The following is a 115,343-nucleotide window of genomic DNA, read 5'->3' on the forward strand; positions in this document are numbered from 1 at the left end:
AGGAACAGGATAAGCCTGTATTTTCGCCTATATGGCAGGCAACCCGCAAGGAATGCTGATGGATGTGCAGGTAAAGGATAATGGAGAAAGCGAATGCCATTTTGTAACGAAATGGATAGAATTTGTAACATTAATTCGCGTGAAAACGAGCAGACTTCCATTTGGTCCCTCATGACAAGAAACTTTGTTAACCACTTAAGGTAGGAAAGCAGATGATTACAAGTACAACTGTAAGTGCACCTACCAATAACTCCGAAGCATGGAACCAGTTACCCTGGAAGAAATGCCAAAAAGTTGTTATGAGGCTACAGAGGCGTATTGTTAAGGCTGTCCAACAAGGCAGATGGGGTAAGGTGAAAACTTTACAACACCTTCTCACACGCTCTTTTAGCGGCAAAGCTTTGGCGGTTAAGAGAGTAACTGAAAACCAAGGAAAAAACACAGCAGGTGTAGATCGTCAAATATGGTCAACTTGCAACACAAAATTTCAAGGAATAAAGCTATTAAAACAAAGAGGATACAAACCTTCTCCGCTAAAACGGATATACATCAGTAAGTCTAATGGCAAAAGAAGACCTCTTGGAATCCCTACGATAAAAGATAGAGCCATGCAAGCATTATACTTGTTTGCTTTGGAACCGATAGCTGAAACGATCAGTGATCGTCACTCTTATGGTTTGAGACCAAAAAGATCCTGCGCAGACGCTACTGTGGCTTGTCACTTGTTACTGGCAAGCCGTAACCAACTACAATGGATACTCAAAGGTGATATTAAAGGGTGTTTTGATAACATTAACCATGAATGGCTCATGAAGCATATTCCTATGGAGAAGAAAATTCTTCATAGCTGGTTAAAAGCTGGCTTCCTAGAATCAAAAACTCTGTATTCCACAACTGCAGGTACCCCACAAGGTAGTATCATCTCTCCAATACTAGCAAATCTAGCCCTAAATGGACTTGAAAAATCATTGGAAAGTCAATTTGGTAAACTTGGCAGTAAAAGAAGAAGCAAAATCAGAAGTGGAGTAAATGTAATCAGGTACGCAGATGACTTTATCATTTCAGGAATCACACGTGAAGTACTGGAAAATGAAGTAAAACCTCTAGTATCGTCCTTTCTTCAGGAGAGAGGTCTTATCCTTTCCGAAGAGAAAACAAAAATTACATCTATTACAACAGGGTTTGACTTTCTTGGTTGTAATGTACGCAGGTATAATAAGAAGTTAATTATAAAACCTTCAAAAGAAAGTATTAAGAAACTTCTTAATAAAGCACGTACATTGATAAAGGCAAACATAGCGAACACTCAGGCCGTACTAATCAAGTTGCTCAATTCCCTATTAAGGGGATGGGGAAATTACTACAGCCATGTGTGTGCGAAAAGAGCTTTTAACAAAATAGACCATGAAATTATGTGTGCTCTATGGAAATGGGCAAAGAAAAGACATCCTCGTAAAGGATTACGTTGGATAAAGAATCGTTACTTCAAGGTAATGAAACAACGCCAATGGGTCTTTGCTGCACCCATATGCAAGAACAAACCGAAAGAGATAAGGTAATTAAGACTGCTTAGGTTGATTGATATACCTATCAGACGACATGTTAAAATCAGGGCGGATGCAAATCCACTTGACTTAAAATGGAAAAAGTATTTTGATGAAAGAGTGAAACAAACAAAAATGTTAGCAAGCTCTTTCTCAAGAGAAGGTTCTCTACTGTTGGTGTCACCATTAAGAATGATGTTTTCTGAGGAATCATGAAGGACAAGCCGGTTCGAGAAAAGAAGGACTTAGATAAGGGGCTCAAGCGTAGTGTGGGGAAACCTGCATGCTGCGTTTCTAAGGGAGGGAGTAGTAGCAATACTACTTCCTTACCTAACCAGCTCGCTCGTGATAAAGGCTTTGAAAAACGCGCACAACTTTATGCTGCTAAGGCTTACTCAAGACAAGCTGATAAATCTGGTAAATACGTTGATTTAAAGAAGATTTTCTTTATCGCGATTTCAAATTGTACCTTATTCCCTGATAAGCTTGACTATATATCTAGCCATACCATAAGAGATGAAAAAACCAATGAGCATGACTTAAAAGATTTTCAATTTATCTTCATAGAGCTGCCAAAATTTCCTAAGAGTAGAGAAGAACAACTAGAAAGTGTAGTAGACCGTTGGCTATTTTTTTTCAAATATGCAGATGAAACAACGGACGAAGATCTCAGAAAAATTGCGGAAAAATCACCAATAATAAAGCTAGCATATGATGAATTAGATAAGTTTCACTGGAATGAAAAAGATCTAATAACTTATGAAGAAAGAATAATGGATCTGCGCAAAGAAGAAGCCATTCTTGAATACAGACTTGACCTTGCTACTGAAAAAGGCATCCAAATTGGCGAAGAAAGAGGCATCAAAATCGGTAAAGAGGAAGGAAAAATCGAAGGAAAAATCGAAGTCGCAAAAGCAATGCTGGCTAACAATGTTGATGTCAACACTATTGTCAAATTTACTGGCCTTTCTATTAGTGAGATTGAAGAATTAAGTGTGAGCGGTTACTAATTAAGAACTTTAATTATCAATCATAAATCACTGAATTTCGCTAGTAAATTTGTTGCCATTGTCCATATTGCACAATTGTATATAAGATATAGTATAACAATAGTGTCCGTTCAGCTAATACCAATTCCCACTGCACAATAAACGGATAGATAACAATGGAAAAAAAGCCATACTATTGCCTTTCTTTCTCACTCCACAATTAAATAACTCTACAATATCGCTTATTTGATTCACTAATAATGAGAATTGGTATAACTTTGCTATTTTTCTCTCTAGATTCTTGCAAAGTTCTACAAGATTAACCACATTACCTCACGGTTTCTCTATGATTATTTTTTTAGATTACTTGTTTACCTTATTTGCCGTTCTCCTGAACGAATATACATAAGCTATAAAAACTATCTAATAGCTACCCAAAACCCTTATTTCCCACTCAAGTTCAACATTAAATTTATCCTTTACTGCATCTTTTACTTTGTTGCCAAGGTTTTCCAAGTCAGATGCAGTTGCATTATCGTAATTGAGCAAGAAGTTACAATGTTTCTTAGAGATTCTAGCTCCACCAATATTTAACCTTAGGCAGCCAGATTTATCAATTAACTCCCATGCTCGGTAGTTTTTTGGATTTTTGAATATGCACCCAGCAGTTTTTCCTCTTATTGGCTGGCTTTTATTTTTCCTCTCAATAACTTCCTTTAACCTTTGCAGTATAAGCTCATACTCTAAGTTTACTCCTTTAAACTCAGCTTCAACAAAAATCCAATTTCCTTTTAGGCTATGTCCACGGTAAAAATACCCCATTTCTTCGCTGGAGAACTTATATAGGTTTCCATCCTCTAGATTCACTGCTTTTATGGATTGTACAACACTTGCGATATCACTACCATATGCACCTGCATTCATTTCTATTCCGCCACCAACTGTTCCTGGAATTCCAACTAGAAACTCCAACCCACTAATCTGCTGATTTCCCGCAAAGTGAGCAAGGTTGCTGAGCAGCACAGCTCCCCCAGCTACAATAGAGTTGTTACCCTTACTTTTAATATATGCAAACTCCTTACCTAATTTTACTGTTATTCCTCGAATGCCACTATCTCGCACTATTATGTTGGATGTTGCACCAATAACGCTAACTGGCAGTTCAGTATTTTTAATCAAGTATGTTAAATCTTCAATATCACATGGTTTAAATAATACATCAGCTCGTCCACCAACATTTAACCACGTCGCTTTAGACATTAAGACATCATAACGATAGATTCCACGTACTTTAGGTAAGCTTATAAGCATTTTGATTTCAACTCTAATCCTGCATCCATACCCATTTTCTCCGCATCTTCTATAAATGAAGTGCGCTCAGTGAAGTATATATTTTTTCCACTTGCTAACATACAACGAAGGTGTAGCATATTTTCGCTCACATATTCAGCCAAAGCTGCAAGTGGTGTAAAACATGAACCATTCACTGTCTTCATAAAACTGCGCTCTGATTTCACTCCTATAAAAGACATATTATTATTCATTTTCTCTAAAAGATCGATAATTTTTACATCATTCCTTCTACATTGAATACAAACCGCCCCCTGCCCCACTGCACTTAACATAACTTTTGGTGGCAATACCTCTGTAATCAAGTGATGTTTTTCTAATCTTATGAGTCCTGCTTCAGCTAGAATTATTCCATCAAAACTTTGATTTTGCAATCTGGTTGTTGCATTTCCACGTAGCGGTACTATATTTAAATCTGGTCTAACATTTAACAACTGAACTTTTCTTCTTATTGAAGAAGTGGCAATAGTAGCCTGCTGTGGCAAAGACTCAAGGCTATTGTGTTTATGAGAAATAAACGCATCGCATGAACTTAGCCTTTCTAAAACACAAGGAATTGTTAAACCCCCTGAGAAAAACGCAGGCATATCTTTTAGCGAATGAACTGCCATGTCTATATTATTTTCGAGCAATTCAGTCTCAATTTCTTTAATGAATAATCCTTTGCCTCCTATTTCAGCAAGATTTGCGTTTGCATACTTATCTCCAGAAGTTTTTATTTTAACAATTTCAATAGATAAGTTAGGAAAAGAATCCAGCAACTTTTGTTTTGCTTCCAAAGCCTGGGCAACTGCAAGCTTGCTTCCTCTGGTACCTATTTTGACTAGCATGTGTACGATTGTTTGTCTGATGTCATTCGAGTAGCTGACTACTTGGATCCAGTTTATATAAACCTTTGCATTTATTGTACTTTAACTTAAAACCAAAAGCAACTTTGACTTTACAAAATAATAACCTTTTATATGCATAAATAAGCTTACTGGATTCTAGTACTTGCATGACAAGGTATAAACCTTATCGTCATACCACCGCGAACCGTCATACCGTCACGGTATCTCTAGATCCCGCTAACACGTAGCGGGATGACGAATTATTTAACCGTCATACCGCGATTCATTCGCGGTATCTCTAGATCCCGCTAACAAGCAGCGGGATGACGGTTGTCGTTTAGCTATAAATATTAAAAAATTTACCAAGCGAAAAAAAAGGCAAAAGAAGCCCCGTGGTGGTTGGCTATTTACTATGTACTAAAATATCGGCGTTTTTTTTATTCTAAAACGCTTGATTAAGAGCGATTTAGCTGCTTTTAACTTGCAACTAACCTACACCGCAAGTGTTTAAGAAATTTACTAAGCAGGAAAAAAGGCAAAGAAACCCCGTAGTAGCTAGCATTCAAATTCTCCCTTGTCAATTTGACGTTTTTTGCTGTCTTAAACGCTTTGTAAGCGCGTTTCGGCTTATATAGGTAAAAACCTAAAAATTTTTAAAGACATGCGATGCACGTAGTGCGAAAAATTAAACATGAGACGCCAAATACCCTAAGTTTTTTGTCATTAACCTGCACAGATTGCGAAGATAAATAAATAGCTTCAGTTTCATGATAGGGGGGATGGCAAAGCTTGTCAAGGAATTTTTATGGCCTAGCGTCACGTGCTGGAATGACATTTGGGAATATGTTATCCGTTTGTCACTTCTAAATGATAAGAGCCTCAATGAATTTATTAGTTTATTACATGTCTCTTTTCATGTATAAATCTATAGAAAGTTTTATACGGAAGTTGTTTTATGAGCAAAATTATAGAAATCAGAGCACCAAAAACTCTTGGTGGTGAATCAGTTACAGAAGGTATAGTAAAAATAAAGAAGGGTATTGGAGAAGCAGTAAAAGTAGATGACTTGATCTTTGAAATTGAAACTGACAAAACAGCACTCGAATTAACTGCAGAAGCTTCAGGGCAAATAACTGAATTTCTTATAAAAGAAGATGATGTAATAAGTCCTGATCAATTGTTAGCGAAGCTTTCCATGGGAGAAGTAAAAGAGGAAGCGAGAAAAGAAGATAAAAGCGAAAGTGCTGCTAAAAAAGATGCTCCATCAGCTCGTAAAATTATGGAAGAAAATGCAATCAGTGCAGAAAGCGTCAAAGGAACTGGCATGGGAGGCAGAATAACAAAAGCAGATGTGATAGGCCATATGAACAAAGCTGAACAACCTGCAATAAAACAATATGAATTGCCAAAAAGTGTAGTAAATGGAGAGCAAAGAGAGGAACGAGTAAAAATGAGCAAAATAAGGCAAGTAATTGCCGCTCGTTTGAAAGCATCGCAAAATACTGCTGCAATACTGACCACGTTCAATGAAATTGACATGAAGAATGTCATGGATCTAAGAGCAAAATATAAGGACGCCTTTGAAAAAAAATATGGAATAAAACTTGGTTTTATGTCGTTTTTTATAAAGGCAGCGGTGCAAGCATTGAAAGAAATTGCTGAAATTAACGCTGAAATCTCAGGCGATGAAATCATATATAAACATTACTATGACGTAGGTGTTGCTGTTGGCACCGATAAAGGTCTTGTTGTACCAGTTATTCGGGGTGCCGATCAGATGTCATTTGCAGAAATTGAGTTGACTTTAGTTGCTCTTGGCAAAAAAGCTCGTGAGGGTAAATTACAAGTATCAGAAATGGAAGGTGCAACATTTACCATCTCAAACGGTGGAGTATACGGTTCACTTCTTTCCACTCCGATAATAAACCCTCCGCAATCTGGAATACTTGGAATGCATTCAATACAAAACAGGCCAGTTGCTGTTGGTAATGCAGTAGAAATCAGACCTATGATGTACATTGCTCTCTCTTACGATCACAGAATAGTTGACGGCAAAGGAGCAGTAACTTTCCTCGTTAAAATAAAAAATTATATAGAAGATCCAAATAGATTAGTTTTGGAAGTGTAGCTCAAATGAATTGTTGTTAATCCAGTATTGCTAAAAACCTAAATGTCATCTAGTTCTGCCAGCAGTTTAGCAACTTCCGGATGATCAGGGCCATAATGTTTCTCAAAAATAGGCAAGGCCTGTTCAAGCAATTCCTCTTGTTTCTTGTGATCGCCCAAAGCGCCATAGGCAATACCAAGATTTGCCAGTAGTTTGGCAACTTGAACATGACCAGAGCCATAATGTTTCTCAAAAATAGGTAAAGCTCGTTCAAACAACTCTTTTGCTTTCTGATGATCGCCAAAAGTGCCATAAACGATACCGAGGGTTGCCAGTAATTTAACAACTTCAAAATGGTCAGGCCTGTAATGTTTCTTTTTGATTGCTAAAGCCCGTTCAAGTAACTCCTTTTGTTTTTTATAGTCACCTAAATCCACATGAGAGATACCAAGGTTTGTCAGAGTAATAGCGACTTCAAAATGATCAGAGTTGTAATATTTTTCTTTAATTGTTAAGGCCTGTTCAAGCAGCTCCTTTTCTTTCTGAGGATCACCCAAAGCACCATAAGCGATACCAAGGTTTGCTAGTAGTTTAGCAACTTCAAAATGATCATAGCCATAATATTCCTTAAAGATAGGTAAAGCCCGTTCAAGCAACTCTTTTTCTTCCTGAGGATCACCTAAAGCCCTATAAGCGGTGCCTAAACTTATTAGTGTTCTAGCAACCTCAAGATGACCAGTGCCATAATGTTTCTCAAAAGTAAGTAAAGCTCGCACAAGTAAAGCCTTTTGTTTCTGAGGATCACCTAAAGCACCATAAACGTTACCTAAGTTTGCCAGTGTTCTAGCAACTTCAGAGTGATCGGAACCACAATGTTTCTCTTGAATTGCTAAAGCTCGTTCAAGCAATTCCTTTTGTTTCTTATAATTGCCTAAATACCCGTAAGCGTTACCTAGGTTTGCCAGCAGTTTAGCAACTTCGAAATGATCAGGGCTATAATGTGTCTTCAAGATAGGTAAAGCCCGTTCAAGCAACTCTTTTTCTTTCTGAGGATCACCTAAAGCACCATAAGCAATGCCAAGGTTTGCTAATGTAATAGCAGCTTGAAAATGATCAGAGCCATAATGTTTCTTGATGATAGGTAAAACCCGTTCAAGCGACTTCTTTTGTCTTCTAGGATCTAAATCAAAATATCCATCGCCTATCCATATTAACAAATTTACAAGATAATCCTTTTCTATTGTTTGTTTTTCTGAAGGATTTTTTGTTAGCCAATTATCTACATGTGATAAGAACGCTTCTAAATGCGGCAATAATTGTCGTTTCTTAGCATAATCTTCTAATTTATCACTGCCGTAAGGAAAGCTTTCTTCCAGTAACTCAAAAGTCTTTTTCACAACTTTGTCTTTGCCTTGTTTTTCTAACTCTATTCTTGTTACTTGCTGTACTAACCTGTGGATATTGACTGAGCTTTGCTCTTCTCCTGAGTTGATCATTGAATATTGTTTAAGTAGTTGGATAGCATCACCTAACTTTTCTTCATTGCGTTCTACCCCTAAAAACATTTTTGCAGGAATGTTGTCAGGAGCAATATAGGCAATGATATCCAAGATTTCTTTAGCTTGCTGACCATACTCTGGGTTATCTTTGATTTTATCAATAGTAATTCTCCAGGTTATAAAAGTTGTCTTGGTGTAGCTATTGTCGCTGTCTTTAGGAAACTTAAAATCAAGTAATTTTTCTGCTTCCTCTTTGTATCTCTTTAAATAATCACTAATTTCAAACTTCAAGCCTACATTCTTTAATGCTATATCCCTTTCTTTTATGTATGCAACTGCCTGCTGCAAAGCTAAAGGAAAATGCTGTAATGTTTCTGCCAAATTCTTTATTTCATTTTCTTGTGACCCATCTTTTATACCTAATGCTTTTCTAATAAAGTCTATTGATTCTGGTTCAGTAAATGCACCCAATGTTAATGATTTTATATCTCCCCATTTCTGATTACGAGAGGTAATCAAAACACTAGGTTTATTATCATCAGATGATAAAAAGTGGGACGGTAAGAATTGACTAATACCAGCATCTTGACCTTCACTTCTATATTCTTCTGCATTATCGCAAACAAAGAGACTTTTTCTCTTGGCGAAAAAAGCGTATATGTCTCTTACAATAGATTCAATATCCCTATCTTCTGTAGGAATGCCTAAAGGATCTCTAGCTAACCTGAGAAAAGACTGCACCATGGTTTCATGGGTTTCAGCTTTTATCCATATAATATTGTTGTCATAATCTTTACTGTGTTCTTCAATATATTTTTTGGCCAGCTCAGTCTTACCTATTCCTCCCAACCCACTAATAGAAACCAGTTGCGATATTACTGTGGCTACACCTTGACTTTTTTGTATTAATTTGTGTAGTTCTCGTAATTCTTCTGTCCTTCCAGTGAACGATCCTACTGGATTTCTCACCTCAAATCGAAAGCCTCCTAAGAGGTTGTCCGGAAACAAGTAAAAGGCTATAATATCTGAAATTTTAGTACGGGGTAAAGATGAGAAAAAAGTATCCAACAGATCTAAGCGAAAGGGAATGGGCAAGAATAGAAAAACACTTCAGAGTATCATACAAGAAAGGAGGAAGGCCGCCAAAGTATAGCAAAAGAGAAATATTAGAAGCAATTTTCTATGTATTGCGTACAGGGTGTCAATGGTGGTATTTACCAAATGATTTTCCGCTATGGAAGACTGTGTATGAGCAGTTCAGGCAATGGAAGAAGCAGGGAATTTTTGAGAAAATGAATTATGAAATTACAAAATATAGTAGAAGAAAAATAGGAAGGAATGAGCAGCCGAGTGCCTGTATAGTAGATAGTCAATCTGTAAAGACTACAGAAAAGGGGGGATCAAAGGCTATGATGGAAGTAAAAAAGTAAAGGGTAGAAAAAGGCATATAATTACAGACACTCAGGGTTTTATACTAGGTTGTTACGTAGGCGCTGCTAACGAAAATGATAGAGATGGTATGAAAATAGCATTAAACAATATGAGAACAAAATATACTAAAGTTAAAAAAAATGTGGGCTGACATGGGATACCAAGGAAGAAATTTAAAGAATCACATAAAGGAAGAATATGACATAGATATTGAAATTGTTAAAAGGCCTCCATGTAGATTTTGGGTGCACAAAGATACGCCACCTGAGCTACTACCAACAAGAGAACAAGGGTTTAAAGTACAGCCAAGAAGATGGGTTGTAGAAAGGACTTTTGCTTGGGTTAATAGGAATAGAAGGCTATCGAAGGAGTATGATTTACTCACAACATCCACTGAGAATTTCATATACCTAGCTATGAGTAGGGTTATGTTAAAGAGGGAATATGCTTGAATTTACTAGTTTCCGGACAACCTCTAAGATTTCTTCTTTCATCTTGCGAAAGAATTCTCTTCCGTCTTCATGTGTAAGAAAACGTCTCCCTTTTTCTTTCAACCAATCTAGCATTTTTTCTTGGAAGCGAGCGTAAACATTCTGTCTATCAATATCATTAAATTGCTCGCCTAGCTCACTTTTGATAATATCCGCTAGTTTTATTTCATTGGGCTGATTTACTGCAAATACTAACTTATCAAAAAATTCTTTTATATTGTCTTCCAACCTACCTTCATTCATCATTCGTCCAAATTCACGTTGCCACGTCTGATTTCTTTCCAATTTCCTTTTTGAGTTCTGATCTGGCTTGTTTTGGAGTTTTTTTATCTCCTCTTCTAATTCTTCCATCGCTTCTTCTACAGCACTTTCAAATGCTGGTTGCACTACTGAAATCATGTTATTGTGAATATAAGAGAACTTATATCTAGTGCCACCATCTTTAAAAAAGACATCACTAGTGTCGATTACTTCAACTAAAATTTCTATTTCCTCGTTTGGTCCTAAAGTTTTTACCCTCAACTTCTTCACTGTGTTTCGTGCTGTGCTTTGATCCAGATCAAAATCGATATTAGTACAGATAATAAAATCTTTCAGGTTACCATCTGCAAAATCTTGATTATTTTTGATCTTTAGGTAAGAAACAAAATACTTTGCTAATCCAAACTCACCACTTTTATCTTTTGTAAGTAAGTTCCCTACTCCAATTTTCTTGTTATCTTCATCTTGTGTGTGTTTAGCCTGCAAAAAACGGTATACTTTCTTACTACCTTGGGTACATTCAAATACTAAATCATCGAATTTTCTGGCCTCTTCTATTTCTGTACCTAAGCGAAAAGAGTGCTGATAGAGCACTCCTCGATGCAAAAATAGCATCAATACCTTTAGCTGGTAGATATTACCGTGCATAACTAGTTACCTCATACAGGCTGCTATAAATTTGTTTGATCTAGAATTAAAGATTACCAAACACCTAAAATAATGCAATAGAGTCTTTATGTGTTGATAGAAAGGCCTTCGAGGGTAGGAATTGCCTGGCAAACTCTTAATTCTTGATTTAAAAAAGACTTTCCAAAGACTCCCCAAATCTAATATGTAATTGCTGTAGGCTGCATTTAGTAATATAATCTCATATTAAATAAGACTTTACTTAAGTTTATGCTAGATTCTCCGCTAATTTTGACAGCCATTCTTATATTTTTCATTTTTACGTTGTCATTCTTTTTTATAAGAAAGATATTTGGGTCAACAAATAAGAAGATAATAAAATCCTTTAGGAAAATTGTTCAGCAAATAAATGCATTAGAAACAGAAATGCAGAGTTTATCTGATGAGGAGCTTGCTGGTAAAACTGAAGAATTCAAACAAGAATTGAAAAATGGGAAAACGTTAAATGATCTTCTCGTACCTGCATTTGCAGTTGTGCGTGAAGCCTCTCGAAGGTTTCTTAACATGAGGCACTTTGATGTTCAACTGATTGGTGGAATGGTGCTCCACAATGGTATGATATCAGAAATGAAAACAGGAGAGGGAAAGACACTCGTTGCAACTTTAGCAGCATATCTAAATTCCTTAGAAGGGAAAGGCGTACACGTCGTAACTGTTAATGACTACCTTGCAAAACGAGACACAGAGTGGATGAGCAAATTATATAATTCTCTTGGGGTTTCTGTTGCGTTTATTACGAATAACTTGACAGACGAAGAGAGGAAAGAGGCTTACAGTGCAGATATCGTGTATTCCACAAATAACGAGCTTGCCTTTGATTACCTGCGAGACAATATGAAATTTTCTCAAGAAGACATGGTTCAGAGAGGCTTTCACTACGGAATAGTTGATGAAGTGGACTCAATACTCATTGATGAAGCTCGCACTCCGCTTATTATTTCTGGCCCGGTTGAGGAAAACAATCAGATATATAAGCATATCAATAAAATAGTAACCAAATTAGTTGACTCCGATTATGAAGTAGATGAAAAAGGTAGAACGGTATTCTTGACTGAAGATGGTATTTCACGAGTGGAGGAACTACTAAGGTCATACAATCTCATTCCTGAAAATTCCTCGCTCTATGATACTGACAGCATGATAATGACTCATTATATAGACCAAGCATTACGTGCATATAAGCTGTTTACTGCTGATAAAGATTATATAGTAAAGGATGGCAAGGTAGTGATTATTGATGAATTTACTGGGCGTATGATGGAGGGCAGGAGATATTCCGATGGTCTTCATCAGGCACTTGAAGCGAAGGAGAATCTTGAAATTCAGCATGAAAACCAAACTTTAGCATCGGTCACATTTCAGAATTACTTTCGTATGTACAATAAACTTTCCGGAATGACGGGAACAGCAGCAACAGAGGCAGAAGAGTTTCGTGATATATACAGATTAAATGTAGTAAAAATTCCAACCAATGTACCTGTAAAAAGAGTTGATATTGATGATGAAATTTACGGTACAGAAAAGGAAAAATTTAATGCTGTGTTGAAGTTTATAGAAGAATGCTACAAACGCCTTCAACCGGTCCTTGTTGGCACGGTGAGCATCGAAAACTCTGAGAAGCTTTCTGCGCTTTTGCAAAGCCATTCTCTTAAGCATTCAGTATTGAATGCTCGTTATCATGAACAAGAGGCGTACATAATAGCGCAAGCTGGGGTGCCAGGTAGTATCACTATAGCAACTAACATGGCAGGGCGTGGAACTGATATTCAACTCGGTGGAAATGCTGAAATGATCGCAAAGGTAGAGCTAAAGAAGATAAAAAATGCTGATGAAAGAGAAAAAAAATACCAAGAAATAGTTGAAAGAGTAAAAAAAGATAAGGAAATTGCTATAAAAGCTGGTGGTTTATGTGTGGTTGGAACCGAAAGACATGAAAGCAGGAGAATAGATGATCAATTACGCGGCCGTTCTGGTCGTCAGGGGGATCCTGGACTTTCTAAGTTCTTTTTATCGCTCGAAGATGACCTAATGAGAATATTTGGCTCTGATAGAATGAGAAGCTTTTTACAAAAAGTAGGGTTAAAGAATAACGAAGCTATTCATCATCCATGGATCAATAAGGCACTCGAGAAAGCGCAAAAGAAAGTTGAAGCTAGAAACTATGACGTGCGGAAATCTCTACTTAAGTTTGATGACGTAATCAATAACCAACGTAAAGTTATTTTTAAACAGAGAAACAATATCTTAGGCAACGAAATTAATGATTTACTTGAAGTATATAGCGAAGTAAATGAGAGCGTAGTAGAAGGTATAATCCAAAGTGGCTATTATGAGGATTATATTGAAAATATAGTCAAAGAATTCCATACAAGGTATGGAATAACGCTTGATAAAGAAGACTTGGCAAAGTTTTTGAATAAACAAGAAGCTTTGAATTATATAAATGATAAGATACAAGAATTTTTTACTGAGAAAGAAAAATATTTCAACAGTCAGCACACTACAGATTTGTGGAATACGATCGTGAAGCAAATGATGATAATGACACTTGATCATTTATGGAGGGAACACCTTTCAGTTCTAGAGAGCCTAAGACAAAGCATAAGCTTACGTGCTATGGGGCAGAAAGATCCACTGAATGAATTTAAACGCGAAGCTTTCTTGATGTTTGAGTCAATGCTTGAAAAATGGAAGGAACTCACCATTCACCGCTTAGCACACTTTAAGTTGGCAGACAACCAAGAGATAGGCAATAGGTTACATTCTGCTAGAAATAGCAGACTTCCCAAAGTCTCAAGAAACGACAAATGTCCTTGCAACTCCGGAAAGAAATACAAACACTGCCATGGTGCGGTTACTGTGGTGAGCTAATAATTATGGTTATACAGTTTGTTTATTTCCATCAACATTACTGCATCTAACCTCACTTAGCTTACTGTTTAATGAGTGCTCTGATGACTTATACGCAGCCCCATAGGAAATTCCACCAACTATCAGTGCAGATGCTACAGTAATTCCAATTATTGCTAGTGCAGGTAATGCAGTAGCGTAAACGAGTGCTAATGGAGTAACAATGGCAGCTAATATACCCACAGCAACTCCTGCTGTTATAGCTTTAGATCTATGAATAAATGATAGATCTGCACCATCATTTAGTAGAAGTTTTGCTAGCTTTGGGTATCCACGCTGAACAGCGTAGTGTAAAGGAGTTCTTCCTCCTCGATCTTGTATATTAACATCTGCTCCTTTTTTTAGTAAAACTTCTACTACTTGTGTGTGTCCATGCTTAGCAGCATTATGTCAAGGAGTTCTTCCAACTTTACTTTGCACATTAACATCTGCCCCTTTTTTTATAAGATGTTTTACTACCTCTATATGACCATTATTAGCAGCATCATGTAAAGGAGTTCTTCCAACTTCACTTTGCACATTAACATTAGTGCTTCTTCCCAATAGATTTTCTAATACCTGTGTATGTCCATACTTAGCTGCATAATGTAGAGGAGTTTCCCCATACCTATTTTTCAGATCGATATCTGCTTCTTTTTTTGACAAAATTTCTACTATTCGTATGTGTCCATGTTTAGCAGCAACATGTAAAGGAGCTTCTTTGCAATATCCATTTTTTATACCGGTTTTCGCTCCATTGTCTAATAGATTTTCTACTATTTGTATGTGCCCATGTTCAGCAGCAACATATAAAAGAGTCCTTTCATATTCTATAAAGAACCCTGTTAATTTTGTATCTTTAGCTATCATACGCAACATGATACCTGGTAAAAACAGGTGATCTATATCAAACTTGTTATCTTTCCACCCGTTGTATACGCGTGGGTCCTCTTCCTGCAGCTTATCCTTAATTTTATCAATTATATTATCTTTATTGAAGCCTTGATCATTAATTTCTTGTAATATTTCCTTTAGCATTTCTTCAAATTCTGATCCCACTATTTCCTACCAAGCTATAAAACTTTATTAAGGCATATGAAGTGGATTATGTCAATGAAGAACTAAGAAACTGGTTCTTCTTTTTTTCTATAGCTTTAGGTTTACCTACAATTTGAAAAACAACAAATTCGTCATTCCGCTACTCGTTAGCACCGCGGCGGTATGATGTAGGAAAACCTTTCTTGGGTTAGCTATAAAGTTAAAATTCGACCAGGGCAGCCGCAATAAGGTAGCAAACGCCATCATGTCTTTAGGAGAGTTTGCTAATGAAGGCTCTTAAGTTGACGCCATTGCCTGAACGGATACGCCAATTTTTATGTTCATTTGTAACCGTCTATTATTTTACACCCCAGTCTTTTTCAAATATTGCTAGCCCTTGGTCAGTAAGTGGGTGATTAATTAATTGTCTAAGTACTTTTGCTGGCACAGTAATTGAATCAGCACCAAGCCTTGCAGCTTCTATTACATGCGCTGGGCTTCTCACTGATGCAACAAGAACTTTAGTATCAAAACCGTAATTAGAATATATAGTACATATATCTTCTATTAGCGATAAGCCATCATAGCTTATATCATCAAGGCGACCAACAAAGGGGGAAATAAAACAAGCACCGACCTTAGCGGCAAGCAGTGCTTGTCCAGGAGAAAAACATAATGTGATGTTAACAGGTATTTTATGCTCTGTCCATAACTTCTTACAAGAAATTAATCCTTCATGTGTAAGAGGTAATTTGATCACAACATTATCAGCAATTTTTGCTAAATTCAGACCTTCTGTGATCATCTCTTCATGGCTATCTGCAACAACTTCAACACTAACAGGCCCTTTTATAATAGAGCATATTTCACGCACTAAATCCTCGTATTTATCTTTACGCCCGGACTTTGCTATTAAAGAAGGATTAGTTGTTATGCCGTCAATGAACTCCTTTAGTCCTTTAATTTCATTTAAATCAACGCTATCAAGAAAAATTTCCATATTAATCTCCTATAAAAAAAATACCCTTGCAAAATCTTGTCATCCTACCGCTTGACTTACAACCTTATGAACTTTCTGCGTTGTAAACATCAAACAGCCGATAACACAACTGTACAAATATTGAGACATAAGAGTAATTTGTACCAAGAAAAAAGATGTCATCCCAGTGCCCAGACCCCTTAGACAATGTACCATCTTTTGATTTTGTCCATTCTGGGCGGGGTTTTCAAGTTCTTTGATCTTAAATACTACATCTACTTTATCAAGATCAATGTTGACTTCTTTTACTAATGTTCTAATAAGACTACGTTTGGCTTGCCAATCTAGGTCCGATTTAACACTAGAATAAAAGCCCTTTATGCTATTTGTAATAAGATTCATTTTCTGCCGTATTCCCTTTTACCTTTTTCTTCTCTCCTTCAATCTCTTTTAAACGTTACTTCATTTTTTTTATTGCCTGCTTAAAGTCTTCCTTACTTATAGTTAGTGCATACTTTGTTGCCGTAAAAACTTCTGGTACCCAAACAATTGTAATAAGTATACACAATCTTTGTCAACTATTTTCGGCACTGGTATATTGACCTTACCCAGAAAAAGTGGAGAGAAAGAAAGGAGTTTTTTCGGGTAAAATAAAATTTTGGAGGATTAGAAATGGTAAGAGAATATACGGCAGAATTCAAATTGGAAGCTGTTAAGCTGGCAAATGAACAAAGAAAGGTAGGTCAACCAGTTGCAAAAGTAGCAAGAGATCTAGTAATAAGGGATAGTATATTAGGAAAATGGATGAAGAAATATAACGAAAAAAAGTCAGCGGCAAATGCATTTCCAGGTAGAGGTAACATGGCTCCTTACGACAAAGAGAGGTTTGATTTACAAAGAGAGTTAGCAAGAGTAACAAGGGAAAGAGACATTTAAAAAAAAGCCCTGGCCAGTCAAAAAGAGTAAAATATTTTTTTATATAGTAACTGCTATAAAGTACAGGAATTATGTAGGATTTTCTGCTAGTGGCTACTATAAGTGGACCACAAGAAAAATAAGCAGTAGAGAATCAGCAAATAAAGAGCTACTCGCAGCTATTCAAAAAATATATCAAGTTTCTAAATGTAGATATGGAGCTCCTAAAATTCATGCTGAATTGAAGGCTTTGGGTAAAAGTTGCAACTTAAAAACAGTGCAAAGTATTATGCAGAAAAATGGTATTCAGGCTATATTGAGAAGAAAATTTAAAATTAAGAAACAACAAACGGACAGTAGCTCCCAATATATTAGACCAAAACTTTATTGTCGATCAACCAAATAAAGTATGGGATTACTTATATAAAAACCAAAGAAGGATGGCTATATTTGGCAACAATAATCGATCTATATTCACGCATGGTAGTTAATGAGCAGTTCAATAAATAAACAATTGGTTATGGACTCTTTATTAATGGCCGTTAACAAGCGTAAACCTGCCAAAAATCTACTATTACATAGTGATCAAGGTTCACAATATACTTCGCAAGGTTATCAATATCTCTTATCCATAAAAAACATAGATGAGTTATAAAGGTTGTTGTTACGACAATTCTGTTGTGGAAAGCTTCTTCAGTTCTCTAAAAAGGGAGTTACCAATAGACACCTCTCGGCACTCTAAACAGCATATCAAAACTGCTATATTTGAATATATAGAAATTTTTTATAACAAACAACGTCACTATTAACTATTGCATTCCTGAGCATTTTGATTCATCATTCTCTTTGTGAAAAACATTCCAAACTTTCTCTCCACTTTTTCTGGGTAAGGTCAGATACTATAAACTATAAAAAAATTTCTCCGATAGTTCATATAGCAAGTAAATTCACAAAATGAAGACTATTATTTTTATTACAGGTGTATCTACGGTTGGAAAATCAAGTTTGGCTCATATATTAGGTTCAAAGCTTTTTATGCCTAGAAACTTTGCAATTCCACTAACTATAGCTAACCCAAGAAAGGTTTCCCTACGTCATACCGCCGCGGTATCTCAGCATAGATTCCGCTAACGAGTAGCGGAATGACGAATTTGTTGTTTTTCAAATTGTAGGTAAACCTAAGCCACTTTAGCTATACTTGTAGAGAAAAAAGAATAGATGATGATCCTAAATATTTAATAAATTTGACTACTGAGGAATTTCAAAAATCTCAATTTTTTATTAATTGTGATATGGTACATTCTATCTTCATATAGCTTTCCTCTTCATACCTCAACTAATGAAATCAGAAGCATCAACTCCCTTTTGCAAGCAAGCAGCAATAACAGTGTTCATCATTAGAAATGCAATGGTCATTGGGCCAACGCCCCCGGGTACTGGGGTCATAGCTTTGGCTTTCCCTTTTATTCCTTCAAAGTCAACATCACCTACAAGCTTTCCTCCGTTAACGCTATTTATGCCAACATCGATCACTATTGCACCTTTCTTTATCCAGTCTGCTTGAACAAAATTTGGCTTTCCGACTGCTGCAACTACTATATCCGCTTTAGAGCAATATTCAGCTAAATCCTTGCTTTGTGAATGCAAGATGGTGACAGTGCAGTTTTCTTGCAATAGCAGGTAAAACATTGGCTTGCCCACGATATTTGACCTACCAATTACCACTGCGTTTTTACCGGAAAGGTTCTCTTCAATTGACTTAATTAAATGCAAAGAACCTTTAGGAGTGCAAGGTATAAGGCAGTTTTTTTCACCTTTAACTAATTTGCCAACGTTTTCATCATGAAAGCCATCTACATCTTTTTCAACACTTACTGTGTTAATTACTCTGCTTGCACTAATATGATTTGGTAAAGGCAATTGCACTAAAATGCCATGCACAGATGGATCTTCATTTAATTCATTGATTTTTTCAATTAATTCATCTTCTAAAATATTATTAGGCAAAACAATGGTCTCAGAACTTATGCCTATTGATTCTGCTTTTTTCTGTTTGTTGCGAACATAAACCTGACTTGCTGGATTGCTACCTATGAGAATTACTTTCAGGCAAGGAAAAATGTTATACTCTCTCTTTAAAATATCAATTTTTTGTGATAGCCTCTCACATAGGTCGTTTGCTATTTTTTTACCATCAATAATAATTGTCACTTCCTTGCCACTCCTTAAAGTCGGGTAATTTGATATCAAATAAATCCAATACTTTGCCAACAGAATGATTAATAATATCATCCAACGATTTCGGTTTAATATAAAAAGCAGGCACTGGTGGAGCAATAATTGCTCCCATCTCCGTTAATTTTAACATATTTTGTAAATGCCCAAGATGCAGTGGTGACTCTCGCACCATAAGAACTAACTTTCTTCTTTCTTTTAGCGTTACATCTGCAGCCCTTGTCAATAGATTGGAAGTAACACCTGATGCGATTTCAGACATTGTCTTCATAGAGCATGGTGCTACAATCATCCCTGAGGTTTTAAATGAGCCGCTTGCTATTTTTTCTCCAATCTTTTCTTCAGAATAGTAAAAATCTGCAAGTGATGTAATATCTTCAAGTTTTTCTTTAATCTCGTGAGCTAAAGTTACTTTCCCAGCACGACTTATCACTAAATGAGTTTCATAATCGACGTCTTTCAACGCTTCTAAAATACGCACACCGTAAATAGAACCAGATGCTCCACTTATTCCAATTACAATTCTGCTATTCACTTAACTCTTCTTCGTAGCTCATTCCCAATGCACGTTTATAGGTATCAAGCAATATTTCTTGTTCCTCTCTGTCATCATCATCCATCTTCCTCAGCCTAATAATTTGTTTCATCACTTTTATATCCCAACCTTCATCTGCGGCTTTTGCATATACATCACGAATGTGATCTTGCACATCCCTCTTTTCTTGTTCAAGTTTTTCGATTCTCTCTATGTAACCCTTCAACTCTTCAGCCGTTATTTTTACTGTATCTTCCATGAAACTCCACTAATTAATTGCTGCCACTAATATTACCAATTTTTACTTGCACTTCAACAACAGTAATAATATTTTTATCTTTTTTTAAAATCTTAAAGCGAAAACCATACATGGAAAACTCCTCGCCTTCGTCAGGAATGCGCTCTATTTCATTCACAATCATACCTGCTAGAGTTGTAGCTTCTTCATCAGGGAGATTCCAGTATAACTGCCTGTTAATGTCCCTAATAGTAGATTTTCCTTCTATGTGATACATATTATCAGATATTTTCTTTATAAAATTCTCCGTAATCAAATCATGTTCATCCGAAATTTCTCCAACTATTTCTTCCAGTATATCCTCAAGAGTTACAATTCCCTGCAGTGCTCCATACTCATCAATAACAAATGCAAGGTGTTTCCTGTTCTTACGGAAGTTGTGAAGTTGCACGCTGAGCGGTGTACTTTCTGGTATGAACCAAGGCCTTGACATAACTTGGGTAATGTCAACTTCTTCCGCTTTATTATTCTTTTCACGCAAAGCATTTATTAGAGCTTTCACGTGAATTACACCTACAATGTTATCTGGTTCCTTCTGCCATAAAGGTACTCTACTGTGACTGCTGGTTAAAATCTCTCTTATTAACTCTTCTTTATTCCGATCTATATCAAGAGAAAATAGGTTTCTTCTATGGGTCATAATTTGTGATATCTCTGTCTCAGCCAAATCAAGTATGCTGCTTAGCATATCTAAATCCTGTTGCAACATAGTTCCTTCACTGCGGTGAAGAGTAATCATATTACGCATTGCATCCGCTGCAGATATCACTTCCTTATCTTTATGCAGCCCACATAATTTTAGGATGAGGTTAACAATAAATTGAATACCTAGTGTCAATGGAGAAAAAATCTTTACAAAAAACAATACAAAATAAGCAGAAAATGATGCAAATTTTTCAGGATTTTGAATAGCATAAGTTTTTGGTAGAACTTCGCAGAACAATAAAATACAAAATGTCATTATAATTGTTGATAGGAGAATGCCCTCATTTCCAAAAAGATTGATAAATATTGCTGTAAATAAAGCAGAGCAAGTAATATTAATAATTGTATTGCCGAGCAATACCGTTCCTATTGTCAATTCTTTCCTATTTAATAAGCAATCTATTACCCTGGCTTTTTTGTTACCGTCTAGCTTTAGCTTATTAACTCGAGAACGGCTAATTAAGGTTAAGCCTATTTCTGCTCCTGAGAACAAAAACGATAAAACTAACAAAACAAAAATTGCTGATGATACTAAGACCAATAACCAATCCATTAAAGTACGATGTTATTGTGATAAAAAATAAAATTAATTTTACATGTTATAAGAGGCATTTGCAAGCCTGAATTTATATTGCCGAATTTTATATACCTTTAATCTTAAAAAACAAATCATAAAGCATATTACACGCTGCGTTCACATGCTCATCCTCAATGATAAGTGGTGGGGTTACCCTTACTACTTTGTTGTTTAAAACCCTAGTTATTATTAAACCTTTATCAAGAGATCGACTAATAATTTTATCAGCTACAAGAGTTGCTAGTTCTATTCCCATTAGTAACCCTTCTCCACGAACTTCTAAAATCATCTCAGGAAATTCTTTAGCTAAAAGCAACAGCTTTTCTTTTAAATATTTACTAATTCTTTTAACATGATCAAAAAAGCCTTCTTTTAGCATTATATCGAGCACTGCATTACCAACAGTCATGGCAAGTGGATTGCCACCATAGGTTGATCCATGAGTTCCTGGAGTAATTGCTTCTGCTATATAATCTTTCACTAAACATGCAGCTACAGGAAAACCGTTACCCATAGCCTTCGCACAGGTTAGCATATCAGGTTCAATGCCGACATTTTGATAATGAAATAAAGAACCGATGCGTCCATATCCGCACTGCACTTCATCAAAGCACAAAATTATTCCTTGAGCTTTTGTTATTTCCCTTACTTTTTGAAGATATTCTACGTCTAGTGGATATACTCCACCTTCGCTTTGTATGGGCTCTAAAAATACAGCAGCTATTTCATTGTTGATTTTTTCTTCTAATGCTTTAATGTCATTTCTTGGCACTTTATCAAAACCAGAAAGGAGCGGAGCAAAACCTTCGCGTGATTTTTCATTGCCTCCAGCAGAAATTGCAGCAATACTGCGGCCATGAAAGCCTCCTTCAATTGTAATAATACGATTACGTTTTGCTTGCCCTTTTGAATAAAAGTAACGACGAATAAACTTAATTGCAGCTTCTGTTGCTTCAAGCCCACTTGAGCAGAAAAAAACTTTATCTGCAAAAGTAAGGGTTGTTAAACGCTCGGCAAGCCTTTCTTGCTCGGGAATAGTGAAAATGTTAGAGCAGTGCCATAATGAGCTCGATTGCTCTTTCAGCTTATCTGTAATGTATGGATGACAATGCCCTAAAGAAGTTGTAGAAATACCTGCAGCAAAATCTAAATATTTTTTACCATCTTTATCAAAAAGATATGCCCCTTCTCCCCTGACTATAGGAGTGTCAAGTCTATTATACGCATTAACAACATGATCCATTTTATAAGTATTGTGGTATTATCTATACTATACCTGAAATGAATCCATTAACACAAAGCTTTTCCTTTAACCTCTTATGCTACTTCAACTAAAAATTTGGCTAATGCAAACCTTTTTTGTCATTCTATAGCTAAAGTGACTTGGTTTTACCAACACTTATTAGCCATTGTAAAAGTTTTTGTTTCTATTGAATGATAGTTGTAGCCTATGCAAGAAGTTTATTGACTTTGAGCGCACTTTAGCCTATACAATTTTAATATCTTAAACTACTGGACATGCCCGATCTAAAGACAATGATGTTAAATTTTGGACCTCAGCACCCAGCTGCACATGGAGTGTTGCGTCTTGTTTTAGAGATGGATGGTGAAGTGATCGAGAGGGCAGATCCCCATATTGGGCTTTTGCACCGCGGTACTGAAAAATTAATAGAACATAAAACGTATCTTCAAGCTTTGCCTTATTTTGATCGCCTTGATTACGTATCACCAATGTCACAAGAGCATGCATATTCACTTTGTGTGGAGAAATTGTTGCAATGTGAAGTGCCAATTAGGGCAAAGTATTTACGTGTCTTGTTTTGTGAACTGACGAGAATACTAAATCATTTACTGAACGTTTCTTCTCAAGCACTTGATGTTGGAGCAATGACCCCTCTTTTATGGCTCTTTGAAGAAAGAGAAAAAATACTGGAATTTTACGAAAGAGCTTCAGGTGCAAGGTTTCACGCAGCTTACATCAGGCCAGGTGGAATTGCAGCAGATGTTCCAGAAGATTTGATTGAGGATATTGCAAAGTTTATAGAGCAATTTCCAAAATATATAGACGATGTTGATGAACTTTTAACAGAAAATAGGATATGGAAGCAACGCACTGTAGGAATTAGTGAAATATCAATTAAACAGGCACTTGATTGGGGCTTTAGTGGCCCAATGTTGCGCGCTGCTGGGCTTGCTTGGGATTTGCGAAAAAGCCAGCCATATGAGATATATGATCAACTAGATTTTGATATACCGATCGGCCAAAATGGCGACTGTTATGACCGTTATCTAGTTAGAATGGCAGAGATTAGGCAATCTATCAGTTTGGTGAAGCAGTGCATAGAGAAAATGCCTGAAGGGCAAATAAAAACTGAAGATAGAAAAGTTTCTCCACCGTCAAGAGCAGAGATGAAAAAATCTATGGAAGCTCTGATTCACCATTTTAAGCTCTATTCAGAAGGATATCACGTACCAGAAGGTGAGGCTTACGCAGTTGTTGAGGCACCAAAAGGTGAGTTTGGAGTGTATATAGTTTCAGATGGTACCAATAGACCTTATAGGTGCCGAATAAGAGCACCTGGCTTTGCGCATTTACAAGCCTTAGACTTTATGGCAAAAGGACACATGCTTGCTGACGTTGCAGCAATTATTGGCTCACTCGATATAGTTTTTGGTGAGATTGATAGGTAATCATTGGTACCCGTTCAGGCAATGGCGTCATGCAAGTAGCTGACACATAACTGTACGAACATTTGTTTGCAAAGGCAGTATGTTAAGTGTTATAGCCGATTTTGCCTCAAACACAAAGGCAGTGCCTTGACTACTTGGATCCAGAAAAATTGATTGTGTACTATACAACATTTTTGATCAAAAGCGTAACCGTTCACTGTTAGACTGCATTCTGTGATTTTTAGCAAAACATGATCTTTCATTTGAGCTTCCTTCAATTTAAAATAAATACAGAAAATTGCTGCCTATAGCTAAACTGACTTAGATTTACCAACAATCGTCATCCCGCTACTTGTTAGCGGCTAAGAGATACCGCGGCGGCATAGCTATCTTCAAAAATATGGTTGAATAATTGTGTGTATAATTATTAATATTTTTAAACACTTTGGCTATGGCTTTATCTAAGTTTCTCGACCCTAAGCTGGATTTAACCTTCAAAAAAATATGTAGGGTCAAGAACTGGCGCGCCTACTTTAGGGTTTGGTGGCTGATCCATTGTTTTCACAATAGGCCTCAATCCGAATTCCCATGTTAACGTTTCCAGCTCCCGCCTCGTCAAACGCAGCATCCGCACTACGCTTTCCTAGCAGATTCTTTACCAAAGTTTATAACATATTGTGCTGGTGATGCTTTCGGTTTGTAATACCTGATTCTATAGTCTGAATATAGACCCAGCGTTTTGTATATCCATTCGCTACTCCACTTCTTCCAACCAAACCCTCTCTTCACTTTCAGCTAATAAGTGATTTTCTATTTCACCTTCCAAACTTGCCTCCAGCAGCTTTTTTATAAATGGTGTAAATGCTCCATCCCTTCCTGTTAATGGTCTGCCTTCCCTTATTGATGACAGTATATTTGCTTCCAGTTCTTTGTAATCTACCAAACCGGTAGTTCTGTTTACTACTTTCTGACTCATTGTCAAACCTCCATTTTTTTTATATCAATTTATTACTTTTTTTTTGGTTTGACACACTTTTTTGAACCATACGCGTCAAGTTAAGGAAATAAAGGTATGAAAGAGATAGAATAATAAGGTATAAGTTCTCCCAGAAATACTTTTAGTGAGAGAACCAATGAATAAAATAACTAGCTTATCAAAAAAGCTCAAAGAATTTTTTAATGAAAAAGCAGACAAAATCTCAATTACAACAAGGTTTATAAAAAGAAAGAGAAAGCTAAAAGGTTCATCGTTCGTAAAAGCCATGGTCTTGGGTAATATAGGGGTTGATAATTGTAGCGTAGAAACAATGTGTCAATTACTAAACGAGGACTCGATAGATATAACAAAACAAGGTTTGGATTTTAGATTTACTGAAGAAGCAGTGGAATTTATGAAAAGGATGTATAATGAATCTGTGCTTCTCTTCAAAAATATCTTGCAAGTTGATTGCAAAATCTTACAGCAATTTAATAGTGTTAAATTATTGGACAGTAGCTATATTACTCTACCTAACAGTATGGAAGAGATGTATAAAGGTTATGGTACTAGCTACAGTGGCTATGAAAGCAATACTAAGTCTGGAATAAAGTTACAATTAGTTTTCGACTACATGAATCAGATAATAGACCAACTTAATTTAACGGAGGGAGTAAGATCAGACCAGGGATATAGGAAACATTTAAGTAATATATTAAGCAATGATTTGCTAATATCTGATCTCGGTTATTTTGTGCCAAGTTCTTTTAAACAAATCAATGAAATAGGAGCTTATTTCATAAGTCGTTATAAATCCGATACCAACATATATGATGTAGAAACAAATCAAAAAATGGAGTTATTAGAATGTTTAGAGGATAAGTTATTTTTAGAAAACGAGGTATTGTTAGGAAAAGAAGCAAAAATTAGAGTAAGAATTATATGTCAGAAACTAACTGAAGAACAGTCTATGGCCAGAAGAAGGAAAGCTAATAGATTAGCAAGATCGCAGGGATATACATCCTCTAAAAGAAATCAAAAATTGTTGAACTGGTCAATATTTATAACTAATGTTCCAGAAAATAAAATTAGTGCTGAGCAAGTATTAACGATTTACAGAGTAAGGTGGCAAATTGAGTTATTATTTAAATTGTATAAAAGCCATATCAGACTTGATAAGCTAAAAGGAAAGCCATGCAGAGTATTATGTGAACTATATGCTAAATTGTGCGCAATTCTTATATTTCACGGCATAGTTGGTTGCACAGAAGTGAAAAAGAATACAGAACTTAGCTTAACAAAGGCATTTATTGAGCTAAAAAGGCGGGTTATAGAGTTATTTTTAGCACTAAAGAATAAAGTTAATAGTTTGAAAGTTTTTCTTAAAAAGCTTACCATAACTTGGTCTCGATTTTCATTAAAAGACAAGTACAGAAAAACTAGAGTATCTACCTTAACTTCCCTGAATTTACTTACAATCTCTTAACTTGACGCGTATGGTTAGTACACCTGGGTAAAACACTAAAATGTACCTTTCTAACTCATGTATTGAATCCTTTTGCTCTGAATCTAAATCGCTTTCAAAATGAACATTGTGTTCTGCTAAACCAAATCTTATAACTTTCTGGTTGGTAAAATCTTCTACCTTGTAGTGGTGAGTAACGCTAAACCTTTCTAAAACTGGTTTATATTTTAAATTCCACAGTTGTTCAGATAGTTTGCTACTTCCCAATAAAAATTTATCCCCTTCCTCTTCTATACTAGTAACCGGAAAACATGCGTTTATTTCCCCTAAGTTCCAGCTATCTGATAATACTATTTGTGCCTTAGCAAACTTAATTGCCGGTAATAAGCTCTGTGGTAGCGGATATAGCGCTTTGAAGTTATACCACACATGATTCCTTTCATAAATACCGTTATAGTTCTTAGTATGAGGCTCGGTTTCTCCAAGTATTGCTACATCTAGGCGATATATATCATTGCTCAAAGCTTGTTCATAATGATTGCGTAGATAGTTCTCTATAATCCTAACAACTGGACCACTAGACCTGAAAAAATTTACTCTCCCAAATGATAACACTGGTCCATCTTTTTCGATCTTTGTACCAGAGTAGTCTGATAATAAGCTGCCAAAAAAGCTTTCATCTAAAATAAATCTTCCAATATTATAGTGGTCATTGAAAAGCCTCATTAGCCTCGATCTTGCTGGCAATGATAGTTTTGCTAGTTCTACTACTGCATCCACGAAGAAGTCGTTCGGAACATCTCTTATCCCTACCTGCAACTCAAAAAAGTGTTTACCGGGTGGCTCTTCAATGATCGTAATATCTTCTATATTTGCCCACTTTAATGCTATTTTCAGTGAGGCAGGTGTGCCACGCAGTCTTTGAAATTTTATTCCTTCTCTTATCGCCTTTCCTTTGTCTTTTACCCAACGCAGAATTTCCCCCAATCCATATTCTTCTATTATCCACGGTAGTATTTCATCTTTAGAATTAAACTTAAATCCTTTTATCCTGCTTGGATCAACTTTGTAATCGATAGCCTCTACTATGGCTCTTTCTTCTTTTGTGCTATTAGGTGGAAGTAACATTAGCTTTTGCCCATTAATTCGATTTCTAGCTTGCCTAAACAAACGCACTCATTCCCCAGTACCACAACATCTTTTCTTGGCTCTATTAATTCCACGTTTTCTACCCCTTCTACAAATAGATTTGCTATGATCCATGATTTTGTCACCTTCCATCCCAATCTTTTCGTTGCTTCAAATTTTTCGATAAATTTCTTCTTCACCGTTTCAATAATATCCGGTCTTTTAATGCTAATTTTGCTGTGGATATCTATTTCAATAATATTGCAACCAACTACTGTTATCGTATCTGTCAATACCCTTATATCATCCCTGGTGACTCGCTTTCTTACAATATCAAGTAGTTCTTCAGATGCTATGCCATTTGTGGATAACTCCGTGGATAAAATCGAGATCTCTACACTCCCTGGCACTTTTGATTCAACCAGCGCATCCTTTACTCTTCTATCTGCTGAGAGTGCATGATATCGATAATGTTCTTTACTTCCTCCAGTTGACCAGCCTTTTATTTTTGCCTTGATTCTTTTTCTAAATCGTTCATCTTCTTCTCCATCTTGCCTCTCTGCTCCATAAAACTCAGCTAAATTATCAAGTTCTTCCCCCCTTGCAAACTTCAGTAAGTTGCTCCTTGCCGCTTCGTTTATTCTTTCTCTCAGCAAAAGTTCTCGCCATGCTGCTACCTCTAAAATCTTTATTGCTGGGTCACTTTCTACTAATGCCGTAAAACTTTCATCACGACTTACTAATTCTTCTTTCATCCGGGAAAAAATCTCTTCAAAGTTCAGTGGTTCGATAATATTTGGCTGCTCCATCTCTATACCATAATCCCATCAAAATGAATATTTTTCCCATTTGGTAGATAAATACCATCTAATGAAATATTGACCTTTCCTTCTTTCACTTCTGTAATTTTTACTTTTTCTAACTTAAATCTTTGCTCCAACTTTTGTAGAGCTTCTGCTACTGCTGCATAGATTTCCAAAGTTAAATCCCTATTAATTGGCTTATCTACTAATTCAAGTAGTCTTGACCCATAATCCCTTCGCATAACACGTGATCCTATCGGCGTGGTCAGTATGTCAACTATCGATTGCTTTAGATGGTTTAATCCTTCCAATTCCTTTCCCGTGCTAGCATTCATGCCTCTCATTCTGCAAATACATTTTTGCTATCACCCATCACATGAAAACCACACGATACCAAGTCACCTGTTCTTGTTATGCCAATATCATTAACAAATACGCTATTTGATCCCTGAGTTAGTTTCTCCCCTAGAGTTAAGATATCTCCTTTTCGACACACAGATCTACCGTTTACAAAAACATCGCTGCTTCCACTCATACAAACATGTGCTGGTATTCCACTGCAATAATCCCCTATACAAACCACAGCTTTAGCCATACTTAATTAAGGTCGATTCTCTTTGCTTTGAGTTTTATGCCTCTCTTGGTAATCTTCATACTTGATTCTCCTACTTTCAACGTTATTTTATCCACTACATCTATCTTAAGATGGTGCTTTTCTTGCTCATATGATAACTTTGTCCCATCTTGAAATTTTACACTATTTATTTCCTTTTTATTCTCCGGAGGGGGATATTTCTCCTGATATATTGCTGGTAATACTACCCCTAATGACAACTCTCCATATGGCGATAATACTATTACTTGCTCATCAATATTCGGCGCAAACCAACTTCTATCTTCTCCTGCTCTTCCCGTTACCCACGGAAGCCAATCCGTTAAAAATTCCCCTATTTTTACCCGCACTCTTGCTTTTTCATAATCTACTTCTTTAACTAGACCTATACGAATAATGTTCGCTAACTTCCTATTCAGCTCTGAAATTGCAAAATTATGCTCTAACATTTTCGCCAACACTTATTGTATGTGGTATGATACCAGTTTCTAACCACATTAATTGACCTGTATGTAGCTCGTGAACCCATTCGACCAACAACACCAAATATGCATCCAACTCTGGTTTAAAATCATCCCCTCCTGCTGATATAAATTCACCTGCTGAAACATTTTCCACGTCCCAAGTATTCTTATTCACTACCCTTGCAATTTCCGCTGCCAGTGACCTTACCACTACCTGAGAATCCTCAACTGTTCCATCAACTACCACTCTTACCTCAAATCTTGCCCTCAACGCTAATTCCTCAGTCCCCGGATCTTTCCCTGGTTCTAAACTTGCAAGCTCTACAAATGCTGCTGGCGCTATTATTTCCCTACGTATTGCTGGATACACTTCGCACGTTTGTATTGCTGGGATTTCTTCTTTTAGCGTTTTACAAATCTTCTGATGTAGATCTCTCCAAAACATACGCTCTTAAATAAAATTAAGTTCATGGTCAAAATACTTCTCAAATACTCTCTCTACTTCATTAGAGACTAACTCTTTCATTGTTTCCCGAGCATGGGTATTTATTTTAATTTCATCTATTGGCAAAGACGTGGTATACCTTCGTCTGAAGATTCCTATATGACCATTTTTCATTGTTGCTATAAATGCTCCTTCATACGTACGGCTTCCTACTTTTGCTCCTATCTTTGTCTGTTTTATACTCCCAAGTTTTGCTACTCCTATCCACTGCGAACTGAGCTTTACTATTGACCATAAGCGCTTTCTATTTGCTTTATCCACACTTAACTTTTTTCTCATTGCTTTTTTTGGTATTTGTTTTTCTTCGCTAACTTGTTTGACAGTTTGTGACCTTACCCATAGTGCTGTTTTGTTTAGTGCCCTCACCGTTGCTTTTTCCACTTTTTTCCTTTCAGCATCTATACTTTGTATAATACTACCGGTGACTTCGATGTTAATACGCATCTACACCCCTGACGCTTGAATTTTCCATAGCATTCCCGAATTGTCCCTAAGTGGTGGTGAATATACTTTGTACTTACGCTTATCAATAATAAAGATATCTCCTTGTATCTTGTCAAAAGCATCTGATGTTTTAAGCTTAAGCATTAGGTGGAGAAGGGAAGAACTTTGAATATCTCCTTAGATATAAAATCTGTGTGGTAGACAAGAGTTCCCTTCTCAAAAGTATAGGCTGAACGGTATCGTAGAAAGACCTAAATGGTTATAATTCTGTATCCACAAGGTTAGCCTTACTTTTCATTTTAATAGTAACGTATGGAGTTATATATGATCAACAACTTTTTGGGTATAGACATATCAAAAGATCGCTTTGATGTTTCTCTTTCATTCATAAGCAACAAAGGAAAACGTGAAACCAGGAAAAGGAGTTTCAAGAATAATGATCATGGGTTTCAAGGTTTACTGAGCTTTCTACAAAAGCATAATGTAGAACAAGTAAAAGCCTGCATGGAAGCTACTGGTTGTTATAGTGAAGCCTTAGCTGAATTTCTACACAATACTGGACATTTTGTGAGTGTTGTTAATCCAGCTTGTATAAGATTTTATGCAAAAAGTAAGCTTATACGACAAAAGAATGATCAGACTGATGCAGAGATAATTGCCGATTATTGCCAAAGACAGGAACCTATTCGTTGGGCACCACCTTCTCCTGAGTTAAAGAAATTAAAGCATCTTTATCGTTGCTCGGCTGCGTTAAAAGATGAATTGACATTAGTAAATAACCACTTAGAAAAAAAAGAGAGACTGCCTAAAGAAGTTGCAAATGCTTGGGAAGACCTTGCAATGAACATAAAACAAAAAATAGAAAGAATAAAAAACTCCTTACGTGAACTATTAAATAAACACAAAGAATTGTTGGAAAATTTTCAACTTCTATTGACCATTCCAGGAATAGGAGAAGAATCAGCAGTAGCTATTTTGGCTGAAGTTCCTAACATAAAAGCTTTCAAGGATGCCAGGCAATTGGCAGCATATGCTGGAGCTATACCACGAAATATAACGTCAGGTACGTCTGTACATGCCAAGCCCAGATTAAGTAAATCCGGTTCACGAACATTATGTAAGGCAATGTACTTTCCTGCCATAGTAGCTAAGAATCATAATCCTACTATTATGACTTTTTGCAAAAGGTTAAAAGAGAAAGGCAAGCATAACATGGCCATTGTGGGAGCTGCAATGCGTAAGTTACTCCATATTGTTTTTGGTGTTTTAAGGTCAAAGAAGGCTTTTGATCCAGATCATATCAAAAACTACAGAGCTAGGAGTTTGGCTGAAAGTTTAGTGCTTTAAAATCAAAAAACGCTCCAATTATGTAAAATAGTATCTTACACAAATTTTGTAACTGGTTAGTGAATATGTTGATAAGTAAATTAATTTTATACGTACAAAAAAGCGGAAATTTACTTATCAACATATTCACTAACTATAATCTGTGTACCGTTACACAAAATGTGAATTGGAAGTATTTTTTAATTTTATGATACAGCTTGAACAATTTTTGTAATTTTTTTGTTGACTTGCAAGACGGTATCTACTACTGGCTGCAATACATCGAATATACTCACCTCCAAAATCAATATCTCCCCTACAAATTGTCCTTCACCAATCTCGTATAATTTATCTGGCTGTTGTTTTAATATTTGCACCATATATGACTTATCCTTTGATTCATACAACGCTTGCTGCCCTAGATGTGCAAAACAATCTGCAAATAATCTTTTAATATCTCTAAACATAATTTTTTAGTTGCTTTTTATTCTTTAGTTGATATAATGCTTCCTGTTCGGGGTATTAAAAACAATCTGCACTTAGCTTTACCTCACCTGTTATGCAGCAAGTTTTACAAGTATACCTGGGCGATGGCACATTGGTAGAGGGTTTGATTGGGTATGAAGGTCAGTCCCTCTATCAAATCTTCTTGGCTCTTGTTTTGCATAGAGCGGTTGTCCTAGTGTATTTACCGTTTCATTAAAGTCCGCTGGCGCAAAGTAAGTAGTAAATGTGCTTGCTGTACCAAGTGGAAAACAGTGACCTGTATCTTTCTCAATAAATCTTCTCACGGTTCCTTCAGGATCAGTTGCTTGTCCTCTGTATTCCTCAAATGTTATTCCACAAAACGTAAATCCTGATCTCATATCATTCCGAAGCGCTGCTCCTTCTTGCCATCTTTCATATGCTTCTTTTACTTTACTATGCGAAGTTAATGCATCAAAAAATTCAGGGCTTACCAAAGCATGTACTCCTGTCATATATTCACCACTTAGATTATCTTCTATATGCCGGAGTACTTCCATACACTTACGCTTTACATCTGTTGTTGCTATTCCCAGTGCAAAATTTACTACTTTTGGCGTAATTTCAAATTCGTTGTAAAGATTTAACAATTCACTGCCATCAGCGTCCAGAATAATCCCTTTCAACGCCCCCATTCGCAAATGTTCTAACGTTATCGCGTGCTTGTTCCTCATCAATTCCAGATGATCTGTTACCACGTTAGCCAACGCTTTCAGTTCATTCTCTGACCCAAATGCCCTTATCCCTTGCACTTCCTCAGGTAACACTACGTCATCATGGGGAATATGTGGTATCGTAAACGTTCTTATTTTTCGTTTTCCACGTTTTCCCACTGTTGCTGGTGCTCCGGGAACTTGCGTTGGTAATCGGCTCAAAACACCGTTTTGCTCTTCTATCGTAATATGTCGGAATCTTACCGATCTACTTGGAAATAAATTTAAGCTTTCTGTTCGACCATAATTTATCGGCAATATGTTTATTGCTTTAGTTAATTCCGTCATACTAAATGCTGAATTTGTAAATGGATTTTGCATGTTTTTTCCCCTTTAATGCTGTAGATGTTTGTTGGCTTTTAAGCCCTTTGCGAATGATTAAGATGTTTGCTGGGCTTCTAAACCCCTTTGCGGATAATGATGCCTCGTGCTTCAAGTTGCTTTATTGCTGCAGCTTTCTGCTCTTCTGTTATATTTGCTGGCCACACAACTGCATGATCTGCTAGCATTGCTATACGTGTAATGATTACTGCTTTGGTATTTTCTTTCACGTTTACATCACTTGCTATCACTCCTATAGCTGTTTGCGTACCATCTGTTGCAGTTGGATTGATAATCTTAATTACATTATCTTCAATATTACAGCCAACTACAGTACCCAAGCTTAGGTTTTGCCCCTTTGCTACTGTTATTTGGTCTCTTGAGTATAGATTTGATGCCTCATACTTTAATAGGTCACCAAGGTTATTTTGTTCGGTTATACAACTCATAAATGTTTCTCCTATGATTGTTGTCAATAAGAAATTTCATATTTTGTAAAATCTTTGAAAATCCAGTTGTTTTTAAGAGTATAGAAAATAGTTGTGAGAAACTTCCTAGCAGTAGCAATAATAGCCTTAGCAGAACCACGCTTTTTTTCACACGCTCGTAAAAACTTTGCAGATAAGGACTATAACGTATAGCAATCCAAGTACACTGTACTAAAGAAGTACGCCCAATTTTTGATCCACGTTTAGTAATTCTTCCAATTGTGCATTGTTGATTGGATTGAGAAACTCGCGGTACAACTCCAAAATAAGCTGTAAGTTTTTCAGGATTACTAAAATCATTAATATCACCAATTGTTGCAACAAAAACTGCTGCAGAAATCGCACCAATACCTTTAATGCTGATGAGATTATTAAATCCAGGAAGCTGCTGAGCAAAAGCTATAATTTCCTTTTCAAGTTTTTTGAGACTTTCTCGAATGACTTCCAGATTACTGCTAATCACTTCAATCTCAACCTTTTCCAAGTGACTCCAATCATGTTTACCAAGAGAGCATTCAAATCCCGCTTTGATTGTCAGTACTTCCTTTTTAATCTTTATTCCGTGGTAATTGAAAAGTCCATGTATTTTATTGATTAAAGATACCCGTGATTTTACTAACTGATCTCTTGTTTTAAGAAGAGAAGCTAACTGTTGGCATTGTTTGCTCTTGCATTTTGCTTCAGGCAACATATCTTTGCTGAGAAAAAAAGCAATAGCTCTTGCATCATGTTTATCTGTTTTGTTCACAGAACGACGAATAACTTCAAATTGCAAGGGAGCAACCACAACAACGCGCTTAACGTAAGGTGACACTTCATCATAAAAGAAACAGCTATTTCCCGTTGCCTCTAAGGCTACTTCATCTGTTTCTTGAAGATTTTTGATAAAATTACCTAAATCCTGTAAGCGAAACGTTTTAATATACTCTGGTTTTTCCTGTTCTAAGTAGCAAGCAGTGAAACTATTAGTATGTAAATCAACACCTATGTAACGCATAAATCTTCTCCCTTATTGAATACTCCAACATATCAGAGTAGAATATTACCGGTTGGTCCATTCTCCTATACGCGGTCACTAAATTTTATGGGCCGCACGATGGTTTTCGGTGGCAGGGGCGATTAATCTCCTTCACGAGGTCTTTTTCCTATACTGCAAAAAGCAGAAAGGGCCTCACAAACATTTTCAATCTGCCACCTATCCACTCTGAGAAGGTATTATCTTCTCATGCTTCCAACCAAGCAATAACTATTCATACCATCTCCTTAATTGTTTTACCGCCGCTTTTGTTAGTGTTATATACGGCGGTTACAAGATTTGTTTACCGCGGTGTTTAAAGTTGCTATACGTCGCGGTGAAAACTTTATAATTGGCTATTCTGGCGGACTTGTTTACCGCGGCATTTGTAATTGCTGGTACCTAAATTTCTCAAATGCCAGATTGCGCTCGAGTTCTTGCTACCTGCATCATTAAATCTTCTGATGAACTTTGTGGTATTGTGCTCAGTATCTCTGTCTTCTTCGTTCTCTCCGCCAGTATCGACATTAATATCTCTTGGGCTTGTTTTGCGTTTACATCCTGCTCAATAAATTCTCCTATCTTCTCTGGCATCTTTGACAAATTACACAATCTTATTACCTCTAATACTTCCTTGCGGCACCTCTCATAACCTATTCGTTTTGATTCTTCCATTAACTCATCAGCATCGATGGTGTGGCCCTTATAGTTAAATTCAGCTTTACTCATATTGTTTCTCCTATCTATAAATTCAGAATATGTTATCACTTCATCAGCAAGTCCAATCTCTATTGCTTTCTCACCAAAATATAGCCCTGCTTCCGTTGATTTGATTTTTTCCGTGGAAAGATTCCTATTTCTTGCTACAAGCTCGACAAACATCTCATATAGGCGGTCTACTTCATCTTGTAAGCTTTCCACACTTTCTGATGTTATCGGCTCATGCGGATTTAAATCGTTTTTTCTCTTTCCTGCAAATACTGTGGTATATTTTATCCCCTGTTTTTCATCAAACCCACTTTGATCTATATGACTTGCTATTACTCCTATGCTTCCAACTCCTGAAGTCCTCGTTACCAATACTTTTTCAGCACTTGACGCTATTGCATACGCCGCAGAATACGCATCATCATTTGCTATTGCTACGATCTTTTTTAATCCCCTTGCTTCGTAAATAAAATCAGAAAGGTCGAATAAACCGTTTACTTCCCCTCCAGGGCTGTCTATGTCCAAAATTATTGTTTCTACTTCTTCATCTATTAAAGCTTTTTCTATCTCTTCACGTATCTTCTCATATGATGTCATTCCCAACATGTCATCAAAAGCTCCTGGTTTCTTGGTCAAAATTCCATGTATTGGTATTATTGCTATTTTTTCTACGTTGTTTTCTGCAGTGTGTTTTATGTTTTTAAACGTAGGGTGTTTTCCAGCATGTAATGACAATAATTCAAAACTCCTTTGCTCTATCATCATCGGCTTATTCATCCAATTTATTTGTGTCGTCATATGTTTTTAAAATTTTTTATTTGTGTCTGGGGCAATAAAAACCCATTTGTCATAGAAATAGAATTTTATATCATTTCAGCATTAGAATTCACATCAGAATCAAAACTTAAGCCCAGTTCACTCGCACGTCTTTGATCCTCAGCAATTTCTTGGTCTATTTCTTCTACATCATAACCTAGTTCTGAAACCACTTCCGATCGACTCTTAAATCCATTTCTTACTGCCATTTGCTGTGCTTGCTGGTCTTTTAGTGGATCTACGTAAGCACACCCTTGCGGTATCCATTTTACCTCTTTTGCTGTTTCTTTTGCCCAATTTTCACCTATGTCCAGTTCTCCAGAGAGTAGTGCTAATTCTAGCCACCTATTCCATACTGGCCGGCAAAGCTGAAATACTACCACGTTATGCTGTAACATCGCGCACTTCCTACGAAACTCTATTAACCCAGCTCTTATTGATGAATAATTGACACCACTTAGATCTCCTGTTAGCTGCTCGTAAGTTATCCCTGTGCCTACTGCTATTGCCCTAAGCTGCTGTTTCATGAATGCTTCATAACTTTCCCCAACGTCTGATGGTTCCGAGAACTTAATATCTTCTCCGGGATCAAGTAATTGCATAGTCCCAGGTTCTAAGCCAGACAGCGCTACTCCATGTTCATTACTCTCTCCTTCTCCCACGATGTTTGCTTCAGGATCAAGTCTGGTAATAAATCCCGCAAACATTGCTGCAGTCTTTTTTCTGACTAATTCCGCATCATCGTATTGATCAAGTTCATAGAGCTTTAACAGTACACTGGACAACCATGGTACTCCTCGAATCTGCCCAGGTCTTAGTGGTCTATAGATATGTAAAACATCGTTTGCTGGCACTCTAACTGATTCTCCAAACGAGCCTTCACCCGGATGTTCTCGAAAAAGGTAATACGCTTCTCTTTGCCCAAGTCGGTTAAATTCAATCCCGTTTCTAATTACATTACCATTGGCAAGGGTTTGATTGCTCTTATTGTCTAAATGCTCTGACTCAAGTACTTGTAATTGCAACGGCACACAAAGACCATCTTCTCGTTTTCTTGTTCGAAGTCTTACAAAACATTCTCCTCCTTCTATCATGCTCCTACAAACCAAAGCTTGTAACCCATAAAATCACTTACTCCACTACTGTCTGCTTCATCTGTCCATCTCAGCCATAATTCTTGCACTTTTTTCCGAAATTCTCCATCCTTGGCTTTTGATTGCGGTTTTATTCCCGTTCCAACGCAATTACTCACTATCGTATCGATTATGTTTGCCGCATAGGAGTTCTTTCTTACCATGTCACGTGACCGACTACGCAGGTGTTCAAGGCTCTGGGAAAGTAAGCTATTTATACTTCCTACTTCTGGTTGAAAGTGCAATAATCTTCTTCCTGAGCCTGACGCATCCCAGGCTGAGCTCTTGATTTTTGGTTTGCGGAATAATTGTTTGAATGATTTGAGTAACATTTAGACTATTAATTGGGCAATAAATTGTTGCGCTATTTAAAATTACGTCAAGCTGCTGGAGAAAACAAGCTGTTGACATTTTCTATTTATGCAAGAGATTCCTGCACAAATGTCTTTTCTTAATGTTTTAGTAGATCTAATATTGCCTGCTTGTAAATGTTGTCCCTGTGTCCTATTGAAACAATAGTTACTTTACGTTCTGCAGTATTTACACGATAGACGACACGATAATCATCAACTCTTATTCTTCTGTGTCCTTTTAATCTATTACGTAGCAATACACCATTACCAATGGGATCAGTTGCAAGATACTCTCTTATTGCATCTTTAATTTTTGGCTTTATAGCTTCTGGTAAGGAGGGCAAATTCCTTTTAAGAACATGCTTAAGGTATTTTATAGTGTACCGCTTATTTCCAGATGTCTTCACTATCCTCTACTTCTTCTGAATCGTCAGCATCAAGCTCCCTAACAATTTTGGAAAACGCAATGTCTTCTGCTTCAAGCTCAATTGCTTCTTTGATTAGCTTTTCTGTTAATTTTTGAACAGACTGCTTAGTTGCTTTAGCTAGTTCAATAAGATGCTGTGAAGTTTTTGGATTGAAGGTTACATTAACTCTTGAGTTTACCATATATTTAACCAAACCTAGATGTTACACTAATTATACAGTATCTCTTTTAATTTTTCAATAAGTATTTCTTTATACAATCCCTTTGTTCGTCGAAATCACAACTCTCCTCTTTACGTCCCGGATCTCCTTTAAATACTTAACAATTGGTTAACCAATTTCCTCAGCTTTTTTCCGTTAGGATAATTTTTTCCGCATTCAATTTAAACCATTAGATGTAGTCTCCCTGCCATAACATGCTCTATAGTAACGTCTGTTAAAAACGTACTCACTTGCTCATTAAAGCTTTCTCGATCATAAGGAATATCTTGTCTTCTACCCAATTCTTCTGATGTTCTTCCTCCAGCACTCCTAATAGCACCTTCTAATTCTCTAAATGCATTGTTATTTATTCTCGGCCTTTCATTTATTCTTGGATTATTACCTTGACTGTCAAACATAATTGCACAATCTAAAGCTGTAAACTGCCTGCCATCAAGAGTCATAATAGTATCATTAATGTGATCTTCTCCTAATTGATTGACAATCTCTAATGCCCTTGTATTACTACTCCCCAAAGAAATAGACCCCATTTCTTCAAGTAGTTCTCTTTGCAATCTTTCTACATTTCCTATCATGTTACCCCTATATTTATAAATTATCTAACGTACAGTATTACATTTTCACTTGTCAATTCCTTTATTCGTTGAAATAACAATCTTTCTCTTCACACCTGCAACTTTCAGCTCAGCTTTAATGCGTTGTCTTAAGCTCAAGAGGTCATTTATCTGCACTTCTCCGTACCTAACCACGTGATCGCCATATGCAATCGATACTACTCTTTCCCCGCTCTGTAGCTTCTTTATCGCTTCTTTTACTTGAGTTAAATATTCTTGGTTGTACATCAACTTTTCTCACTCAACCATTGACTCCTTCTCACTTTTTTTGACTTTTTAGCTTTTTCACCTACTCAACTCTCCCACTTACTCTCTGGCCAACGATCAATCCCCAGGGCAATAGACGCTGCTCTTGCGTAAACTCTGCAATCTAATACTTCATTTCGGTCTCTTATCTTTTGCCACTCTTGTTTGGTATATCCTTTTACTACTTTGGTAATTAGTTGCTCTGCGGTTAGCTGCTTAAAATATTCAGGTGGATATTCGGGAAAATGACAATATCCCGGCGCCCCTTCTGTTAAAACATTCAGCAACTGAAACAATTCTGACTTTAATATCGATACTCCAACTGGCCAGAGCTTTATTCCTCTTTTTAGCTTTTGTCCGCCAACTGTTACATCTACTCTACTTGGGCTGTTAAGCGGCACTAGGGCTTTGTTTACCCCTTTCACTGCCATTACTCTTCCCGATCCTTGATGACTTCTTACCCAATTGTATACCTCCTGTGTTGCATACCCAGCATCTACCGCCATCATACTTATCATGTATTCAAGCCCATTTTCACCGATAAAATGATGATTCAAGAGCTCTGACAGTTTCCCCCCATACTTCTCCACTTCCAGTATCACCTTCTAATACCTGATAGTCTATTGACCAACTCTCACGACCCATACCCCATGCTACTACTTCTGCTTCTAAGCGGTCTTTTTGTACATCAACCCCTGCCGTTAACACTATTTTTCCACCTTTTGGCACCATGCCTATCGGAAAATTTTCTCGACGCTCAAATAGTTGCTTCCAGTCTGGTACTTCTCCCTTATCTACCCAGGTTTCTCCGAGTGTTGTATTTATCCAAACTTTTAGTAATTGTTCATTTTCCTTTGCATGCAGATAATCTTCCACTGCTTGTTTCCAACTATACCAACCAACTGGGCTATACAAGCTCGATAAATGAAACCCTATTTTTGCCTCTTTTTTTCCCTCCTCCCTAGTTGCTCTCCATTCACCTCTAGCTAGCATCTCTGTTTTTTGATGGTTTTCTATTTTGCCGCTGCATTCTATACACACATAATGGGCTGTTGAGGGATCTTTATCTTTCCACTTTATCTGTGGCCATTTCAGCACCTGATAGTGATCACAATGTGGACAAGGTACAAAAAAGTATCGTTTGTCTGAACTCTCAAATTCCTTCTCTATTCTGCTTATTCCGTGAACCGTTGGTGTTGAAACTAAGAATATTTTTCTCCGCGTAAATGTATTAGTTCGGGCTATGCTGAGTAAAACTGGATCTCCTTCTCCTCCTGAATCTCCTGGATATGCATCTACTTCATCTAAAAAAAGATATCTTACCGGCATTGAACGTAAACCCACTGGACTGTTGGCACCTGTTACTACTACCGTTCCTCCGGGAAATTCCTTACTTTGTACAGTGTTGCCTGAATCTCTCGACCTTGGGTCTTTTATTTTACTCCTTAAACATGGCGTATCTTCAATGAGCGGCGCAAATCTTCCCTTTGACCAACGCTTGCCCATTTCTACTGTTGGCTGTACTACCAGCATAGGGCCTGGTGTTTGGTCGATTATATATCCTATCCAGTTATTCCCAGCTTCTGTTCCGCCTATCTGCGCTCCTTTCATGAATACCACTTTTTCGGCCGGTGAAGACGAAGATAGTGAATCCATTATTTCCTTAAGGTACGGCGTTCTCTCTGTTCTCCATTTCCCCGGCTCTGATGATGCTATCGTTGAAAGTTGACGATTTCTATCTGCCCACTCTGATACTTTGAGCAGTGGATCTGGCTTTAACCCTGTATAAAAGCTACTGCTATATATCATAATGCCATCTGCTGCAATTTTTATACTTTTACACAGCTCAGAGAAAAAGGTATTTTCCCTCTACAATAAGTATCTGCTGACGCTTTACTTAAAATCATTATTGCAACTAATATGTGAATTAGGCTCACCAAGGCGATAAGACGCTTTTTCAGTAATTTATATGTAGTCATTAAAATACACTTTGTGTCAGCTCTTCTAAAGCTGTTCTGATTTCCTCAGTCAGTGTCTCATGGATCTTCTCTGTGTCATTTATCGATGCTAGTAACGCTGAAACCCTATCTGGAATGTTAAGCAAATTATTACGGACAACTCTTGCAACATTAAATGCTTCAGTCTTTACTTCTTCTACTGAGATAAGTTCACCAATCTCAGCTTTTGCTTTTGCCTCGAGCAGTCTTCCCCGCTCCATCTCATTTTTTATCCGCGTTTTTAGCAACATCATGGAAAGTTTATTATTTCCCACTTCTTCACCTTCTGGATTTTTTCTCCTCAGTGGTTGACTTGGATCTCGTATTGCTGCCACCGCTTCATTTGCTTGTTCTCGGTCAATCAAACCATCCTCCAGCTCAACTATTCCTTTCTTTACTAAGTAACAGACGTATTGCTTTGAAACTCCTAGTTCTCTTGCCCATTCCGTCTGCGTGATTTTTCCTCCTTCCACTTTTTTCTCCCTTCTTTTACCGTTTTTCTTCTTGAATTTGGGCAAAGGTTTTGCCAGTATTGGGAAGTATCGCTTCTCTTCCCGTGTATACTTGCCAACGTTTTATGGTCACATCTACAAACGTAGGATCTAGCTCTATCGTTCTACAGATTCTTCCTGTCCTCTCACATGCAATCAACGTACTCCCAGACCCGCTAAATGGATCAAGAACTATGTCCCCTGGTCTACTGCTGTTTACTATCGCTCTCTCCATTAACTCCACTGGTTTCATCGTTGGGTGCAGTGAGTTGTACGTTGGCTTATCGTAAAACCAGAGATCACTTTGATTACGTCCTCCATGCCACTCACGCTTATTGCCATTTTTCCAACCGTAGAGTATTGTTTCGTATTGTCTTTGATAATCAGATCTTCCTAGCGTAAAATGATTCTTTGCCCAAATTATAAATGTCGACCAACGACCACCTGCTTCTTCAAATACCTTTTGCAGCGTTGCCAGCTCGGATGATGATACACAGATGTAAATTGCACCTTTGGTGTACGCTAAAACGTGAGAACAAATGTCATACAGAAAAAGTTCGTATTTTTCACCTTGATCATCGTTTAGTATTTTTTTGTCTTCTCTTTCCTGACTGTCACCATATGCTACGTTATACGGAGGGTCACACACGGTAATATCTGCCATTTTATCGTCTAATACCGCTTTAAATGATTCAACCAGACAACTATCACCACAGTAGATTCGATGACCACCTAAAATCCATAGATCCCCTGGTTTTGTTATTTTTACCTTTTTGCTATCACCGGCTAAGTCGGAAAAATCTTCTTTTTCACTGTTTTCTCCATCTAAATCATCAAGAAAACGTTGAACCTTTTCCAGCTCAAATCCAGTCATTTTTAGGTCAAACTGCAAATCTTCTAACTCTTGAATTTCCAACTTCAAAAGATCATCGTCCCACTTTGCCCAGTTAGCTGATTGATTTGCTAGTAACCGAAAAGCTTTGGTTTGGGCTTCACTTAAGTTATCACTGAGGACTACTGGAATACTTTCCATACCCAGTTTTCTTGCTGCTTTGAGGCGTAAATGACCATCAACCACAGTGCCATCGCTTTTTGCAACTATTGGAATACGAAACCCAAATTCCCGAATAGAGGCGCACATTCTGTTTACTACATCGTCATTCTTGCGAGGGTTGCGATCATATTCGACAAGATTTTCAATAGGATAGTAGTGTGTTGCTAAGTTCATATTAGTGTATTAAATTGCTATGTTTAAATTCTTAACAAAAAGTTAATAATTAAAAAACGTCTGACGCTGGAGAAGGTCTGGGGTTTCGCTCCCAAATCAGCCTTGCTGGCGGGAAGGACCCACTTCCTATGTGCTATCTAGCATGTTAAAATCTTTACTAAAATTATTAACATAGAACATCAACGCCAAAGCATCCCCCTCATTGTCATCTTGAGGAATAAACCCTTTTCCCTTCACAGCTTCAATAACTTCACTTTTACTTGCATTACCCTTACCGGTGATAAAGCGTTTTATCGTCTTGACAGGTACACCTTGATAAGGTATATTGTTTTCCTCGCACCAAGCTGTTAAATGAGCTAGAAAGCCTCCGTAGCAATGAGCAGCATCAGTTCCAAGGTGTCTTCTTACTTCTTCAAAATACACTGCTTCAATATCTGAAAATCTTTCCCTCATCTCATTGAGCCACCTACGAAAATTTAAGAAGTGCATTCCACCTGGCTTTGTTGCATCGCTAGCTATGATGGATTAAAGATAAAAAAGATAGGGAATATCAGTAGCTTATTATTCTGGTATTTATAACAAGAACGGTCAGTGAATACCTAAATTTGAGTAAAAGAAATTTCACTACCACTCACTAATCTGGCTAAAATTCAAGAATTTCAATGCTTTAGCTATTTTCAATAGAATTAAATTTATTAATATAAATAACAAATTACTATTCTTAAATTTGATCAGATTGATTGCAAAAAAACAAGATTTTCAATAGGTTGCTTATAATCCTAACTATAGTTAGCCTTTCATAAGTAGCGATGCAACAAAGCCATTCCACCTCCGCTGAAACGATTACCATGAAAACTTTCACTCCCACTTTGAATTACTCCATCTGTAAGAATAGCCCAGCCGGTTTGTTTGCCGAGGTCGAGTGTGAGGATTGACATTTGCTATTATTTAAAACTATAAGTAGCGCTAAATATCGTCTGGTTCCTTCAAAATACACTATGAATGGGTTTTTGTTGGCCAATGACAAGAATCTTATGCTACCTACCTTAGTTAGGACTTGGTATTATATATATTCACCGATTTTACAAAAACTGTTCACTTTTTTTTAATTTTTCTTTGCAAAGCGTAAAAAACGTGCTAAACTCACCTGTGAGTTTGCTATACAGTAATAGAATTGCTAAGAATGCCATTTATTCGAGTTCTAAGGGGTATTATATGCGTTCTTTGGTAATAGTAGTATTTGTACCCTAAAGTTGCATCTAGCCTTAAAACAAAGTTTTTACCTCATCTAAAAAAATACAAATTCTCAATTACGTAACTTACCAAAAGCCTAAATTTCTTTTGCTTCCTTCAATCTTTTCTACTCTGTTTATTTGCCGACTTTTGTGTTTGAAGCACATCTACACTCAATGCTCCTATACTCCGGATTTCTCACCACTTTTTCCGGGATTTTCTGAAAAAAAGTTAAAATAATTTGAATGCAGCTCAGAAATTAAAGAGAGCCTAAACTTTAAGAACCCGCTAAACGGAAGTCCGACCTCCTAGACACCTTACTATTTGAGTTGTTTCCATTTTGGAAATAACTGTTTACTGGAGCTGAGAGGAGGTCACATGAATTTTTGATAAAACAGATATTCCCCTCTATCCAGCTCATTAATAAGTTATAATAGCCCTCTAAAGACGTTTTAAAGAATTTAGTTGCAGTAGAGACAATTAATTGGTTAAATTCCTATTGATGATCAATGGTTTGTTTGTAAGTTATAGGAGATAGATAATGGATGAGAATAAGATTGTATTTTATACTACTCCAGGTGGAAATATAGAAATTGAAGTTTTATGCAGAGATGAAAATCTTTGGCTTACGCAAAAAAGGATGGCTGAATTATTTGATGTACAACTGCCAGCTATTAGTAAGCATATCAAGAACATATTTGAATCTGGTGAATTACAGGAAAAAGAAGTTGTTTCCACTTTTGAGGTAACCGCTGCAGACGGTAAAAATTACCCAACACAACTTTACAATTTAGATACAATTATAGCTGTTGGTTATCGAGTTAATTCTAAAAAAGCAACATTATTCAGAGTATGGGCTACAAAAGTTTTGAAGGATTTTATTATCAAAGGATTTGCTTTAGATAGTGAACGACTAAAAAACGGGAAAAAGTTTGGCAAAGACTACTTCAATGAATTACTTGAAAAAATCAGGGAAATACGAGCATCCGAACGTAGATTTTACCAGAAGATTACCGACATTTATGCCGAATGTTCTGCAGATTACGATCCAAATTCAGAAATAACAAAACAATTTTACGCAAAAGTACAAAACAAATTATATTGGGCAATTTATGGTTTAACTGCAGCAGAGTTGATATGTTCTCGGGTTGATCACAAAAAACCACATATGGGGCTAACTACATGGAAAGATGGTCCAGGTAAAAAAATTCACAAGAGTGATGTAAGTATTGCGAAAAATTACTTAACTGAAGAAGAACTAAGTGAACTAAACCACATTGTTTCGATGTATCTAGATTATGCAGAACTTCAAGCAAAAAAGAATCGGCTGATGAAAATGCAAGACTGGGCTGAAAAATTGGATGCATTTCTATTATTCAATGATTATGAAGTACTTAAAGATGCCGGTAAAGTTAGTGCTGAAGTTGCAAAAGCCCTGGCTGAAGGTTTTGTGCCATAAACATAGTCAAGGCTTTTCCCGTAGTTGATTTTGTTTTCGCGAATGTTTCTGCTAGGGGAGGCCTCCCGGTTTATCTCCTTCTGGTTATTAATTTTACTCACAAATTTAGACTGCTTTATATCAACGCCTTCAAGAGCACCAAATATTTTCTTGTGATTAACATTAGTCTTTTTATTCCGATCTTTACTAGTCATATAAACCTCATATTAAAAATACTTTTTAAGCGTACAATAAACTTTATACATCTTACTACTCATTATAAATTATAATGAGTAGATTTGCAAATACTTTCTACTATAACAATCCATTTTCTCGAAAGCTGAAATAGCCTCCACTTGTGATGATAATATGGTCAAACAATTTTACGCTTACAGTACTACATGCTGCTGCTAAGCTCTTCGTTACTGCTTGATCTTCTTCTGATGGCTCTAAGCTCCCTCCAGGATGGTTATGTGACATTATTATTGATGTTGCATTTTTCATTAATGCCTTTCTTGTAATTTCCTTTATGTATACTGGTGCTTTTTCCATTTCACCAATATAGGATTCTTCTCCAATTAGTTGACGCCTTTTATTCAAGTACAGTATTTTTACACATTCCCTTTCTGAGTGGCCTATACTTACGTTTAAGTACTCTACTATCCCTTGTAAGTCCATGATTGGCTCACTCTTAAGCTTTTCTTTCAGTACCCTTTCTAGTGTTTCCTTAACACACATAATCATTGCTACTGCAGAATCAGTTACTCCTTCTATAACTTTCAGGTCATCCATTTCTCTACCTAAAATCCTTCCTACTCCTGTATAAGTATTCACCAAATTTTTAGCAATTTCTTGAGCCTGTGGGCTTTCATGTACTGCACTTAGAAACGTTTCCATTATTTCACGATCAAGTAGTGCTTTGCCTTTGCTTTCTAATATTCTGAATTCGATTTCTTCTTTACTTTTATTCATATAATTTACCTTTCACTAACAACAAACTTTTTTTAGATATTTACTGCTGTTTTTTATCAGCATTGGCATAAAGCCATAGCTTTCGAGTGAAGTCAAATCAATTTCTCAATCTTTTTTACTTATTTTTTCATCCAAGAGTAAAGATATTAATATATACTGATTTTTTATTTTAAATCTGTTGAATTTCGCCTAAAGAGAGGCCTGTTATTTGCAAAATAATATCGGTAGAAATTCCTCCTTTCACTAAATCCTTTGCAATTTTCATCTTTTCTGCTCTTTTCACTTTTTCTTTGCAAATTTGTATGCTTTCAAACAGAGATTTTATTAGCGCATAGCGTAATTCTTGACTCTCAATTTTTTTGTATTCTTTTATTAAATCAGGTAGCTCACTTTCTACTATCTCATCTTCCTCTATGAGCAGATCTGTAATGCTAATTGATAATGTTTCTGCTATTGCATATAATTTTTCCAGTGGAATGGCCACACGTCCTTGCTCATAGTTGCTTATTTCATCACGTGTTGTATCCATTTTCTCAGCCAAATCCTTTTGAGTATACTCTCTCACTAGCCTCCATTCTTTTATCTTTTTTCCTATTTGGTAGTAGATAGAACCTGTTTTTTCTTCAACACACTCATTAGCAGAGAGGCCAATTGCTTGTGAAACAATATCAACAGAAATTCCTGCTTTAACCATACCCTTTGCAATTTTTACCTTCTCTGCTTTTTTACTACTTTTCTCACCAACTCGGGTAAATTTTGTTAGCAAGTAAAACACCTTGCGCAACTCTTGATCATTAATCGTTTTATATTTTCTTACTAGATTTAATATTTCCTCTTCTTCGTTTTTAAGGCAAATTTTTTCACTTGATACAGGAATAAGATCTATGATGCCAACCGATAACACTTCTGCTATAGCATACAATTTCTCAATCGAAATTTTACGTGTTCCTTTTTCATATTGTAGTACTACTTGATACGTTACGCCAATTTTTCCCGCTAAATCTTTTTGAGTATAACCTCGCTTTAACCTCCAGCTCCTTACTTTTTGTGCTATTTTGTACCTTATCGAGATATTTGCCATAAATATTATACAGGTTAATACTACCAAATAAAGATATACAAAAGGGATGCTTCTTTCTATGTTTGAATTTTAGTTGAATATTTCTTCACAATTGTGTATAATTATTAATGCTTTTTAAGTGGATTTCCTATGGCTCTTTCGAAGTTTCTCGATCCCAAGAATGATATATCGTTCAAGCGCATCTTTGGTACTGAAAAAAATAAAGATATCCTTATTCACTTTCTTAATGATATTCTCGGCTTTGCTGGAACAAATGCAATACAGGATATAGAGTTTTTAAGTACTATTCAAGATCCTGATATTGCTTCTAAAAAACAAAGCATTGTTGATGTTCTTTGTAGAGATAAAAATGGGCTGCAAGTGATAGTCGAAATGCAGGTCGCTAAAACTAAGGGCTTTGAAAAACGTGCTCAATACTATGCTGCTAAAGCCTATTCAAGACAGGCTGACAAAGGCGATCAATATCATGACCTTAAGGAAATTATCTTTATTGCTATAGCAGACTGTATTTTATTTCCTGATAAGTCTGAGTATAAGTCAAAGCATACCATTCGCGATGAAGATACTAATGAACATGATCTAAAAGATTTTTACTTTATATTTATTGAGTTGCCTAAATTTCCAAAAACCAAAGAAGATCAGCTTTCAAGTATTGTTGAGAAATGGGTCTACTTCTTTAAATATGCAGATGAGACTAGTGAAGAAGAGCTGGAAAAAATAATAGGTAGTGATCTAATAATTAAAAAGGCCTATGAAGAACTAAATAGGTTCAACTGGTCAGAAAAAGAATTTATTGCCTATGAACAGGAAATAAAACGTATTCTTGATGAACAGGCTGTCCTTGCTCAAAAACTTGATGATGCTACTGCAAAAGGCATCCTCATCGGACATGAAAAAGGCAGAAAAGAGAGGGAAATTGAAGTTGCAAAGAATCTACTTAAAGCAGGAGTTTCTATTGATATCATAGCTCAAACTACTGGTCTTACAGCTAATGAAATTAAAGACTTAAGCTCTTTGGATGTTTAGATGAACATCTTTGTACTAGATGAAAACCCAGAGATTGCGGCAAAAATGTTATGTGATAAGCATATAGTAAAAATGCTATTAGAAACTGCTCAGTTACTGAGTAATGTTTTTTCAATAGCATTAAAAGTGCCAAATCCTTTAGTCAGCATCACAGACCAGAATATAGAAGTTCCATATAAACTTACTCACAAAAACCACCCTTGTTCTCTATGGGCTAGACAATCCAAAGGGAACTTTTTCTGGTTAATAAAATACGGAAGGGAGCTGTGCAAAGAGTATACTTGGCGATATAAAAGAAAACATAGATCAGAAGAAGTTATAGATTGGTGTGATAGTAATAAGAATTTGCTTGTTTTTCAATCAACCGATATAAAGCCTTTTGTACAGGCGTTACCAGATCAATATAAGTCTAGTCATTCAGTAAAAGCTTACAGAGAGTACTACCTAAAAGAAAAGATGAGGTTTGCTAAGTGGGAAAAGGGTAGAGAAGTACCGGATTGGTTGCTAAGCAGAATCGTACGTCTGAAAAGCCGCAAATAAAAAGAACGCCTTAATTAGTAGAGAGGAAGGTGCATAAAAACTAAAACATCTTCTCACTTTAACTCTTAATTAGATTTGAGGTAAATCATTAAAATCTCCACTCTTTTAACTGAGTCTGATAAAATTTAAAAACGGCAGTTTATTGAATACTTTACATGATTAAACCATTAAAACTCTTCAATTTTACTGAATTGATGGTAATTTCAAGGTATTTGCTGCTCAAATTTAGATACATGCTAATTTCTCTATTATAAATACTTAAATTATAAACTATTTACTCTTTAATTTTGGTTATTAGTACTGCGATCCAGAGGTATTCCAACATCACTCACTTCAGAAGAGCAAAGTACTCTGATAATCTGGAATTTCAAAGTAAGGTCTCGATATTACTTCTTTTATAACCTAACGAAAATCTGAGTTCAGAACATAAAACCAGTCCCTTAATATAACTACTTTGCTGTTCCCTTACTATCATTTACAAAGAAGCCCTTATATTTTTCTACTAAATCTGGTCTTTTCTTCATCTATATCTCCTTCTACACCTAGAACTCTATTCGCCAATTCCCTATTCTCTAGAGAAATAAGTAATGCTCTATATCACCGTCAGAAATTAATCTGCCGCACCGAGAACTGATAGACCTTTTTATCTTTCCCATTATCTCTTTTCTTGGGGTGAGTAAAACAATATATTTTTCCACATAGTTATAAGCTGGGAACCATAAAAACAGCTTCATGATCAGCCATTTTAAAGTTCGATCAAGTTCAATATTCCTAAGCGTTGTACTTGCCTTATATGAACAATAACATCCCAATGTAAGGAAAGTTAATGCAGTCAAAGCAAGTGAAGTAGATATTCCTAAATGAGACATTTTTAAACTTGTGCCAACAGCAAATACTCCAGATAATATAAGAGAAGCAGAGGCATAAATTATTTGCTTTCTACTCTGAGCTCTTGCTTCTGAGAATTGAGATTTTACTGCTGAACTTTGTTCAGAGACTCGAGATAGGTTGCTAGTCCTTTTACTATAACCTTGTTTTACATTAACACCCACAGACTCAGTGGCAACTTTTGAATCCATCTCATCCTGGATTGATATATCAATATTTTCCGGCTGTTCATTAGCTAGAATAAGCTCATCATGCAAATTTTTTACAGAGCAAAAATGTGAGGGATCGATACTAAAGCTTTCTTCAATGCCTTCTAATCGTTTATTCTCTTCCTTTAATCGTTCTATATTTCCTCGTAATATACTATTTTCTAATAGCAATTCCTCACATTGTTTCCCTTTTGCATCTATCTCTTGTTCCAGCTTTACTAGTTTAATTTCATAGTCTTTACATAACTCAGCTTTTCCTTCCGGTATATCTGCATCCTCCACTTGTATACACGAATCTTCGGTTTCTCTTTTTGTCTTTTCCGCTCTTAACAAATACTCATAATCATCTTCTAACCCATTTATTTTTTGCATTAATCGTTGATTGTTCTCATTCAGCCCATTTATAACTTCCTGCATCTTTTCTTTTTTATTAAATAGCAATTCCTTTTCTTCTTTCGCTGTAGCAAGTTTTTCCTTAAGTTCATCATTTTCTGCTAGAAAATCTTTATTCTCTTTTTCAAGTTTATCTACTTTTTTCTCTAACTCTTGAACACTGTTATCTAAGGATTCATTCATCTTTTCCAATCCCTTCAATTTTTGTTCAAGATACATGCTTTTAGAATCACTTTGTGGTAATCTTGTACCAATATCTACGAGAATTTCTCCTACAAAATCCATAAACTTTTTGAAATGTCTCTCATGAACTATCACTTCTTCACTTAGTGTAGTATTACCCAGCTTTTCCACAATTTCTTGGATTTTTTTTAAACTATTGGATAATAGCTCCATTCGTTCAACAATTTTAGTTACTTCACTTACGTTCAATTCATCACTCAGATCTGCATTACTAGTATAATTCTCACCAGTGGTAACTAGGTTAGATGGATTGGCAGGTTTAATCTGGGTACTCGTATCAACAGAAGCTCCAAATGGCATAAACAGTTCACTTCGGCTGCTCTTAATCGATCTACCTAGTGAAGGTATATCACTATTATAAAGTGTTCTATCACCACTAGAGGCAACTTGCTCTTGTCTATAATTTGTAGAAGTTCCTGTTGGACTAGTACCATTTTTCTGATCTTCTCTACTGCTTTCATTCGTAAAGCGCTTCACTCCCATTACCCTCCTAACATTCTCTCCAAGTTCTTCTCTTTCGATTATAATACGAGATTCATTTTTTTCATAGTTAATTTTATCATATAATTGTTCACATTCTTTGTAGGACAATATTGGTTGTAGCGTCTTCTTCTTTACTTCTTCATCGTAGAAAGCTCTCAGCTTATCATTTGATAATATTGCTATAGCTTCTTTTACATCAGGATGCAATTGAGAATGCCCATTTTTGCATGAATGAACACGGTTCAGTAGAAAAATCTTAACAGAGTGTTGCTTGTATTCCATAATTTCCTCTAATGTAATCCCCATAACTTTTTCTTGTGATTCTATGTATCCTAGAGCTTCTTCAAAGTCTTGTCTGTTAGAGGTGAGAGGTTGAGCTTTTTTTAACTTTTTGATCTCACTATCTTTTGGATGCACACCATTAACTTCAATAACAGGGATAACACTTGCAGAGTCAATCGCATTTAACACAATACTACAATCATCTTGATTTTTTAGGAAAGCTTTTAGCTGTTTTTTAAAGTTCAATAAATTACTTAATTTATCTTCATTAGTTTTAGATTTTTTGATTTGATCATAAACGTTTCTGGCTGCTTGGTTATTCTCTTTATCAGTCCTTATTTTACTTTCTAACTTACCAAGGAGTTTGCTCAGTGGTTTTTTAAGTTTCTTATAATCGTTAACAAGCAGTTCTCTTATCCGTCTTTCAAAATCTCATTTTTCTTTGAATCTCAAAACAGTATATAGATCATCTTCAGCCCTCTGCTGATCGGATTTTGTATTTACAACCATAACCTTACCTAACACTAACAGATACTGCTGAACAGAACTTAAGGGCGAAGTTAAAACACACTTAGTTAAAGTCATAAGCACTTCTCCAATTAATCTTACTAATATTCTTCTGGAAAACAACATATCTACTGACCTTATTCTTGGGAATATAAATAGAAAAAGTGCATCACCTATAGTCTCCAGAAAACCTGGTGTTAGCTGTCAAATTAAGATTTCTAGAAAATTCCAGACAGATTTCTCTAGGCCTGATCAGAACGTTTGGGTATCAAATAGGTCTTTCTGGAGTAATTAGGTGTTGTAACTTATTTACAAATTTAGTACCATAGCGTTGTTTTCATGATATAGGGAGGTTTAAATGCCAATAGAAACAAAATGTCAGGCTGAAGTGCTTAAAAAGCTACAAGATGTGATAAAATATACAGATCGTGACATTTCGGCTGGAAGAAAGTTAGCTATTAAAAGGTGGGTCGAGACCTATATAGAGAATATCAAACTTTTTAAGGATGATAAGCTGGAATTCTTATATAATGTTTTTCGAGATGAAGGTTGTTGGTTAGGTACAAGGTTAAATAATACTGTTTTAGGTCAGAAATTGACTGAAGAGAAAATAGGAGAAATCGATAACCCACTACCAAGGTATGGTATGGCATCTAGGTACTGTATAAGGGCAAGATAGGTGATTTTTTCAACAAACAGTTTGTACTCTCTAGAGGTCAATTTACTTCAGAAGAGTTAGATAGTCAAGGTATCCGATCCGTGATCAATATGTAAGAAACATTCTGCTATCATCCATGAAGAGAAATGGTCCTGTGTTTGATTTCTGGATCGATAGAGAATCTGGGGAATTAAAGAAGTATGATGTAGTAGAAGGTTTTGACAGTACTGTAAAACTTAAGTGGAGCGAAGGGGTAGAGTATTTTTATAATCAGTTAGAGGAAAAAGATAAGGAGAAGAAGCTTACAGAAGCTATTGTTGCTCTTTCTCGTCCTCAATCTGTTAAGAGAGACGCTCCTATTTTAGATTTTTGTGTAAGAAATATAGGCGATAAAGATACTCTTTTACAGAAATTATTGCAGAAAGAAAAGGGAGTATATTCCCTTCTTGCTGAATTAATAGAGTCATGTTTTTTTGATACGGTTCATGATTTGCTACAGTGCTGGTATTATAAAGGCGTTTCAGCAGGAGGAGACTGTTCGGACAAGATATTCTCACAGCAAGGCTATGAACTTTTTCTTTATTCACTTTCAAATGTGATGTTGAAAAATCCTGAGTTAAGTGTTCAAGATAGATCCCTTATTATGGAGATTTGGAAATGTGAACGCTTTGCTGAATACAGATAATACTTCTAATTATACAGTTCCTATAAAGAGTGTACTTGGGGGATTAATCATTAATTGGAAACGAGAAGATGTTTGTAAGCCCGATAGGGAAATAGAGAAAGAAGAAATATTAGATATGATTTCATTTGCCAAAGGTTGCTTTCCTGAAAAGTTTGACCTTTTTAAAGAAGTCATGCTAGAAAATCTTAGAATATGTGGTAGGGAAGGAAAGAGGAAAGGTGTAGATTACGGCAAGTTTGCAGAAGAGTTATTTCTTCAGTTAGAGAAAGTAACTTTACCTTCTGTAGGTGATGGTCCTTGGAATAATTTGCGGTCTCAATCTAAGGTATCTTTGCCACTTGATGGTTCTGGTGATGGCCCACAGTCTGAGTTTGAAGCTCCTAGTGTGAGTGGTATTTCTGGTTCTCATAAGAAAAGAAGAATCTAGTCTACTCATTAATGTGAGTGGTTTTTCTGATCTTAGCAAATAGAGAGGTGCTTTGTGTCTTTAATAAGAAGTTTAGTGGATGGAGATCTTGATGGTTTTAGACAAGAGTTTGAATCCTTTTTAGATCAATGTCCATTTTTCTTGTATCATGTAAGTACAGGACGTTTCCTTCCTGTATTCTTTTTCAGTATGTTTGCTACTGCTCATGATGCTAATATCTTAAAAGCAAATGAGAGAGTGTATTTTCGTTTTGATAATCATGGTATTGATACAGGTGGTAGAAATAGAAATACAGGGAACCTAAAAGTCGCTGTTTATCGTGACGGACAGCAAGTTGTCAGATGCTACAGTATTTCTGATCGTCTTAATAGTGATGGGTTAAGGTTCAGTACAAGGGAAAGAAATGCTCTAGTGCGAGAGATTAGAGGGCAAAATCCAAATTTAAGGGAAGAAGACCTAAATTTTGAGCAATACAAAGTATGCATGCATGGAAAGGGCAAGAGTCAGGGAGAGGCGATTGCAACAGTATTCGAGGTGATTCGTGAAAAAGATTCTCAAGGTAGAGATAGATTTGCTAAATATTCAGCGTCTGAGATTAGCCTTCTTAGGCATATAGAACGCAATAGGCTTAATGGGATTAATGCGCCTGCGCCACGCAGTTTGTTGACAGTTAAGGAAATAGGAAGTATACGACTCAATCAAGATCAGAGAGTACAGCTTGGTCATTTGGTCAATTTTGTGCAAGTTGCACCGGGTCAGCAAGGGATTTTCAGTTTTATGGAAGTGCTAGCAAGTAACCAAAGAATAAATATAGAACGTGGAATAAATGAAGGAATTTTGCCATACATAACTCGAATCTATCGTAGTTACCTAGGCAGCCTACAAAATGACATTCAAAATCGCAGTCAAAAGTTTGAGAGTCACGGATTTTTCTTAGGTTTGTTGGCAAATTTTATTCATCTCTACACAATAGATATTGACCTTGACTTGTCTCCTGGAAATTCATATGTTGCTTTTCTTATATGTCATCAGGCAGAGAGAGAAAACATTCCTATCGTTATTAATGTTACTAGATGGAGGACATCGTCTGATATTGCATTAAACCGCGCTAGAGCTGATGCTAAAAGATTACATGCTTCTTCATTTATATCTATTCACACTGAATCAAGAAATGCTGTTTGTATTGGATTAAATTTTAATCTGAATATAGATCCTTTTAGTATTGATACAGTAGAGTTTTTAGAGAATAGATTTCCTTTGGTACAAAGATTATTTGAGTGTTTGGAGGATGAAGGAATTAGAGAAAATATTAGAGATTTCTTGCTTCAACATCTTCCTAACGAAATACCAAGAAATGCAGAGAATTATAACAGAATATTTGATTGCATAACTGGTTTTGCTTTTGGGAATAGTATTTTAGAAGAGTTCAGATTAGTAAACGCAGTTCAACAACGTGTAAGAAAGTATATATTTAGATATGGTGATGAGAATCATGCTTTAACCATGGTCTTCCATACTCAAGGTTCTGATATAGTTATACTTCATATTAGAGATAACAACGCTGTACAACAAGGAGCCATCAATTTACAAGATCTTAATGTTGACGGAAATAATGTTCATGTACGGGAAGTTTCATGCACACTTAATAATCAACTTGGCCTTAATATTCATACAGATAACCTTGGTTTATATCACAATTACCAAAATAATAATGCAAATAATTTTCTTGGTGGTAATCTTGTGCAAGTGCCTAATGCTGGAAATGTGCATAATGCTTTAAATCAAGTTATGAATGATGGCTGGCAAGATAGATTTCAGCATCAAGAATTATTTAGAAACATTTCTGCAGTATTAATGCCAGAAGATACGCATGGCAATATGATAATAGATGTAAATAGCAAAGATAAGTTTCGCTCTATACTACATGGTACATTTTATGCTAGTGATAATCCTTATAAAGTGCTTGCTATATATAAAGTTGGTCAAACATATAGTTTAAAAAGGTGGCAGGAAGAAGAAGGAGAAAGGGTAATACTTACAAGAGTTACAGAACAGAGACTAGGTCTTCTATTATTAAGACAACCTACAGCAGATACTCACCCAATTGGATATGTATTAGGATTTGCTGATAATGCAGAAGAAGTAGAACAGGAGCAAGACGAGGCAAGGTACAAAATAACAGAATTGATGAGCAAACAAAGGGGATATTTGCCTATTACTTCTGGAAATGAGGTGGTTTTGTCTTATGCTGTATTTAATAGAGGTGCACAGAGAGCAGAAGACTTTATATCTCTTCCACAACAAGCAGTGTATGTACATAGACTTGATCGTCGTGGTCATGACTCAAGACCAGAAGTATTAGTGGGACCTGAAAGTGTTATTGATGAAAATCCACCAGAAAATCTATTGTCAGATCAAACTCGTGAAAATTTCAGGCGCTTTTACATGAAAAAAAGACCAGGACAGAACTCGATTTTTTTGCTTGATATAGATGATAATCTGCACGTTCCATTTAGTTACTTGCAAGGTACTAGAGCACAGGCAATAGAAACATTAAGGTCAAGAATAAGGGGAGGTGGTACTTCTACAGCACAAGGAATATTACAACAAATAAACACTATCCTTCGTAGAAACAACGCTCGTGAAATAGAAGATGTGCATAATCTACTTGCACTAGACTTTGCAACAGAAAATCAAAATTTCCGTTATTGGCTACAAACTCATGACATGTTTTTCGCTGCACGACAATATACTTTCCATGATGATCGATCTAATCCAACTAATGATCGTCATGATTTTGCAATAACTTCAGTAGGAGTCGATGGAAATCAAAATGATCCAACAGGTAGGGACTTATTAAGTAGTAACATAGATAACTTTAAACAAAAAGTAGATTCGGGTGAAAAAGATAGATTAACTGCTATTATTAATGTAGGTAATCGTCATTGGGTTACATTAGTTATTGTCCACCAAAATGGAAATTATTATGGGTATTATGCTGATTCACTTGGTCCAGATAGTCGTATTGACAATAATATTCGAGGAGCTTTAAGAGAATGTGATATTAGCGATGATAATGTCCATGATGTTTCCGTTCATCAGCAAACAGATGGCCATAATTGTGGCATATGGGCATACGAAAATGCTAGGGATATTAACCAAGCTATTGATCAAGCTTTACAGGGAAATAGTAACTTTGGAGAGAAAGGTGAAGGTATTATAGGTTATATACGTGGTCTTCTTAGTGCAGGAATTGGAAATGACACTAGACAACCTCAAAGAAATGAACAATACTTTAGAAATCGGAGAAGAAATATTTCACAATTATTCCAAAATGATTCTCTATCTTCTCCTAGGGGTAGATTGATTCAAGGTCGTCCAGGAATTCAACATGAAATTGATCCATTACTATTACAATTTTTAGAACTCCAATATCCACAGCGTGGAGGTGGGGGAGCATTGCAATTAGGCGGAGAAAGAGTGATATCAATTGATTTTGGTCCGCAATCTGTATTGGATGAAATTGATGGAGTGAATAGAGTTTATGATCATAGCAATGGTAGAGGCAGTAGGTAGAGGTTAATAGGTGAATGAAGTATTTCTTTACTCCATATTTACGCGTTGGTTGTAATGGGTCTTTTAATTTATTTCTGCATATTTTTTTTGGGGGGTTGTTTATTAACAATAATATAGAAGATATTAATAAAGCTTTTGTCCGTAAAGCACATTCATGAGAGCGATATTTTCTTAAAATCAGCTAGCTTTAGATGCTGAAGTTGTGTACCGTTTAGAATAACTTCCTTAATTTTGGATATAAAATAATTTAAACGTAAGATCCACTGTAAAAGATAAGATTTAATTTGGAAGAAAAATTGATGTGATTAGAACTTGACCTTACATAGTATAGGAATATTTTTTATAAAAAGAACAATATCCATTTGAAATGTAAAATTATCATAAATTTTTCTTTTTGTTCTCAAATGAATTACTATTAATTTAGTATTATATATTGCTAATAACTTAAATAATCCAACCATTTCCAGCAACAAAAACCGCTACCCGTGAGAACATTTTTCTTTGGGATGGGATGGTCTACCAATTGTACCATACGAACTTTTTTATATAATAATTTCACTATACGCTAAAATCAGCTATACTGGCTTACTTTTGCTAAATCTACATACGAACTATTTTGCCTAACTTTATTGCAAAGATTTCAAGCTTCTATTTTCATAACGCCGCTTTTGTTTAAATTGTTCTCACAAAGGTATGTACTTTTTGTGGTTTAAGGAGTAAATAATCAAATTTTCTGCAACACTAAAATTAGATATTTCTCTCAAAAATACTTTATTCCAAAAAAACACTTTTTCTTTTTATTAAACCATGGTAGGCTTACGGGGTCGTTAAAGTGAGGTACGGTATAATGTATCCAGAATTGAGTCAACACTCCGCTAAGAAGTCCGATCATAGTGAGGCACTTAAGCAGAATAGTCTTGTTTCTCCAGAACGCAAGCATGCGCAATTTTTCTATGGCACAGTTCAGGGTAATGTGAGTACCCCGATTCACAAGAATGCGTCCTGCTCAATTTCCACAAGTAACAGTTCGGTTAATGAGGCTAACCTGAGTGACCAGATTGGTGTGGATGGTGCAAGTGTAATGGCCGAGCCAATGAACGCAATAGCAACTGAATTGAACAAACTAGGAGAACAATTACTGTGCAAGCGCTTACAGGAAATCAAAGCGAATATTGAAGGAGCTGTCCTTGCTCTTGTATATGAGGCAGAAGGACTGGTTAGGAGTAGTAGAGAAACTCACCACAAAAATGAGTCTGGAAACTTTCATCAAGCTATTCTCACGTCTAAAAGAAAGTTAGAGGTACAAGAGGAGAAAAATACTCTTTTAGATGTAGAAAATCAAGAATTGTTGGAACAAATAAGCCAATTAGAAGGAAATAATAAAGAGCTTTCTGATAAAATGGATGAAATTAATAAAAACAAAGGTCAACTAGAGGAGGATCTGAATGGCATAAGGCAAAAATTGAATGAAGTAACTCAGACACTTGGGAACACAAGAGCTCAATTAAAAGAGAGTAAGAAAGAGCTGGATGATGCAAAGAAAGACGTTTCGCAATCAGAACAAGAGATATTAAATCAACAAGCAAATATTAATGATCTAACTAATAGAGTAAGTAAATTTACTAGTGAAAAAGATCAACTTAAAGGGGAACTTGATACAACAAAAACTCAACTTACGGAAAAGGAGAAAGCACTAAATGCTGCAAATGAAAGAGTTAAAAAATTAGAACAAGATCTAAAACAAGAAAGTCGAAAGATTATTGACCTAGATGATCAAGTAATTCAATTAACTGTACAAAATAGTCGACTGAAAGGGCGTCTGGATAATGTAGATCAAAGGATTGTGCAGTTAGAACAACTTGAAGAGGAGAATCATGATCTAACTGATAAAGTAGCCCTACTTACCAAAGAAAAAAGTAGATATGAAGGCATTCTTAAAAGTACTAAAGAGGAATTTGATAGAACAATAGTTCAACTTAAAAAGCTGGAGCAAGAATCGGCTGAAAAAATTCAGGCATTTGAGAATACAAAAGTTCGGTTAGAACAAAAGTCTGGCGATGTACAGCAAGACTTGGCTGCAAAAATTGAGGAACTTGAGAACATAAATCAAAAGGTTTTGCGACTAGAACAGGAGCGAGATAGTGCACAGCAAGGCTTGGCTACAAAAACAAAGGAATTTGAAAGCGCAAAAACCCAGCATGAAAAGCTGCAGAAAGGCTTGGATGAAAAAACTAGTGAAGTAACTCAGCTCACTGAAGAAAATAATAAACTAAAGAATGAGCTAAAGCTAAAAAAGCCTGAAAATAATAACCTGAAGACAAAGCTGCAGGAATCTGAAAGCAAAAATAATGGACTAGAGAGTCAAATTGAAAATCTGCAGAAACAACTTGAAAGCAAAAATAAAGAGCTAAATGGTAAAAATGAAAGATTTTTGGGAGCAAAGACTCATAGTAAAAGACAAGGTAATTACGCCTCTGTTTCTTTTGTGTTATCTGGGGTATTTGCTGTTGGTGCAAGTTTAACAATGTTTCATTTAGCAATATGTATTTCACTCGCTGTAGCTGCGTTAACTTTTTTTGTAGTAGGATATTACTATTCATATAAGGCAAATACAGCACTTAGCTATGTTGAAATTGATCAAATCGCAAGAGGTGCTAGTCATGTAACTGTTTAAAATGGTTTTTAGGTTTTGAAATTTGTACCAGTTGGGCAAGTTAAACAGATACGGACATTTAGCTCTTACGCAATAACTTTAGGAATTCTGGAATCGTTTCATATATATGTTTAAGATTATCACTGTTTTTATTACATAATTAAGTGTCAGTTCCTGTAACACTAGTTTACCTCCATTCTTTGTTTTAAAGTATTGGTTTTCTGGCACTAGTCTTTTCCATTGCCTATTGCTTTTGTAAATTAAGATTCTAAGCCGTAAAACTTTGCCAATTGCTCACTCCACAGCATCGGTATTTCTCTTTTGAGCTTTCTCCATAACATAAGAAAAACTAACCTCTTTTTTAGCGAATGTCAGGCTAGTTTTTCTTTCAACTTTTACTATAAAATGCTTTCTTCTACTTGAATATACCTCAAGATGTTCTGTGTATCTTCTACAAAGTTATTCTTAATGTTTGCTAACTCCTCTTCTTTCTCGGATAACTTATTCTCTATTATTTTATTAAAACAATCAAAATCTCTGCATTTCAATTGTAATCTCATATCTTCATTTTCATCAAAGCTTTTTATAACATCATAATATTCTCTAGTTTCATCGGTCTCTGGCTGTTGTCTCTCTTTAAATATTGCTTTTAATTTTGAATCTATATCTAACTCTTTTCTTATTTCTTCAATTGCTGCTTTATGATACCCTTCATAATCTTTAAGTTTCTCTAATATCCTACATTCTGCTGTCTCCTTTAATGTTTTAAGTAGATCTTTAGCATGAGATTTTTCCGTTTTTTGCTTCCACTCATCATACGTATAGTCTGTTTGACGTGTACCATATTTTGTATCTTGACACTCATTTCCCTCATTAAATCTCTCTTTATCGCAAACTTTATCACCATTATAAAAGTGATCACTTATGTTATTAATTCCATTACCAACCAACACTTCCTTTATTGCCATTTTATTTTCAGCAAGTTCTTCTCTATATTTAGAGATACAGTTTCTCATCTCTTCTTTACAGTCTGTAGTCACAATCTAGCTCCTTTAACAAAATAAAGCTTACCTTAACACGCAATTATTAATGTTCTATATATTTTCTCGCTGAGAAAGCAGTAGTCTAAACTATTACACATTAGCAATTACCTAAATCTTCTATCCTGTTTTTCGCCTTTCAAGCAAACTACTGTTATAAAACTCTAACCCGTAGAATCTTTCTAATTGCTCACCCCACAACATCGGTATTTCTCTTAAATCAGCTAGCCTCAAATTACTTGGCTGTCTTCCATTTATTACATCTTCTTTTATTTTTGGAGCTAAATAATTTAACCTTAAAATTTGCTGTATACGTCTTGTACCTATATTAATTTTGGCACTCAGCTCTTTTATACTTGCATATTTTCCCTCTTCTAGTTGACGTTTCCACAGATGGGCTCTCACCACTGCTTTGAGTAACGCATTGTTTGTTTTACCTTCTGGCTCAATTACTGTGCATTTATTTCCCTTCTTCTTTATTGGTATAAATTTTTCCTCTGATTCAGAACATAACTCTATTCCATCTTCTTTTACCATTACTCCTTTTATTAACTTTTTCACTACTTCTTTCTGCTTTCCAAAACTTAAATTTTTCCACTCTTCTGCTTTTTCTCCACATTTTTCATATAAATCTTCTACTTTCTTCATTGCTTCTTTTTCTATTTCCCCAGCTACTATAGTCCTGTTTATTGATTCACAACCTTTTCCCCTTAAATGATTATTGCATACGTAATATCGATATCTCTTATTCTCTTTTTTTGCATACGTCAGCGTCATATTTACTTCACAGCTCTTGCACTTAATTATTCCCTTTAGTAGCGCCTCTTCATATCTTGCTTTTCTATATGGTTGATTCCTTATCAATTCCTGCGCTTTTTGCCATTTTTCTTCTTCTATTATCGCATCGTGCTTTCCCTCATACTCTTTCTCATAATGTCTTATCTTTCCCATATATATTGGATTTGTTACTATCCTTCTCACTGTTGCTTTTTTAAAGATATCTGATTTTGTTCTGTAACCTTCTCTATTTAACTCCCTTGCCAATTCTGCCATTGATTTTAGCTCCAAATATCTTTCAAATATATGCTTCACTGTCCTTGCTTCTTTTTCATTTATTATTAATTCTTTATCTTTTACATCATATCCAAGCGGCAAAGTTCCTCCCATCCATAGTCCGTGTTCTTTTGATGTTGCTATTTTATTTTTTACTCTCTCTACTATCATCTCTCTTTCTAGCTGTGCTGCTCCTGACAATACCGTTTGCACGAACTTTCCCATTGGCGTATTATTGTCAAATATCTGCGTTACTGCTACAAAATTTACTCTATGCCTTCTAAAAAATGACGTTACTTCGATGCTGTCTTTTGTCTCCCTTGATAGCCTGTCTAATGTATATACTACTACACAATCTACTTCTCCTTTTTTTACATCTTCAAACAATTCCTTTATTGCTGGTCTTTCTAAGTTTTTTCCTGAATAGCCGCCATCATCGTACCTTGTGGCCAATACTACCCAGCCTTCTTTGCTCTTTACGTACTTCTCACATGCTACTCGTTGCGCATCAAGACTATTAAACTTTTGTTCTAGTCCATCCTCATTTGATTTTCTTGTATATATCGCGCACCTTACCTCTTTTAGCATTTTCTCCTCTTCAGCTCCCATTTTTATCACGCATCCCGAATAATAAAGGTCCATTATAGCTCATTCCCATTATTTTTCCTGCTACTGCTGATAATGACGTATAAAATCCTTCTCTGTAGATTAAACCCTTATCTGTTACCATTACTGCATGCGTCTCTTCTCCTCTCTCTAGTATTAATTCTGTTCCTTCTACTGGTAATTTATCGCTACTTATCCTTTTTCCCTTCTCTAGTCGATCTGCCAGGTATTCTAGTCTTTTTGCCCCTTTTCTTGATATTTCTCCGTACGCTTTTTCCTGCATTCTATAAGCTAATCTTGGTATCAGGTATTTCTTTGAGTATCTAGGCGCTCCTTCTCCATATACCTTTTTCCATATTTTCCTCACCTCTTCCAACGCTTTTTTCTCTAAATTCATTACTTTCTTTTCTATTTCTTCCTTTCTTTCCATATTTTCAGCCTCTCATAATTTCTCAAATAACTTTTCTATTCTGTCTGTTTCTTTCTTCAATACTTCAGTTACCTCTTTACTATTTTTCGCATAATCCATCGCTGTCATCCCAAATTTATCTGCTTGTTCTATTTCAGCCCCTGCTTTTACTAGCTCCTCCACTATTTCCACTTTCGTTATCTAAGTGGAGAAAGTCACCTCTCCCCACTCGACTGCAGAACCGTACGTGACAGGTTACCGTCATACGGCTCCTCTGCAATTTGGTGCTTGTCATGCACACTTCCTGTGTAAAATATCGTGACAATGTCCATGTAATAATAATAAATTTTTGATCATATTATTTTTCCTATTTTGGTCTTTATGGTGTATTTCTAGAATATCATCACTCTTGAACCAAAGTTGACATTGATCACATTTGCCTTGTTGTAACTTCAACAGCTTTATTACTCTCGGTGATTTATCTAGTATTCTATTAAGACGATTCCCCAGTAAACCCAATCACCATCGTATGGAGATTTGGTTCCTTTCACTTTGATATGTCGCTTAATAACATGATCTCCGTGTCTTATAAGATTCACTTCGTTACTTGTCATAAATCGCCAATTATCATTACCATACTTCTTGAAGTACTTTCTTTTGATCCAGCATTTTCCTTTGTTTGGGTGTTTATATAACGCCCACTTCCAAAGTTTTCTGAACATTACACTGTCGATAAGATTAAATGTTTCACTTGAAACTACACAAGAGTAATATTGACTCCATCCTCTAATAATTGGATTAAGTACTTTAATTACTATTTCTTGTGTTGCTCCCCTCAATTTTCTAATCTTATGTTTGATAATGAAATTATGCTGTTTTATAGATTCACGACTTGGTTTGATTAATAACTTGTAACCTTTCTTATTATTTCTTGTTAGGTAGTGTCTTATTGAAAATCCAAGAAAATCAAATCCTGGTTTATCCCCTTCTAAAGTATGGGAAATCCTTGTTTTTGAAGGTTTTAGTTCTAGTCCAATGATTTTTAACCATTCTTCGATTAGTACCTTTGCCTTAATAAGGATCTCCTCACTCTCATGTATAACAACAAAATCATCAGCATAAAAAATTATACTAAGAGCTTGTTGTGCCCGTTGCTGCGATGCTGTACCATACTTTCTTCTTCTATATAGAAAAAGTTCACTTTTTAATGCTTCTTTAATATATTGTTCCATACCGTGTAATGCTATACAAGCCAATAATGGAGAGATAGTTCCTCCTTGAATTGTACCACTCTTAGTTGGCTGGAAGATTCTATTTTCTATTACTCCTGCTCTCAACCATCCTTTTATTGTTTTTCTTAATGTTGGTGTGGTATTGAGTTTTTCAAGCAATGCATAGTGTTTAATATTATCGAAACATCCTGAAATATCAGCATCTAAACAATATGCTGTTTTCTGACTTAGTGCATTGAATATGGCCTTCATAGCATCGTGACAAGATCTACCAGGTCTAAAACCATAAGTGTTCGGCTCAAATTTTGCTTCCCATTCAGGTTCCAACGCCATTTTTTCAAGTGTTTGTTTTGCTCGACACGATATAGTGGGAATACCAAGGGGACGACGCTCCAATGGCTTGCCAGGTTTTGGTATCCAGACTCGTCTTGATGGTTTTGCTCTTCCTCTTAAATCCATAGAATTTGCTAATTGCATTCTTTCTTTTTGGTCGAGATTGGCTTTCCCATCAATACCTGCAGTCTTTTTCCCTCTATTGTCCTGTGTTACTCTTCTAACTGCGAGCATTCTTGCACTTGTTGATTTGAGTAATAATCTCTGAAGATTATGCATCTTTTTGACATCATTACATTTAGAAGCTTGGTAAATTCGTTTTTGTAGCTTAAATGAAGATTTCTCCAGCTTACGCCAAGAAATTTCATTCCATTCATACCTAACATTTTGTTGGCTCATAACATATTCACTACTACTCATAACTTTACCTTCCAAATTACAGTGTTTACGTCTGCATATCCCAAATATTACTTTGGGCGTTAGCTTCTTAAACAATCCTTCCACATAGAAGCTTACGGTTGGCTACCTGCTTATATCTAAATAAATATAAGAGCATCTATGCGGTTACTCCGTTCCATGATTTTGTTTCATGTTGGACTTAGGTTCTTACTTTTTTGCCGGAAGCTGAGAACATCCATAATCAAGTGGTAGGATCTTGATTCCTCTTTGCGCTTCTACCATTTTGGTCTATGCGTATCAACCTTATTTCGCATATTCATGTTGACGACAATTCAAACATAAGTTCCTTTCGTAACCTTATCCAACTCTGTTCGCAGGGATTTACCATAAGGTTTAGTATTACCTGCTTTTGTCTCATGCTTGCATCCCAGAAGTTGCCACTTTCTAAAATGTGAGACATACTTTATCCCTGATGTTTAGGGAAGATGGAATTTAACCACCACAAAATCACGACTTTCGGGTCGCACCCTACCATACACGCTAGATGTAGTGCCGTATTTCCATCTTCTTCGGTTGCGTTTATATCTGCTCTGGCTTCTATTAATTCTTTTACGTTTTCCAGACGCATTCCAAGCGCTGCTGAGTGCAGTGGTGTATAACCTTCGTTATCTCTTGCATCTACATCTGCTCCTTCCCATATCAGCCAGTTTACTTTTTTTCTCGTCGACATTTTTGCTGCTCGGTGCAACATTGTTTCACCGTTTTCATTTTTTCTATTTATATGCTTTTTAGACAATTTGCCTGCAAGCAACTCTTGAAATAATTCATTAAAATCATCCCTTTCTTCTTGACTAATCCACATGATGTACCTCACTATAAAACTTCCTAACTTCTAGCGTTTGGTAAATCTTTTTTGTTTACCTACACCTACCTAATTTATAGCTGTTTTAGCATGAAAAAGCAACTTCTTTTTTTCAAAAAACACACATTTTTACCGAATATTAATGTAGTGTATGAAGATATAAGTATATGTATTTAACTCATTAAACATACGACCTGTTTTTCTTCCCAACTTCTGTTCAAATGTCGATGTTCGTGCCATGTTAGTACACCCATACGCGTCAAGTTAAGGAAATAAAGGTATGAAAGAGATAGAATAATAAGGTATAAGTTCTCCCAGAAATACTTTTAGTGAGAGAACCAATGAATAAAATAACTAGCTTATCAAAAAAGCTCAAAGAATTTTTTAATGAAAAAGCAGACAAAATCTCAATTACAACAAGGTTTATAAAAAGAAAGAGAAAGCTAAAAGGTTCATCGTTCGTAAAAGCCATGGTCTTGGGTAATATAGGGGTTGATAATTGTAGCGTAGAAACAATGTGTCAATTACTAAACGAGGACTCGATAGATATAACAAAACAAGGTTTGGATTTTAGATTTACTGAAGAAGCAGTGGAATTTATGAAAAGGATGTATAATGAATCTGTGCTTCTCTTCAAAAATATCTTGCAAGTTGATTGCAAAATCTTACAGCAATTTAATAGTGTTAAATTATTGGACAGTAGCTATATTACTCTACCTAACAGTATGGAAGAGATGTATAAAGGTTATGGTACTAGCTACAGTGGCTATGAAAGCAATACTAAGTCTGGAATAAAGTTACAATTAGTTTTCGACTACATGAATCAGATAATAGACCAACTTAATTTAACGGAGGGAGTAAGATCAGACCAGGGATATAGGAAACATTTAAGTAATATATTAAGCAATGATTTGCTAATATCTGATCTCGGTTATTTTGTGCCAAGTTCTTTTAAACAAATCAATGAAATAGGAGCTTATTTCATAAGTCGTTATAAATCCGATACCAACATATATGATGTAGAAACAAATCAAAAAATGGAGTTATTAGAATGTTTAGAGGATAAGTTATTTTTAGAAAACGAGGTATTGTTAGGAAAAGAAGCAAAAATTAGAGTAAGAATTATATGTCAGAAACTAACTGAAGAACAGTCTATGGCCAGAAGAAGGAAAGCTAATAGATTAGCAAGATCGCAGGGATATACATCCTCTAAAAGAAATCAAAAATTGTTGAACTGGTCAATATTTATAACTAATGTTCCAGAAAATAAAATTAGTGCTGAGCAAGTATTAACGATTTACAGAGTAAGGTGGCAAATTGAGTTATTATTTAAATTGTATAAAAGCCATATCAGACTTGATAAGCTAAAAGGAAAGCCATGCAGAGTATTATGTGAACTATATGCTAAATTGTGCGCAATTCTTATATTTCACGGCATAGTTGGTTGCACAGAAGTGAAAAAGAATACAGAACTTAGCTTAACAAAGGCATTTATTGAGCTAAAAAGGCGGGTTATAGAGTTATTTTTAGCACTAAAGAATAAAGTTAATAGTTTGAAAGTTTTTCTTAAAAAGCTTACCATAACTTGGTCTCGATTTTCATTAAAAGACAAGTACAGAAAAACTAGAGTATCTACCTTAACTTCCCTGAATTTACTTACAATCTCTTAACTTGACGCGTATGCTTTTTTGAACATTCCCTGTTAAGATGCCTAATCTACTTTCAGCTCCTCAGTATGTAAACTGCGTGGTAAAGACTCTAATTCCTTTGCAGCACTTAAACTTTTATTTTTTGCATGTATACCAAGCTTATTGAATTCTCGAGCAGCAGGAAACACCCTTGCTTCAAGAGAGCCAGCAGTTTTATTATAATGATCAACAGCACTTTTTAAGCTCCTGCGCAAATTATCAAAGTTTTCACCCATTGTGCAAATGCGCTCATATAAAATATGACCTAGTTCACTGATTTTCTTTGCGTTTTCAGCTATCATCTCTTGCTTCCATCCATACGCTATTGCTCTCAGCAACGCAATTAGAGTGATCGGTGTTGCAATGATCACTTTTTTTTCCACTCCAATCTCTATCAAAGCAGGCTCATATTCCAGTGCTGCGCTAAAAACCCCCTCCCCTGTTAAGAAAAGCACCACAAGTTCTGGCGTATTTTCAAATTGATTCCAATACTCTTTTTTACCCAAATCATTTATGTGTTTTTTTATTGCCAGGGAATGATTCTTTAATTTCTCCTTTTGTATTTGCAAATCATTTTGTGATATAGCATCCATGTAAGAATCAAGCGGCACTTTAGCATCTATTATTATTTGCTTTCCAGATGGCATTTTGATTATTAAATCAGGACGCAATAAATTATCCTCGTTTTTATCAACCACTGACGGCTGAGTAAAAAAATCGCAATATTCAATCATTCCCGCCATTTCTACCACCCTTTTGAGTTGCATTTCGCCCCACTTTCCTCTGATGTGAGGCTTTCTCAAGGCATTAGCAAGGCTGGAAGTTTGGTTCATCAGCGCTCCAATTTGCTCCTTTAAACCTTCATAGGCCCCTACCCTCTCTTTTTCCAGCTCGCGTATTTCATTATCAAATTTTTCTAATTTTTCTTTTATTGGAGTTACAACTTCGTTGATCGTTGCTTGTCTTTTTTTGAAATCGCTTTCCGTTTCTTTTAATTTACTATCGATTACTTCCTTTGCTAAGTTCAGAAAATTATTGTTATTTGTCTGCAAAGCATCAAGAGAGAGCGCTTTAAAAGTGTTTGTTAATCTCTCCTCTGCTTTTGTTAGTAATTCTATTTCCTTTTTCTTTTCCTCACGTTCTTTTTGCAGAGTTACTTCAAGTTCTGCTTTTTTGACCCTTAAATCAACTATTTCTTCATTCTTCGTAAGCAAAGTTTGCTTTGTTTCTTGAAGTTCTTGCTCTAATTTACATAAATTACCCTCAAGGTTTGCTTTCTTTTCGCTCAGTTTTTTTACGATAATGTAGAAAAATAGTAATAGAGAGACAACCAGAGCTATAGAATTGAAAAGCATCAGAATAAAAAAGCTGTATTTACAATTCTATATGATTTTTGTGTGTATAAGAAAGAAAAAAGGAGCACCTAAAGAGGTGACCTTACCCAGAAAAAGTAGAGAGAAAGTTAAGACGTTTTTATCATGAGAATAAATTGTGCAGGAATGCAATAGTTAATAGTAGAATGTCTACGTTATTTGTTATAAAAGATTTCTATGTATTCAAATATGGTAGTTCTGGTTTGTTGAGCGAGAAGTATCAATAAGCAGCTCCCTTTTAAGTGAACTTTTCTGCAACAGAGTTATCGTAACAACAGCCCTTATGGCTCATGCTGGAAATGATGTTTTTTGTATTCAATAGAAATTGGTAATTTTGAGAGGTATACTGTGACCCTTGATCGCTATGTAACAGCAGATTTTTATCGGGTTTGCGTTTATCAACGGCCATCAATAAAGAATCTATAACTAATTATCATGTTACTCATTAAGCACCATGCGTGAATATAGGTCAATTATTGCCGCCAACAACCTTCTTTAGTTTTTATGTAGGTAATCCCAAACCTTATTTGGCTGATCAGTAGTAAAATTTTGATCCAATGTGTTCGGAGCCACAACTCGGCTGCTTATTTGCTGTTTTTTATTTTTGAACCTTCGTCTAAACTTGGCTTTAATGCCATTTTCTTGCATAACATTTTGTACTGTTTTAATTTTTGCCTAAAGCTTTTAATTCAGCGTGAATTTTAGGGGCTCCATATCTGCATTTAGAAGCTTGATGTATTTTTTGAATATCTGCTAGAAGCCCTTCTTTTGCTAATTCTTTACTGCTTTTTTCCTTAGCAACCCATACCACCAGTACAAAACCCTACATAGTTCCTGTGTTTTATAGCAATTTCTATATAAAAGAATACTTTACTCTTTTTCTTTACCCAGGGCTTTTTTTAAGATGTCTCTTTCTCTTATTAGCTCTTTTTTTAGATCAAATCTTTCTTTGTCATAAGGAGCCTTTGCCTGGAAATGCGTATGCTACAGACATTTTTCCATCATATTTTCTTACTTAACATACTGCCATCTATACCTAGATCTTTTGCTATTTTTGTACTTGCTTGACCTGTTTCTTTAACCAGCTTAACAGCTTCTAATTTGAATTCTGCTGTATATTCTCTTCTATTTGTCATATTTTGAAAAAACGTTTTATTTTACTCCAAAAACGTCTTAACTTTCTCTCTACTTTTTCTGGGTAAGGTCAATTTACCGCCGCGGCGCTAACTAGTAGCGGGATGACGGGTTACCAAATTGTAGAAGTTGCTTTAGCTATAAATTCAAGTTTTATCAATGTCTTGTGTTGTTACCCAAATAATGGTTGTGCAAGCGCTTAATTTTTTGATCAAAAAGGAACAAGTTTAGTAAAAAATAATGATATTATTAGTGGAACATAAAACAGTCCCACCGCAGTACTGATTAGAAGCAACAGAGTAGCTTTATCTGGTTGATAATTCAAAATATTAGCAAGTATTATACTGGACCCAGAAACTGGAATAATAGCCAGCAACATCAGTGCTTTATATATGCTCTCATCGTATATACCTATAACATGCTTGTCTAAAAGGACAATTCCTAAAACAAACAGTGGCCAGAATACGTACTTTGCTGTAATAGTGATCAAAGCAAGCTTCCAATCTATTTTAAAGCTTGCAATATTCGCAATGCTCACTCCAAGTAGCACCATTCCTAATGTGACAAATGTACTTCTAATATTCATCATAACATCTGTTAAAAAAGTAGGTATTTGTATATCGTATATACTTAAAAAGAAGCCCAGAACCATCGCATAAAGCGAAGGAAGTTTGAACAACTTTAATATGCATTCTTTTGCGGTATAAATACCATTTGCAGCTATGTAAAATCCTAAGCTGTTTTCAAATAGCGCCATTCCTATATAACAAACAACATATACAGATACTGAATCTTCATCAAATAAAGCCATGGCAATCGGCAGGCCAAAATAACCCATACTTGTGCTGCCCGAGCTAAATGCTAATATGTTTCTTGTGTTATCCTTAAATAAAAAAGAAGAAAGATAATACACTGATAAGGACATAGTGCTACCTATAAACCATATCAAAATCGGCAGAGAAATTACTTTTAAGTTAACTTCTGTATGAGAGACTCCATATAAAATCACTATTGGATTAGCTATATAAAAAAGTATTTGAGATATAGTGTTTCTATCAATTTTAAGATATTTTCCTGCTAAGTAACCAATAAATATTGTAATATAAATAGGTAATATTTTGAGAAAAAGAGTAAGGAACATACTAGCCTATTGTAATATTTTTGATTGATAAAGTGACATTAGATCTTAAGGTGTTGTAAAAGTAAACAAAATTTATTTTCCAATTTATCCAGCTCATAGTTAATTAAATTAGTGCCAAAATTTGTTTTTACATAGGACTTAAGAATGACATTTGTATGATAAAATTATGTTAAGTTTCTGTAAAGCTTCTTGCATATTTTTGAATAATGACATATTTACTAAAAATTAAACTGCTTGTAGTAATTTAGACGGACTGTTGAAAAAGTAAGAGGAAATAAGTAAAGTTAGGACAGAGAGTAAGAGCTTTAACATAGTTGTCATATTTTTCTTTAATTAACCCTAGTGTCCAATTTATCCACCATTCCTTCACATGAGGTGTTTCTAACCATTTTAATAACAGTAAAAAATGTTTTCTTTCAACGCTTTAAATGTGATATTTTTATTCATTAATTAAAAATCTCAAATGTTACTACCATTTCTGTTAATCCTTTCTCTCATTGCCAAGTTCATTGAAATTGACATTTCCGTACCTAGTTTTCCTGATATGGTGCACTATTTTAACGTACCGGAAGGCATAATTCAATTAACTATTGCTTATAATTTCCTAGGCTTTTGCATAGGAGGGTTGTTTTTTGGTCCATTGTCTGAATGCTATGGCAGAAGGAGAATTATGATCATAGGTAACACTTTGTTATTAATCGGCGCTGTTGGTTGTGTTTTTGCACCGTCGATTTTTTAGCTTTTAATCTCTCGCTTTGTTCAGGGCATTGGTGTTAGCACATCTGTAGTTGTGTTTGCAATCGTTGCAGACAGCTACAAAGGCGACGAAGCGGTGAAATTTATTGGAATCATGAATTCTGTTCTTACAGTTGTCATGGCAATTGCGCCAGTGTTAGGCAGTTTCATCAATGAAATTGTAGGATGGCGTGGTAATTATGCAACTGTTGCAATACTTTGTTTGATCTCTTGGGTTTTGCTGCTTTTAGCGTTACCAGAAACAAAAAAGAACCGCGATATTTTCAGTTTGAAAAAAACGATGAAAGATTACAGAAAACTACTATCTAATCCGAGGTTTGTTACGTTGTCTTTGATGTCAAGCCTCTTTTCTGCTGCGTATATGTCATTCATTACTTGTGGACCTTTTCTGTATATGAAGACTTTTGGTTTATCTAGCACTATTTATGCACTACATCAAGGTGCAATAGTTGGGTGCTTCTCACTCATCAGTCTATTTGCTGGCAAAATCTTGCAGAAACTTGGAGCAATAAAGTGTGTAATTTCTGGTACGAGCGTGGGTGCTATTGGGTCTCTATTGCTTGTAATATTCAGTATAATTGTACCCCACTCTTTCTACTTAGTAACACTGTCTATGATTATTTTTTCTATCGGTTGTGCAATTTTCCAGCCAGTGATTTTTAATGCATCAATAAATGTTTTCCCTGAAATTAAAGGCACAGCTTCTTCTGCAGTCTCGTTCATTAGAGCTTTTATCATGGCTATTTTTATCGGCTTAACAAGCTACATTTACAATGGTCAAACAATTAGTGTAGCTGTTCTTGTTTTATCCGCGATAGTACTAGAACTTGTTTTTACTGTCTATCTATTGCGTTTAAAAGATCCTATGTAATTAATAAAGATATTCCATCGTAGGCTGCTAACTTTCCCCTGCCAATCTTTCTGCTTCATTACGTGAGATTAATGCCTCAATAAATTCATCTAGTTCGCCTTCTTTTATAATCTGCTCTAGCCGATGTGAAGTTAGATTAATTCTGTGGTCTGTTATTCTTGATTGTGGGAAATTATATGTTCTTATGCGCTCGGAACGATCACCAGAGCCAATCTGACTTTTCCTCATTGTTGACCTTTCCATTTCTTTTTTTTGTCTTTCAATTTCGTATAGCCTTGCCCTCAATACTTTGAGCGCTTTAGCTTTATTTTTATGCTGCGATTTTTCATCTTGCTGTATCACAACTATCCCTGTTGGCAAGTGGGTGACCCTTACTGCGCTGTCAGTTGTATTCACTGATTGCCCTCCAGGACCACTGGATCTATAAACATCTATTCGTAAGTCTTTTTCTTCTATTTTAAAGTCAACTTCTTCTACTTCAGGTAATATCGCAACAGTAGCGGCAGAGGTATGCAACCTTCCTGAAGATTCAGTTTCTGGCACTCTCTGTACTCTGTGCACTCCTGATTCAAATTTCAACCTTGCAAAAACTTCTGTTCCATTAATGAGTGCAGAAGCTTCCTTATATCCACCTATACCTGTATTAGAAATGCTTATTGGCTCGAACTTCCAATTTCTTCTTTCTGCATATTTTTGATACATACGAAATAACATTGCTGCAAATAATGCTGCTTCTTCTCCGCCTGTACCTGCTCTAATTTCTAATATTGCATTTCTTGAGTCATCTTCATCTTTGGGCAATAATGCTAACTTTAATTTTGCTTTTATTTTTGGTAATAATACCTTGTGCTTTTCGAAAAATTCTTCTTTTGCTAACTCTTTTATATCACCTTCGCTGTTTTCATCTTTCATTATTTCTTCTAAGTCTGAAATTTCCTCTTTCAGCGTGTTATATTCATCAATTATCTTGATTATTGGCCTGAGCTCAGAGTATTCCTTTGAAAGGGTAATGAATTCTTTTTGACTTAAATTGGTAGGATTTTCCAAATTCCTCTCTATATCATTAAATTTTTTCTTTAAGTCTTGTAAATTATTTTCCATATCCATATAGCACAGATCTAGCTAAGTAATATATACTGAAATAAAAAATTTCTTATATCAAGCAATAACACTATAATATACCTACTACCTTCTAGTTGAATATAATGGCAAAACAGATAACATCAAACTGCAATTTCATATTTGGAGCTTCGGATATAAAATCATTACCAAATGAGTCGGCTCCAGAGATTGCGTTTGCTGGTAGATCAAATGTAGGAAAATCCAGTCTGATCAACTTACTGATAAACAGCAAAAAAGCTGCCAGAGTTTCCTCTAAACCTGGATGCACTAGACAAATAAATTTTTACTCTATGTACGATGATAAGTTCAGACTTGTTGATCTACCAGGGTATGGCTACTCTCATGCAGGCAAGGAGGAAATTATACAATATTTAAACTTAATTGAGTATTATCTAATTCAAAGAGAAAATCTAAGAAGAGTGTTTGTGTTGATAGATAGCAAGGTAGGATTAAAAGAAATAGACAAAGACTTCATTTATTGGTTGATATATAATAACATTAACGTTAACATTGTGCTAACAAAAGTAGATAAAGTAAGTCAAAAAAGCTTAGGTGCTGTTATAGAAGATATTCAAAAATGGATTAATAATGAGAATGTGTCAATTCATCAAATGAGCATCCGTGTTAAGCATAAAATAACCAAGGTAAGAGATGAGTTTTTCAAGTTTACAAGATAAAAAAATGAAGAGTAGTGAATTTTTAAAGGGTGAGGTATCATTTGAACAAAAAGCAGAAATATTACTTGAAGTGCTATCTAACATACCTAGCTTTGTAGGCGAGACTTTTGTCATTAAATGCGGTGGTACAATAATCTTAGATGAAACACTATTTAATACTTTTGTGCATAATGTTGTCTTGTTGAAGCAGCTTGGTATAAATCCGGTAATAATTCATGACGGAGAATATGAAATTAACTCAGTGTTAAAAATGCTGGATATGAACAGTAAGTTTGTGAATGGTATCAGACTTACAGACAAAGACACTATGAAAATCATTGAAATGGCACTGTGTGGTTCAGTTAATAAAAAAATTGTTCAGTATATAAATTCTGCTGGTGGTTCAGCTATTGGATTATGTGGAAAAGATGGTAACTTAATTAAAGCCGAAAAAATAACCGCTACGCTTAGAGAAGATAGATCAAATAATATCGAAAAGATATTAGACATGGGGTTCATCGGTAGACCCACTGAAATCAATCCTGATATATTATTTTTTATTGAAGAATCAGATTTTATACCAGTTATTGCACCAATTGGTCATGGAAAAGATGGGAAAACATATCATATTGATGCCGATAGCACTGCAAGCGCAATCGCAATCGCAGTTTCTGCATCTAAAATGATAATCTTGAGTGACACAGATGAAGAAATAGATAAAATTGGTGGCAGGAAGATATCTGTTAAAAATTTAAATGCATCGATTGATTGTGGGAAAATTAAAGGGGAAAAATTTATTGAAAGGCTTATGGCATACGTTAAAATGGCGGAGGAATGTGCTGGAGTTGTTCACATAGTTGATGGTAGAATATCTAACATTATGCTTGATTTATTTACTGAGAGTAATTCAAGCATATCGATTGTGAGTGATTTATAGCTATACTGCTTGCAACTACACGAATACCAAGAGGGTGTCATTCAAGTAGCTGACACTGGAATGACAACAATCTACGTCATACCGCGATTCATTCGCGGTATCTCTAGATCCCGCTAACAAGTAGCGGGATGACGGTTGTCAGGGTGTCATCCCAGCGCCCTTATGATGTCATCCCAGTGCCCAGACACTGGGATCCAGAAGACTTAATTTCAACCAAGTGGCTGCATAATAAGGACTAGATTCCAGACTGGAATGACATCATAGAGGCACTGGGATGACAAAAAAAGGAGCACTGAACTTGTCAAGGAATTTTATGGCCTAGCGTCACGCGCTGGAATGACATCATTTACATTTATCACTTTTGCAGATACAATTTACATGCTATAATTGAGTCTTCATAGATGGTAAATTGGAGTGCAAAGAAGTAAAATTAAAGTAGAAATAAAAAGATTATCACACGGAGAAGACTTGTCTCTTCCATGTTATGCAACTACGCAGAGTGCTGGCATGGATCTTTATGCTGCATTGAATGATTCTGCTGTTTTAAATCCACTTGAAAGATTACTTGTTCCAACTGGAATTGTGATTGCAATACCAAACGGTTTTGAGGGGCAAATCCGCCCACGTTCTGGTCTTGCTGCAAAACATGGAATCACTGTCTTAAATTCTCCGGGCACTATAGACTCTGATTATCGAGGTGAAGTTAAAATTTGTCTAATTAATCTAAGTAATCAGCCATACGAAATAAAAAGAGGAGATAGAATCGCACAAATCCTTATTTCTCCTGTATCTCAGGTAATTTGGGATGACAGAGAAGAATTCTGCGCAGAAGAAACCGGTCGCAATGCAGGGGGCTTTGGCTCAAGCGGCAGGTAGCTTACGAAAAAGCTTGACTATGACAGTTTTTTTATTTAAGCATATTAATATTTGAGGTCGTTTATGCTAACTTTCAAAAATCACTGTGGTCAATTCCACAAAACAAATACTGCACTTGTTGCACTTACTTCTTTGTATGTCATAGGCGCAGCAGTAGCACTTTCAGCACCATATTGGGTGTCTTCAACTTGCACGCGCTCCACTTGCAGCTTTTGCAGCTACACCACTTGGAATCGGTATATTAGCAATTGTTGCTGTTGCACTGGTTAGTTCAGCAATGTACGCTATCAGCAAAAACAATGAAATATCTGAGTTGAGAGCTCCGAAGATTGTTGTTAATAACGATAGAAAAAACGGTAAAGAAACAGCATTGCTAGTAACAAAAGACACATTTAAGGAAATGGCAAGGAATAACCAAGTTAAAGATGAAGAAGGTAAGGTAGAAAAGGGTAAACATTATATAGCCTTCAGCTTAGAAGGCAAGAACTACCGTATTATTGTTGATATTAATCAGCTTGCCAATACGCTAGGCAATACTTTACTCTTCGAGATAGGTTCACTAAAAGAGAAAAACGATGAAGGTAAGTTCGAGGCAGTAAATGAAACAAAGTGGAATAAAACATTAGGTTTAGACAAAGATGGTGCTAAAGGGGTTAACACTTATTTAGGCTCACTTATTGTTGAACAAGTTGCTTCTCAACAACAGACAGTATAGCCAAGTGAAATAAAAGAGGTAGATTAAGTCTGCCTCTTTGTTTTTTTTGATTTTTAGTGTTACGCGCATAACTGCATGGATGTTGCGATTCTCAAGGCAACGTATCTGTTTAGATGCATGGCTAATGCTGAAATAAAAATTCCAGTGTTCCCTTTCTTGTCATCCCAGTGCTTGACACATAACTGTACAAACATTCATTTTTGAAGGTAAATTGCACAACAGATAATGTCATTCCAGTGCTCCCTTTCTTGTCATCCAAGTAGCTGACACTGGGATGGCTTTGTTGCATCACACTTTATGAGATGGTGATTTATGGTAAATTCATGTAACTATCTCAAATTTAGCCATACCAATATCAGTGAATTTATTAAGCAAATAGCATTTAGTTCTTTTTCTCGATTTATCTCAGATTTATTCCTAAAACTAAATCCGAATATTTGCTTTAATCTTGAGAAAAACCCTTCAATATAAGATCTTTTCCCATAATTTACTTCTTTTTCCATTCTTTCATGCCATCTTCACCGTATAATTTTATTAACCTAATAGCAGCATTCCTGTCAGACATATAATCTATTTCTGGATGTTCTGCCGCATTGTTTATTGGTGGAATTTTTGTCTTTATATCATATTCGTTACACAACTTATAAAACTTGTGCCTATCACATGCCCTATCTGCATATAGTACTTTTATGACATACTGAAAATCGACTTCTTTTAGCAAATCACAAGCTCCATAGTGATCAGAGTAGACACCGTTACTGTATTTCACAGCTATGGCTTTTTTGCTGTTTGTATTCAACATTACATGCAATTTTCTTGTCTGTTCATAGCTGCGATACTTTCTATCTTCGCTATTTTCTTTGCTATGACCAGGAGTGTTGTTGTATATACTAATTCCTGTACTGTCTATAGCAATTTCGATATCTTCCATATTATTTTTATCAATTCTGCAATCATTGATCTTAATATTGAGTTTCTTAAACCTTCTTGATGATTGTGAATAGCTGATAACTTGCAAATTTTTCCCAATTTGCTCAAGGTATCCTGCTATAAACCCAACTGTTTGCCTCAGGCCTATTCTAAATAAACAAGTTATTATGTGCACCAAAATTACAACTTTATCGCTATAAATACTGTTGCCACCTGGTATTTTTGGACCATTCTCGTACCACTTTTCTATGGCTTCGTTGATATAATGAAAAATATTTCCTCTTTTTTCTAGAAATTTGTTATATTCGCTATGGTTACTGACCCTCATTTTTTGTGGCATATTTTTTCTTTCAAGGTTAAATGGCTATTTTATAATGAATTTTGTCAGTAGCCACCAGATTTTTTCAGCTGCTATGCAACAAAGCCATTCCAGTGTCAAGCACTGGGATCTGGTAGACAATGTTCATACAGCAGCTACTCGGATGACACCTTGTGCTTGCTGGCTATAATTGCTAAGGATTTTTATTTAATTTAACTGCATCTTTTGCCTTATCCAATAACCCATTAATAAAACCAATTTCGCTTGGTTTATCAAGTAAATCAGATGCAATGTTAGTATATTCATTAATGACAACTGGAACTGGCGTATCACAATTAGCTAACTCACATATTGCAACACGCAAAATAGATAAGCTTATAAGATTTAACCGTGAAAGGGACCAACTTGGGTGTAAATAAGACTCTATTATTTTATCATATTCTTCACTGCTTTTTATAACCTTATATAACAAGTTTTCTAAGAACTGATGTTCAAATTCTTCACATTCAAATATATCTTTCAACTTATTTATGTAGTCCTTAAGCTCACAATTTTCCAGTTTAAAAGTGCTTTTGTTGTAACCTACGAAAATATTTGAATAAGCAATTTGTACAGCAAGAAATCTTGCCGTGCTTCTTTTTATGCGCCACTTTTTATCTACTGGTTTTTCCTCCATTATTTTAATTTATTGTGTAAATCTATCATACGCAAAACAGTTGAGGCTGCATGGCCACCAACGTTCTTTTTGTTTTTATCAGCTCTAACTAGTGCTTTATCTTTGCTGTCAGCGGTAATTACACCCATACCAAGGGGTATTGCATAATGCATAACAACCTCATTTAAGCCTTCAATTACTCCTTTACAAACATATTGATAATGATCGGTTTCACCGCGAATTACGCACCCAAGAGCTAAATAACCATCATAATTAGTATGCCCACTCTTGACTGCAAAAAGAATTGTAGCTGGTATCTCAAATGTACCAGGAACCTCAACTACATCGTAACTGGCATTACTGCCTTTTAATTTATCAATTGCACCTTCAAGCAAAAGGTTCGCTATTTCAGTATAATAAATCGAATTAACTATTAGTATTCTCGACATTTACTACCACTTTTTTTGTTAAAAACAACTTTATTAATGACTGTTGAATTAGAGTTATAATATTACTAAATATCCAATATATTACCAGGCCGGCAGGAAAAGAAGAAAAAATAAAGACAGAAATGTAAGGTAAAAACTTCATAACATTTACTTGAATATCATCTTTACTGGTTTGATCTTTCTCACTTAGCTTCTGCTGAATTATCATGGTGGCACCGAAAATTATAGGTAAAATGCCTATAGAAATAGGAAAGTTATAATTAAACAACCCAAATAATGTAAAGATGTTCGTTGGGTCAGGAGCTGAAAGATCCTTAATCCATAAAAAAAAAGGAGCATGCCTCATCTCTATAGTAACAAATAATACTTTATATAGAGCAAAAAATACCGGTATTTGTATTAGCATGGGAAAAATGCTCGACATTGGATTTACGTTGTTTCTCTTAAACAATGCAATTGTCTCTTTATGCTGCTTTAAGCTGTCATTTTTATACAACTCTTTTATACGAGTTAATTCAAGCTGCAGGCTTTTTACCTTAAACATCGAAATATATGATCTATTAAATAAGGAAAGCATCAAAAGTTTGATTACTAAAGTCAGCAATAATATTGCTAAGCCAAAATTTTTTAAAACGAAGTTAAAATATTCAAGCAGTAAAAACACTGGTTTAGTTATAAAGTAAAGAACACCAAAATCTACAGCTTTATCAAACAGGGGTATATTGAGAGTGTCCTTATAAGAATCCAGTAAATTCAACTTTTTTGCTCCAGCAAAAAAATAATTCACATTAGAAACGCTTGCACCAGGAAGTATGCTCTTGTAAGGTTTGACAAAATCTACTTGGAATTTATCAGTATTATTAACGTTTGTGTGTTTAATGCTTACATTTATTTTATCAGATTTTTCAGGTATGATGGCTGTGAGCCAGTATTTATCAGCAAAACCAAACCAATTTTTTTCACTCGTGCTTGCTTTTATTAAATGTTTTTTGGAAATATCCTTATATGTCCACTCCTTTAGTTTATTATCAAATGCACCCAGTACTCCTTCATGGGATATCCAATAAGATTCGTTGATATTGTCACGTTTACGGTTAATTTTACCATAAGGAACCAAAACTACATTATCCTTTGTATTATTTTCAACAACTTGCTCAACTTTAAACATGTAATTATCGTCGAGGTTAATTTTCATTCTAAATAAAATGCCATTCTCATTGTCCCAAGATAAATTGACCTCTTTTTGATTAAGTTTATCTGCTCGCCAGACTGCTTTAGAATCTGGAACTTTAATCTTGTTACTCGGATCGAGCCACCCAAATTCTGCAAAATATACATCTTTTGATTCTGCAGGTGACAGTAACACCACTTGTGGAGAAGAAGAACTCGGTTCTAAGTGGTAATTAGTTAAAATTAAGTCATCAAACCTTGCACCTTTCAGAGAAATTGATCCTTTAATCATGTTATTGGTTAAACTAACCCTCTGTTCTCGAGTAGAATTAATAATTTCAGAACGATTTTGGTATATTATAGGAGCAAGGTCGTTAAAAGATTCGATATGTTCAATATTTTCAATCAATGGCTGGTTTTGGTTTGTACTAAAAAAATTATCATAAATAATACGCCAAGACACCATGATTAACATGGAAAGGATAGCTGCCAAAATTAAACTTTTTGCTTCTGACATGAAATTAAATCAAACATATCTTCTTAAAGTGTATACTAAATATTGTACTAAAACAATGAAATTTACTTATTTTTAATAATAACTTTTAACGCTGATCTTTAAAATTTATTTTAATAGCTTCAAATTTTAACAATATGAACGCGGTGAAAAATCTAGTTATTTGGTTGCTAATAATAGCCACTACTGCAATGCTTATTGATTCACAAAGGGACAAACTAAGCGACAGATTTCTCAGTACTTTTTTACCATATAAAGGAAGAATTCAAAATAGCGGTCAGAATAGTGGAAGTATTGAATTTACGAAGTCATATGATGGACACTTTTATATTCAGGCTCAAGTCAATGATCGCAATATAACGTTTTTGCTTGATACTGGAGCAACCGATATTGTTCTATCACAAAAAGACGCATTACATGTTGGTATTAACTTACAAAATGTTCAGGATTTTAAAATATATGAAACTGCGAAAGGTCAAATAAAAGCTGGAGTGGTTCAAATACCTCAAGTTAAAATAGGAAATTTTTTGATTAATGATGTACAGGCAAGCGTTAACACTCATTCTATGTCTCATTCACTACTTGGAATGAGCTTTTTAAGGTATTTTCATTTCACTATAAGAGATAATAAGTTGATATTATACCGCGACTAAACACTTCTACAATCTACTTATCAAAGCTCTGTAGGTCAATATAGGAGCAGAAATAAATATTGCAGAACAAGTGCCAATCAAAATACCAAAAAAAATGATCAAGCTGAAGTCTCTCACTGCATCTGTGCAGATTAATACCAAAGGAAGAGCAGCAAGAAGGGTTGTACCAGAAGTTAATATAGTGCGAAATAATGTAGCGTTGATACTTGCATCTACTACCTCACTCATCCGCCCACTTTTACCACTCCTGCGATACTCTCGAATCCGATCATATATAATTACTGAGTTATTGATTGAATAACCAATGACAGTAAGGAGAGCTGCAACTGATGAAATATTAAACTCAATGCCAGTTAGGCTAATAAAACCAACAGTTAAAATCACGTCATGAATCAGTGCTGTTATTCCACTGAATCCACATTGCCAATTAAATCTAAACCAAACGTAAAAAAATATTCCAACAATCGCGATCAACATGGATAACATTCCTTCAAATATTTGTGTTGAGCTTATTTGTGGGCCAACATAGTCTACTTTACGATAGCTTATTGAGCTCCCCAGCTTTTCTTCTAGTATGCTTTTTATCTTTTTGATTTTATCTTCATCTCCTTCATCTTTAAAACGCATGACTAAATTATCACCCGCTTTTGAACTCTGCACTGTAAAACCATTTTCTTTTAATGCATCGAGAATAGAGTGATTCTCATCTGAAGATTTTATCTCTATCAAAATTCCGCCTGCAAAGTCTATGCCTAAGTTCACTCCACGCAGCACAACAGTGAATATTGAAAAGATGATAAGAATAATGCTAATTAATGCAGTCAAATCCCTATATTTACTAAACTTGATATCGAGGTTGTCTGGAATGAGTCTAAGTGCCATGCTATTTACTTAAACTTGAATTTTATATACTTTTCAAAAAATTCACTAGTTTATTCTGTGATTGTTTGATTATGTCAATTTTTCCATCAGTTAATTCTTGTCTGTCAATTAAGTTCTATCTAGCTTGCATACTACCATTTTGAAGTACATTACAAAAGCGAAATACTGCCAATTTGGCCCATCATTTTATCTCTGCAAGCTTATCCCCCCCTTGCTATGTTAGCAACGCAACCTAAGCTAGGTTCCTTCATAGCAGTGTTAGGTACACTGCCATATCTTTCAAAACTTTCATGCTCTATAGCTTCCTCAACACTTTTTCCTCCTAAAAGACAGTTTTCCCCTAAACTTTTTCCCCTATTTTTTAACTCATTAAGCCTTGCTCTGTTTTCCCCATCAATCTCCACTTTTATTTTATTGCTGCCTTTCTCACTAGGACTTAGATAAATACTTATCTCTCCTACCTCAGTAGTAAAAGACATTTCAATACCACCTTTTGAGACATCCATGTAATTTCTTTTTCCCCCTATTTCTTCTACATTTTCAACTCTTACTATACTTTCTCCAATTTTGAGTATGCCAACTCTTAAATTTAAGTCTTTGGCTTTTTCATTGTTTAGGATTTCTGCAACTTCAACAATACTATCTTGCGAGTACTCTATACAAAAATATCTATTATCCTTGTCTACTCCTAATACATTTTGAGTCTGCTTGCTTTTGTTTACAATACTTTCATATGCTAAACCTTTTAGCTTGCTTTCAATTTCCTTACATTTCTCAGAAAGACCATCATCAAATCCATTACAAGTAACTATCTGCTCAAACTCATTCCCATCGAAAAAATTATGGCGTTTTACTTTCCCACCTTCTAACAATAAATTACTAACAATGCTTTTGATAATGTCCTCTTCGGACACTTCATTTTTTTTGTTACAGTTTTGATCTTCACTTTCTTTATTACAGTTTTGATCTTCACTTTCTTTGTTACAGTTTTGACCTTTACTTTCTTTGTTACAGTTTTTATCTTTACTTTGATAGGGAAAGTTATCAAATACAAAAGTGTTACTTCTGTTACTTATATGACTACCACTAGTAAGATCTTTTATTTCTTCAAATACTGTATTTGTTACAGTTTTGTTACAACAACTACATTTTAAATTTAACATTACTTCTTTTTCTAAGTATTTAGCTACTATGCACTTAATACTTTCTGGAGTATTTTTTATATCTTTTTGTTCATTTTGTTCTGTTATACCTCTCACCTCCCCACAGCATTTATCAATCAGATCCTGTTTACTTTGAGTTAACGACATTTTTAGTTTCATAAAAAGTGAGTCTTTTAGAAAAGGATTATCATCTTCTAGGTCCCGATCATTTTCTGAATCCAAATCATCTGTTAACTCCATTGAATCAAGATTACCTGAACTATAGTACGAACCCTTTTTTGAGTCCGAACTATCTTCTGAGTTCCCATCACTATCTGACCAATTGTCAACTTTCGGAAATTCTGAGCTTTTCTGTTCACCTTCAAAAGTCTGATTACTACCACCAGCGCCCTTTGTCAAATTTTCTTTATTTTCACAAGAACCACCTAAAGAATAGCCTTGACCCTCTTCTTGATCTGAAGCACTTAATTTACTATAAGTTGCTTGACTATAACCACTGAAGTTATAACCTAAACCATTACTACCATGCTGTAAAGGATCGCTTTCAAAAGTTTGTGGATTATCACTTTCACCTCACAAACCACCATTTGTTGGATTACATACATTTTCTGTATATTTTTGATTATTTTGTGCTTCTATTTTCCTCTTCTTGTACAACGGTTCAAACTGATCAATTTCAATCGATCGTACTCGTTTCCTTGAAGGAAAGTCCTCTGGAATCTGATCCTCATCGTCAGAATTGTGACCTGAATCACAAATTACATGATCATTGCAGGTAGAATTATGCTCTTGACTAATCAAGGAAAGCTGAATTAGATTGCTAAAAACAATATTATCTAGCTGTACTGAATCAGTACTTTCAAAAATTTGTGGATTATTACTCACGTCTGGCAAATCACCTGATAAACCAGTCTGATGATTATTTTCACCTACCCAACCATCAGTTGGTGTTGGAATGCATATTCCTGTATATCTTTGGCTATCAAGAGAATCATTAGTTAATTGTACTGCTGTATAAGTTGTCCGGTCATCCTCATCATCGGAACTAATACCTGAATCATGGCCATCACCTTCTTCAATCTTTTGAGTTTCTATATCGTGTTCATTTATTTCGCTCGACGAATCATAGTTGGAAGGGTTATACTGTTGATTAGGACGTTTAAAAATTTGACGCCAATCGCTGTAAGGCTCCTTAAAATCGAAAGGAGTGCGTATAACTTTTTCCTTGCCTGATACCCCACCATTCATATTGTATAACCATTACTCACTAATCCCTTAGTGAATATCGTAATATATAGGTCTGTCAATAAAAAAATATAACTTTCTTTGGTTCTAACCTTTGCAAATCAGTATCTATAGCTCGGTAATTTCTCATACGTTGCACTCTGGACCTAGGAGCGTTGTTAATAAATCCACGACAGCTAGACAATCCTTGCTCGTCCACTAAAAGGAAAAGCAGCAAGGAGCGAACCAAAAGCGATAAGAAAGGATCCAAGCCAGATTATAGACATTCCAGGTTTATAGTGCACTTTGGCTGCGATTTTGCTCTTACTCTTATCAATCTCTCCAATTACAACATAAATATCAGAAAGCAAATTGTGGTAGATACTGCTTTCAACATTTTTCTGACCTTCCGCAAGGTAAAATCTATATTCAGGAGTTACTTCACCTAATATCTTATTATTCAGCAAATTCCTGATATCCATTGTACCCCTCACTGCATGGAAATTTTTTTCTTTTATTAGCTCAATATTGCGTAAAGTAACTTTAAATTTATTGACTGTTATGCTATCCCCTATTTTTAAGTAATTTTCTTTTTTCTCCTGCCAACCAACTGAATAAGCTATACCAAGCACTAGAATTGCCACTCCAGCATGAGCAAGCATCATTGCATAGTAGGACTTAGAAACTCTTCTTGCTAATAAAATTGATTCACCAAATGCTACCTTAAATAAACGAATTCTTTTACTGTATGCTTCTAAAACAAAGATTAATAATGCTATGGAGATAGTAATTGATAGCACAATTATTAGCTCCATGTGAAAGATAAACGGCAAAATAGCTGCAGCACTGCAGAATGAAAATCTATATTCACGGAATATTGGCAATAGACTATTTCCCTGCCAACTGCAGTATTGCCCGATCATGGTGAGCACTAGAATAGCTAGTGCAATAGAGTTAAATAAAGAATTGTAATATGGTGCTCCAACTGAAATTAATTCACCGGTTAAATACTCAAGCACTGTAGGGTATAAAGTGCCAACGAACACGATGAAAAAGGCAGTGATGAATAATAAATTGTTCATCAGTATCATCGTAAAGCGTGAAAAGAATCTTCTACCCTCTGTCACTTGAGTAGCAAGTTTCTTTCTGGATTCCAGTGTCAAGCATTGGAATGACATCGCAGGCGTGTGATTTTTTCTCGTAAATACTACAAATATTACTAAGCTACTGACTGTAATTACACCAAGTAGAGCTAATATATATAGTCCATATCTTGGGTCATCTGCAAACGTGTGCACTGAGGTAAGTATTCCTGAGCGAACTAGAAATGTTCCAGTCACACTCAATATAAAAGTTGTAAGCGTAAGTAAAATAGCAAAGTTCCTTAAAACATTGAAATTCCGTACCACGAGCAACAAATGTGTCAGCGCTACTGCAATTAGCCACGGCATCAAAGAAACGTTTTCCACTGGATCCCAAAACCAAAATCCACCCCACCCAAGTTCGCGATATGCCCACCAGCTACCCAAGCTGATGCCCAAAGTGAGCAGCGACCAAGAAATAAGTACCCAAGGCCTGACAATTTTAGCCCAAACATTTCCTTCAGTATTTAAAATTAATCCAGCTATAGAGAGCGAAAAAGGAACGCTAAATCCAAGGTACCCCAAATATAATATCGGTGGATGAATAGCAAGGCCTATATCCTGCAATATCGGATTAAAACCCAATCCATCTGTTTCAATGCCTGGCATTTTAGTGAAGGGGCTGGATTCAATTAAAGTGAACAGCAAAAAACAAAAGCAAATCAGCCCATGAGTGATAAGAGATATTTTTTTTAATTTACTACCATTAGTTCGTTCTGGTGTCATTCCAGTGCTTGACACTGGAATCCAGTTTTTATTACACTGCCATTTGATGTACTCATTTGCAATTAAATTGTCTGGATCCCAGTGTCTGGGCACTGGGATGACAGAAGAAGAGACTGGGATGACAGAGGGGGAAACTGGGATGACAGAAGGTATATAAATATCCATTAGTAATAAATACATGACAAGCACTAAGGTCCAAAGCAACATGGACCCTTCTTTGTTTCCCCAAACACCACAAATCTTGTAGATCAAAGGTTTTGTTGTGTGTGAGTGGTAGTATACGTTTTCAAGTGAAAAATCATTTGTAATGTGGCAGTAGATCAAAATAGCCATTGACGCTGATACACAAAAAAATATGGCAGTGGTAATAAACCGACAAGAACTAAGCGGTAAAAACAAATATGTCAAAGACAATAAGCAGGCTAGCAATAGCAATATATTCCCAAGTTCAGGCATAAAAAATTATAGTTTTTATATAAACAATATTACTGATGACAAGTTAGAAGTTAAAGTGTTAATTGATGCTAGCATAATGCTCCCGTAGTTAGCTGTGCTAGTATTAATTAAAAATTAAATATTAAATCTTTATACTTTTATAGATAGCGTTAATATTGAGGTAATATTGTGGGTACAACTAAGATTAGTAAATTTCCATTCAATATAAAAGGTAAAGTGGCAAAACAACATGCCGAACCAATAATCGAAAAAAATCTCTATACTATTTTAGGATTCAAAGATATAGAAGATTTTGAAAATAAGACAAGTAAACTTGTTAATAAAAAAGTTTGGCAATCATTTGTTGACTGCTTTGCAAAAGAAATAGATTATGCAGCAACCGAAGAAGTTGTAAAAAACATCGTTTGTAACATTGCAAAGAGTGATCAAGGTAATGCTTTTACCAAAACTGAACATCTCATATTAAATGAAAAGCAAGATAATAAAAAGAGAGAAAAAGCGATTAGAAAAGCTATTAGTATTTTGAGAAAAATCAATCCAGAAAAAGCCTTTAATGAACTTTCAGTAATAAAAAAACAAGCTGAAGATTTTTTACAAACCGATTTTTGTAAAGCACAGAGTAAATCACTTCAAGGATTTGCTCCCTCTGGTGGACAGCTCTTTGCGGAAACTCTGAAATATATAGAAACACTAGAAAGATTATCCGAAGTAAAAAAAGAAGGGCTAGTTAGAGATTTCTTGTTAAATCATGTTAGTTTATTGAATAAAAAGTATCCTAAATCACAAGGTAAAAGGGAAGATGCTATAACAATACTATCAAGTGATGAGTTGAAGAATTTTTACAATAAAGGTGTAAAAGAAGGAATGTTACAACCAATGGCATCTTACAAAGGATGCAGAAACCTGTATGACAAAATGAACCAGATAAAAAATGAATCCAAAAGTATAATTAAAAGAGAAGAACGGGAAGAAAATTTAAAGAAAATAGATAAGTCGATAATCAGCGCAATTAATGACATAAAAAAACATAGAGAAGCAATCCTTAACTGTAAAGACTTTCAAAGTTCTTACATAAAAGAGAAAAAAGAACATCCATTTAGAGGCAACGCATGTCAAAAAATGATTGATATATATCAAGAGAGAATTGTTGGATATCAGGAGAAAATTCGTCAAAACTTAAACCAAATAAAAGCGATATTAAAAAGTGCGCCGCAAGAAATGGATGATGTGGAAGAATTCGAGGAAATAATTGATGATATACATGAAGCAAAGCAGTGTGATGAAATTTTTGATTCAGCTTTAATTTGTTTATCGAACATACAGAATGAGCTAGATATTCAGCTGGAAAATCCTTCAACAGAACTCAGAGCTTCACACATTAACGTTAAAACTGAGCTAACTAGGTTATAAGAACCAAATCTTTAGGGTAATGAAAGCACTTTAATTCAAGACAGCTCTTAGTCTGTGTTTTAATTTGGTTGTGTTTTATTAAAAAAACTTTAGATTTATTTTATAATCGATACTCAAATATAATGACTCAAACTTGGGATTTGTTGCAAACAGGGCAAAAGGAAGGCTATAAAATTGCGTATACTAATGCTCGTATTATCGACCCGGAAACTAAACTTGATATAAAAGGTTCATTATTGACTGAAGGGGATAAAATTGTTGACTTTGGTGAATCATTATTTTCAACAAGTGGAGTTGATGAAACAATAGACTGTAAAGGGCTTGTTCTAATGCCAGGCCTTATTGACATTCACGTACATTTTCGTGAACCAGGCCAGGAACATAAAGAAACTATATATACAGGCAGCAAATCTGCAGCTGCGGGGGGAGTTACAACTGTAGTTTGTCAGCCAAACACTGTTCCAGCAATTGATAGCGTTATTTTGGCTAAATATTTGAAATATAGAGCACTTGAAACTTCACATGTAAACGTTGAATTTTACGCTAAAATCACCACTTCGGAAGAACACCTGACTGAAATGGCACTTTTAAAGGAAGCAGGTGCGGTTGGGTTCACCGATGATGGCATGCCAGTTATGAACCCAATGATTATGAGACAGGCGCTGCTTTATTCAAGTATGCTGAATGTTCCTATTGCTCAACATGCAGAAGATTTAAATTTATCTGCTGGTGGCGCAATCAACGAAGGTAAAATTTCTGAAGAATTGGGAGTAAAGGGGATCTTGAGTGCGTCAGAATCGGTTATGGTAAATCGTGATATACTGCTAATGAAGGATATGGAAAATGTGCACTACCATATTCTACATGTCTCTTCAAAAGATTCACTTGATGCTATTAAACGTGCAAAAGATTTGGGATTAAATGTTACGTGCGAAGTAACCCCTCATCACTTCACTTTGACTGAAGATATAGTAAAACAACATGGAGCAATTGCAAAAATGAATCCGCCGCTTCGCACTGAAGAAGATCGTTTAGCTATGGTTGAAGGTTTAAAGACAGGTGTGATTGATTGCATTGCAACTGATCACGCTCCGCATGATCGTAGTTCTAAAGATCTACCACTTGAAAATGCTGCATTTGGTATTGTTGGTCTTGAAACAATGCTGCCCCTTTCACTTGAACTCTATCACAGTGGGCAAATGGGTCTACTTGATGTGCTTGCAAAATTGACATATAAGCCTGCAGATATAATACACATACCACGTGGTCGTATACAAAAAAACCTTGCTGCAGACTTAATTTTAGTTGACCTCAATCATGAATGGGAAATTAAAACTGACAACTTTGCTAGTAAATCAAAGAATTCTCCTTTCGATGGTCGCAAAGTAAAAGGACACGTAGTACGTACTGTTGTGTCCGGCAAAACTATATACTCGCAGAAGAGTTAGTTATCATATCTTATCTATTCCAATTTGTTATCACCAGAATGGGCTAAGTGCACCTAAATTTAAATTAAGAAATCTTACACTGTCTCCGAATAAACACATCCTCTTATCTTTCCCTAATCTGTAAAGTTATTTTGTCTATCAATCTGATTCCAAAACAGCAAAATTATTGTATAATGTTACTTTGAAGTTTTATTTTCAATGCACAAGTTTGCAATACTTTTTTCTATACTGCTTGCAATAGTTGCTTACTACCTAAACAATGAAATCATATTTGAAATAGCAAAGCTATTTAGTGATATCTTTATCAGCTTGCTCAAATTAATAAGCTTACCTCTGGTTTTTTTATCCATAGTTTCCACAATTTCCGGGCTCAAAGACTCAATTGAAATCAAAGTCTTAGTTAAGAAAACACTATTTTATACTCTGCTTACAACTATTATAGCTGCGTTTGTTGCATTATCGTTTTATTTGTTAATAGATCCAGCAAGAAAAAATTTCATAAGTAATACAATAGGGAGTATTAACAGCAATAACCACAGTTATTTTTCATATTTAAAATCACTCATTCCTTCTAATTTTGTGCAAGTTTTTCTTGAAAATAATATGATTGGTAGCATATTAATCGCTTTTTTGATGGGTGGAGCTATTGTTTCACTTTCAAAAGAAAAGCAGGATATATTATATCAAGTATTCTCTGCACTTTTTGATACGCTACTTAAAATTGCTCAAGGGTTATTAAAATTTATTCCGCTTGCTGTTTGGTCTTTTATTACATGTTTTTTGCATGAATTAAAAGGCGGTAGTGAGTTCTACAATCTTTTATGGTATTTTGTTTGCATAATGTCTGCAAATTTTGTGCAGGCATTTCTGATTTTACCGCTATTTATGTGGTATAAAGGCATATCACCAATTCAAACGCTGAAAGGGGTTATGCCAGCACTCACACTTGCGTTTTTTTCTAAATCATCCAGTGCAACATTGCCAACAACTATAGAATGTGTGCAGAACAAGCTAAAGGTGCCAAAGAAATTATCGTCTTTTATTTTACCAATATGCACAACAATTAACATGAATGCATGTGCTGCATTTATACTAATCACTGTAATGTTTGTTGCAGAAATGAACGGATACGTATTTTCCTTAAGCGAAATGTTGATATGGATTTTTTTAGCTACAGGGGCTGCAATTGGTAACGCTGGAGTGCCGATGGGGTGCTATTTTATGGCAACCAGTTATCTCATGTCGATGAATGTTCCTCTGCATATTATGGGACTGATTTTGCCTATTTATACAATCATCGATATGTTTGAAACTGCAATAAATGTGTGGTCTGATGTTTGTATCACTCAGATAATTAATAAAGAATGTAATAGTGAAACTTAAAAAATGATATTAGACGAAAATAACCTAATAATAAAAGAATTTAAAGAAGCAGAAGCAATTTTGCATGGGCATTTTGTTTTATCATCCGGGCTGCATAGTGACACATACATACAGTGTGCGAAGATTTTTGAAAATCCAAGCAGAGCCATGAAAGTTTGCGCATTATTAGCAGATAAAATAAAAAAAGAATTAAATAGCTCCATAGATTTAATATTATCTCCTGCAATTGGTGGAATAATTGTGGGTTATGAGATTGGCAGGCAGCTTGGAATAAAGACAATGTTTTGCGAGCGCGTTAATGGTAAGTTTGAATTACGCCGTGGATTTAAGATCAAAAAGGGTGAGAAAATATTGCTCATTGAAGATGTAATAACCACAGGTAAATCTTCACTTGAAGCAGTGGAATGTGCAGAAGGGGAAGGAGGTAAAGTTGTTGCTGAAGCTTCTTTGATAAAGAGAAATAGTGAAACGAAACTGCCTTTTCCTGTCATATCTTTGATTGAACTGAACATCAAAAACTACAGCGAGGAAGAACTTCCAAGTGAATTAAAACAACTACCCATAACAAAACCTGGGAGTAGGGAATATTTAACAAAGTAATCCTATAATATCTTGGAAACACAGCATTTATACACAGCTTTAGTTATTTACTCCAAGTGTATTTTATGTATACTTATTACTAAATTAATTTTGAAATGATAGAAAATGAACGAATTTAAATCGATCCGAAATATAGCAATAATCGCACACGTTGACCACGGTAAAACTACTTTACTTGATAACATGTTAAAACAAAGTGGCACATTCCGCGAGAATCAAGAAGTTCAAGAACGAGTGATGGATAGTGGTGATCAAGAGCGTGAACGCGGAATTACAATACTTGCAAAATGTACATCAATAATGTGGGGCGATGAAAAGATCAATATTATTGACACGCCAGGGCACGCGGACTTTGGTGGGGAAGTGGAAAGGGTATTGTGCATGGCAGATGGTGTGTTGCTGCTGGTTGACGCTGCAGAAGGTCCCATGCCACAAACAAAATTTGTGCTCTCAAAAGCACTAAAAGCAAATTTGAAGCCAATTGTGATAATCAATAAGGTCGACCGACCAGATAGCAGAATTGATGAAGTATTAAATGAAATATATGAGTTATTTTTTAACCTTGATGCAACCAACGAGCAGCTAGATTTTCCAGTGTTGTATGCTTCAGGTAGAAATGGCTGGTGTGCTAAGGAGCTTTCTGATGAAAGAAAAGATTTAAGCCCATTATTTTCAACGGTTATAGATTATATAAAACCTTCTGTTTATAATCAAAATGCACCTTTTGCTATGTTGGTCACTCTACTTGAGTCTGATAAGTTTCTTGGCAGAATATTGACAGGAAAGGTTTATCAGGGCATTGCAAAAGTCAATTCAGATCTTAAGGTGCTTGACCTCGATGGCAAAGTAATTGAACGAGGAAGATTAACTAAGTTGCTCTCATTTTCTGGCTTGAAACGCATTCCAGTAGAACAAGCTGTGGCGGGAGACATAATTGCAATTGCAGGACTTGAGGAAGCTTCGGTTTCAGATACTATAGCAGCACCAGAAGTTACAACTGCAGTAAGCTCAACTCCAGTTGATCCGCCAACAATGGCGATTACTCTGAGCGTTAATGATTCACCTTTTGCTGGGCAAGAAGGTACAAAGCTTACTTCAACTGCTATAAAGGATCGTTTATATGCGGAAGCAGAAACAAATGTTGCAATTACTGTGACTTTGGCACCAAGCGGTGAAGCATTTGAAGTAGGTGGGCGTGGTGAGTTACAGCTTGGAGTGTTAATTGAAAATATGAGGAGAGAAGGTTTTGAGCTTTCGGTATCACGCCCTCGCGTGTTATTTAAAGAAGAAGGCGGTAAAAAACTTGAACCTATAGAGGAAGTAGTAATTGATGTAGATGATGAATATAGTGGAATCATCATGGAAAAACTCAGCTTCCGTAAAGGTGAAGTAACTGACATGAGACCTTCTGGTAATGGCAGGACAAGATTAACGTTTTTAGTGCCATCAAGGGGATTAATCGGTTATCAAGGAGAGTTTTTAACTGATTCTCGTGGCACAGGCATAATTAACCGTTTATTTCACAGTTATGCTCCACATAGAGGTCCAATTTCTGGAAGGCGCAATGGAGTTTTAATTTCTACAGATAAGGGTGAGGCTGTGGCATATGCAATTTTCAATTTGCAAGACAGGGGAATTATGTTTATTAAGCCACAGGATAAGGTATATTGTGGCATGGTTGTCGGCCAGCATAGCCGTGACAATGATTTGGAGATAAATGTGTTAAAGGGTAAGCAATTAACAAACGTAAGAGCTTCAGGTAGTGATGAAGCTATAAAGCTCACTCCACCAAAGATAATGACACTGGAGGATATGATAGCGTATATAGATGATGATGAATTGGTGGAAGTAACTCCAAAATCTATACGTTTACGCAAGAAATTCCTTGATCCAAATGAACGTAAGCGTGCAGGAAGGGCAAAGAATAAGGAGTAATCAGAGGTTGAACATTTGCGAAAAATAGTGTATAATTATTCGTCTCCTAATTGTATTTAATTATGGCCTTTTCGAAATTTCTCGATCCAAAAAACAATTTCGCGTTCAAGAGAATATTTGGCACTGAGAAAAATAAAGATATTCTCATTCACTTTCTCAATGATATATTGGGCTTCGCTGGCAAAGATGAAATAGAAGAAATAGAATTTCTCAGCACTATCATGGATGCTGAGATTGCCTCTAAAAAACAAAGTATTGTTGATGTTTTCTGTACTGATTCTGCTGGAACCCAGCTAATTATTGAAATGGTGCGACCTGAAAGTCTTCGGTCATATTGTTTAAAAGGAGAGGAATTCCTTCAGAAAGAAACTAAAAGAGTTCTAAAACTTATTAAACCAGATGTTTTGCCATCTGAGTCTATGCATCAGTGCGAATCGGGTAACCGGTTGGTGCCAAGCGATGCGGACAATGAACCTCCTCTTGAAAAAGAAGATGCTCAATCGTGAAAGGAGCATAAACTACAAGCATCATGTGGTTGGAGAGCTAGGCTTAGTGGTATGGTGAACGTAAGTGAAGCTTCATAAGTATCGTAACGATTAAAGAGCTAAAGATGCTGATAAGCTCCGACCAAAAGGTAATGTGACATTTTTCATTTCTGGATGTACGCAAATCACCGGTATAGAGAAGTCACCTAACCCACTGTTGCATGACAGAAGGAACAGGGTAAGCCTGTATTTCCGCCTATATGGCAAGCAAACCGCAAGGAACGCTGATGAAAATGCAGGTAAAGGATAATGGAGAAAGCGAATGCCATTTTGTAACGAAATGTATAGAATTTGTAACATTAATTCGCGTGAAAACGAGCAGATTTCCATTTGGTCCCTCGTGACAAGAAACTTTGTTAACCACTTGAGGTAGAGAAGCAGATGACCTTACCCACAGAAATGATGAAGAAATTAGGAATATTTTTTACAAAAAGGACAATACTAACAAAAGAACTTTATTCTATTTAAAATATAAAGTTACAATAAATTTTCCTGTCATCTCCAAATAAATTACATTAACTTAGTATTGTATATTGTTAATAACTTAAATAATACAACCATTTTCAGCAACAAAAACCAAAGGTCTTGAGATACAAGATATTTGTATGGTTACTATGATAGTTCCTTTTTTAAGAAAGTTTTAAATTTCATACCTAACAATAAACAACTTTAGGTTTAAATTTATGAAATCAGTTGTTATATACATCAGCAAATACGAATTTAACTGGTGTTATGGACTTAAATAAATTTACCGAAAAAGCAAAAAGTCTAATTCAAAGTGCTCAAATGAAAGCGTTGGGAGCTGGGCATCAGATTTTTATGCCTGAGCATTTACTAAAAGTGATGCTTGAAGATGAATCAGGTTTAGTTCAGGATTTGATAAACGCTTGTGGTGGAAATGTGCAGAGTATTTCCGATGCTGTGGATAGTGCAATAAAAAAGTTGCCAGTAATTGAAGGTCCAGGAAGTGGTGGCCTTCAACTTTCAAGAGAAATAGCAAAAGTTTTTGAAGATTCAATTGGTATTGCAAAGAGAAATAAAGATTCATTTGTTGCTGTCGAGCGTTTACTGCAGGGCCTCACTGCACAAAAAGATGATACTGTAGGCAAAATTCTGGCAGAGAATGGTGTGACTCCACAAAAACTGAACTCAGTTGTTGCAGAAATGAGAAAGGGCAGCAGTGCGGACTCGCCAAACAGTGAGGAAAAATTAAATGCGGCAAAGAAATATACAAAAGATGTTACAGAGCTTGCTATGCAAGGAAAGCTTGATCCTGTAATTGGTCGTGATGAAGAGATCAGAAGAACTATGCAGGTATCACTGAGGCGGACAAAAAATAATCCAGTGCTGATCGGTGAACCTGGTGTTGGAAAAACTGCAATAGTTGAGGGGCTTGCAAATAGAATTGTTGCAAACGATGTACCACTTGGTTTGCATGATGCAAAGGTCTTAGCTTTGGATCTTGGAGCACTAATTGCTGGCACTAAGTTTAGAGGAGAATTTGAAGAAAGGTTAAAAGCAGTTATTAATGAGCTTTCGAGAGCGGAGGGAAAAGTTATCTTGTTTATAGATGAGCTTCATACTTTAGTTGGAGCAGGAGCAACAAGTGGTGCAATGGATGCCTCGAATCTGCTGAAGCCTGCTCTTGCGCGTGGAGAAATTCGCTGTATAGGAGCCACAACTTTAGATGAATATCGTCAGCATATAGAAAAAGATCCTGCACTTGCAAGGCGTTTTCAGCCTGTGTTTATCTCTCAACCAACTGAAACTGATACCATTTCAATACTCAGGGGTTTGAAGGAAAGATATGAGGTGCATCATGGTATAAGAATTACAGACGGTGCAATAATTGCTGCTGCAACGTTATCCAATAGATATATAACAGATAGGTTTTTACCTGATAAAGCAATTGATTTGATTGATGAAGCAGCAAGTAGGGTGAGAATTGAAATGGATAGCAAGCCTGAAGTTATTGATGAACTTGAGAGAAAGGTTATACAGCTAAAGATTGAAGCAGAGGCTCTAAAAAAAGAAAGTGATGAAAATTCTAAACAGCGTTTAAAAAAGATAAATGAAGAGATCGAAAATCTAAACAGTAAATTTGCTGACTTGAACAGCAAATGGCAGATGGAAAAGAATAAAATAGCTAGAATACAAGAAACAGCCGAAAAATTAGATAACGCTAGAAAAGAGTTGGAATTAGTTCAGCGTAGTGGGAATTTGGGAAGGGCAGGAGAGCTGATGTATGGTGTGATCCCTCAGCTTGAGAATGAATTAAAAAATCAGGAAAAGGTTACTGATAGTTTCTTAAAGAAAGAAGTGACTGGAGATGATATTGCAAACATTGTTTCAAAGTGGACGGGAATTCCAGTTGATAATATGATGCATAGTGAAAAGGAAAAACTCCTTAACATGGAGAATGAAATAGGAAGAAGAGTAATAGGGCAGAAAGATGCAATAGAAGCGATAAGTAATGCAGTTAGGCGCTCCCGCTCTGGGGTGCAAGATACCAATAAGCCTTTTGGTTCATTTTTATTTTTAGGTCCAACTGGAGTTGGTAAAACCGAACTTGCGAAAGCCTTAGCTGAATTTCTGTTTGACGATCAATCAGCGCTTTTGCGTTTTGATATGTCAGAATATATGGAAAAACATTCTGTTTCAAAGTTAATTGGCGCGCCTCCAGGGTATGTTAGCTATGAACAAGGTGGCAGATTAACTGAAGCGGTAAGAAGAAGGCCATATCAGGTTATTCTGTTTGATGAAATCGAGAAAGCAAATCCAGATATATTTAATCTATTGCTGCAAATCTTGGATGAGGGTAGACTCACTGATAGTCATGGTAAATTAATTGATTTTCGCAACACCATACTGATTTTAACTTCTAACCTTGGCGCTGAGATAATGCTAAAAGGGAATGTTGATTCTGTAAGAAATGAAGTGATGCAAATAGTTAAATCAGCATTTCGTCCAGAATTTTTAAACAGGCTGGATGAAATTATTATATTCCACAGTTTAACCAGAGATGACATCTATAAAATTATAGATGTTCAATTTTCTTATTTACAAAAAACACTTGCTAAGCGTAAACTGAGTATAAGTTTGTTGCAGGAAGCTAAAGAACTAATAGCACAAACTGGCTATGACCCTGAATATGGAGCAAGGCCCTTAAAAAGGGTTATACAAGAGTGTATTCAAAATAATTTAGCTAAATTAGTTTTATCAGGGGAAGTAGTAGAAAATGATGAGCTAATAGTGTACGCTCTTGATAATGAAATCTTAGTTAAAAAGGTTTAAGTTCACTGTGTATTTTTGTTAAAAAAAATGTGTATAGATCATAATGTTGACACTGAGTCTTTATTTAAGTTAGCTGATCAAGAAAATCAGCAAGATAAAGAAAAAATTAAAAAATTTATTAAGTATTTTTATAGTTTTGTTTATAAAAGCGACCTAAAAGCCAATGATAAGTTTTTGCTATATATTGTAAACGATGCTTACAATTTTGTTTCTCAAAAAGAGAAAGATGAAAGTAAGTTAGTAGTAAGCAATATAGATGATATACCAGGAATAGAAGGCGATTTTACCACGATTAAGATAACAAACGATGATATGCCATTTTTGGTTGACTCCGTTATTGCAACTATTAAGTCGCACGATTTAACCATATGCTATTACAGCAACAGCATAATTAACATTAAAAGAAAAGATGGCCTAATAGACGAGATTTACTCTTTGGAAGAAAGCAATGGAGTCAAAGAGTCAGTCATATATGTAATTATCAAAGGTATAAGTGACAGCTTTGTTGATACATTAAAAGAATCTCTACAGAAAACGCTGAAAGCGGTTAATTGCGTTGTGAAAGATTGGCACTTAATGCTCAAGAAACTTGATGAGGCAAGTCTTTCTGTCATCCCAGCTGGGATCCAGGAAAAGGACACGTGGATTCCAGTGTCACGCACTGGAATGACACCAGACCGAAATCAAGAGCAAAAAGATTTTCTAGTTTGGTTAAAGAATAATAACTTCGTATTTCTAGGTTATCAAGAATATATTGCTGGTAAAGATGAAAAACTCGTCTGTGACAGCAAAAAGGACCTTGGCCTGATGAGAGTAGGTCAAAGTACGTTGATTCCTTCTGCAAACCTTGATTCCCTATACATATTGAGATCAGATCTAATCTCAATAGTCCATCGGCGTACATACATGAATTGTATAGGAGTAAAAGAATTTGATGACCAGGGTAATGTGGTAAAGGAACGGCGTTTTTTCGGGCTATTTACTTCTGTAGCGGAGGTCCAAGATATTAGAACTATTCCAATAATAAGAGATAAAGTTAAAGTTATAGAAAAAAATGCAGGGTTTGTAACCGGGGGCCACAATAACAAAGCTTTGATTTCTATTTTGCAAGTGTTCTCTTGTGATGAATTATTCCAATCAAATGAAGACGAATTATTTAAAATTTGCATTTCGATCATGTCTCTTGCGATTAGGCCAAGGGTCAGATTATTTTTAAGAAGAGTCGGGGATTTTATTAGTTGCATAGTGCTGATACCGATGCGTTATGCTAGCGCTAGGCTAATGTTCAAGATACGTGACATATTGAAGGATGAGACAAGTGCAGAAAGTTCAGATATTTATAACAATCACATTATCAATGAATATGATTTGATGAAATTGCATGTAGTGCTAAAGACCAAAAATGCTAGCGTTCTTGATGATGAAGTTTTGCGTATCGAAAACAAATTAAGAAACATTACAGAAAAGTGGGAAGATCGTTTTATAGACAATTTATACAATACTTTTAGCACTGTTGAGGATATATTCATCCGTTATTGCAAGGCATTTCCAATAAGCTATCAAGAGAGTTTCGAACCTCATGACGCATATTACGATATGAAAAAATTGGAGATAGTGAGGAAGAAAGGAGTTAGCGAGGTCGATTTAAGACTTACTCGTGATAATCTTAATTATCAATTAAAGGTTTATACTCCAAACAATGGAGGCCTTGAATTATCGAAGATATTAAGGATCACTAAGAATTTGGGAGCTAAAATTCTATCTCATAATGGCTATTACATAGAAATTAACGGTGGAATATGGATACACCATTTTGTGTTGTCAAGAGTCGATGAATTAATAGACAACATTACTCTAAAAGAGCAATTTGAAATAACACTTGCGAAAGTGTTTAGCAAGGAAATTAAAAATGACTATTTCAATAGTTTGATCATTATTGCTGGGCTCAAGTGGAAAGAAGTGCTTCTGGTTAGAGCGTTAAGTGCTTACCTAAAGCAGACGTCATTTAACTACAATCCAGAATATATCCAAAAGGTAGTCTCAGAGCATCCAAAAATAGTAAAGTATTTGATACAACTATTTCATGCAAGATTTGATCCTAACATAGACATTGATAGAGCAGAAACTACGGACATTGTCAGAGAAAAAATTGAGGAACTTCTAAAAGAGATCAGCAATGTTTCACATGATTACGTTTTGTGCTCGATATTTAACTTGATAATGGCTATTTTAAGGACCAGTTATTATCAAGACGATAAACCATATTTATCTACAAAATTTGACTCAAGTAAAATAAATGGTTTACCTGATCCTCGTCCGTATCGTGAATTGTATATTTATTCAAACCTTTTTGAGGGAATACATCTAAGAGGAGGGAAATTAGCCCGTGGTGGCTTAAGGTGGTCGGATAGGACGGAAGATTTTCGCACTGAAGTTTTGGGGCTCATGAAAGCTCAGATGACAAAAAATGCGGTTATTGTCCCTGTTGGTGCAAAGGGTGGGTTTGTAATAAAGCAAGCTTATAAAGATAAGAATATTTTAAGAGAGAAAAGTGTTGAGTGCTATAAGAGTTTTATCAGAGGAATGCTTGATATTACTGATAACGTGGTTGATGGTAAAATAATTCCACCAGAGAATGTGATTAGGTATGATGAAGATGATCCATATCTCGTGGTTGCTGCTGATAAAGGAACTGCTTCATTTTCTGATTATGCCAACCAGATAGCCTCTGAATATAACTTTTGGCTTGGCGATGCATTTGCATCTGGTGGATCAGTAGGTTACGACCATAAGAAAATGGGTATTACAGCAAGAGGTGCATGGATTGCAGCACAGAGGCATTTTTGGAAAATGAATAAGGATATTTACCAGGATGCAACTGTTATTGGAATTGGGGATATGGCTGGCGATCTATTTGGAAACGGTATGCTGCTTTCAAAAAATATACATTTAATCGGCGCATTTAACCATATGCATATTTTTATTGATCCAAATCCTGATGCAGAAAAGAGTTTCACAGAACGTAAACGTCTCTTTAAGTTACCATTTTCAACCTGGATGGATTATAACAAAGATTTGATCTCTCAGGGTGGCGGGGTATTTGAGCGTAGCAGCAAGCAAGTAAATCTTTCTCAAGAAATGAAAAAATGCTTTGACATAACGGAAGATACGTTATCTCCAAGTGATTTGATTAGATATCTACTCAAAGCAGAAGTGGACTTCATATGGAACGGAGGAATCGGCACGTTTGTTAAGGCAAAGAGTGAAAGTCATAGCATGGTCGGTGACAAAGCAAACGATGAATTAAGAGTAAACGGTAAGGATATTAGAGCTTCTATGTTTATAGAGGGTGGAAATCTTGGTTGTACACAGCTTGGGAGAATAGAATATGCTGAAAGAGGTGGATATATCAATGCAGATTTTGTTGATAATTCAGCCGGAGTGATATGTTCGGACCTTGAAGTTAACATTAAGATTGCATTTGTTTCAGCTATGAAAGCAGGGGGTATTTCTTTAGAAAAAAGGAATGAAATACTGGCAAGTATGGTGGATGAAGTTGCATCCAAGGTGCTTGAGAACCACAACAGAATTGAAACAAAAGCATTACTTCTTGAGTGTTTGCAAGCTAAAGAGAGATTGGAGCAGGACCACAGGTTACTGCTCAGTTTAGAAAAATCTGGGCTGTTAAACCGAAGCGTAGAATTTCTTCCAGCTGACGAAGAGGTAGCAAGGATGTTAACCGGTGCAGAAGGTTTCAGTTCTCCTCAGCTTTCTATTCTAATATCTTATGCTAGAACAGCAATAAAAAATAAAATTATACATTCCGATCTGCCTGAAAAAGATCTTATATCTAATGACTACTTGCTAGGTTATTTTCCTAAAAAGATGTCAACAGAGTTTAAGGATTTCATATTAAAACACCAACTTCGTAGAGAAATTATCTCCACTTGCATTGCAAATGATGTTGTAAATAGGATGGGCTGTATATTTATTAATAATTTAGTTGAGAATACTGGAATTAAGGTACACGAAGCAGTTAACATATATATCGTTGTTAACCACCTATATGATTTAAATAACCTGTGGCAGAAAATTGATGAATTGGATGGAAAAATTGATATTAACTCATACTTGCAAATAGTGAGAAATGTGCAGAAATTTATTGGCAGAGTATCGTTTTGGTTAGTAAAAAATCTTAGCTTTGTAGAATTGGATGATGTTACAAAATTTAAAGATGCAATTGAAACTTTAGGCCATGATGTTTTAGATGAACACCTGTTAAAGGTCTATAATCATGGATACACTTCTTTAGTGGAACTTAATATAGATAAAGATCTAGCAAAAAAAATTGCTGACCTGTGCGTTCTTACTTATGCACTGGATATTATATCTGTTGCTGAACAGACATCTTTGTCCATTCTTGATGCTGGTAAAATATACTTTGAGTTAAAGTCGCTGTTAAGATTCGATCTGATTAGGACAATTGCCATCAAGATGAAAAGCCGCTCTTCTTATTGGGATCGCAGCTTAGTTAATGATTTATTGGACGATTTAAGCAATTACCATCACAAGCTAGCTGTTAAAGTCATAAAAGCTACTGATAACCCTGAAGATAAGGTTCAAACCTGGGCTTGTAATGATAAGGACTACATAGAACGTTATAATAGTTTTTTAGATGAGATGGTTGCTTCTAAACTTGATTTAAGCAAATTAATATTTATAATCAGAAGGATTAAAGTACTTGCTTCATAGGAAAATGTTCAATATAGGTCTTTCAGAAATTTTAGTTGTAGCTTTAGTGAGCATAATTGTTCTTGATAAAAATAAGGTACCTGTATTTATTGATTTTATTAATACTATATATAGGTATTTTACAATTGTAAGGTTAAAAGCCAGAAGGTTATTGAAGGATGCCGGAATTGAAGACTTATATAAAGAGTGTAATACTGAGAAAGTAAATTACATAGTTGGTAAAAATGGTAAGCTTTATCCTACTTACGATATAGATAATACATCTAAAGATAATGACAGCGAAGATTCTGGTAGTAGATGATGTACTATCTAATGTCAAGCTTTTAGAAGCTCGACTAAAAGCAGAGTACTATACGGTTATCGTAGCTCATGATGGTGAAGAAGCTATAGATTTAGTAGCAAAGCAGCAGCCTGATATTATATTACTTGATATCATGATGCCAAAGATGAATGGCTTTGAAGTTTGTAAGGAGCTAAAGAGTGATCCCTTGACAACCCATATTCCAATAATTATGGTAACTGCGCTGCATGATACTCATGATAGAGTGCAAGGTATTAATGCTGGCGCGGATGATTTTCTGACTAAACCAATAAACGAAACTGCTTTATCTTCACGAATTAAGTCTCTCACACGCTTAAAGATGATTATCGATGAATTGCGTTTGAGAGGAGAAACTAACGCTGAGATTGGTGGAGTCGCAGGAAACAGTATTATGGATTATTCCAATCAGATTTTTGATGCTAACGTACTTGTTATAGATGAGGATGTTCATCAAGCAGAGCAGATATATAATATATTAAAGCAACGCTTTAGGTCAATTAAAATACTGAGTGATCCAATGGAAGCATTGAAGGTTGGTATTGAGAATGGTTACGACCTGATCATTTCTGATATGCAATTTTCAAAAACTGACGGCTTGCGTTTGTGTTCTGAGTTTCGTAGTAAGGTGGAAACACGTTATACACCAATTCTGATTCTTTCTGAGGATTATGATAAAAACAATTTAGTAAAAGCACTTGATGTAGGTGCTAATGATTATTTAACAGTACCTTTGGATGAGGGTGAGCTAATAGCAAGGGTTAATTCGCAAGTAAAACGCAAAAGATATCAAGATGCCTTGAGAATGAATTTATTTAATAATGCGGAAATGTCTATAAAGGACCCATTAACTAACTGTTATAATAGAAGATATTTTGATGCACACTTAAGAAACATTGTTAAGGACTCTGTGGAAAAGGATAGAAGGTTGTCTCTTATGATACTTGATATAGACTATTTTAAGATAGTGAATGACAGTTTTGGGCATAGTGCTGGAGATGAACTTTTAAAGCAAATACAGAAAAGAATTTCTGAAAATATCAGAGTGACAGATTTACTAGCTAGGTTTGGTGGTGAGGAGTTTGTTGTTGTAATGCCAGATACCAATGTATCAGATGCGTATACTATTGCGGAGAGAATACGAAAAATTATTGCTAAAAAACCTTTTATACTTGCGGATAAAAATACAACCCACGATGTAACTGTGAGCATTGGAATTGCAGAAATGCAAGAATCTGACCTTGACAATATTAAAGAATTTATAGTACGTGCCGACAAATATTTATATAAAGCAAAAAACAGTGGTAGAAATAGAGTGGTTACTGGCTATAGCTAAAGTGGCTTAAGTTTGCCGACAACCGTCATTCCGCTACTAGTTAGCGGAATCTATGCTGAGATACCGCGAATGAATCGCGGTATGACGGTTCGCGGCAGCATGACGATAAGGTTTATACCTTGTCATTCCAGTGCTTGACACTGGAATCCAGTTTTCCATATAATCTCATCGAAAACGTTGTAACCACTTTCCATGCTAGTTTGCTTGTTCACAAGCAAACTTTTCTGGATCCCAGTGTCTGGGCACTGGGATGACATCATAGGGGCGCTGGGATGACACCCTGACAACCGTCGTCCCGCTGCTTGTTAGCTGGATCTATGCTAAGAGATACCGTGAATAAATCACGGTATGACGGTTCGCGGTGGCATGACGATAAGTTCGTCATCCCGCTACTTGTTAGCTGGATCTATGCTAAGAGATACCGCGAATGAATCGCGGTATGACGTAGGACTGCTAAGATTAAAGCGACAACATGAGGTTTCTCAGCTCTGGAAATTTCACGTTTAACTGCAAAAATAGATACTTATTTAAAAAATATCCTGTGACTTTCAGTCCTAACTGAAATTCTTGGAATGAGTAGCTGTTTTGTAGGTTATTATTGTATACATCATGTAACATTTGTGGAAAAGGTAGGAGTTTATCTGCATAATAATCTCCTACTTTTTTTGACACTGCTCTACCAGTTTTTGGAGAAATAAATTGTAAATTTTCCTTAACACCTGTTACAGCGCATTTGGATAAGTCTAACTTGAATCCCAATTGCGTAAGAAGCAGAAGCTCTAAGTTAAGATAATGGCTTTGCCAAGACTGATTGTTGTGTTTAATTACATCGATGAAATATCGAAAATTGTCATACAGCATGGCACAGGGTTCACTTTCTGGAAGCACTTTTTCTAAAATAGAGGAGAAAGAAACAATAGTAATGCTTTTTAACCTATCTTGAAAGAAATGATGGAATGGAGATTCGATTAATTCGCACTTAAAAAAACCTAGATTTTCAGGTAACTTAGCACTCCATTCTGCATGTAATAGATTACTTATCTGAAACTTATAATTGCTATTGTTTGTTAGCTTAGTTAATCCCCTGCGCTTTCCATGATTTTTTGTAAACAGAGAAAGAATTAAGTTTTTATCGCCGTATTTTTTAGCAGCTATAATGATGCCTTCATCTTTCCATCTCATTTAGAGTGTATTGACCGTATGATATATAGGATAGTGCACCTAGAGCGTGTAATCCATAAAAATCACTTACTCCGTTACTGTTTGCTTCCAAAGTTTCAAGGCTATGAGAGAGTAAGTTATTGGCTGCCACTCTTCTTCCTGAGCCTGATGCATTTCATACTGAGCTTTTGGTTTGCTAAATAATTGTTTGAATGATTTTAGTAACATTACTTTTCCTCGTCTGAAATTTTGGATAATTCAGCTTCTAATTCTTCTATCGTCGGTAAAGCTGTTTTTATGTTCTCTGGTAGATTTTCAGTTATTCGATATTCTGCTAGCCCTATTGGCTTGTTCATGTCTTGGAGTGTATATTTAGCAAGTACATCGTCTTTAGATTTACATAAGATTAACCCTATAGAAGGTTGATCTGTCGAGTGCTTCAGTAAATCATCAACTGCAGAAAGATAAAAATTCATTTTACCAGCATATTCCGGCTTAAAATCCTTATCTTTTAGTTCAATCACTACGAAGCAACGTAACTTTAAATGATAGAATAATAAATCAATATAAAAGTCTTTATTACCAACATCTAAATGAAATTGTCTACCAACAAATGCAAATCCTTCACCGAGTTCTAACAGAAATTTTTCCATATGCCCTACGAGTCCTTTTTCTACTTCTCTTTCATGAGCATCCTTACCTATACTTAAAAAATCAAAAATATACGGATCTTTTAATGTGTAATGTGCTAGATCGGATTGTGGAGATGGTAATTTTTCTTTAAAATTAGTTATTGCTTTTCCTTGACGTTTATGTAGTCCAAGTTCTATCTGCATCACCATAATGTTACGTGACCAGCCATGTTCAATAGCTTTTTTTACATAAAATAATCTTATTTCATGACTTTCTATTTTTTCCAAAAGAGTGATATTGTGATACCAAGTTAATTGTGCAAGAGGCTCCTGCACAAATTCAACATCAGGATATTCTTCGGCAAACTTACGCATATACTTCAGATTTCTCATGCTAAAGCCTTTCATTTCTGGAAATGTACTTCTCAAATCCTTACTTAATTGATCAATTACCTTAGCTCCCCAGGTATGTTCTTTTTGGCGTTTTAGGATCTCTGTACCAATATGGTGGTAAAGCAAAATAAGCTTACTATTTACTGCAAGTGCTGCTTTATAACGGTTTGTTGCAATATGATCCTTCAATTGCTCTAAAAATTCTGTATATTCTTTTGCTATAATTTTTGTCATACGGTTCCTTTTAATCCATTATACAATTCCTTTGTCTGTCGAGAAGACAATCTTCCGCTTGCCTTCAGCTTTGAAGGGATTCCTTATTGACTTCAAACTCGTCCATCAACTAAAATATATTGACTTTACGTGCAATATTAGCTTTAAACCAGTAAAACAAGCTGCTTAACATATGCGTTTTTTCTATTCGAATTATATTCTTTTTTTGTCTTTATGTTGTTTTTTGCTTTTTTCGTTATCTTCAACAAAAGCCCAAACGAATGATACGTTAGCTGTTCCTATACCACAAAGGAAAAAAGAAATAGTTGAGCACACTGTTGTAGCACAACCGAGGCAAATTATCGAAATGCAAGAAGAAGTCATTATTAACGAGGGTAAAGAATTCATTCCAATTCCAAAAAGAAAAAAAAGTGTAGAGAAAAAACTAAGAAGGGATGTTAGAGGGGCAAAAAATGAAATAGGAAACGAAAAAAGCGTTGAGAGCAAAAAGGATGAATTAGTTGTAACAGAAATTATTAACTCTATAAGAGACAAGCTCACAAAATGCTGGAGCATTCCTGAAAGCATAGCTTACAAAGAAAATTTTAATATAAAAATTAACTTATTGTTATCCAGTCAAGGCGAGATAATTATGGCGGATGTAGCAGACAGTGATTCCTATCGAAATAATCCACTTTTCAGGTCGATAGCAGATAATGCAATGCGTGCAGTATATAAATGTAGCCCATTGACCGGCTTGCCTACTCAGCACCACCACATTTGGCGTGAAGTAACACTAGATTTTATTCTATAGCTAAAGTAATTCTATAATTTAATAAGCCCACTGTATCCGTTCAGAATAGCAGCAAGGTAGTATAACCATAGAGTAAAAGTGAGTTTACAACAAATGGTGTCATCCCAGTGCTTGACACTGGGATGGCTTTGTTGCATCGCTACTTATGAAAGGCTAACTATAGTTAGGATTATAAGCAACCTATTGAAAATCTTGTTTTTTTGCAATCAATCTGATCAAATTTAAGAATAGTAATTTGTTATTTATATTAATAAATTTAATTCTATTGAAAATAGCTAAAGCATTGAAATTCTTGAATTTTAGCCGGATTGGTAAATGGTAGTGAAATTTCTTTTACTCAAATTTAGGTATTCATTGACCGTTCTTGTTATAAATACCAGAATAATAAGCTACTGATATTCGCTATCTTTTTTATCTTTAATCCATCATAGCTAGCGATGCAACAAAGCCCACTGGGATCCAGTTTTCTTTACAAATTCACCAAAAGTGCTTCATTCTATAACGCAAAACCCATACTTACCAAACCCAATGCATTACTTGCAATTAAGTTTCCTGGATCCAAGTAGTCTGGGCACTGCCGTCATAAAGGAACTAGTGTCAGCTACTTTCATGACACCCTTCTGGTAGGCCCAAATCGCAATGTTCGTACAGTTATGGAATGAACCGCGGTATGACGTAGGCAGATCTGAGCAAACTTTCAATCAGAAACAGCCAAAGATCTCTCTAAGATGTCAGTTTCTTTTGTATCTTCAACTTTACCGTCCTGGTCGAATGAAATTTGCAGAGACTTACTACTATACTTCCTTTTTCCTAAAAAATTGGCTTGTTTAATTTTATATGAGACATAGTACCAAACATTGTCATCGAACTTTGATACTAATATTGGTGATCCTAAAGTGTGAACCACTTTTTCTTTATCGTCACCTACTTTTATCTTGCTCCACAATTCAACACTAATGCCAGGAGCTCCGTGATTGTGAATAGTGTGAGTGCAGCTCACTGTAAATAATAAAATAAAAGATATTAATACTCGCATTTCTGTTGATAAATTACTTGAAGCTATAATACACTAATAAATTATCTGCCGTCAAATTTCAAAAAAGTTAAATTGACTGATTCTCAATATCACTTAATATAATATTTACTTTAGAAAATAATAGGTGTCTTATGTCATTGTTAGAAGCAGATCCAATATACAAACCTTTTAATTACCCTTGGGCGTATGATGCGTGGCTGCAGCAACAAAGAATCCATTGGATACCTGAAGAAGTTCCGCTCGCTGATGACGTGAAGGATTGGAAAACTAAACTTTCAAGTGTAGAAAAAAATCTACTAACCCAGATCTTTAGATTTTTTACTCAGGCAGACATTGAAGTAAATAACTGCTACATGAGGCATTATTCAAATATATTTAAGCCAACAGAAATATGCATGATGCTTGCAAGCTTTTCCAATATGGAAACCATACACATTGCAGCTTATTCTTATCTTTTAGACACAATTGGCATGCCAGAAAGTGAGTATCAAGCATTTTTAAAGTATGATGCTATGAGAAAGAAATATGAATATATGTTGGAATTCGAGGAAAGCAAAAAACACGATAAAAAACATGTAGCTAAAACTCTAGCAGTGTTTGGTGCATTCACTGAAGGGTTGCAGTTATTTGCATCATTTGCAATTTTGCTCAATTTCCAACGTTTTGGAAAAATGAAAGGAATGGGGCAGATAATCGCCTGGTCAGCCCGTGATGAAACTTTGCACACCAATTCAATTATCATGTTATTTAATACATTTATTAAAGAGAATAATGAAATTTGGGACAACGAGTTTAAAGAGGAATTATATTCTGCATGTCGCACCATCGTTGAACTTGAGGACGAATTCATAAAGCTTGCCTTTGATTTAGGAGATGTTGAAGGACTATCCGCAGAAGAAGTGCGCAATTACATACGCTACGTAGCAAACAGACGGTTAATGCAATTAGGTCTTGAGTCCATATATGATGTCAATGATAATCCTATTCCGTGGCTTGATGAAATACTAAATGGCGTTGAACATACGAATTTCTTTGAAAATAGAGTAACAGAGTATAGCCGCGCAGCAACTCAAGGCACGTGGGAAGAAGCTTTTACTGAAAATGACACGAATAATAAGTGAATGCTAATTTCACTCTTTTTTGTCATTCCACTTTCATTACACCATTTGCTGTGCAGTTTAGACAGTTTTGCTTTACTTAACAACTAACTTACCATATATATGTCCATAGGACATTGGTATATAAGAACGTGCTACAACTATTAATCTTACTCACGGTCATCACTTCAGCTGCATTCTTTGGTCATTTAGTTCCAATGGAAGTAAAAACCTTCTTGTACTCAACGAGCCTTAGTATAAAAGAGGTTTTGCTATTTATAATGCCTTTTATTATTTTTGCGTTAATCTTTAGCAGTGTTAACAATCTTAAGCAGTCAGCTATAAAGTTCATATTGTTACTTATTATAATGATCTTCTTATCGAATCTGGCTGCAAGTTTAATAGCTTATTCTGTTGGGCATTTTATCATACAAAACACTTATTCAATACAAGATATAACGTATGAAGAAACAATTGTTCCCTTATGGTCGTTTAGACTGCCTGCATTACTTTCTAATTTTTATGCCCTTGCTTGTGGATTTGTGTCCAGCATAGTAGTGTCCACACTGCTACCCAAAAAAAGCAGAGAGCTTTCGAACAAAATGTTAGATTTAACTCTCTTTATTTTGAAGACGTTTTTGACGCCGATTATTCCAATATTTGTACTTGGGCTTGCTTTAAAAATGCAGCATGATCAAGTTTTATCTATAATATTTAAGGATTACTCAATAATTTTCATTATTATAGCATCTGCAACCTACCTTTATGTTTTCCTCTTATATGGAGCAGCAAATTCATTCAAGATCACAAGCTGGATAGCTAGTATAGGCAATATGATACCGGCATTTATTACTGCAATGAGCACAATGTCTAGTAATGCAACTATGCCGCTTACTCTTGAAGGAAGCAAAAAAAATGTAAAGCAACCTGACATAGCATCGTCTGTTGTGCCAATAACTGCTAGCTTTCATTTAGTAGGTGATTGCTTTTTTATTATAATATTATCAATGATAATTGCCTCCGGTTATTCATTGTGCACAACAGACTATGTAACTTTCCTTCTCTATTTTTTGTTATTTAAGTTTGCTATCGTGGCAGTTCCGGCAGGAGGAATTATGGTAATGCTACCTATTCTTGAGAAATACCTCAAATTTTCTCCAGAAATGCTTTCGTTAATCACAGCACTGTATATAGTGTTTGATCCAATAATCACTTCAGCAAACGTTATGGGTAATGGTGCCTTTGCTATAATGTTTACAAAACTCTATGATAAGCTTAAGTAATGTCTATTTTAGCGATTGATACTGTAGGTATTGGTAGTTCAATAGCAATAGTTGATTATGATGGTAACTGTTTTGTAGAGCACAATTCCGCCAGCAACAATCATGCAGAATCATTTTTTCAAATTCTGAATACTTTGTTTGATAAGCACAACTATAATTATGATAAAATAGATCATTTAGTGGTAGTAGTTGGACCAGGAAGTTTCACTGGAATTAGAGTTGGTATATCAGCTGCACAAGGTATAAATCTTGCTACAAATAAGCCATTATACGGAGTTAGTGCGCTGGAAGTTCAAGCCTACGCAATATCTTTGCTTTGTACGAATAACAAAAAAAATATCAGAGCTATAGTCAAAAATGCTCAAGGGTTTTATACGCAGTTATTTGATTTCAATTTATTGCCACTATCTGCACCTGGATCCCAGTGTCACGCTACAAGCAGTACACATATGGATTGCAATTTAAATGCTAGCCATGCAGGGCTATTAGTCCGTTATAGATTAGAGAACAAGCAAAAATTAAATGAAGTTGAAGCTCTATATTTAAATGAGCCTCAGTATATGAAATCATTATAGACTATTCTTTCGCGTACATGCAATGTTACTAAGCTTGTGCATCTGGTTTACTATCTCTTGAGCTACTTCTTTTATACTCATATCTGAATTTTCTATCTCTATGGCACTTGGTGGTATAAATAAATCGTCAGTCCTAAATTTCTCTACAATGCTATTTAGATTAATCACCTTCCTATTTTTTCTTTGCCTTTTTAATGCAATACGCTTTTGTAATGTCGGTAGATCACACCTAAGTACCACAGGAAGGATTTCTGTGTTCATTTTTTTACTAAGCCTTACTATTGAATCATACATCCTCATGTTCTGGTCATTATTTTCCATCAACTCATCAATAAATATGTAATTTTTTGAGTGAATCGGATAATTTTCTATTACCTGAAGCATAATTTGCATAATGCCATATATTCTATCTTGAACTTCTTTAGGTATTTGATCACGTTCAAAGACACCATCGTATATAGAGCAAGCTTGAACATTGTTATAGAACTTACTATTTACAATTAATGCGTTTATCATATTAGATAATTCTATTGCTGTGGAAAGTTTACCACTTCCCGAAAGACCAGAGGGATATATGAAAAATCCTGCTGGCTGTTTTTTTGTGTTAATATTTACCATATTATTTTCAATCTTGAAACTTACATTTATAATAACATAAAAATGAAGCTTTAAAACATATGAAATATTATATAGAAAATTACTTTTGTAGTTAAGATATTATGTAATTTAAAAACATAAATTCTGTATATAAACTCTATAATAACGATAACTATTTTTAAGCAAGCTACAACACAAAAGTGTTTGGTATTCAGAAAGCAAGACAGAGTGGCATAGACTTATTAGTTTACTACAAGTCTCTTTTCGCGTATAAACCTTCAGAAGATTCTAACAGAGGATTGTGTTGTTAACAAAGAGCAGAGTAAAAAGGGATCTAGTCTATGCCTATCAGATTTTGTCCTACCTTAAGTTCGATGATCATACATATACTCACCTTTCAGTGCGTTCTGAAGATCAAAAGTCGTTTTATATTTATCCGTTTGGTATGCGTTTTGATGAAGTAGATGAACGTTCGTTAATGAAAGTATCATTTGATGGAGATGTAATTGAAGGCAAAGAATATCAATATAATAGAACTGGCTATATAATTCATGGTTTTGTTTATCAAGCAAGGAAAGATATTCAAGCAATTTTTCACTTGCATACACCTTCTATTGTAGCGGTTTCTTCTCTCAAAGATGGGCTGCTTCCTATAAGTCAATGGGCACTGCACTTTTACAATAAAATCTCTTACCATAATTATAATTCCCTAGCACTTAGCGATACAGAAGGAAAGAGGTTAATAGCTGATCTGAAAGAAAATTTTGTCATGTTAATGCGTAATCATGGATCTATAACGTGTGGTCGGACTATACAAGAAGCAATGTTTTACTCATATCATTTAGAACAAGCGTGCAAAACTCAATGTTTAACGTTAGCAATGAATAAGGAGTTATCAATTCCAAGTGAAGAAATTTGCTCAAAAGCTGTAAAGGATCTCCTATCTTTTGAAAGCAATCTTGGTGAGAGGGATTGGCACGCATGGGTTAGACTAATTAAAAGTAAGTTGTAAGAGACTTTCGCACTACTATCTGTCATCCAAGTAGTGACCTTACCCAGAAAAAGTAGAGAGAAAGTTAAGACGTTTTTGGAGTAAAATAAAACGTTTTTTCAAAATATGACAAATAGAAGAGAATATACAGCAGAATTCAAATTAGAAGCTGTTAAGCTGGTTAAAGAAACAGGTCAAGCAAGTACAAAAATAGCAAAAGATCTAGGTATAGATGGTAGTATGTTAAGTAAGAAAATATGATGGAAAAATGTCTGGAGCATACGCATTTCCAGGCAAAGGCTCCTTATGACAAAGAAAGATTTGATCTAAAAAAAGAGCTAATAAGAGAAAGAGACGTCTTAAAAAAAGCCCTGGGCAAAGAAAAAGAGTAAAGTATTCTTTTATATAGAAATTGCTATAAAACACAGGAACTATGTAGGGTTTTATACTGGTGGTATGGGTTGCTAAGGAAAAAAGCAGTAAAGAATTAGCAAAAGAAGGGCTTCTAGCAGATATTCAAAAAATAATCAAGCTTCTAAATGCAGATATGGAGCCCCTAAAATTCACGCTGAATTAAAAGCTTTAGGCAAAAATTAAAACAGTACAAAGTGTTATGCAAGAAAATGGCATTAAAGCCAAGTTTAGACGAAGGTTCAAAAATAAAAAACAGCAAATAAGCAACCGAGTTGTGGCTCCGAACACATTGGATCAAAATTTTACTACTGATCAGCCAAATAAAGTTTGGGATTACCTACATAAAAACTAAAGAAGGTTGTTGGCGGCAATAATTGACCTATATTCACGCATGGTGGTTAATGAGTAACATGATAATTAGTTATAGATTCTTTATTGATGGCCGTTGATAAACGCAAACCCGATAAAAATCTGCTGTTACATAGCGATCAAGGGTCACAGTATACCTCTCAAAATTACCAATTTCTATTGAATACAAAAAACATCATTTCCAGCATGAGCCATAAGGGCTGTTGTTACGATAACTCTGTTGCAGAAAAGTTCACTTAAAAGGGAGCTGCTTATTGATACTTCTCGCTCAACAAACCAGAACTGCCATATTTGAATACATAGAAATCTTTTATAACAAATAACGTAGACATTCTACTATTAACTATTGCATTCCTGCACAATTTATTCTCATGATAAAAACGTCTTAACTTTCTCTCTACTTTTTCTGGGTAAGGTCAATTTGGGTCTGCACCATTTTTGAGTAATAGTTTTACTTCTTGTGCATTACCATCTTCTACAGCTAGGAATAATTGTTCTTCCTGTGTTTTTACGCGTGTTTCCACATTAGATATAAAAAATAACAATACTAAACATGCAATACCAATAATGCTAATATATTTTATAACTTTTCTCATAAGATATTTTACAATGCTTCTAATAATATTAGATATCATCTATAAAATTAAAAAATCCATGAAAGGGGATGAAAATATGTAAAAAAGTATTATTGATTAATTAAAAACAGATTTTGATTTAATAATACTAATAAAATCGATTTATCTTAAATTTACGTTGATTTTTACCTGTTATTTTTTGTAGTTTATCCAACGTAAATTCCAGGTAAAACAAAGTCGTTATCTCCAACCGTTACAACCAACTCTCCTTCTTTAATTTTTATTTGATTAGGTGTATGGTCCCATACCATCACACTCTGGGATCATACACCTAAAGTACT

96 protein-coding genes and 17 pseudogenes are annotated in these 115,343 nt (G+C 35.4%); 43 read left to right on the plus strand and 70 right to left on the minus strand.

Annotated features, from left to right (window positions below):
* Positions 1-31 precede the first annotated feature (31 nt).
* Genes R0F62_RS05775 through R0F62_RS05790 form a run of 4 tightly spaced genes read left to right on the plus strand, consistent with a single transcriptional unit; the run spans position 32 to position 2,554 of the window.
* Positions 32-175 carry a hypothetical protein gene (locus R0F62_RS05775; RefSeq protein ID WP_173862902.1) on the plus strand — a complete coding sequence of 48 codons (144 nt, stop codon included), beginning with the start codon at positions 32-34 and terminating at the stop codon, positions 173-175.
* A 37-nt stretch (positions 176-212) separates the two neighbouring features.
* A complete protein-coding gene (gene ltrA, locus R0F62_RS05780; protein ID WP_316659861.1) occupies positions 213-1,559 on the plus strand; it encodes a group II intron reverse transcriptase/maturase in 1,347 nt (448 codons plus the stop codon).
* A gap of 15 nt (positions 1,560-1,574) precedes the next feature.
* A complete protein-coding gene (locus R0F62_RS05785) occupies positions 1,575-1,760 on the plus strand; it encodes a hypothetical protein (protein WP_084741732.1) in 186 nt (61 codons plus the stop codon).
* The gene (locus tag R0F62_RS05790) at positions 1,757-2,554 is read left to right on the plus strand and encodes an Rpn family recombination-promoting nuclease/putative transposase (protein ID WP_317051362.1); all 798 of its coding nucleotides are present in this window, start codon (positions 1,757-1,759) and stop codon (positions 2,552-2,554) included. The genes R0F62_RS05785 and R0F62_RS05790 overlap by 4 nt, the downstream gene beginning before the upstream one ends.
* Before the next feature lie 114 nt (positions 2,555-2,668).
* On the opposite strand, the gene R0F62_RS05795 is transcribed toward R0F62_RS05790, so the two are convergent.
* The 3 genes from R0F62_RS05795 to hemC all read right to left on the minus strand — a co-directional run bounded on the left by R0F62_RS05795 (position 2,669) and on the right by hemC (position 4,713).
* Positions 2,669-2,860, minus strand: coding sequence for a hypothetical protein (locus R0F62_RS05795; protein WP_070356842.1), 192 nt, complete (start codon positions 2,858-2,860; stop codon positions 2,669-2,671).
* Between the two features lie 96 nt (positions 2,861-2,956).
* Positions 2,957-3,844, minus strand: coding sequence for a UDP-N-acetylmuramate dehydrogenase (gene murB / locus R0F62_RS05800; RefSeq protein WP_317051363.1), 888 nt, complete (start codon positions 3,842-3,844; stop codon positions 2,957-2,959).
* Complete coding sequence (hemC, locus tag R0F62_RS05805) at positions 3,835-4,713, minus strand: hydroxymethylbilane synthase (protein ID WP_274979340.1); 879 nt, start codon at positions 4,711-4,713, stop codon at positions 3,835-3,837. Before hemC ends, murB begins: the two co-directional genes overlap by 10 nt.
* A 955-nt stretch (positions 4,714-5,668) precedes the next feature.
* Between hemC and odhB the strand changes: the two genes are divergently transcribed.
* On the plus strand, positions 5,669-6,841 hold the full coding sequence (gene odhB, locus R0F62_RS05810) for a 2-oxoglutarate dehydrogenase complex dihydrolipoyllysine-residue succinyltransferase (RefSeq protein ID WP_010962667.1): 1,173 nt from the start codon (positions 5,669-5,671) through the stop codon (positions 6,839-6,841).
* Between the two features lie 38 nt (positions 6,842-6,879).
* Here the strand turns inward: odhB and R0F62_RS05815 are convergent, their stop codons facing one another.
* A complete protein-coding gene (locus R0F62_RS05815; RefSeq protein ID WP_317051364.1) occupies positions 6,880-9,288 on the minus strand; it encodes a tetratricopeptide repeat protein in 2,409 nt (802 codons plus the stop codon).
* Positions 9,289-9,368: 80 nt separating this feature from the next.
* On the opposite strand from R0F62_RS05815, the pseudogene R0F62_RS05820 reads away from it, so the two are divergent.
* Positions 9,369-10,202, plus strand: a pseudogene (locus R0F62_RS05820) (IS5-like element ISWpi1 family transposase).
* Here R0F62_RS05820 and R0F62_RS05825 read toward each other — a convergent pair.
* The gene (locus tag R0F62_RS05825; RefSeq protein ID WP_317051365.1) at positions 10,182-11,150 is read right to left on the minus strand and encodes a hypothetical protein; all 969 of its coding nucleotides are present in this window, start codon (positions 11,148-11,150) and stop codon (positions 10,182-10,184) included. The pseudogene R0F62_RS05820 and the gene R0F62_RS05825 overlap by 21 nt on opposite strands.
* A 249-nt stretch (positions 11,151-11,399) precedes the next feature.
* Here R0F62_RS05825 and secA point away from each other — a divergent pair, with 249 nt between their 5' ends.
* Positions 11,400-14,060, plus strand: a complete 2,661-nt coding sequence (gene secA / locus R0F62_RS05830) for a preprotein translocase subunit SecA (RefSeq protein ID WP_022626296.1) — start codon at positions 11,400-11,402, stop codon at positions 14,058-14,060.
* 9 nt (positions 14,061-14,069) lie between these two features.
* Here secA and R0F62_RS05835 read toward each other — a convergent pair whose 3' ends face one another.
* The 5 genes and pseudogenes from R0F62_RS05835 to R0F62_RS05855 form a co-directional block, all read right to left on the minus strand.
* Positions 14,070-14,282: a hypothetical protein gene (locus tag R0F62_RS05835; RefSeq protein ID WP_274979342.1), complete on the minus strand. Its 213-nt coding sequence runs from the start codon at positions 14,280-14,282 to the stop codon at positions 14,070-14,072.
* Between the two features lie 78 nt (positions 14,283-14,360).
* Positions 14,361-14,456 (minus strand): annotated as a pseudogene (locus tag R0F62_RS05840) (ankyrin repeat domain-containing protein); the annotation flags it as partial.
* A gap of 33 nt (positions 14,457-14,489) precedes the next feature.
* A complete protein-coding gene (locus R0F62_RS05845; RefSeq protein WP_274979343.1) occupies positions 14,490-15,137 on the minus strand; it encodes an ankyrin repeat domain-containing protein in 648 nt (215 codons plus the stop codon).
* Positions 15,138-15,474: 337 nt separating this feature from the next.
* Positions 15,475-16,116, minus strand: a complete 642-nt coding sequence (gene fsa / locus R0F62_RS05850) for a fructose-6-phosphate aldolase (RefSeq protein ID WP_007552982.1) — start codon at positions 16,114-16,116, stop codon at positions 15,475-15,477.
* Between the two features lie 39 nt (positions 16,117-16,155).
* On the minus strand, positions 16,156-16,497 hold the full coding sequence (locus tag R0F62_RS05855) for a hypothetical protein (RefSeq protein WP_010082297.1): 342 nt from the start codon (positions 16,495-16,497) through the stop codon (positions 16,156-16,158).
* A gap of 270 nt (positions 16,498-16,767) precedes the next feature.
* On the opposite strand from R0F62_RS05855, the pseudogene R0F62_RS06840 reads away from it, so the two are divergent.
* Positions 16,768-17,862, plus strand: a pseudogene (locus R0F62_RS06840) (IS3 family transposase).
* A 480-nt stretch (positions 17,863-18,342) separates the two neighbouring features.
* Here R0F62_RS06840 and folD read toward each other — a convergent pair.
* The 5 genes from folD to R0F62_RS05890 all read right to left on the minus strand — a co-directional run bounded on the left by folD (position 18,343) and on the right by R0F62_RS05890 (position 22,603).
* Positions 18,343-19,221, minus strand: coding sequence for a bifunctional methylenetetrahydrofolate dehydrogenase/methenyltetrahydrofolate cyclohydrolase FolD (folD, locus tag R0F62_RS05870; protein WP_274979305.1), 879 nt, complete (start codon positions 19,219-19,221; stop codon positions 18,343-18,345).
* The gene (locus R0F62_RS05875; RefSeq protein ID WP_010082294.1) at positions 19,205-19,780 is read right to left on the minus strand and encodes a UbiX family flavin prenyltransferase; all 576 of its coding nucleotides are present in this window, start codon (positions 19,778-19,780) and stop codon (positions 19,205-19,207) included. Before R0F62_RS05875 ends, folD begins: the two co-directional genes overlap by 17 nt.
* A complete protein-coding gene (locus R0F62_RS05880) occupies positions 19,773-20,039 on the minus strand; it encodes a DUF2312 domain-containing protein (protein WP_010082293.1) in 267 nt (88 codons plus the stop codon). Before R0F62_RS05880 ends, R0F62_RS05875 begins: the two co-directional genes overlap by 8 nt.
* Positions 20,040-20,052: 13 nt before the next feature.
* Entirely contained in the window at positions 20,053-21,336 is a 1,284-nt protein-coding gene (locus R0F62_RS05885; protein ID WP_317051367.1) for an HlyC/CorC family transporter, read from the minus strand.
* A gap of 88 nt (positions 21,337-21,424) precedes the next feature.
* Positions 21,425-22,603 carry an aspartate aminotransferase family protein gene (locus R0F62_RS05890; protein WP_006280246.1) on the minus strand — a complete coding sequence of 393 codons (1,179 nt, stop codon included), beginning with the start codon at positions 22,601-22,603 and terminating at the stop codon, positions 21,425-21,427.
* Positions 22,604-22,878: 275 nt separating this feature from the next.
* On the opposite strand from R0F62_RS05890, the gene R0F62_RS05895 reads away from it, so the two are divergent.
* A complete protein-coding gene (locus R0F62_RS05895; RefSeq protein WP_274979308.1) occupies positions 22,879-24,051 on the plus strand; it encodes an NADH-quinone oxidoreductase subunit D in 1,173 nt (390 codons plus the stop codon).
* A gap of 27 nt (positions 24,052-24,078) precedes the next feature.
* On the opposite strand, the gene R0F62_RS05900 is transcribed toward R0F62_RS05895, so the two are convergent.
* Positions 24,079-24,222 carry a hypothetical protein gene (locus R0F62_RS05900; RefSeq protein WP_153296793.1) on the minus strand — a complete coding sequence of 48 codons (144 nt, stop codon included), beginning with the start codon at positions 24,220-24,222 and terminating at the stop codon, positions 24,079-24,081.
* Positions 24,223-24,811: 589 nt separating this feature from the next.
* Positions 24,812-25,006, minus strand: a pseudogene (locus tag R0F62_RS05905) (IS256 family transposase); the annotation flags it as partial.
* A 157-nt stretch (positions 25,007-25,163) separates the two neighbouring features.
* Between R0F62_RS05905 and R0F62_RS05910 the strand changes: the two are divergent.
* Entirely contained in the window at positions 25,164-26,492 is a 1,329-nt protein-coding gene (locus R0F62_RS05910) for an IS4-like element ISWen1 family transposase (RefSeq protein ID WP_010962373.1), read from the plus strand.
* On the opposite strand, the gene R0F62_RS05915 is transcribed toward R0F62_RS05910, so the two are convergent.
* The 8 genes from R0F62_RS05915 to R0F62_RS06845 are packed head-to-tail and all read right to left on the minus strand — an operon-like array spanning position 26,475 to position 30,572.
* Entirely contained in the window at positions 26,475-27,599 is a 1,125-nt protein-coding gene (locus R0F62_RS05915; RefSeq protein WP_274979036.1) for a phage tail protein, read from the minus strand. The two genes, R0F62_RS05910 and R0F62_RS05915, sit on opposite strands and share 18 nt — an antisense overlap.
* A complete protein-coding gene (locus R0F62_RS05920) occupies positions 27,599-28,408 on the minus strand; it encodes a baseplate assembly protein (protein WP_010962482.1) in 810 nt (269 codons plus the stop codon). The genes R0F62_RS05915 and R0F62_RS05920 overlap by 1 nt, the downstream gene beginning before the upstream one ends.
* Before the next feature lie 2 nt (positions 28,409-28,410).
* Positions 28,411-28,746: a GPW/gp25 family protein gene (locus R0F62_RS05925; protein ID WP_015588922.1), complete on the minus strand. Its 336-nt coding sequence runs from the start codon at positions 28,744-28,746 to the stop codon at positions 28,411-28,413.
* A complete protein-coding gene (locus tag R0F62_RS05930) occupies positions 28,743-28,997 on the minus strand; it encodes a PAAR domain-containing protein (protein ID WP_010082109.1) in 255 nt (84 codons plus the stop codon). Before R0F62_RS05930 ends, R0F62_RS05925 begins: the two co-directional genes overlap by 4 nt.
* A 2-nt stretch (positions 28,998-28,999) precedes the next feature.
* The gene (locus tag R0F62_RS05935; RefSeq protein ID WP_274979035.1) at positions 29,000-29,464 is read right to left on the minus strand and encodes a phage baseplate assembly protein V; all 465 of its coding nucleotides are present in this window, start codon (positions 29,462-29,464) and stop codon (positions 29,000-29,002) included.
* A complete protein-coding gene (locus tag R0F62_RS05940; protein WP_274979034.1) occupies positions 29,451-29,924 on the minus strand; it encodes a hypothetical protein in 474 nt (157 codons plus the stop codon). Before R0F62_RS05940 ends, R0F62_RS05935 begins: the two co-directional genes overlap by 14 nt.
* A 6-nt stretch (positions 29,925-29,930) precedes the next feature.
* On the minus strand, positions 29,931-30,428 hold the full coding sequence (locus tag R0F62_RS05945; protein WP_274979033.1) for a phage tail protein: 498 nt from the start codon (positions 30,426-30,428) through the stop codon (positions 29,931-29,933).
* Positions 30,429-30,572, minus strand: a complete 144-nt coding sequence (locus R0F62_RS06845) for a head-tail joining protein (protein WP_010962478.1) — start codon at positions 30,570-30,572, stop codon at positions 30,429-30,431. It abuts the gene before it with no gap.
* Positions 30,573-30,752: 180 nt separating this feature from the next.
* Here R0F62_RS06845 and R0F62_RS05950 point away from each other — a divergent pair, with 180 nt between their 5' ends.
* Positions 30,753-31,775 carry an IS110 family RNA-guided transposase gene (locus R0F62_RS05950; protein ID WP_070357039.1) on the plus strand — a complete coding sequence of 341 codons (1,023 nt, stop codon included), beginning with the start codon at positions 30,753-30,755 and terminating at the stop codon, positions 31,773-31,775.
* A 185-nt stretch (positions 31,776-31,960) separates the two neighbouring features.
* On the opposite strand, the gene R0F62_RS05955 is transcribed toward R0F62_RS05950, so the two are convergent.
* From R0F62_RS05955 to R0F62_RS06020, 14 genes and pseudogenes are all read right to left on the minus strand, one after another.
* Positions 31,961-32,221: a head-tail joining protein gene (locus R0F62_RS05955; protein WP_010082171.1), complete on the minus strand. Its 261-nt coding sequence runs from the start codon at positions 32,219-32,221 to the stop codon at positions 31,961-31,963.
* Between the two features lie 90 nt (positions 32,222-32,311).
* Complete coding sequence (locus R0F62_RS05960; RefSeq protein ID WP_274979032.1) at positions 32,312-33,313, minus strand: major capsid protein; 1,002 nt, start codon at positions 33,311-33,313, stop codon at positions 32,312-32,314.
* A gap of 77 nt (positions 33,314-33,390) precedes the next feature.
* Positions 33,391-33,762 carry a head decoration protein gene (locus R0F62_RS05965; protein WP_070356777.1) on the minus strand — a complete coding sequence of 124 codons (372 nt, stop codon included), beginning with the start codon at positions 33,760-33,762 and terminating at the stop codon, positions 33,391-33,393.
* Positions 33,763-33,785: 23 nt separating this feature from the next.
* Positions 33,786-34,798, minus strand: a protein-coding gene (locus tag R0F62_RS05970) for an IS110-like element ISWpi14 family transposase (RefSeq protein ID WP_274979031.1) whose coding sequence is annotated in 2 segments (ribosomal slippage) — positions 33,786-33,910 and positions 33,910-34,798 — 1,014 coding nt in all. Because the reading frame shifts where the segments join, the coding sequence is not laid out codon by codon here.
* 429 nt (positions 34,799-35,227) lie between these two features.
* Positions 35,228-36,322: a S49 family peptidase gene (locus R0F62_RS05975; protein ID WP_015588915.1), complete on the minus strand. Its 1,095-nt coding sequence runs from the start codon at positions 36,320-36,322 to the stop codon at positions 35,228-35,230.
* Positions 36,323-36,387: 65 nt separating this feature from the next.
* Positions 36,388-37,805: pseudogene (locus R0F62_RS05980) on the minus strand (phage portal protein).
* Positions 37,806-37,924: 119 nt separating this feature from the next.
* Positions 37,925-38,233 (minus strand): type II toxin-antitoxin system RelE family toxin, encoded by a 309-nt coding sequence (locus R0F62_RS05985; protein WP_010082196.1) that lies wholly within the window; start codon positions 38,231-38,233, stop codon positions 37,925-37,927.
* A complete protein-coding gene (locus R0F62_RS05990; protein ID WP_010082195.1) occupies positions 38,214-38,435 on the minus strand; it encodes a hypothetical protein in 222 nt (73 codons plus the stop codon). The genes R0F62_RS05985 and R0F62_RS05990 overlap by 20 nt, the downstream gene beginning before the upstream one ends.
* Positions 38,436-38,635: 200 nt before the next feature.
* Positions 38,636-39,049, minus strand: a complete 414-nt coding sequence (locus R0F62_RS05995) for a hypothetical protein (RefSeq protein ID WP_010082194.1) — start codon at positions 39,047-39,049, stop codon at positions 38,636-38,638.
* Between the two features lie 45 nt (positions 39,050-39,094).
* Positions 39,095-39,316 carry a gpW family head-tail joining protein gene (locus R0F62_RS06000; protein WP_010082193.1) on the minus strand — a complete coding sequence of 74 codons (222 nt, stop codon included), beginning with the start codon at positions 39,314-39,316 and terminating at the stop codon, positions 39,095-39,097.
* A pseudogene (locus tag R0F62_RS06005) lies at positions 39,316-41,143 on the minus strand (phage terminase large subunit family protein). The gene R0F62_RS06000 and the pseudogene R0F62_RS06005 overlap by 1 nt, the downstream one beginning before the upstream one ends.
* A 169-nt stretch (positions 41,144-41,312) precedes the next feature.
* Entirely contained in the window at positions 41,313-41,804 is a 492-nt protein-coding gene (locus R0F62_RS06010; protein ID WP_010962472.1) for a MarR family transcriptional regulator, read from the minus strand.
* A gap of 16 nt (positions 41,805-41,820) precedes the next feature.
* Positions 41,821-43,050, minus strand: a complete 1,230-nt coding sequence (locus R0F62_RS06015; protein WP_317051368.1) for a DNA modification methylase — start codon at positions 43,048-43,050, stop codon at positions 41,821-41,823.
* 126 nt (positions 43,051-43,176) lie between these two features.
* Positions 43,177-43,545 (minus strand): annotated as a pseudogene (locus tag R0F62_RS06020) (Holliday junction resolvase); the annotation flags it as partial.
* 1,279 nt (positions 43,546-44,824) lie between these two features.
* Here R0F62_RS06020 and R0F62_RS06030 point away from each other — a divergent pair.
* Positions 44,825-45,742: a virulence RhuM family protein gene (locus R0F62_RS06030; RefSeq protein WP_274979045.1), complete on the plus strand. Its 918-nt coding sequence runs from the start codon at positions 44,825-44,827 to the stop codon at positions 45,740-45,742.
* Here R0F62_RS06030 and R0F62_RS06850 read toward each other — a convergent pair.
* The 3 genes and pseudogenes from R0F62_RS06850 to wmk form a co-directional block, all read right to left on the minus strand.
* Positions 45,727-45,936 (minus strand): annotated as a pseudogene (locus R0F62_RS06850) (hypothetical protein); the annotation flags it as partial. The gene R0F62_RS06030 and the pseudogene R0F62_RS06850 sit on opposite strands and share 16 nt — an antisense overlap.
* 100 nt (positions 45,937-46,036) lie before the next feature.
* Positions 46,037-46,693: a JAB domain-containing protein gene (locus tag R0F62_RS06035; protein WP_006280787.1), complete on the minus strand. Its 657-nt coding sequence runs from the start codon at positions 46,691-46,693 to the stop codon at positions 46,037-46,039.
* 169 nt (positions 46,694-46,862) lie between these two features.
* Complete coding sequence (gene wmk / locus R0F62_RS06040; RefSeq protein WP_274979044.1) at positions 46,863-47,774, minus strand: WO male-killing family protein Wmk; 912 nt, start codon at positions 47,772-47,774, stop codon at positions 46,863-46,865.
* A 129-nt stretch (positions 47,775-47,903) separates the two neighbouring features.
* On the opposite strand from wmk, the gene R0F62_RS06045 reads away from it, so the two are divergent.
* Both R0F62_RS06045 and R0F62_RS06050 read left to right on the plus strand, forming a co-directional pair.
* Entirely contained in the window at positions 47,904-48,800 is an 897-nt protein-coding gene (locus R0F62_RS06045; protein ID WP_010962719.1) for an Rpn family recombination-promoting nuclease/putative transposase, read from the plus strand.
* A complete protein-coding gene (locus tag R0F62_RS06050; protein WP_010082266.1) occupies positions 48,801-49,340 on the plus strand; it encodes a pyrimidine dimer DNA glycosylase/endonuclease V in 540 nt (179 codons plus the stop codon).
* 572 nt (positions 49,341-49,912) lie between these two features.
* On the opposite strand, the gene R0F62_RS06055 is transcribed toward R0F62_RS06050, so the two are convergent.
* Positions 49,913-52,084, minus strand: a complete 2,172-nt coding sequence (locus tag R0F62_RS06055; RefSeq protein WP_317051369.1) for a TomO hydrophobic C-terminal domain-containing protein — start codon at positions 52,082-52,084, stop codon at positions 49,913-49,915.
* A gap of 186 nt (positions 52,085-52,270) precedes the next feature.
* Complete coding sequence (locus R0F62_RS06060; protein ID WP_317051370.1) at positions 52,271-52,471, minus strand: hypothetical protein; 201 nt, start codon at positions 52,469-52,471, stop codon at positions 52,271-52,273.
* 232 nt (positions 52,472-52,703) lie between these two features.
* On the opposite strand from R0F62_RS06060, the pseudogene cifA reads away from it, so the two are divergent.
* The 3 genes and pseudogenes from cifA to R0F62_RS06075 all read left to right on the plus strand — a co-directional run bounded on the left by cifA (position 52,704) and on the right by R0F62_RS06075 (position 60,365).
* Positions 52,704-54,115 (plus strand): annotated as a pseudogene (cifA, locus tag R0F62_RS06065) (cytoplasmic incompatibility factor CifA).
* Between the two features lie 75 nt (positions 54,116-54,190).
* The gene (gene cifB / locus R0F62_RS06070) at positions 54,191-57,691 is read left to right on the plus strand and encodes a cytoplasmic incompatibility factor CifB (protein ID WP_274979037.1); all 3,501 of its coding nucleotides are present in this window, start codon (positions 54,191-54,193) and stop codon (positions 57,689-57,691) included.
* An 847-nt stretch (positions 57,692-58,538) separates the two neighbouring features.
* Positions 58,539-60,365 carry a TomO hydrophobic C-terminal domain-containing protein gene (locus R0F62_RS06075; protein WP_317051371.1) on the plus strand — a complete coding sequence of 609 codons (1,827 nt, stop codon included), beginning with the start codon at positions 58,539-58,541 and terminating at the stop codon, positions 60,363-60,365.
* Between the two features lie 377 nt (positions 60,366-60,742).
* On the opposite strand, the gene R0F62_RS06080 is transcribed toward R0F62_RS06075, so the two are convergent.
* The 6 genes and pseudogenes from R0F62_RS06080 to R0F62_RS06105 all read right to left on the minus strand — a co-directional run bounded on the left by R0F62_RS06080 (position 60,743) and on the right by R0F62_RS06105 (position 66,278).
* Positions 60,743-61,384: a hypothetical protein gene (locus R0F62_RS06080; protein WP_274979039.1), complete on the minus strand. Its 642-nt coding sequence runs from the start codon at positions 61,382-61,384 to the stop codon at positions 60,743-60,745.
* 120 nt (positions 61,385-61,504) lie between these two features.
* Entirely contained in the window at positions 61,505-63,025 is a 1,521-nt protein-coding gene (locus tag R0F62_RS06085) for a recombinase family protein (protein WP_274979040.1), read from the minus strand.
* A gap of 10 nt (positions 63,026-63,035) precedes the next feature.
* Positions 63,036-63,473, minus strand: coding sequence for a DUF2924 domain-containing protein (locus R0F62_RS06090; protein ID WP_274979041.1), 438 nt, complete (start codon positions 63,471-63,473; stop codon positions 63,036-63,038).
* 12 nt (positions 63,474-63,485) lie between these two features.
* A pseudogene (locus tag R0F62_RS06095) lies at positions 63,486-63,653 on the minus strand (ankyrin repeat domain-containing protein); the annotation flags it as partial.
* A gap of 281 nt (positions 63,654-63,934) precedes the next feature.
* Positions 63,935-65,437: a group II intron reverse transcriptase/maturase gene (gene ltrA, locus R0F62_RS06100; RefSeq protein ID WP_317051372.1), complete on the minus strand. Its 1,503-nt coding sequence runs from the start codon at positions 65,435-65,437 to the stop codon at positions 63,935-63,937.
* Positions 65,438-65,879: 442 nt separating this feature from the next.
* A complete protein-coding gene (locus tag R0F62_RS06105) occupies positions 65,880-66,278 on the minus strand; it encodes an ankyrin repeat domain-containing protein (protein WP_244263341.1) in 399 nt (132 codons plus the stop codon).
* A gap of 341 nt (positions 66,279-66,619) precedes the next feature.
* Between R0F62_RS06105 and R0F62_RS06110 the strand changes: the two genes are divergently transcribed.
* Entirely contained in the window at positions 66,620-67,948 is a 1,329-nt protein-coding gene (locus tag R0F62_RS06110; RefSeq protein WP_010962373.1) for an IS4-like element ISWen1 family transposase, read from the plus strand.
* 41 nt (positions 67,949-67,989) lie between these two features.
* Here the strand turns inward: R0F62_RS06110 and R0F62_RS06115 are convergent, their stop codons facing one another.
* The 4 genes and pseudogenes from R0F62_RS06115 to R0F62_RS06860 all read right to left on the minus strand — a co-directional run.
* Positions 67,990-69,321: a DNA recombination protein RmuC gene (locus R0F62_RS06115; RefSeq protein ID WP_038199773.1), complete on the minus strand. Its 1,332-nt coding sequence runs from the start codon at positions 69,319-69,321 to the stop codon at positions 67,990-67,992.
* A 173-nt stretch (positions 69,322-69,494) separates the two neighbouring features.
* Positions 69,495-70,475: pseudogene (locus tag R0F62_RS06855) on the minus strand (IS3 family transposase).
* A 209-nt stretch (positions 70,476-70,684) separates the two neighbouring features.
* On the minus strand, positions 70,685-71,614 hold the full coding sequence (locus R0F62_RS06130; RefSeq protein ID WP_006279391.1) for an AEC family transporter: 930 nt from the start codon (positions 71,612-71,614) through the stop codon (positions 70,685-70,687).
* A 304-nt stretch (positions 71,615-71,918) separates the two neighbouring features.
* Positions 71,919-72,061, minus strand: a pseudogene (locus R0F62_RS06860) (N-acetyltransferase); the annotation flags it as partial.
* A 16-nt stretch (positions 72,062-72,077) separates the two neighbouring features.
* On the opposite strand from R0F62_RS06860, the pseudogene R0F62_RS06135 reads away from it, so the two are divergent.
* Positions 72,078-73,241: pseudogene (locus R0F62_RS06135) on the plus strand (multidrug effflux MFS transporter).
* A 27-nt stretch (positions 73,242-73,268) separates the two neighbouring features.
* Here the strand turns inward: R0F62_RS06135 and prfA are convergent.
* A complete protein-coding gene (prfA, locus tag R0F62_RS06140; protein ID WP_007548640.1) occupies positions 73,269-74,348 on the minus strand; it encodes a peptide chain release factor 1 in 1,080 nt (359 codons plus the stop codon).
* Between the two features lie 98 nt (positions 74,349-74,446).
* Between prfA and yihA the strand changes: the two genes are divergently transcribed.
* From yihA to R0F62_RS06160, 4 genes are all read left to right on the plus strand, one after another.
* Positions 74,447-75,040, plus strand: coding sequence for a ribosome biogenesis GTP-binding protein YihA/YsxC (gene yihA, locus R0F62_RS06145; RefSeq protein WP_274979231.1), 594 nt, complete (start codon positions 74,447-74,449; stop codon positions 75,038-75,040).
* 4 nt (positions 75,041-75,044) lie between these two features.
* On the plus strand, positions 75,045-75,956 hold the full coding sequence (gene argB / locus R0F62_RS06150) for an acetylglutamate kinase (RefSeq protein WP_316659856.1): 912 nt from the start codon (positions 75,045-75,047) through the stop codon (positions 75,954-75,956).
* A gap of 414 nt (positions 75,957-76,370) precedes the next feature.
* Positions 76,371-76,832 carry a dUTP diphosphatase gene (gene dut, locus R0F62_RS06155; RefSeq protein ID WP_006279458.1) on the plus strand — a complete coding sequence of 154 codons (462 nt, stop codon included), beginning with the start codon at positions 76,371-76,373 and terminating at the stop codon, positions 76,830-76,832.
* Between the two features lie 277 nt (positions 76,833-77,109).
* The gene (locus R0F62_RS06160) at positions 77,110-77,547 is read left to right on the plus strand and encodes a hypothetical protein (RefSeq protein WP_274979233.1); all 438 of its coding nucleotides are present in this window, start codon (positions 77,110-77,112) and stop codon (positions 77,545-77,547) included.
* Positions 77,548-77,668: 121 nt separating this feature from the next.
* Here the strand turns inward: R0F62_RS06160 and R0F62_RS06165 are convergent, their stop codons facing one another.
* From R0F62_RS06165 to yidC, 5 genes and pseudogenes are all read right to left on the minus strand, one after another.
* A complete protein-coding gene (locus R0F62_RS06165) occupies positions 77,669-77,839 on the minus strand; it encodes a hypothetical protein (RefSeq protein ID WP_010962456.1) in 171 nt (56 codons plus the stop codon).
* 29 nt (positions 77,840-77,868) lie between these two features.
* Positions 77,869-78,817, minus strand: a pseudogene (locus tag R0F62_RS06175) (IS5 family transposase).
* A 172-nt stretch (positions 78,818-78,989) separates the two neighbouring features.
* Positions 78,990-79,472 carry a transcription antitermination factor NusB gene (nusB, locus tag R0F62_RS06180; protein WP_007549265.1) on the minus strand — a complete coding sequence of 161 codons (483 nt, stop codon included), beginning with the start codon at positions 79,470-79,472 and terminating at the stop codon, positions 78,990-78,992.
* The gene (locus R0F62_RS06185) at positions 79,472-79,900 is read right to left on the minus strand and encodes a 6,7-dimethyl-8-ribityllumazine synthase (protein WP_006279647.1); all 429 of its coding nucleotides are present in this window, start codon (positions 79,898-79,900) and stop codon (positions 79,472-79,474) included. The genes nusB and R0F62_RS06185 overlap by 1 nt, the downstream gene beginning before the upstream one ends.
* A complete protein-coding gene (gene yidC, locus R0F62_RS06190; RefSeq protein ID WP_316659888.1) occupies positions 79,878-81,587 on the minus strand; it encodes a membrane protein insertase YidC in 1,710 nt (569 codons plus the stop codon). The genes R0F62_RS06185 and yidC overlap by 23 nt, the downstream gene beginning before the upstream one ends.
* Positions 81,588-81,721: 134 nt before the next feature.
* Between yidC and R0F62_RS06195 the strand changes: the two genes are divergently transcribed.
* On the plus strand, positions 81,722-82,237 hold the full coding sequence (locus tag R0F62_RS06195; RefSeq protein WP_006279648.1) for a TIGR02281 family clan AA aspartic protease: 516 nt from the start codon (positions 81,722-81,724) through the stop codon (positions 82,235-82,237).
* 6 nt (positions 82,238-82,243) lie between these two features.
* Here the strand turns inward: R0F62_RS06195 and secF are convergent, their stop codons facing one another.
* From secF to R0F62_RS06215, 3 genes and pseudogenes are all read right to left on the minus strand, one after another.
* Complete coding sequence (gene secF, locus R0F62_RS06200; protein WP_274979356.1) at positions 82,244-83,119, minus strand: protein translocase subunit SecF; 876 nt, start codon at positions 83,117-83,119, stop codon at positions 82,244-82,246.
* A gap of 200 nt (positions 83,120-83,319) precedes the next feature.
* Positions 83,320-85,362: pseudogene (locus R0F62_RS06205) on the minus strand (hypothetical protein); the annotation flags it as partial.
* A gap of 341 nt (positions 85,363-85,703) precedes the next feature.
* A complete protein-coding gene (locus tag R0F62_RS06215) occupies positions 85,704-87,809 on the minus strand; it encodes a cytochrome c-type biogenesis CcmF C-terminal domain-containing protein (protein ID WP_458694557.1) in 2,106 nt (701 codons plus the stop codon).
* Between R0F62_RS06215 and R0F62_RS06220 the strand changes: the two genes are divergently transcribed.
* The 12 genes and pseudogenes from R0F62_RS06220 (at position 87,730) to R0F62_RS06275 (ending at position 104,852) form a co-directional block, all read left to right on the plus strand.
* On the plus strand, positions 87,730-87,918 hold the full coding sequence (locus tag R0F62_RS06220) for a hypothetical protein (RefSeq protein WP_022626229.1): 189 nt from the start codon (positions 87,730-87,732) through the stop codon (positions 87,916-87,918). The genes R0F62_RS06215 and R0F62_RS06220 overlap by 80 nt on opposite strands.
* A gap of 80 nt (positions 87,919-87,998) precedes the next feature.
* Positions 87,999-89,240, plus strand: coding sequence for a hypothetical protein (locus tag R0F62_RS06225; protein ID WP_095742638.1), 1,242 nt, complete (start codon positions 87,999-88,001; stop codon positions 89,238-89,240).
* Between the two features lie 122 nt (positions 89,241-89,362).
* Positions 89,363-90,688, plus strand: a complete 1,326-nt coding sequence (locus R0F62_RS06230; protein WP_022626228.1) for a dihydroorotase — start codon at positions 89,363-89,365, stop codon at positions 90,686-90,688.
* Positions 90,689-90,886: 198 nt separating this feature from the next.
* Positions 90,887-92,071, plus strand: a complete 1,185-nt coding sequence (locus R0F62_RS06235; protein ID WP_010082165.1) for a dicarboxylate/amino acid:cation symporter — start codon at positions 90,887-90,889, stop codon at positions 92,069-92,071.
* A gap of 3 nt (positions 92,072-92,074) precedes the next feature.
* Complete coding sequence (gene pyrE, locus R0F62_RS06240; protein ID WP_006279657.1) at positions 92,075-92,671, plus strand: orotate phosphoribosyltransferase; 597 nt, start codon at positions 92,075-92,077, stop codon at positions 92,669-92,671.
* Between the two features lie 105 nt (positions 92,672-92,776).
* On the plus strand, positions 92,777-94,606 hold the full coding sequence (gene typA, locus R0F62_RS06245; RefSeq protein ID WP_010962447.1) for a translational GTPase TypA: 1,830 nt from the start codon (positions 92,777-92,779) through the stop codon (positions 94,604-94,606).
* A gap of 62 nt (positions 94,607-94,668) precedes the next feature.
* Positions 94,669-94,914 (plus strand): annotated as a pseudogene (locus R0F62_RS06250) (PD-(D/E)XK nuclease family transposase); the annotation flags it as partial.
* Between the two features lie 437 nt (positions 94,915-95,351).
* Entirely contained in the window at positions 95,352-95,495 is a 144-nt protein-coding gene (locus R0F62_RS06255) for a hypothetical protein (RefSeq protein ID WP_173862872.1), read from the plus strand.
* Positions 95,496-95,883: 388 nt separating this feature from the next.
* Positions 95,884-98,445, plus strand: a complete 2,562-nt coding sequence (gene clpB, locus R0F62_RS06260) for an ATP-dependent chaperone ClpB (RefSeq protein ID WP_274979359.1) — start codon at positions 95,884-95,886, stop codon at positions 98,443-98,445.
* 27 nt (positions 98,446-98,472) lie between these two features.
* Positions 98,473-103,197 carry an NAD-glutamate dehydrogenase gene (locus tag R0F62_RS06265; protein WP_274979360.1) on the plus strand — a complete coding sequence of 1,575 codons (4,725 nt, stop codon included), beginning with the start codon at positions 98,473-98,475 and terminating at the stop codon, positions 103,195-103,197.
* Between the two features lie 4 nt (positions 103,198-103,201).
* Positions 103,202-103,498 (plus strand): Sec-independent protein translocase subunit TatB, encoded by a 297-nt coding sequence (gene tatB / locus R0F62_RS06270; protein WP_274979361.1) that lies wholly within the window; start codon positions 103,202-103,204, stop codon positions 103,496-103,498.
* A complete protein-coding gene (locus R0F62_RS06275) occupies positions 103,470-104,852 on the plus strand; it encodes a PleD family two-component system response regulator (RefSeq protein ID WP_010082259.1) in 1,383 nt (460 codons plus the stop codon). Before tatB ends, R0F62_RS06275 begins: the two co-directional genes overlap by 29 nt.
* A gap of 122 nt (positions 104,853-104,974) precedes the next feature.
* Here the strand turns inward: R0F62_RS06275 and R0F62_RS06280 are convergent, their stop codons facing one another.
* The 4 genes from R0F62_RS06280 to R0F62_RS06295 form a co-directional block, all read right to left on the minus strand.
* Complete coding sequence (locus tag R0F62_RS06280) at positions 104,975-105,139, minus strand: hypothetical protein (protein WP_010962440.1); 165 nt, start codon at positions 105,137-105,139, stop codon at positions 104,975-104,977.
* 172 nt (positions 105,140-105,311) lie between these two features.
* The gene (recO, locus tag R0F62_RS06285; protein ID WP_010082260.1) at positions 105,312-106,034 is read right to left on the minus strand and encodes a DNA repair protein RecO; all 723 of its coding nucleotides are present in this window, start codon (positions 106,032-106,034) and stop codon (positions 105,312-105,314) included.
* Positions 106,018-106,164 (minus strand): hypothetical protein, encoded by a 147-nt coding sequence (locus tag R0F62_RS06290; protein WP_007548499.1) that lies wholly within the window; start codon positions 106,162-106,164, stop codon positions 106,018-106,020. Before R0F62_RS06290 ends, recO begins: the two co-directional genes overlap by 17 nt.
* Before the next feature lie 76 nt (positions 106,165-106,240).
* Positions 106,241-107,272 carry a PDDEXK nuclease domain-containing protein gene (locus tag R0F62_RS06295; RefSeq protein WP_274979362.1) on the minus strand — a complete coding sequence of 344 codons (1,032 nt, stop codon included), beginning with the start codon at positions 107,270-107,272 and terminating at the stop codon, positions 106,241-106,243.
* A gap of 172 nt (positions 107,273-107,444) precedes the next feature.
* Between R0F62_RS06295 and R0F62_RS06300 the strand changes: the two genes are divergently transcribed.
* On the plus strand, positions 107,445-108,065 hold the full coding sequence (locus R0F62_RS06300; RefSeq protein ID WP_022626225.1) for a hypothetical protein: 621 nt from the start codon (positions 107,445-107,447) through the stop codon (positions 108,063-108,065).
* Between the two features lie 78 nt (positions 108,066-108,143).
* Complete coding sequence (locus R0F62_RS06305) at positions 108,144-108,290, plus strand: hypothetical protein (protein ID WP_155975170.1); 147 nt, start codon at positions 108,144-108,146, stop codon at positions 108,288-108,290.
* A gap of 472 nt (positions 108,291-108,762) precedes the next feature.
* On the opposite strand, the gene R0F62_RS06310 is transcribed toward R0F62_RS06305, so the two are convergent.
* Complete coding sequence (locus tag R0F62_RS06310) at positions 108,763-109,101, minus strand: outer membrane protein assembly factor BamE (RefSeq protein ID WP_274978981.1); 339 nt, start codon at positions 109,099-109,101, stop codon at positions 108,763-108,765.
* Between the two features lie 131 nt (positions 109,102-109,232).
* Between R0F62_RS06310 and R0F62_RS06315 the strand changes: the two genes are divergently transcribed.
* The 3 genes from R0F62_RS06315 (at position 109,233) to tsaB (ending at position 112,056) form a co-directional block, all read left to right on the plus strand.
* Complete coding sequence (locus R0F62_RS06315; protein WP_006280119.1) at positions 109,233-110,222, plus strand: ribonucleotide-diphosphate reductase subunit beta; 990 nt, start codon at positions 109,233-109,235, stop codon at positions 110,220-110,222.
* Positions 110,223-110,350: 128 nt separating this feature from the next.
* Complete coding sequence (locus tag R0F62_RS06320) at positions 110,351-111,481, plus strand: cation:dicarboxylate symporter family transporter (RefSeq protein WP_317051412.1); 1,131 nt, start codon at positions 110,351-110,353, stop codon at positions 111,479-111,481.
* Positions 111,481-112,056: a tRNA (adenosine(37)-N6)-threonylcarbamoyltransferase complex dimerization subunit type 1 TsaB gene (tsaB, locus tag R0F62_RS06325; RefSeq protein WP_010962437.1), complete on the plus strand. Its 576-nt coding sequence runs from the start codon at positions 111,481-111,483 to the stop codon at positions 112,054-112,056. Before R0F62_RS06320 ends, tsaB begins: the two co-directional genes overlap by 1 nt.
* Here tsaB and R0F62_RS06330 read toward each other — a convergent pair.
* Complete coding sequence (locus R0F62_RS06330; protein WP_010962436.1) at positions 112,051-112,674, minus strand: DEAD/DEAH box helicase family protein; 624 nt, start codon at positions 112,672-112,674, stop codon at positions 112,051-112,053. The genes tsaB and R0F62_RS06330 overlap by 6 nt on opposite strands.
* A gap of 280 nt (positions 112,675-112,954) precedes the next feature.
* On the opposite strand from R0F62_RS06330, the gene R0F62_RS06335 reads away from it, so the two are divergent.
* Together R0F62_RS06335 and R0F62_RS06865 are read left to right on the plus strand one after the other, a co-directional pair.
* On the plus strand, positions 112,955-113,665 hold the full coding sequence (locus R0F62_RS06335) for a class II aldolase/adducin family protein (protein WP_010082280.1): 711 nt from the start codon (positions 112,955-112,957) through the stop codon (positions 113,663-113,665).
* A gap of 105 nt (positions 113,666-113,770) precedes the next feature.
* Positions 113,771-114,750 (plus strand): annotated as a pseudogene (locus R0F62_RS06865) (IS3 family transposase).
* Positions 114,751-114,843: 93 nt separating this feature from the next.
* On the opposite strand, the gene R0F62_RS06355 reads toward R0F62_RS06865, so the two are convergent.
* Positions 114,844-115,023: an ankyrin repeat domain-containing protein gene (locus tag R0F62_RS06355; protein WP_223823054.1), complete on the minus strand. Its 180-nt coding sequence runs from the start codon at positions 115,021-115,023 to the stop codon at positions 114,844-114,846.
* Positions 115,024-115,343 lie beyond the last annotated feature (320 nt).

Origin of the sequence: Wolbachia endosymbiont of Drosophila aff. chauvacae BK-2020, from assembly GCF_032848195.1 — a bacterium.
GTDB lineage: Bacteria > Pseudomonadota > Alphaproteobacteria > Rickettsiales > Anaplasmataceae > Wolbachia > Wolbachia pipientis.

Bases quoted from the DNA above. Each gene is read 5' to 3' on its own strand.
- R0F62_RS06060 (WP_317051370.1), bottom strand. From the start codon at position 52,471: ATGTTGTTTTCCAGAAGAATATTAGTAAGATTAATTGGAGAAGTGCTT.
- yidC (WP_316659888.1), bottom strand. From the start codon at position 81,587: ATGTCAGAAGCAAAAAGTTTAATTTTGGCAGCTATCCTTTCCATGTTA.
- R0F62_RS06090 (WP_274979041.1), bottom strand. From the start codon at position 63,473: ATGGAAAGAAAGGAAGAAATAGAAAAGAAAGTAATGAATTTAGAGAAA.
- R0F62_RS06300 (WP_022626225.1), top strand. From the start codon at position 107,445: ATGCGTTTTTTCTATTCGAATTATATTCTTTTTTTGTCTTTATGTTGT.
- R0F62_RS05995 (WP_010082194.1), bottom strand. From the start codon at position 39,049: ATGATAGGAAATGTAGAAAGATTGCAAAGAGAACTACTTGAAGAAATG.
- R0F62_RS06235 (WP_010082165.1), top strand. From the start codon at position 90,887: ATGCACAAGTTTGCAATACTTTTTTCTATACTGCTTGCAATAGTTGCT.
- odhB (WP_010962667.1), top strand. From the start codon at position 5,669: ATGAGCAAAATTATAGAAATCAGAGCACCAAAAACTCTTGGTGGTGAA.
- R0F62_RS05920 (WP_010962482.1), bottom strand. From the start codon at position 28,408: ATGGAGCAGCCAAATATTATCGAACCACTGAACTTTGAAGAGATTTTT.
- R0F62_RS05990 (WP_010082195.1), bottom strand. From the start codon at position 38,435: ATGGTAAACTCAAGAGTTAATGTAACCTTCAATCCAAAAACTTCACAG.
- R0F62_RS06195 (WP_006279648.1), top strand. From the start codon at position 81,722: ATGAACGCGGTGAAAAATCTAGTTATTTGGTTGCTAATAATAGCCACT.
- R0F62_RS05935 (WP_274979035.1), bottom strand. From the start codon at position 29,464: ATGTTAGAGCATAATTTTGCAATTTCAGAGCTGAATAGGAAGTTAGCG.
- R0F62_RS06000 (WP_010082193.1), bottom strand. From the start codon at position 39,316: ATGTACAACCAAGAATATTTAACTCAAGTAAAAGAAGCGATAAAGAAG.
- hemC (WP_274979340.1), bottom strand. From the start codon at position 4,713: ATGCTAGTCAAAATAGGTACCAGAGGAAGCAAGCTTGCAGTTGCCCAG.
- R0F62_RS06085 (WP_274979040.1), bottom strand. From the start codon at position 63,025: ATGCTAAAAGAGGTAAGGTGCGCGATATATACAAGAAAATCAAATGAG.
- pyrE (WP_006279657.1), top strand. From the start codon at position 92,075: ATGATATTAGACGAAAATAACCTAATAATAAAAGAATTTAAAGAAGCA.
- R0F62_RS06030 (WP_274979045.1), top strand. From the start codon at position 44,825: ATGGATGAGAATAAGATTGTATTTTATACTACTCCAGGTGGAAATATA.
- R0F62_RS05960 (WP_274979032.1), bottom strand. From the start codon at position 33,313: ATGCAAAATCCATTTACAAATTCAGCATTTAGTATGACGGAATTAACT.
- R0F62_RS06275 (WP_010082259.1), top strand. From the start codon at position 103,470: ATGACAGCGAAGATTCTGGTAGTAGATGATGTACTATCTAATGTCAAG.
- R0F62_RS06115 (WP_038199773.1), bottom strand. From the start codon at position 69,321: ATGCTTTTCAATTCTATAGCTCTGGTTGTCTCTCTATTACTATTTTTC.
- R0F62_RS06185 (WP_006279647.1), bottom strand. From the start codon at position 79,900: ATGTCGAGAATACTAATAGTTAATTCGATTTATTATACTGAAATAGCG.
- R0F62_RS06105 (WP_244263341.1), bottom strand. From the start codon at position 66,278: ATGTGGATTAGTCAAGAAGAAAGGGATGATTTTAATGAATTATTTCAA.
- R0F62_RS06110 (WP_010962373.1), top strand. From the start codon at position 66,620: ATGAATAAAATAACTAGCTTATCAAAAAAGCTCAAAGAATTTTTTAAT.
- R0F62_RS06035 (WP_006280787.1), bottom strand. From the start codon at position 46,693: ATGAATAAAAGTAAAGAAGAAATCGAATTCAGAATATTAGAAAGCAAA.
- tsaB (WP_010962437.1), top strand. From the start codon at position 111,481: ATGTCTATTTTAGCGATTGATACTGTAGGTATTGGTAGTTCAATAGCA.
- wmk (WP_274979044.1), bottom strand. From the start codon at position 47,774: ATGGCAAATATCTCGATAAGGTACAAAATAGCACAAAAAGTAAGGAGC.
- fsa (WP_007552982.1), bottom strand. From the start codon at position 16,116: ATGGAAATTTTTCTTGATAGCGTTGATTTAAATGAAATTAAAGGACTA.
- R0F62_RS05775 (WP_173862902.1), top strand. From the start codon at position 32: ATGGCAGGCAACCCGCAAGGAATGCTGATGGATGTGCAGGTAAAGGAT.
- R0F62_RS05940 (WP_274979034.1), bottom strand. From the start codon at position 29,924: ATGTTTTGGAGAGATCTACATCAGAAGATTTGTAAAACGCTAAAAGAA.
- ltrA (WP_316659861.1), top strand. From the start codon at position 213: ATGATTACAAGTACAACTGTAAGTGCACCTACCAATAACTCCGAAGCA.
- R0F62_RS06075 (WP_317051371.1), top strand. From the start codon at position 58,539: ATGTATCCAGAATTGAGTCAACACTCCGCTAAGAAGTCCGATCATAGT.
- R0F62_RS05880 (WP_010082293.1), bottom strand. From the start codon at position 20,039: ATGGAAGATACAGTAAAAATAACGGCTGAAGAGTTGAAGGGTTACATA.
- R0F62_RS06050 (WP_010082266.1), top strand. From the start codon at position 48,801: ATGAACATCTTTGTACTAGATGAAAACCCAGAGATTGCGGCAAAAATG.
- R0F62_RS05900 (WP_153296793.1), bottom strand. From the start codon at position 24,222: ATGTTGTATAGTACACAATCAATTTTTCTGGATCCAAGTAGTCAAGGC.
- R0F62_RS05790 (WP_317051362.1), top strand. From the start codon at position 1,757: ATGAAGGACAAGCCGGTTCGAGAAAAGAAGGACTTAGATAAGGGGCTC.
- R0F62_RS06355 (WP_223823054.1), bottom strand. From the start codon at position 115,023: ATGAGAAAAGTTATAAAATATATTAGCATTATTGGTATTGCATGTTTA.
- typA (WP_010962447.1), top strand. From the start codon at position 92,777: ATGAACGAATTTAAATCGATCCGAAATATAGCAATAATCGCACACGTT.
- R0F62_RS05885 (WP_317051367.1), bottom strand. From the start codon at position 21,336: ATGGATTGGTTATTGGTCTTAGTATCATCAGCAATTTTTGTTTTGTTA.
- R0F62_RS06220 (WP_022626229.1), top strand. From the start codon at position 87,730: ATGGCAGTGGTAATAAACCGACAAGAACTAAGCGGTAAAAACAAATAT.
- R0F62_RS05965 (WP_070356777.1), bottom strand. From the start codon at position 33,762: ATGAGTTGTATAACCGAACAAAATAACCTTGGTGACCTATTAAAGTAT.
- R0F62_RS05890 (WP_006280246.1), bottom strand. From the start codon at position 22,603: ATGGATCATGTTGTTAATGCGTATAATAGACTTGACACTCCTATAGTC.
- R0F62_RS05855 (WP_010082297.1), bottom strand. From the start codon at position 16,497: ATGAATCTTATTACAAATAGCATAAAGGGCTTTTATTCTAGTGTTAAA.
- R0F62_RS06160 (WP_274979233.1), top strand. From the start codon at position 77,110: ATGTACGCTATCAGCAAAAACAATGAAATATCTGAGTTGAGAGCTCCG.
- R0F62_RS06255 (WP_173862872.1), top strand. From the start codon at position 95,352: ATGGCAAGCAAACCGCAAGGAACGCTGATGAAAATGCAGGTAAAGGAT.
- yihA (WP_274979231.1), top strand. From the start codon at position 74,447: ATGGCAAAACAGATAACATCAAACTGCAATTTCATATTTGGAGCTTCG.
- murB (WP_317051363.1), bottom strand. From the start codon at position 3,844: ATGCTTATAAGCTTACCTAAAGTACGTGGAATCTATCGTTATGATGTC.
- R0F62_RS05955 (WP_010082171.1), bottom strand. From the start codon at position 32,221: ATGTTTAGAGATATTAAAAGATTATTTGCAGATTGTTTTGCACATCTA.
- prfA (WP_007548640.1), bottom strand. From the start codon at position 74,348: ATGGATATGGAAAATAATTTACAAGACTTAAAGAAAAAATTTAATGAT.
- R0F62_RS05825 (WP_317051365.1), bottom strand. From the start codon at position 11,150: ATGCACGGTAATATCTACCAGCTAAAGGTATTGATGCTATTTTTGCAT.
- R0F62_RS06295 (WP_274979362.1), bottom strand. From the start codon at position 107,272: ATGACAAAAATTATAGCAAAAGAATATACAGAATTTTTAGAGCAATTG.
- R0F62_RS06045 (WP_010962719.1), top strand. From the start codon at position 47,904: ATGGCTCTTTCGAAGTTTCTCGATCCCAAGAATGATATATCGTTCAAG.
- R0F62_RS06130 (WP_006279391.1), bottom strand. From the start codon at position 71,614: ATGTTCCTTACTCTTTTTCTCAAAATATTACCTATTTATATTACAATA.
- tatB (WP_274979361.1), top strand. From the start codon at position 103,202: ATGTTCAATATAGGTCTTTCAGAAATTTTAGTTGTAGCTTTAGTGAGC.
- R0F62_RS05930 (WP_010082109.1), bottom strand. From the start codon at position 28,997: ATGGCTAAAGCTGTGGTTTGTATAGGGGATTATTGCAGTGGAATACCA.
- R0F62_RS05895 (WP_274979308.1), top strand. From the start codon at position 22,879: ATGCCCGATCTAAAGACAATGATGTTAAATTTTGGACCTCAGCACCCA.
- R0F62_RS06330 (WP_010962436.1), bottom strand. From the start codon at position 112,674: ATGGTAAATATTAACACAAAAAAACAGCCAGCAGGATTTTTCATATAT.
- R0F62_RS05925 (WP_015588922.1), bottom strand. From the start codon at position 28,746: ATGAGAGGCATGAATGCTAGCACGGGAAAGGAATTGGAAGGATTAAAC.
- secF (WP_274979356.1), bottom strand. From the start codon at position 83,119: ATGGCACTTAGACTCATTCCAGACAACCTCGATATCAAGTTTAGTAAA.
- R0F62_RS05910 (WP_010962373.1), top strand. From the start codon at position 25,164: ATGAATAAAATAACTAGCTTATCAAAAAAGCTCAAAGAATTTTTTAAT.
- R0F62_RS06310 (WP_274978981.1), bottom strand. From the start codon at position 109,101: ATGCGAGTATTAATATCTTTTATTTTATTATTTACAGTGAGCTGCACT.
- R0F62_RS06845 (WP_010962478.1), bottom strand. From the start codon at position 30,572: ATGCTTAAGCTTAAAACATCAGATGCTTTTGACAAGATACAAGGAGAT.
- clpB (WP_274979359.1), top strand. From the start codon at position 95,884: ATGGACTTAAATAAATTTACCGAAAAAGCAAAAAGTCTAATTCAAAGT.
- secA (WP_022626296.1), top strand. From the start codon at position 11,400: ATGCTAGATTCTCCGCTAATTTTGACAGCCATTCTTATATTTTTCATT.
- R0F62_RS05975 (WP_015588915.1), bottom strand. From the start codon at position 36,322: ATGACGACACAAATAAATTGGATGAATAAGCCGATGATGATAGAGCAA.
- R0F62_RS06015 (WP_317051368.1), bottom strand. From the start codon at position 43,050: ATGAACTTAGCAACACACTACTATCCTATTGAAAATCTTGTCGAATAT.
- R0F62_RS05915 (WP_274979036.1), bottom strand. From the start codon at position 27,599: ATGTTACTTCCACCTAATAGCACAAAAGAAGAAAGAGCCATAGTAGAG.
- R0F62_RS06265 (WP_274979360.1), top strand. From the start codon at position 98,473: ATGTGTATAGATCATAATGTTGACACTGAGTCTTTATTTAAGTTAGCT.
- argB (WP_316659856.1), top strand. From the start codon at position 75,045: ATGAAGAGTAGTGAATTTTTAAAGGGTGAGGTATCATTTGAACAAAAA.
- recO (WP_010082260.1), bottom strand. From the start codon at position 106,034: ATGAGATGGAAAGATGAAGGCATCATTATAGCTGCTAAAAAATACGGC.
- R0F62_RS05945 (WP_274979033.1), bottom strand. From the start codon at position 30,428: ATGCGTATTAACATCGAAGTCACCGGTAGTATTATACAAAGTATAGAT.
- nusB (WP_007549265.1), bottom strand. From the start codon at position 79,472: ATGGAGGAAAAACCAGTAGATAAAAAGTGGCGCATAAAAAGAAGCACG.
- R0F62_RS06230 (WP_022626228.1), top strand. From the start codon at position 89,363: ATGACTCAAACTTGGGATTTGTTGCAAACAGGGCAAAAGGAAGGCTAT.
- R0F62_RS06315 (WP_006280119.1), top strand. From the start codon at position 109,233: ATGTCATTGTTAGAAGCAGATCCAATATACAAACCTTTTAATTACCCT.
- ltrA (WP_317051372.1), bottom strand. From the start codon at position 65,437: ATGAGTAGTAGTGAATATGTTATGAGCCAACAAAATGTTAGGTATGAA.
- R0F62_RS05950 (WP_070357039.1), top strand. From the start codon at position 30,753: ATGATCAACAACTTTTTGGGTATAGACATATCAAAAGATCGCTTTGAT.